At 69.0% G+C, this 109,637-nt stretch carries 108 protein-coding genes, 2 tRNA genes and 2 pseudogenes (2 of these 112 cut by a window edge); 50 read left to right on the top strand and 62 right to left on the bottom strand.

Annotated elements, in window-relative coordinates:
• Positions 1-302, top strand: a pseudogene (locus tag ACQ66R_RS02755) (IS5 family transposase) (it extends 411 nt beyond the left edge of the window).
• A gap of 13 nt (positions 303-315) precedes the next feature.
• Here ACQ66R_RS02755 and ACQ66R_RS02760 read toward each other — a convergent pair.
• Positions 316-684 (bottom strand): hypothetical protein, encoded by a 369-nt coding sequence (locus ACQ66R_RS02760; RefSeq protein WP_430419042.1) that lies wholly within the window; start codon positions 682-684, stop codon positions 316-318.
• Between the two features lie 173 nt (positions 685-857).
• On the bottom strand, positions 858-1,493 hold the full coding sequence (locus ACQ66R_RS02765) for a TetR/AcrR family transcriptional regulator (protein ID WP_430419044.1): 636 nt from the start codon (positions 1,491-1,493) through the stop codon (positions 858-860).
• A gap of 111 nt (positions 1,494-1,604) precedes the next feature.
• Here ACQ66R_RS02765 and ACQ66R_RS02770 point away from each other — a divergent pair, with 111 nt between their 5' ends.
• Genes ACQ66R_RS02770 through ACQ66R_RS02780 form a run of 3 tightly spaced genes read left to right on the top strand, consistent with a single transcriptional unit; the run spans position 1,605 to position 3,853 of the window.
• Positions 1,605-2,507, top strand: a complete 903-nt coding sequence (locus ACQ66R_RS02770) for a class I SAM-dependent methyltransferase (protein ID WP_430419045.1) — start codon at positions 1,605-1,607, stop codon at positions 2,505-2,507.
• Positions 2,504-3,295, top strand: coding sequence for a TrmH family RNA methyltransferase (locus ACQ66R_RS02775; RefSeq protein ID WP_430419047.1), 792 nt, complete (start codon positions 2,504-2,506; stop codon positions 3,293-3,295). Before ACQ66R_RS02770 ends, ACQ66R_RS02775 begins: the two co-directional genes overlap by 4 nt.
• A 3-nt stretch (positions 3,296-3,298) precedes the next feature.
• Positions 3,299-3,853: a chloramphenicol phosphotransferase CPT family protein gene (locus ACQ66R_RS02780; RefSeq protein ID WP_430419049.1), complete on the top strand. Its 555-nt coding sequence runs from the start codon at positions 3,299-3,301 to the stop codon at positions 3,851-3,853.
• Positions 3,854-3,924: 71 nt separating this feature from the next.
• Here the strand turns inward: ACQ66R_RS02780 and ACQ66R_RS02785 are convergent.
• Positions 3,925-4,539: pseudogene (locus ACQ66R_RS02785) on the bottom strand (PEPxxWA-CTERM sorting domain-containing protein); the annotation flags it as partial.
• A 117-nt stretch (positions 4,540-4,656) separates the two neighbouring features.
• Positions 4,657-7,089, bottom strand: a complete 2,433-nt coding sequence (hrpB, locus tag ACQ66R_RS02790; protein WP_430419051.1) for an ATP-dependent helicase HrpB — start codon at positions 7,087-7,089, stop codon at positions 4,657-4,659.
• Between the two features lie 140 nt (positions 7,090-7,229).
• Between hrpB and ACQ66R_RS02795 the strand changes: the two genes are divergently transcribed.
• The 8 genes from ACQ66R_RS02795 to ACQ66R_RS02830 all read left to right on the top strand — a co-directional run bounded on the left by ACQ66R_RS02795 (position 7,230) and on the right by ACQ66R_RS02830 (position 15,544).
• Positions 7,230-8,747 (top strand): amino acid permease, encoded by a 1,518-nt coding sequence (locus ACQ66R_RS02795; protein ID WP_430419052.1) that lies wholly within the window; start codon positions 7,230-7,232, stop codon positions 8,745-8,747.
• Between the two features lie 81 nt (positions 8,748-8,828).
• Entirely contained in the window at positions 8,829-9,512 is a 684-nt protein-coding gene (locus ACQ66R_RS02800; RefSeq protein WP_430419053.1) for an MBL fold metallo-hydrolase, read from the top strand.
• 66 nt (positions 9,513-9,578) lie between these two features.
• The gene (locus tag ACQ66R_RS02805; RefSeq protein WP_430419055.1) at positions 9,579-10,316 is read left to right on the top strand and encodes a response regulator; all 738 of its coding nucleotides are present in this window, start codon (positions 9,579-9,581) and stop codon (positions 10,314-10,316) included.
• Positions 10,316-11,653 carry an ATP-binding protein gene (locus tag ACQ66R_RS02810; protein WP_430419056.1) on the top strand — a complete coding sequence of 446 codons (1,338 nt, stop codon included), beginning with the start codon at positions 10,316-10,318 and terminating at the stop codon, positions 11,651-11,653. Before ACQ66R_RS02805 ends, ACQ66R_RS02810 begins: the two co-directional genes overlap by 1 nt.
• Positions 11,654-11,776: 123 nt before the next feature.
• Entirely contained in the window at positions 11,777-13,351 is a 1,575-nt protein-coding gene (locus ACQ66R_RS02815) for an efflux RND transporter periplasmic adaptor subunit (RefSeq protein ID WP_430419057.1), read from the top strand.
• The gene (locus tag ACQ66R_RS02820) at positions 13,348-14,034 is read left to right on the top strand and encodes an ABC transporter ATP-binding protein (RefSeq protein WP_430419059.1); all 687 of its coding nucleotides are present in this window, start codon (positions 13,348-13,350) and stop codon (positions 14,032-14,034) included. Before ACQ66R_RS02815 ends, ACQ66R_RS02820 begins: the two co-directional genes overlap by 4 nt.
• A complete protein-coding gene (locus ACQ66R_RS02825; RefSeq protein WP_430419061.1) occupies positions 14,031-15,257 on the top strand; it encodes an ABC transporter permease in 1,227 nt (408 codons plus the stop codon). The genes ACQ66R_RS02820 and ACQ66R_RS02825 overlap by 4 nt, the downstream gene beginning before the upstream one ends.
• A gap of 74 nt (positions 15,258-15,331) precedes the next feature.
• Positions 15,332-15,544: a general stress protein gene (locus ACQ66R_RS02830; RefSeq protein WP_293362754.1), complete on the top strand. Its 213-nt coding sequence runs from the start codon at positions 15,332-15,334 to the stop codon at positions 15,542-15,544.
• A 161-nt stretch (positions 15,545-15,705) separates the two neighbouring features.
• On the opposite strand, the gene egtB is transcribed toward ACQ66R_RS02830, so the two are convergent.
• On the bottom strand, positions 15,706-17,922 hold the full coding sequence (gene egtB, locus ACQ66R_RS02835) for an ergothioneine biosynthesis protein EgtB (protein ID WP_430419063.1): 2,217 nt from the start codon (positions 17,920-17,922) through the stop codon (positions 15,706-15,708).
• Between the two features lie 253 nt (positions 17,923-18,175).
• Between egtB and ACQ66R_RS02840 the strand changes: the two genes are divergently transcribed.
• Positions 18,176-18,715 (top strand): sigma-70 family RNA polymerase sigma factor, encoded by a 540-nt coding sequence (locus ACQ66R_RS02840; RefSeq protein ID WP_293476898.1) that lies wholly within the window; start codon positions 18,176-18,178, stop codon positions 18,713-18,715.
• Here ACQ66R_RS02840 and ACQ66R_RS02845 read toward each other — a convergent pair.
• Positions 18,675-18,878: a hypothetical protein gene (locus ACQ66R_RS02845; protein ID WP_430419065.1), complete on the bottom strand. Its 204-nt coding sequence runs from the start codon at positions 18,876-18,878 to the stop codon at positions 18,675-18,677. The genes ACQ66R_RS02840 and ACQ66R_RS02845 overlap by 41 nt on opposite strands.
• A 224-nt stretch (positions 18,879-19,102) precedes the next feature.
• Between ACQ66R_RS02845 and ACQ66R_RS02850 the strand changes: the two genes are divergently transcribed.
• Positions 19,103-20,662 (top strand): long-chain-fatty-acid--CoA ligase, encoded by a 1,560-nt coding sequence (locus ACQ66R_RS02850; RefSeq protein WP_430419067.1) that lies wholly within the window; start codon positions 19,103-19,105, stop codon positions 20,660-20,662.
• Positions 20,663-20,695: 33 nt separating this feature from the next.
• On the opposite strand, the gene ACQ66R_RS02855 is transcribed toward ACQ66R_RS02850, so the two are convergent.
• Positions 20,696-21,310, bottom strand: a complete 615-nt coding sequence (locus ACQ66R_RS02855; RefSeq protein WP_430419069.1) for a glutathione S-transferase family protein — start codon at positions 21,308-21,310, stop codon at positions 20,696-20,698.
• A gap of 112 nt (positions 21,311-21,422) precedes the next feature.
• Between ACQ66R_RS02855 and ACQ66R_RS02860 the strand changes: the two genes are divergently transcribed.
• On the top strand, positions 21,423-21,653 hold the full coding sequence (locus tag ACQ66R_RS02860) for a hypothetical protein (RefSeq protein WP_430419071.1): 231 nt from the start codon (positions 21,423-21,425) through the stop codon (positions 21,651-21,653).
• A 7-nt stretch (positions 21,654-21,660) separates the two neighbouring features.
• Here ACQ66R_RS02860 and ACQ66R_RS02865 read toward each other — a convergent pair whose 3' ends face one another.
• From ACQ66R_RS02865 to ACQ66R_RS02905, 9 genes are all read right to left on the bottom strand, one after another.
• A complete protein-coding gene (locus ACQ66R_RS02865) occupies positions 21,661-22,128 on the bottom strand; it encodes a hypothetical protein (protein ID WP_430419073.1) in 468 nt (155 codons plus the stop codon).
• Between the two features lie 38 nt (positions 22,129-22,166).
• The gene (locus tag ACQ66R_RS02870; RefSeq protein WP_430419074.1) at positions 22,167-23,660 is read right to left on the bottom strand and encodes a flavin-containing monooxygenase; all 1,494 of its coding nucleotides are present in this window, start codon (positions 23,658-23,660) and stop codon (positions 22,167-22,169) included.
• A 78-nt stretch (positions 23,661-23,738) separates the two neighbouring features.
• Positions 23,739-24,323: a histidine phosphatase family protein gene (locus ACQ66R_RS02875; protein ID WP_430419075.1), complete on the bottom strand. Its 585-nt coding sequence runs from the start codon at positions 24,321-24,323 to the stop codon at positions 23,739-23,741.
• Positions 24,324-24,334: 11 nt separating this feature from the next.
• Complete coding sequence (locus ACQ66R_RS02880) at positions 24,335-25,414, bottom strand: phosphotransferase (RefSeq protein WP_430419077.1); 1,080 nt, start codon at positions 25,412-25,414, stop codon at positions 24,335-24,337.
• Positions 25,411-25,764, bottom strand: a complete 354-nt coding sequence (locus ACQ66R_RS02885) for a nuclear transport factor 2 family protein (protein ID WP_430419079.1) — start codon at positions 25,762-25,764, stop codon at positions 25,411-25,413. The genes ACQ66R_RS02880 and ACQ66R_RS02885 overlap by 4 nt, the downstream gene beginning before the upstream one ends.
• Entirely contained in the window at positions 25,764-26,999 is a 1,236-nt protein-coding gene (locus ACQ66R_RS02890) for an FAD-dependent oxidoreductase (protein WP_430419081.1), read from the bottom strand. The genes ACQ66R_RS02885 and ACQ66R_RS02890 overlap by 1 nt, the downstream gene beginning before the upstream one ends.
• A 63-nt stretch (positions 27,000-27,062) precedes the next feature.
• Positions 27,063-27,305: a GIY-YIG nuclease family protein gene (locus ACQ66R_RS02895; RefSeq protein ID WP_430426192.1), complete on the bottom strand. Its 243-nt coding sequence runs from the start codon at positions 27,303-27,305 to the stop codon at positions 27,063-27,065.
• Between the two features lie 83 nt (positions 27,306-27,388).
• Positions 27,389-27,478, bottom strand: a tRNA-Ser gene (locus ACQ66R_RS02900).
• A 272-nt stretch (positions 27,479-27,750) separates the two neighbouring features.
• Positions 27,751-28,023, bottom strand: coding sequence for a sel1 repeat family protein (locus ACQ66R_RS02905; RefSeq protein WP_293362739.1), 273 nt, complete (start codon positions 28,021-28,023; stop codon positions 27,751-27,753).
• A 285-nt stretch (positions 28,024-28,308) separates the two neighbouring features.
• On the opposite strand from ACQ66R_RS02905, the gene ACQ66R_RS02910 reads away from it, so the two are divergent.
• A complete protein-coding gene (locus ACQ66R_RS02910) occupies positions 28,309-28,803 on the top strand; it encodes an RcnB family protein (RefSeq protein WP_430419083.1) in 495 nt (164 codons plus the stop codon).
• Between the two features lie 112 nt (positions 28,804-28,915).
• On the opposite strand, the gene gatB is transcribed toward ACQ66R_RS02910, so the two are convergent.
• Positions 28,916-30,427 carry an Asp-tRNA(Asn)/Glu-tRNA(Gln) amidotransferase subunit GatB gene (gene gatB / locus ACQ66R_RS02915; RefSeq protein ID WP_430419085.1) on the bottom strand — a complete coding sequence of 504 codons (1,512 nt, stop codon included), beginning with the start codon at positions 30,425-30,427 and terminating at the stop codon, positions 28,916-28,918.
• A gap of 129 nt (positions 30,428-30,556) precedes the next feature.
• Here gatB and ACQ66R_RS02920 point away from each other — a divergent pair, with 129 nt between their 5' ends.
• Positions 30,557-30,868 (top strand): hypothetical protein, encoded by a 312-nt coding sequence (locus ACQ66R_RS02920; protein WP_430419087.1) that lies wholly within the window; start codon positions 30,557-30,559, stop codon positions 30,866-30,868.
• Positions 30,869-30,934: 66 nt separating this feature from the next.
• Here ACQ66R_RS02920 and gatA read toward each other — a convergent pair whose 3' ends face one another.
• The 3 genes from gatA to ACQ66R_RS02935 all read right to left on the bottom strand — a co-directional run bounded on the left by gatA (position 30,935) and on the right by ACQ66R_RS02935 (position 33,740).
• Positions 30,935-32,407 (bottom strand): Asp-tRNA(Asn)/Glu-tRNA(Gln) amidotransferase subunit GatA, encoded by a 1,473-nt coding sequence (gatA, locus tag ACQ66R_RS02925; RefSeq protein ID WP_430419089.1) that lies wholly within the window; start codon positions 32,405-32,407, stop codon positions 30,935-30,937.
• Positions 32,408-32,409: 2 nt separating this feature from the next.
• The gene (gene gatC / locus ACQ66R_RS02930; protein ID WP_430419091.1) at positions 32,410-32,697 is read right to left on the bottom strand and encodes an Asp-tRNA(Asn)/Glu-tRNA(Gln) amidotransferase subunit GatC; all 288 of its coding nucleotides are present in this window, start codon (positions 32,695-32,697) and stop codon (positions 32,410-32,412) included.
• Positions 32,698-32,837: 140 nt separating this feature from the next.
• Entirely contained in the window at positions 32,838-33,740 is a 903-nt protein-coding gene (locus ACQ66R_RS02935; protein ID WP_430419092.1) for a sulfotransferase domain-containing protein, read from the bottom strand.
• Between the two features lie 109 nt (positions 33,741-33,849).
• Here ACQ66R_RS02935 and ruvX point away from each other — a divergent pair, with 109 nt between their 5' ends.
• On the top strand, positions 33,850-34,317 hold the full coding sequence (gene ruvX / locus ACQ66R_RS02940) for a Holliday junction resolvase RuvX (RefSeq protein ID WP_430419094.1): 468 nt from the start codon (positions 33,850-33,852) through the stop codon (positions 34,315-34,317).
• A gap of 24 nt (positions 34,318-34,341) precedes the next feature.
• Here ruvX and ACQ66R_RS02945 read toward each other — a convergent pair whose 3' ends face one another.
• Complete coding sequence (locus ACQ66R_RS02945) at positions 34,342-34,848, bottom strand: DUF1993 domain-containing protein (RefSeq protein WP_430419095.1); 507 nt, start codon at positions 34,846-34,848, stop codon at positions 34,342-34,344.
• 138 nt (positions 34,849-34,986) lie between these two features.
• On the opposite strand from ACQ66R_RS02945, the gene ACQ66R_RS02950 reads away from it, so the two are divergent.
• Both ACQ66R_RS02950 and pyrC read left to right on the top strand, forming a co-directional pair.
• Positions 34,987-35,967, top strand: coding sequence for an aspartate carbamoyltransferase catalytic subunit (locus tag ACQ66R_RS02950; RefSeq protein WP_293362731.1), 981 nt, complete (start codon positions 34,987-34,989; stop codon positions 35,965-35,967).
• Positions 35,964-37,253, top strand: coding sequence for a dihydroorotase (gene pyrC / locus ACQ66R_RS02955; RefSeq protein ID WP_430419098.1), 1,290 nt, complete (start codon positions 35,964-35,966; stop codon positions 37,251-37,253). Before ACQ66R_RS02950 ends, pyrC begins: the two co-directional genes overlap by 4 nt.
• Here the strand turns inward: pyrC and ACQ66R_RS02960 are convergent.
• From ACQ66R_RS02960 to ACQ66R_RS02975, 4 genes are all read right to left on the bottom strand, one after another.
• Complete coding sequence (locus ACQ66R_RS02960) at positions 37,241-38,182, bottom strand: glycosyltransferase family 2 protein (protein WP_430419100.1); 942 nt, start codon at positions 38,180-38,182, stop codon at positions 37,241-37,243. The genes pyrC and ACQ66R_RS02960 overlap by 13 nt on opposite strands.
• Before the next feature lie 74 nt (positions 38,183-38,256).
• Positions 38,257-39,756: a methyl-accepting chemotaxis protein gene (locus ACQ66R_RS02965; protein ID WP_430419101.1), complete on the bottom strand. Its 1,500-nt coding sequence runs from the start codon at positions 39,754-39,756 to the stop codon at positions 38,257-38,259.
• A gap of 216 nt (positions 39,757-39,972) precedes the next feature.
• Complete coding sequence (locus tag ACQ66R_RS02970) at positions 39,973-40,929, bottom strand: glycosyltransferase family 2 protein (RefSeq protein ID WP_430419103.1); 957 nt, start codon at positions 40,927-40,929, stop codon at positions 39,973-39,975.
• Positions 40,926-41,834 (bottom strand): NAD-dependent epimerase/dehydratase family protein, encoded by a 909-nt coding sequence (locus tag ACQ66R_RS02975; RefSeq protein WP_430419105.1) that lies wholly within the window; start codon positions 41,832-41,834, stop codon positions 40,926-40,928. Before ACQ66R_RS02975 ends, ACQ66R_RS02970 begins: the two co-directional genes overlap by 4 nt.
• Before the next feature lie 138 nt (positions 41,835-41,972).
• On the opposite strand from ACQ66R_RS02975, the gene plsY reads away from it, so the two are divergent.
• The 5 genes from plsY (at position 41,973) to ACQ66R_RS03000 (ending at position 48,044) form a co-directional block, all read left to right on the top strand.
• On the top strand, positions 41,973-42,665 hold the full coding sequence (gene plsY, locus ACQ66R_RS02980) for a glycerol-3-phosphate 1-O-acyltransferase PlsY (protein ID WP_430419107.1): 693 nt from the start codon (positions 41,973-41,975) through the stop codon (positions 42,663-42,665).
• Positions 42,662-43,753, top strand: a complete 1,092-nt coding sequence (gene dprA / locus ACQ66R_RS02985) for a DNA-processing protein DprA (RefSeq protein ID WP_430419109.1) — start codon at positions 42,662-42,664, stop codon at positions 43,751-43,753. Before plsY ends, dprA begins: the two co-directional genes overlap by 4 nt.
• 103 nt (positions 43,754-43,856) lie before the next feature.
• A complete protein-coding gene (gene topA / locus ACQ66R_RS02990) occupies positions 43,857-46,514 on the top strand; it encodes a type I DNA topoisomerase (protein ID WP_430419111.1) in 2,658 nt (885 codons plus the stop codon).
• Between the two features lie 69 nt (positions 46,515-46,583).
• Entirely contained in the window at positions 46,584-47,240 is a 657-nt protein-coding gene (locus tag ACQ66R_RS02995; protein WP_430419113.1) for a hypothetical protein, read from the top strand.
• A 6-nt stretch (positions 47,241-47,246) separates the two neighbouring features.
• Positions 47,247-48,044: an alpha/beta fold hydrolase gene (locus tag ACQ66R_RS03000; RefSeq protein WP_430419115.1), complete on the top strand. Its 798-nt coding sequence runs from the start codon at positions 47,247-47,249 to the stop codon at positions 48,042-48,044.
• 2 nt (positions 48,045-48,046) lie between these two features.
• Here ACQ66R_RS03000 and ACQ66R_RS03005 read toward each other — a convergent pair whose 3' ends face one another.
• Positions 48,047-49,201: an iron-containing alcohol dehydrogenase gene (locus ACQ66R_RS03005; protein WP_430419117.1), complete on the bottom strand. Its 1,155-nt coding sequence runs from the start codon at positions 49,199-49,201 to the stop codon at positions 48,047-48,049.
• A gap of 35 nt (positions 49,202-49,236) precedes the next feature.
• Between ACQ66R_RS03005 and rnr the strand changes: the two genes are divergently transcribed.
• The 3 genes from rnr to rpmG all read left to right on the top strand — a co-directional run bounded on the left by rnr (position 49,237) and on the right by rpmG (position 52,658).
• Positions 49,237-51,546, top strand: a complete 2,310-nt coding sequence (gene rnr / locus ACQ66R_RS03010) for a ribonuclease R (protein WP_430419119.1) — start codon at positions 49,237-49,239, stop codon at positions 51,544-51,546.
• Positions 51,547-51,735: 189 nt separating this feature from the next.
• Positions 51,736-52,377: an NUDIX hydrolase gene (locus ACQ66R_RS03015; RefSeq protein WP_430419121.1), complete on the top strand. Its 642-nt coding sequence runs from the start codon at positions 51,736-51,738 to the stop codon at positions 52,375-52,377.
• A 113-nt stretch (positions 52,378-52,490) separates the two neighbouring features.
• Positions 52,491-52,658 carry a 50S ribosomal protein L33 gene (rpmG, locus tag ACQ66R_RS03020; RefSeq protein WP_293364344.1) on the top strand — a complete coding sequence of 56 codons (168 nt, stop codon included), beginning with the start codon at positions 52,491-52,493 and terminating at the stop codon, positions 52,656-52,658.
• Positions 52,659-52,721: 63 nt separating this feature from the next.
• On the opposite strand, the gene ACQ66R_RS03025 is transcribed toward rpmG, so the two are convergent.
• Entirely contained in the window at positions 52,722-53,093 is a 372-nt protein-coding gene (locus tag ACQ66R_RS03025) for a hypothetical protein (RefSeq protein ID WP_430419124.1), read from the bottom strand.
• 95 nt (positions 53,094-53,188) lie between these two features.
• Here ACQ66R_RS03025 and ACQ66R_RS03030 point away from each other — a divergent pair, with 95 nt between their 5' ends.
• Positions 53,189-53,986: a hypothetical protein gene (locus ACQ66R_RS03030; protein WP_430419126.1), complete on the top strand. Its 798-nt coding sequence runs from the start codon at positions 53,189-53,191 to the stop codon at positions 53,984-53,986.
• A gap of 6 nt (positions 53,987-53,992) precedes the next feature.
• Here the strand turns inward: ACQ66R_RS03030 and ACQ66R_RS03035 are convergent, their stop codons facing one another.
• Positions 53,993-55,357, bottom strand: a complete 1,365-nt coding sequence (locus ACQ66R_RS03035; RefSeq protein ID WP_293364347.1) for a PleD family two-component system response regulator — start codon at positions 55,355-55,357, stop codon at positions 53,993-53,995.
• Between the two features lies 1 nt (position 55,358).
• A complete protein-coding gene (locus tag ACQ66R_RS03040; RefSeq protein WP_293364348.1) occupies positions 55,359-55,724 on the bottom strand; it encodes a response regulator in 366 nt (121 codons plus the stop codon).
• A gap of 107 nt (positions 55,725-55,831) precedes the next feature.
• Here ACQ66R_RS03040 and ACQ66R_RS03045 point away from each other — a divergent pair, with 107 nt between their 5' ends.
• Complete coding sequence (locus tag ACQ66R_RS03045) at positions 55,832-56,488, top strand: hypothetical protein (RefSeq protein WP_430419128.1); 657 nt, start codon at positions 55,832-55,834, stop codon at positions 56,486-56,488.
• 7 nt (positions 56,489-56,495) lie between these two features.
• Here ACQ66R_RS03045 and ACQ66R_RS03050 read toward each other — a convergent pair whose 3' ends face one another.
• A complete protein-coding gene (locus ACQ66R_RS03050; protein WP_430419130.1) occupies positions 56,496-56,915 on the bottom strand; it encodes an SWIM zinc finger family protein in 420 nt (139 codons plus the stop codon).
• Between the two features lie 68 nt (positions 56,916-56,983).
• Between ACQ66R_RS03050 and ACQ66R_RS03055 the strand changes: the two genes are divergently transcribed.
• The 5 genes from ACQ66R_RS03055 (at position 56,984) to clpA (ending at position 63,064) form a co-directional block, all read left to right on the top strand.
• Positions 56,984-57,880, top strand: a complete 897-nt coding sequence (locus ACQ66R_RS03055) for an ROK family protein (protein WP_430419132.1) — start codon at positions 56,984-56,986, stop codon at positions 57,878-57,880.
• Positions 57,877-59,148 (top strand): DNA polymerase IV, encoded by a 1,272-nt coding sequence (locus ACQ66R_RS03060; RefSeq protein WP_430419134.1) that lies wholly within the window; start codon positions 57,877-57,879, stop codon positions 59,146-59,148. Before ACQ66R_RS03055 ends, ACQ66R_RS03060 begins: the two co-directional genes overlap by 4 nt.
• Positions 59,149-59,421: 273 nt before the next feature.
• On the top strand, positions 59,422-59,925 hold the full coding sequence (locus tag ACQ66R_RS03065; RefSeq protein WP_430419136.1) for a hypothetical protein: 504 nt from the start codon (positions 59,422-59,424) through the stop codon (positions 59,923-59,925).
• A gap of 487 nt (positions 59,926-60,412) precedes the next feature.
• Positions 60,413-60,742, top strand: coding sequence for an ATP-dependent Clp protease adapter ClpS (clpS, locus tag ACQ66R_RS03070; protein WP_293364353.1), 330 nt, complete (start codon positions 60,413-60,415; stop codon positions 60,740-60,742).
• A gap of 6 nt (positions 60,743-60,748) precedes the next feature.
• Positions 60,749-63,064 carry an ATP-dependent Clp protease ATP-binding subunit ClpA gene (gene clpA, locus ACQ66R_RS03075; RefSeq protein WP_430419138.1) on the top strand — a complete coding sequence of 772 codons (2,316 nt, stop codon included), beginning with the start codon at positions 60,749-60,751 and terminating at the stop codon, positions 63,062-63,064.
• Positions 63,065-63,122: 58 nt separating this feature from the next.
• On the opposite strand, the gene ACQ66R_RS03080 is transcribed toward clpA, so the two are convergent.
• Both ACQ66R_RS03080 and ACQ66R_RS03085 read right to left on the bottom strand, forming a co-directional pair.
• Positions 63,123-63,728, bottom strand: a complete 606-nt coding sequence (locus ACQ66R_RS03080; protein ID WP_430419140.1) for a LysE family translocator — start codon at positions 63,726-63,728, stop codon at positions 63,123-63,125.
• 19 nt (positions 63,729-63,747) lie between these two features.
• Positions 63,748-64,182, bottom strand: coding sequence for an HIT family protein (locus ACQ66R_RS03085; protein WP_430419142.1), 435 nt, complete (start codon positions 64,180-64,182; stop codon positions 63,748-63,750).
• A gap of 235 nt (positions 64,183-64,417) precedes the next feature.
• Between ACQ66R_RS03085 and ACQ66R_RS03090 the strand changes: the two genes are divergently transcribed.
• Both ACQ66R_RS03090 and ACQ66R_RS03095 read left to right on the top strand, forming a co-directional pair.
• Positions 64,418-66,736 carry a TonB-dependent receptor gene (locus ACQ66R_RS03090; protein WP_430419144.1) on the top strand — a complete coding sequence of 773 codons (2,319 nt, stop codon included), beginning with the start codon at positions 64,418-64,420 and terminating at the stop codon, positions 66,734-66,736.
• 66 nt (positions 66,737-66,802) lie between these two features.
• Positions 66,803-67,396 carry a DUF4287 domain-containing protein gene (locus tag ACQ66R_RS03095; protein WP_430419146.1) on the top strand — a complete coding sequence of 198 codons (594 nt, stop codon included), beginning with the start codon at positions 66,803-66,805 and terminating at the stop codon, positions 67,394-67,396.
• A gap of 3 nt (positions 67,397-67,399) precedes the next feature.
• On the opposite strand, the gene ACQ66R_RS03100 is transcribed toward ACQ66R_RS03095, so the two are convergent.
• From ACQ66R_RS03100 to ACQ66R_RS03115, 4 genes are all read right to left on the bottom strand, one after another.
• Entirely contained in the window at positions 67,400-68,563 is a 1,164-nt protein-coding gene (locus ACQ66R_RS03100) for a GNAT family N-acetyltransferase (RefSeq protein ID WP_430419148.1), read from the bottom strand.
• Positions 68,560-69,339, bottom strand: a complete 780-nt coding sequence (locus ACQ66R_RS03105) for a glycerophosphodiester phosphodiesterase (RefSeq protein WP_430419150.1) — start codon at positions 69,337-69,339, stop codon at positions 68,560-68,562. The genes ACQ66R_RS03100 and ACQ66R_RS03105 overlap by 4 nt, the downstream gene beginning before the upstream one ends.
• Complete coding sequence (locus tag ACQ66R_RS03110; protein ID WP_430419152.1) at positions 69,336-69,797, bottom strand: RidA family protein; 462 nt, start codon at positions 69,795-69,797, stop codon at positions 69,336-69,338. The genes ACQ66R_RS03105 and ACQ66R_RS03110 overlap by 4 nt, the downstream gene beginning before the upstream one ends.
• A 211-nt stretch (positions 69,798-70,008) precedes the next feature.
• Positions 70,009-70,443 carry a phasin family protein gene (locus tag ACQ66R_RS03115; RefSeq protein ID WP_430419154.1) on the bottom strand — a complete coding sequence of 145 codons (435 nt, stop codon included), beginning with the start codon at positions 70,441-70,443 and terminating at the stop codon, positions 70,009-70,011.
• Between the two features lie 289 nt (positions 70,444-70,732).
• Here ACQ66R_RS03115 and ACQ66R_RS03120 point away from each other — a divergent pair, with 289 nt between their 5' ends.
• Positions 70,733-72,040, top strand: a complete 1,308-nt coding sequence (locus ACQ66R_RS03120; RefSeq protein ID WP_430419156.1) for a D-alanyl-D-alanine carboxypeptidase — start codon at positions 70,733-70,735, stop codon at positions 72,038-72,040.
• Positions 72,041-72,088: 48 nt separating this feature from the next.
• Here the strand turns inward: ACQ66R_RS03120 and ACQ66R_RS03125 are convergent, their stop codons facing one another.
• Together ACQ66R_RS03125 and ACQ66R_RS03130 are read right to left on the bottom strand one after the other, a co-directional pair.
• On the bottom strand, positions 72,089-72,514 hold the full coding sequence (locus ACQ66R_RS03125; RefSeq protein WP_430419158.1) for a DnaJ domain-containing protein: 426 nt from the start codon (positions 72,512-72,514) through the stop codon (positions 72,089-72,091).
• A gap of 4 nt (positions 72,515-72,518) precedes the next feature.
• Entirely contained in the window at positions 72,519-73,352 is an 834-nt protein-coding gene (locus ACQ66R_RS03130) for a division plane positioning ATPase MipZ (protein WP_430419160.1), read from the bottom strand.
• Between the two features lie 141 nt (positions 73,353-73,493).
• Between ACQ66R_RS03130 and panC the strand changes: the two genes are divergently transcribed.
• Positions 73,494-74,348 carry a pantoate--beta-alanine ligase gene (panC, locus tag ACQ66R_RS03135; protein ID WP_430419162.1) on the top strand — a complete coding sequence of 285 codons (855 nt, stop codon included), beginning with the start codon at positions 73,494-73,496 and terminating at the stop codon, positions 74,346-74,348.
• A 10-nt stretch (positions 74,349-74,358) separates the two neighbouring features.
• Here panC and ACQ66R_RS03140 read toward each other — a convergent pair whose 3' ends face one another.
• Positions 74,359-74,769, bottom strand: coding sequence for a DUF1489 family protein (locus ACQ66R_RS03140; RefSeq protein WP_430419164.1), 411 nt, complete (start codon positions 74,767-74,769; stop codon positions 74,359-74,361).
• Positions 74,770-74,807: 38 nt separating this feature from the next.
• Complete coding sequence (locus ACQ66R_RS03145; RefSeq protein WP_430419166.1) at positions 74,808-75,647, bottom strand: enoyl-CoA hydratase-related protein; 840 nt, start codon at positions 75,645-75,647, stop codon at positions 74,808-74,810.
• Between the two features lie 71 nt (positions 75,648-75,718).
• Between ACQ66R_RS03145 and ACQ66R_RS03150 the strand changes: the two genes are divergently transcribed.
• Positions 75,719-77,527, top strand: coding sequence for a patatin-like phospholipase family protein (locus tag ACQ66R_RS03150; protein ID WP_430419168.1), 1,809 nt, complete (start codon positions 75,719-75,721; stop codon positions 77,525-77,527).
• Between the two features lie 234 nt (positions 77,528-77,761).
• On the opposite strand, the gene ACQ66R_RS03155 is transcribed toward ACQ66R_RS03150, so the two are convergent.
• Positions 77,762-79,645: an ATP-binding protein gene (locus tag ACQ66R_RS03155; protein WP_430419170.1), complete on the bottom strand. Its 1,884-nt coding sequence runs from the start codon at positions 79,643-79,645 to the stop codon at positions 77,762-77,764.
• Positions 79,646-79,797: 152 nt separating this feature from the next.
• Here ACQ66R_RS03155 and ACQ66R_RS03160 point away from each other — a divergent pair, with 152 nt between their 5' ends.
• A complete protein-coding gene (locus ACQ66R_RS03160) occupies positions 79,798-80,610 on the top strand; it encodes a helix-turn-helix domain-containing protein (RefSeq protein ID WP_430419172.1) in 813 nt (270 codons plus the stop codon).
• On the opposite strand, the gene ACQ66R_RS03165 is transcribed toward ACQ66R_RS03160, so the two are convergent.
• The 5 genes from ACQ66R_RS03165 to ACQ66R_RS03185 all read right to left on the bottom strand — a co-directional run bounded on the left by ACQ66R_RS03165 (position 80,607) and on the right by ACQ66R_RS03185 (position 84,527).
• On the bottom strand, positions 80,607-81,041 hold the full coding sequence (locus ACQ66R_RS03165) for a DUF3574 domain-containing protein (protein WP_430419174.1): 435 nt from the start codon (positions 81,039-81,041) through the stop codon (positions 80,607-80,609). The genes ACQ66R_RS03160 and ACQ66R_RS03165 overlap by 4 nt on opposite strands.
• A gap of 49 nt (positions 81,042-81,090) precedes the next feature.
• Complete coding sequence (locus ACQ66R_RS03170) at positions 81,091-82,422, bottom strand: glycoside hydrolase family protein (protein ID WP_430419176.1); 1,332 nt, start codon at positions 82,420-82,422, stop codon at positions 81,091-81,093.
• 70 nt (positions 82,423-82,492) lie between these two features.
• Positions 82,493-83,908 (bottom strand): magnesium transporter, encoded by a 1,416-nt coding sequence (gene mgtE, locus ACQ66R_RS03175; protein ID WP_430419178.1) that lies wholly within the window; start codon positions 83,906-83,908, stop codon positions 82,493-82,495.
• Between the two features lie 163 nt (positions 83,909-84,071).
• Positions 84,072-84,156: transfer RNA gene (locus ACQ66R_RS03180), tRNA-Leu, on the bottom strand.
• Between the two features lie 65 nt (positions 84,157-84,221).
• Positions 84,222-84,527 (bottom strand): FliM/FliN family flagellar motor switch protein, encoded by a 306-nt coding sequence (locus ACQ66R_RS03185; RefSeq protein ID WP_430426194.1) that lies wholly within the window; start codon positions 84,525-84,527, stop codon positions 84,222-84,224.
• A gap of 10 nt (positions 84,528-84,537) precedes the next feature.
• Between ACQ66R_RS03185 and lipB the strand changes: the two genes are divergently transcribed.
• Both lipB and ACQ66R_RS03195 read left to right on the top strand, forming a co-directional pair.
• The gene (lipB, locus tag ACQ66R_RS03190; RefSeq protein WP_430419180.1) at positions 84,538-85,263 is read left to right on the top strand and encodes a lipoyl(octanoyl) transferase LipB; all 726 of its coding nucleotides are present in this window, start codon (positions 84,538-84,540) and stop codon (positions 85,261-85,263) included.
• Between the two features lie 82 nt (positions 85,264-85,345).
• On the top strand, positions 85,346-86,263 hold the full coding sequence (locus ACQ66R_RS03195; protein ID WP_430419182.1) for a hypothetical protein: 918 nt from the start codon (positions 85,346-85,348) through the stop codon (positions 86,261-86,263).
• Here the strand turns inward: ACQ66R_RS03195 and ACQ66R_RS03200 are convergent.
• Together ACQ66R_RS03200 and ACQ66R_RS03205 are read right to left on the bottom strand one after the other, a co-directional pair.
• Entirely contained in the window at positions 86,260-86,853 is a 594-nt protein-coding gene (locus ACQ66R_RS03200; protein WP_430419184.1) for a CAP domain-containing protein, read from the bottom strand. The two genes, ACQ66R_RS03195 and ACQ66R_RS03200, sit on opposite strands and share 4 nt — an antisense overlap.
• Before the next feature lie 102 nt (positions 86,854-86,955).
• Positions 86,956-88,932 carry an acetyl-CoA carboxylase biotin carboxylase subunit gene (locus ACQ66R_RS03205; protein WP_430419186.1) on the bottom strand — a complete coding sequence of 659 codons (1,977 nt, stop codon included), beginning with the start codon at positions 88,930-88,932 and terminating at the stop codon, positions 86,956-86,958.
• 112 nt (positions 88,933-89,044) lie between these two features.
• Between ACQ66R_RS03205 and msrB the strand changes: the two genes are divergently transcribed.
• Positions 89,045-89,539: a peptide-methionine (R)-S-oxide reductase MsrB gene (gene msrB, locus ACQ66R_RS03210; protein WP_430419188.1), complete on the top strand. Its 495-nt coding sequence runs from the start codon at positions 89,045-89,047 to the stop codon at positions 89,537-89,539.
• Positions 89,539-90,363, top strand: coding sequence for a hypothetical protein (locus ACQ66R_RS03215; protein ID WP_430419190.1), 825 nt, complete (start codon positions 89,539-89,541; stop codon positions 90,361-90,363). The genes msrB and ACQ66R_RS03215 overlap by 1 nt, the downstream gene beginning before the upstream one ends.
• On the opposite strand, the gene ACQ66R_RS03220 is transcribed toward ACQ66R_RS03215, so the two are convergent.
• The 3 genes from ACQ66R_RS03220 to ACQ66R_RS03230 all read right to left on the bottom strand — a co-directional run bounded on the left by ACQ66R_RS03220 (position 90,360) and on the right by ACQ66R_RS03230 (position 93,858).
• The gene (locus ACQ66R_RS03220; protein ID WP_430419191.1) at positions 90,360-91,139 is read right to left on the bottom strand and encodes an aminoglycoside phosphotransferase family protein; all 780 of its coding nucleotides are present in this window, start codon (positions 91,137-91,139) and stop codon (positions 90,360-90,362) included. The genes ACQ66R_RS03215 and ACQ66R_RS03220 overlap by 4 nt on opposite strands.
• A gap of 67 nt (positions 91,140-91,206) precedes the next feature.
• Entirely contained in the window at positions 91,207-92,238 is a 1,032-nt protein-coding gene (locus tag ACQ66R_RS03225) for a BON domain-containing protein (RefSeq protein WP_430419193.1), read from the bottom strand.
• An 87-nt stretch (positions 92,239-92,325) separates the two neighbouring features.
• Positions 92,326-93,858 (bottom strand): acyl-CoA carboxylase subunit beta, encoded by a 1,533-nt coding sequence (locus tag ACQ66R_RS03230; protein ID WP_430419195.1) that lies wholly within the window; start codon positions 93,856-93,858, stop codon positions 92,326-92,328.
• 188 nt (positions 93,859-94,046) lie between these two features.
• Here ACQ66R_RS03230 and ACQ66R_RS03235 point away from each other — a divergent pair, with 188 nt between their 5' ends.
• Together ACQ66R_RS03235 and ACQ66R_RS03240 are read left to right on the top strand one after the other, a co-directional pair.
• Positions 94,047-94,739 carry a PEPxxWA-CTERM sorting domain-containing protein gene (locus tag ACQ66R_RS03235; RefSeq protein WP_430419197.1) on the top strand — a complete coding sequence of 231 codons (693 nt, stop codon included), beginning with the start codon at positions 94,047-94,049 and terminating at the stop codon, positions 94,737-94,739.
• A gap of 119 nt (positions 94,740-94,858) precedes the next feature.
• Positions 94,859-95,152 (top strand): putative quinol monooxygenase, encoded by a 294-nt coding sequence (locus ACQ66R_RS03240; RefSeq protein ID WP_430419199.1) that lies wholly within the window; start codon positions 94,859-94,861, stop codon positions 95,150-95,152.
• On the opposite strand, the gene ACQ66R_RS03245 is transcribed toward ACQ66R_RS03240, so the two are convergent.
• Complete coding sequence (locus ACQ66R_RS03245; RefSeq protein WP_430419201.1) at positions 95,149-95,883, bottom strand: ATP12 family chaperone protein; 735 nt, start codon at positions 95,881-95,883, stop codon at positions 95,149-95,151. The genes ACQ66R_RS03240 and ACQ66R_RS03245 overlap by 4 nt on opposite strands.
• An 83-nt stretch (positions 95,884-95,966) precedes the next feature.
• Here ACQ66R_RS03245 and ACQ66R_RS03250 point away from each other — a divergent pair, with 83 nt between their 5' ends.
• The gene (locus ACQ66R_RS03250) at positions 95,967-97,385 is read left to right on the top strand and encodes a DUF1800 domain-containing protein (RefSeq protein ID WP_430419203.1); all 1,419 of its coding nucleotides are present in this window, start codon (positions 95,967-95,969) and stop codon (positions 97,383-97,385) included.
• Positions 97,382-98,557, top strand: coding sequence for a DUF1501 domain-containing protein (locus ACQ66R_RS03255; RefSeq protein WP_430419205.1), 1,176 nt, complete (start codon positions 97,382-97,384; stop codon positions 98,555-98,557). Before ACQ66R_RS03250 ends, ACQ66R_RS03255 begins: the two co-directional genes overlap by 4 nt.
• On the opposite strand, the gene ACQ66R_RS03260 is transcribed toward ACQ66R_RS03255, so the two are convergent.
• From ACQ66R_RS03260 to crcB, 3 genes are read right to left on the bottom strand one after another with little or no spacing between them, the layout of a single operon-like run.
• A complete protein-coding gene (locus tag ACQ66R_RS03260) occupies positions 98,554-100,050 on the bottom strand; it encodes a putative 2OG-Fe(II) oxygenase (protein WP_430419207.1) in 1,497 nt (498 codons plus the stop codon). The genes ACQ66R_RS03255 and ACQ66R_RS03260 overlap by 4 nt on opposite strands.
• Positions 100,047-101,024, bottom strand: a complete 978-nt coding sequence (locus ACQ66R_RS03265; protein ID WP_430419209.1) for an RluA family pseudouridine synthase — start codon at positions 101,022-101,024, stop codon at positions 100,047-100,049. The genes ACQ66R_RS03260 and ACQ66R_RS03265 overlap by 4 nt, the downstream gene beginning before the upstream one ends.
• A complete protein-coding gene (gene crcB, locus ACQ66R_RS03270; protein ID WP_430419211.1) occupies positions 101,021-101,404 on the bottom strand; it encodes a fluoride efflux transporter CrcB in 384 nt (127 codons plus the stop codon). The genes ACQ66R_RS03265 and crcB overlap by 4 nt, the downstream gene beginning before the upstream one ends.
• Positions 101,405-101,460: 56 nt before the next feature.
• Between crcB and ACQ66R_RS03275 the strand changes: the two genes are divergently transcribed.
• Positions 101,461-102,708 carry a hypothetical protein gene (locus ACQ66R_RS03275; protein WP_430419213.1) on the top strand — a complete coding sequence of 416 codons (1,248 nt, stop codon included), beginning with the start codon at positions 101,461-101,463 and terminating at the stop codon, positions 102,706-102,708.
• Here the strand turns inward: ACQ66R_RS03275 and ACQ66R_RS03280 are convergent, their stop codons facing one another.
• The 7 genes from ACQ66R_RS03280 to ACQ66R_RS03310 form a co-directional block, all read right to left on the bottom strand.
• The gene (locus tag ACQ66R_RS03280) at positions 102,709-103,197 is read right to left on the bottom strand and encodes a CC0125/CC1285 family lipoprotein (RefSeq protein ID WP_430419215.1); all 489 of its coding nucleotides are present in this window, start codon (positions 103,195-103,197) and stop codon (positions 102,709-102,711) included.
• A gap of 80 nt (positions 103,198-103,277) precedes the next feature.
• Complete coding sequence (locus ACQ66R_RS03285; protein WP_430419217.1) at positions 103,278-104,009, bottom strand: RluA family pseudouridine synthase; 732 nt, start codon at positions 104,007-104,009, stop codon at positions 103,278-103,280.
• Between the two features lie 10 nt (positions 104,010-104,019).
• Positions 104,020-104,466: a hypothetical protein gene (locus ACQ66R_RS03290; protein ID WP_430419219.1), complete on the bottom strand. Its 447-nt coding sequence runs from the start codon at positions 104,464-104,466 to the stop codon at positions 104,020-104,022.
• Between the two features lie 75 nt (positions 104,467-104,541).
• Positions 104,542-105,837: a replication-associated recombination protein A gene (locus ACQ66R_RS03295; RefSeq protein ID WP_430419221.1), complete on the bottom strand. Its 1,296-nt coding sequence runs from the start codon at positions 105,835-105,837 to the stop codon at positions 104,542-104,544.
• Between the two features lie 4 nt (positions 105,838-105,841).
• Positions 105,842-107,458 carry an AbgT family transporter gene (locus tag ACQ66R_RS03300; RefSeq protein ID WP_430419223.1) on the bottom strand — a complete coding sequence of 539 codons (1,617 nt, stop codon included), beginning with the start codon at positions 107,456-107,458 and terminating at the stop codon, positions 105,842-105,844.
• Between the two features lie 104 nt (positions 107,459-107,562).
• The gene (locus ACQ66R_RS03305) at positions 107,563-108,960 is read right to left on the bottom strand and encodes a Do family serine endopeptidase (protein ID WP_430419225.1); all 1,398 of its coding nucleotides are present in this window, start codon (positions 108,958-108,960) and stop codon (positions 107,563-107,565) included.
• 77 nt (positions 108,961-109,037) lie between these two features.
• A protein-coding gene (locus tag ACQ66R_RS03310) for an MFS transporter (protein WP_430419227.1) crosses the window boundary here: on the bottom strand, positions 109,038-109,637 show its 3' end. Its footprint extends 645 nt past the window's final position; the window shows 600 of its 1,245 coding nt (coding positions 646-1,245); its start codon lies off the right edge, out of view — the gene reads right to left on this strand; it ends in the stop codon at positions 109,038-109,040.

The following is a 109,637-nucleotide window of genomic DNA, read 5'->3' on the forward strand; positions in this document are numbered from 1 at the left end:
TGGGCGTCGCGCCGTTGATCCAGGGCCTCGAGTTCGACGCTTTGCTCGGCGACAAGGCATTCGACAGCAACGCCATCATCGCCGAGTTGGATGAGCGCGGCGCCAAGGCCGTGATCTCTCAGCATCCTCGCCGCGCCATCCCCCTCGACATCGACACCGAGGTCTACAAATGGCGTCACCTGATCGAAAACTTCTTCTGCAAGCTCAAGGAGTTCAAACGCATCGCCATGCGCAGCGACAAGACCGACCGCAGCTTCTCAGCCATGATCCACCTCACCGCCGCCGTCATTCACTCGCGCTGAATCTCAACAGGCCCTAGGCGGGCCTCGTCCGCAGCCACGCCGTGAAGAACAGCGCGCAGAGCGCCAGGTCGATCGTGGCGAACACCGTCACGACACCGGGCGTACGACCCATCAGGTAGAGGGGCCAGACGGCGGCGGCGAAGGCCAGCTTCTCGAGGCAGCACAGGGGCATCAGCGGCCGATAGCGCGCGGGATCACGGCTGATCGCCAGGAAGATCAGCTGGAAGACCAGCGTCACGCCCACGAAGCCGTAGTGGCTCTCGGGATGGGTGAGCGCCGCCTGCCCGGCCTGGGCGTAGGCGAATTCCGCCAGATACATCGGCGGCATGACGATCAGCCCGTAGACCCCCGCCAGCAGAAACACCCACTTCGCGAACCGCAACGCGCCCTCCCCCCGCTGGCGGCGGTTACTCTGGCCTCCGACCTGCCCGTCCGGCCACCGCGAAATTCGGCGAACGGTCATGCGTCGCCGTATGGCCGAGGCGCGGGACCTGGCGGGCCTGACCCCAGCACCAGGACGGCGAAGGGTTGAGCCGCGGAGCCTGATCCGGGCGATCAGTCGATGACGAGACCGTTCAGGAGACCATCCAGCGTCACCTGCAGGAGTTCCTCCCGATCGGCCCACTCGAAGTTCGGCCGGTTGATCAGCAGGGCCACGACGCCGTGGCACGACATCCAGAGCGCCTGGGCGGCGCTGTCGCCCGTGCCGGTCCGCAGGCGGCCGCTGGCGGCGATCTCGCGGACCACGCCCGAGAACGCCTCGTAGCACTGCTTGCTGAGGTCGGTGGTGCGCTCGGGCGACGGATCGGCCGGCTCCTGGGCCTGGGCGCAATAGACCAGCTGATAGGCGTTGGGATGCTCGAGACCCCAGTGCATGTAGGCGTCCAGCATCATGCGGGTACGGACGACAGGATCGAGCGGCCGGGCCGCGATCTCGGTGTTGCGGTCGAGCAGCTGGCTCAGCACGCCCTCGACGATCTCGTGCAGGATGCAGGCCTTGTCGGCGAAGTGCATGTAGAGCGCCGTCGACGACACCCCGACCTCATCCGCGATCTTGCGGATCGTCGCGCCCTCATAGCCCTCGGCCACGAAGATGCGCTCGGCAGCCTCGAGGATCTCCGCGCGGCGAAGATGCCCGTCTCCCTTGGCCTTGCGCGCGGTTTTCCGCGTCGCACCGGCGACTGCAACCACTGGATTCTCCCCGCATCCTATAGTGGCCCTACCCGACCCCAATTCCGTAACTGTGACAAGTCCTTGTCAGCGGGCTGGACGCTGCCGCGCCTCACCGCGTATGGGGCGGCCATGAGCCCGCCCACGATCGCCCCGGAATCCGCAGTGATGCGCACCGTGGGCTGGCGCGACTATGCGCTGCTGGACTCCGGCAACGGCCGGAAACTGGAGCGCTACGGCCCCTACACCGTCGTGCGGCCCGAGCCGCAGTGCCTCTGGACGCCGCGCCTGCCCGCATCGGCCTGGGATGGCGCGGACGCGGTCTTCGATCCCACCGATGAGGAAGACGCCGGCCGCTGGCGCTTCAAGGGCCAGCACAAGGAGACCTGGCCGCTGGGCTGGGGCGATGTGCGGTTCCACGGGCGGTTCACGGCGTTCCGGCACCTGGCCTTCTTTCCGGAGCAGGCGGCGAATTGGGCGTTCCTCGATGAGGCCGTGCGCGCCGCCGGCGGGGCCGAGCCGCCCCGCGTCCTGAACCTGTTCGGCTACACCGGCGTCGCCAGCCTGGTGATGGCGGCCGCGGGGGCGGCGGTAACCCACGTCGACGCCTCGAAGAAGGCGGTGGCCTGGGCCCGTGAGAACGCTGAGCTGTCGGGCCTGGCCGACCGGCCGATCCGCTGGATCGTCGAGGACGCCAAGAAGTATGTGGCCCGCGAGGTGCGCCGGGGCTCGAAGTACGACGGCATTATCCTGGACCCCCCGAAGTACGGCCGCGGCCCGGACGGCCAAGTCTGGCGGCTGTTCGAGGATCTGCCTGAGCTTGCCGGGCTATGCTGCGAACTTCTCTCGGAAAACGCGAGATTCCTGGTGCTGAACGCCTACGCCGAGCGCATCTCCGGCGCGGCGCTGGCGGGCCTGCTGGCCGAGAAGCTGAGCGACCGCGGCGGCCAGATCGGCTGGGGCGAACTGGCGCTGATGGAAGACCGCGGCGACCGGGCCATCGGCATGAGCTTCTACGCGCGGTGGACGCCGTGACGAGCCGCGTCATCACCTCCCTGAGCAACGACACCGTGAAGCGCGTGCGCGCCCTGCACATGCGCAAGGAACGCGACGAGACCGGGCTGTTCGTGGCCGAGGGGCTGAAGAACGTCATCGAGGGGATCGACACCGGCCATGCGCCGAAGATCCTGATGCACGGGCCGGACGCGGTCAGCCACCCCATGATGCAGAAGGCCGTGCAGGCCACGCTGACGGCGCGGGGCGAGGTGATCGAAGTCACCCACGACATCCTCGCGAAGGTCTCGCGTCGGGAGAACCCGCAGGCGGTGGTGGGCGTGTTCCCGCAGGCGTTCGTGGGCCTGGACGAGGTCCAGCCGGGGCCGGCCCGGTGCGTGGTGGCGCTGTATCGGGTGCGCGACCCTGGGAACCTGGGAACGATCGTGCGCACCGCCGACAGCGCCGGCTGCGGCGCGGTGATCCTGGTGGGCGAGTGCTGCGATCCCTACTCGGTGGAAGCTGTGCGGGCGACCATGGGCTCGATCTTCGCCGTGCCGCTGGCGCGGGCGACCGAGGACGAATTCGCCGCGTGGCGGGCCGGCTGGACCGGCTCGGTCGTGGGCACTCTGCTCTCCGCCACGGTCACCCACAGCGACGCGACCTACGCGAAGCCCGCGATCGTGCTGATGGGCAACGAACAACAGGGCCTGACGCCCGACATGGCGGCCCTGTGCGACGTCAACGTGAAGATCCCCATGCGCGGCCGCGCCGACAGCCTGAACCTGTCGGTGGCCACCGGGATCATGATCTACGCGGCGACGGCGTAGCGCATGCTGGGCCGGGTCGTGGTGCTGAATGGCGTCAGCAGCGTCGGCAAGAGCTCGACGGCCCGGGAAATCCAGCGGCTCGCGAGCGCCCCGTTCCTGCACATGGCCATGGACACGTTCCTCGACATGTTGCCGCCGCGCGTCCTGAACCATCCGGACGGGTGGTCCTTCGAGACGTGGATCGAGGACGGCCATCCGGCGGTCGCCATCCACTCCGGCATCCTCGTCACGCGCATGCTGGCGGGCATGCGGCGCGCGGTGGCGGCCATGGCGTCACAGGGCAACAACGTGGTCGTCGACGACGTGATGTTCGAGCCGGGCGAGGACGAGGACTACCGCACGGTGCTGCAGGACTATGACCTGCGCATCGTCGGCCTGCGGGCGCCGCTGGAGACTATCGAGGCCCGGGAGCGGGCGCGCGGCGACCGCGAGATCGGCCTCGCGCGCTGGCAGTTCGAGCGGGTGCACCGGGCTCGACGGTACGACCTGGAGCTCGACACCTCGCTCGAGTCCCCCGAGGCCTCCGCGGCGCGCATCGTGCGGGCGTTCGACCTGTAGGCGCAGGCGCGAGCGGAGGCATCGGGCGCGCAGGCTAGGCGATGGCGACCTTCCGCGCCCGGCGCATGGCCGCCCCCGGCGAGGCCGAAGCCGGCGATCAGCAACGACCAGGTGGCGGGTTCGGGCACCGCAGCCAGTTCGACGCCGCCGCGGGACAGGGCGTCGATCCCGACCTGGCCGGCCTGGCCCTGGAACCGGGCGATGACCTTCAGGTCGGCCGTCGAGGAGCTGAGGTCGGTGGAATAGACCAGCCGGGTCAGGTTCAGGCCGGTGTTGAAGTACATGAAGAACCCCGCCCCAGCGGTGGAGAGGCGCGCGGCGATGAGATTGGCGGCCAGGCCGGCGTTCATCAGGTTGCCGTTCCCCGCGTTGTCGTCGGCGTCCAGATTGCGAAGCACGACAAAATTGAACGGCGCGTCGGGGAGGTCGGCGGCGAAGCCCGCGAACTTCGAGATGACGGGCTCGATATCGAAGGCGTCGGTCGTCACTTCGATGCGGTCATTGTCGAGATCGAAGGTCGGAATGAAGCGTTCGCCGCCGACGATCTGGCGTCCCGGCGTCGAGAGCGCCGTGGATCCGGCGAACGGGTCGGTGTCGAAGCGGAAGGTGGCGGCCTGGGCGCCGGTGGCCAGCGCGCCGACGGCGACGGCGAGAGCCAGGGCGCGGGGCGCCGAACGATAGGTCATGTGGAGCTCCGGATCGGTTCTGGTTGTGCGTCCCGGCGCAAGCCGCCACGCCCTCCTGAATGCCGGCCCGGCGGCAAACGGTTTTCAGGAGCGTGAAATAAGTTCCACGGCCCGGTCTCACGTCCCCCGCGGCTTCGCCCTTGCCGTCGGTGCGGCGCTCGCCGGATCCTCGGGCCACAGGTGCCTGGGATAGCGGCCCCGCATGTCGGCGCGGACGTCCTTCCACGACCCGTTCCAGAAGCCGGGCAGGTCCTTGGTGGTCTGGATCGGGCGGTGGGCGGGCGACAGCAGAGAGAGTGTAAGCGGGACGCCCGCGACGGTCGGATGAACGGCCAGACCATAGACCTCCTGGACGCGGACCTCGACGCGGGGACCGCCCTCGGCGGCGTAGTCGATGGTGAAGCTGTTTCCGGTGGGCGCGGTCCAGCGGGCGGGAGTCTCGGCGTCCAGGCGGCGCTGCTGGTCCCAGGGGATCAGGGTGCGGAGCGCGCCGTCTACGACGTCGGGTTTCAGAGCGTTCAGGCCCGGCAGGCCGTGGAGGACCGGCAGCAGCCAGCCGTCGAGACCGGCCAGAAGGGCCTCGTCCGACAGGTCTGGCCAGGACGGGTCACGGGCGTGGAGGAAGCGGGCCCGCTCGCGCAGGCTCCGGGCGGAGTCGCCCCAGGGCAGGACCTTCAGGCCGTCGCGGCGGACGCGGTCGGCCAGGGCGCGGGCGATCAGATCCGGATCGGGGTTCTCGTCGATCTCTTCTCGGATGGTGAGCCGGCCCAGGCGGGTGATGCGCTTGGCGCGCAGTCGGCCGCCGCCGGTCTCCGCCAGGCGTTCCTCGACCGCGTACTGATCGGCGAAGGCGGCAAGTTCGGCGGGCTCCAGCGGCGCGGCCAGCAGCACGCGGTCGCGGCGGTCACCGCCACCAAGTTCGGCGACGGCCAGCCAGGGCTCGCGGGCCAGGGCGTCGGTCGGATCGAGGAAGGCGCCGCGGCCGGTGACCAGCTGGAACTCCCCCTGCCCGCCGCGCGCCTTGGCGACGCGCTCGGGGTAGGCGTAGGCCAGCAACAGGCCGTCCGAGATCGCCTCGCCCCTTCCCGGCTTTCCGGTCATCCCGGCCCAGCGATCGGCCAGCGCCCTGGCGTCGCGGGCGCGAGGACTGCGGTCGCGCTCGAGACCCTCCAGGCGATGGCGCAGATCGGCGTCACGACCGCCGAGCGTGCGCTCGGTGATGAGCGCGGCGATGCGCGCGGCGCGGGGCGCCTGACCGGTCTCGGCGGCCTTCAGAATCATGTGGGCCAGGCGTGGCGCCAGCGGCATGTCGGCGAGCGCGCGGCCATGGGCGGTGAGGACGCCGTCGTGGTCGAGGGCCTCCAGGCGTTCCAGCAGGGCGCGCGCCTCGTTGAACGCCGCAGCGGGCGGGGGGTCCAGGAAGTCGAGGTCGGCGGCGTCCTTGGCGCCCCAGCGGGCGAGGTCGAGGGCCAGGCCCGACAGGTCGGCGTCGAGGATCTCCGGATCGGCGTAGGCCGGCAGCGCGCGGGTTTCGGCTTCGTCCCATAGGCGGTAGCAGGCGCCGGGCTCGGTGCGGCCGGCGCGGCCGCGACGCTGGTCGGCGGCGGCGCGGGAGACGCGGATGGTGGCGAGCCGCGTGAGGCCGCTGGCGGGGTCGTAGCGGGGCACACGGGCGACACCCGAATCGATCACCACGCGGACGCCCTGGATGGTCAGGCTGGTCTCGGCGATCGAGGTGGCCAACACCACCTTTCGCTTGCCCTCGGGCGCGGGCTGGATCGCCTGGTCCTGCGCCCGGGGGTCGAGCGCGCCATAGAGCGGGGCGATCTCGACGTCTGGGCGGCGGACGCGCTCGGCCAACCGCTCGGCGACCCGCAGGATCTCACCCTGCCCCGGCAGGAAGACCAGCAGGCTGCCCGGCTGTTCGGCCAGCCCGCGCTCGACGGCGCGAACCACCTGATCCTCCAGGCGGGCGGCGGGGTCGCGGCCCAGGTAGTGGGTCTCGACCGGGAACATCCGGCCCAGGCTCTCGACCACCGGGGCGTCGTCCAGCAGGCGGGCGACCGCGGCGCCGTCCAGGGTGGCCGACATGACCAGGATCCGCAGGTCCTCACGCAGCAGCCGTTGGGCGTCGCGGGCCAGCGCCAGGCCCAGATCGGCGTCCAGGCTGCGCTCGTGGAACTCATCGAAGATCACGCAGGCGACCCCGGGCAACTCGGGGTCGGCCAGCAGCATGCGGGTGAAGACGCCTTCGGTGACCACCTCGATGCGGGTGCGGGCCGAGACCTTGGACTGCATCCGCACGCGGAAGCCCACGGTATCCCCGACGCGCTCTCCGAGCGTCGCCGCCATGCGTTCGGCGGCCGCCCTGGCGGCGAGCCGGCGAGGCTCCAGCACCACCACCTTGCCCCCCGCCGTCCAGGGCTCGGCCAGCAGTTCGAGGGGAACCACGGTGGTCTTGCCGGCGCCCGGCGGCGCAACCAGCACAGCGGCGTTGCGCGCGGACAGCGTCGCCTTCAGTTCGGGCAGGGCCTCTTGCACGGGAAGCATTGACCCGGCCTTATCCTGCACCAGGGGCATATGGGAACAGGTTCGGGCCTTGTCGCTTGACCACAGGGCCACACGCAGGCCACGGTCGCGCCAAATTTTACCTGGCGGCCGGGGGGCCGCCGTTCGGAGGACCTCCATAAATGTGGCGCGTTAAGCCGCTCGACGCGATCCTGGCGACCGCGGAGAAGAAATCCCTGCACCGCTCGCTGGGCCCCTTCCAACTCACCATGCTGGGGATCGGCGCCATCATCGGCACCGGCATCTTCGTTCTGACCGCCGAGGCGGCGCAGAAGGCGGGCCCGGGCATGATCCTGGCGTTCGTCATCGCGGGCTTCGTCTGCGCAGTGGCCGCGCTCTGCTACGCCGAGATGGCGGCCATGGTCCCGGTCTCGGGGTCGGCCTACACCTACAGCTACGCCGTGATGGGCGAACTGCTCGCCTGGATGGTGGGCTGGGCGCTGATCCTCGAATACGCCGTCGCCGCCGGCGCAGTGTCGGTCGGCTGGTCCGGATACGTAGTGGGGCTGCTCGAGAACGCCCTGCACATGGACATTCCGAATACCTTCGTCCGAGGACCGATGGACGGCGGACTGGTCAACCTGCCGGCCATGGCGATCGCGCTGGTCGTCACCGCTCTCCTCGTCGTTGGCACGAGTGAGAGCGCGACGGTCAACACCTTCCTTGTAATCGTGAAGGTGAGTGCGCTGACCGCGTTCATCGTGCTGGCGGTGCCGGTCATGAACATGGAAAAATTCACACCGTTCATGCCGCTGGGCGTGACGGGCGTGATCGCCGCCGCCGCATCCATCTTCTTCGCCTACGTCGGCTTCGACGCCGTCTCGACGGCGGCCGAGGAGACGAAGAACCCGCAGCGGAACATGCCCATCGGCTTGATCGGCTCCTTGGGCGTCTGCACGATCTTCTACATCCTCGTGGCCTCAGGCGTGATCGGCACGGTCGGCGCTCAGCCTGTGCTCGGCCCTGACGGCGCTGGTCTCCGTCCCGGTAGCCCCGAACTGAGCGCCGCGTGCGCGGCCCTCGGCGACGCCCAGGTGGTCTGCTCGAAGGAGGCCCTGGCCTGGACCCTGCGCGAAATCGGCTGGCCCCAGATCGGCAACCTGATCGGCCTCGCGGCCGGCCTGGCCCTGCCTTCGGTCATCCTGATGATGATGTTCGGCCAGACCCGCATCTTCTTCGTGATGAGCCGTGACGGCCTGCTGCCATCGGTGCTGTCCAAGGTTCACCCGAAGTTCCACACGCCTCACGTGATCACCATCATCACAGGCGTGTTCGTGGCGCTGTTCGCTGCGTTCTTCCCGGTGGGCATCCTCGCGGACATCTCGAACTCGGGGACGCTGTTCGCCTTCGCCATGGTCGCGATCGCGGTGATGGTGCTGCGCAAGACGGATCCGGATCGCAAGCGCCCCTTCCGGACGCCAGCGATATATCTGGTCGCCCCGCTGGCGCTGCTCGGCTGCGTCGTCCTGTTCATCTTCCTGCCCAACGACACGAAACTCATGTTCTTCGGCTGGGCGATCATCGGCCTGATCGTCTACTTCTCGTACGGCTACCGGAAGAGCCACGTGGCGCATGGATCGCCCGAGACTCACGAGCTGGATGCGGACGTACCGCCGCCCCCGGTTCCGCCTGTCGTCTAGAAGCCGCTCGTGACAAGGAAGGGCCCGGGATCACTCCCGGGCCTTTTCTTATGCCCCGTGACCCCCGATCATAGGGACGTCATGAACGCGCCCACGCCTCCGCCCGCCCTTCCGATCCGCGCCCTGATCGCGCCGGTCACGCCGCTCCAGCAGAACTGCACCATCGTGTGGTGCGTGAAGACGATGAAGGCGGCGATCATCGATCCCGGCGGCGAGGTCCCGCGGCTGATGGCGACCCTCAGGGAGCATGGGCTGACCCTCGAGAAGATCTGGATCACCCACGGCCACCTGGACCACGCGGGCGGAACCGCGGCGATCAAGGAGCTGACCGGCTGCCTGATCGAGGGCCCGCACCCGGACGACCAGTTCTGGATCGACGACATCGGAACCTCTGGCGACAAGTGGGGGATGCCCGAGGCCAAGGCTTTCGTGCCCGACCGCTGGCTGCACGACGGCGATGTGGTCACGCTGGGCGAGACCCAGTTCGAGGTGATCCACTGCCCCGGCCACACGCCCGGCCACGTGATCTTCTTCCACCGCGAGGCCCGCTTCGCCCAGGTGGGCGATGTGCTGTTCCAGGGCTCGATCGGGCGCACCGACTTCCCGCGCGGAAACTACAAGGACCTGATCGACGCCATCACCGGCAAGCTGTGGCCGCTGGGCGAGGACGTGCAGTTCGTGCCGGGCCACGGGCCGATGTCGACGTTCGGCCAGGAGCGCAAGACGAACCCCTTCGTGGCCGACGACGTGCTGTCGGACGAATGACCGCAGTCTCCCCGGCGTTTCAGGTGAGACATTCGTACGTTACGGCCGGCGACCAAGCTGGCGTCCATGGAGACAGCGACTGACATGGCCGGCGCCGGCGCCCGAATCCTGATGGTCGACGACGACCCGGGCATCCGCGATGTGGTGTCCGACTTCCTGGGCCGTCACGGCTACAAGGTTGAGACCGCCGGCGACGCGACCGAGATGGACCGTGTGCTGGAGCGGGGTCCCGTCGATCTGATCGTGCTGGACATCATGATGCCGGGCGAGGACGGACTGGCCGTGTGCCGCCGACTGACCACCAGCGAGAGCGCGCCGCCGATCATCATGCTGTCGGCGATGGGCGAGGACACCGATCGCATCGTGGGGCTCGAACTGGGCGCCGACGACTACCTGGCCAAGCCCTGCAATCCGCGCGAGCTGCTGGCCCGGGTGCGCGCCGTGCTGCGGCGTTCGGAGCAGCGGACCACCACCGGCGCGCTGGGCGCGGGCTGCGAGTTCGCCGGCTGGCGCCTGGACCTGGTTCGGCGCGAGCTGCGTTCGCCGGCCGGCGTGGTGGTGAACCTCAGCTCGGGCGAGTTCTCGCTGCTGCGGGCCTTCGTCGAGCGGCCGCAGCGGGTGCTGACCCGCGACCAGCTGCTGGAGTTCGCACGGGGCCCCGACAGCGACGCCTTCGACCGCGCGATCGACGTGCAGATCAGCCGTCTGCGCCGCAAGCTGGACGACGGCGGCGGCGGCCACGACCTGATCCGCACCATCCGCAACGAGGGCTATATGTTCACCGCCAAGGTGAAGCGGACGTGATGACGCCGCTGCGGCCGACCGCGTCCCTCCTCGTCCAGCTGCTGACGCTGACGAGCCTGACGCTGGTGACCGCCTGGGCGATGAGCACGGCGCTGCTCTTCCTGCTGCCCCCGCCTGCCCCGGACTTCTACCGGACCAGCGAGATCGAGCGGACGTACCGCGGCTCGCCCCCCACCTTCACCGAGCGGCAGCCGCTGATGCGGATCGTTCAGGACAAGCCGCCCGCCCCCCTGCTGGAGGGCCCGACGATTCCGAGCATCCGGGCCAAGATCGCCGAGGATCTGGGCGTGCCGATCACCGACATCGTGCTGGCCGGCGAACGCGGCCCCCTCTCGGACCGACGGGTGGGCCGGATCATCCGCGACCGTGCGGCCCGCGCGGGGATGAGCAGTGAGGAACACTTCCTGATCAATCCCTTCCAGGTGGGCGTTCGACAGCCTGACGGGCGGTGGGCGGTGGTGCGCACCGAGCCCAAGTTCGGGCTCAACGACTGGCAGCAGCGGGTCGCCCTGTGGTTCGCACTGTCGGCCCTTCTGATGACGCCCGTGGCGTGGATGTTCGCGCGACGCCTGTCGAAGCCCATCCAGGTGTTCGCCCAGGCCGCAGAGCGGCTGGGCCGAGACCCCAAGGCGCCCCCGCTGGAGCTGCGCGGTCCGGCCGAGATCAGCATGGCGGCCCGAGCCTTCAACGAAATGCAGCAGCGCCTGCAACGCTATGTCGAGGACCGCACCGCCATGGTGGGCGCGATCGCCCACGACCTGCGCACGCCGCTGACCCGCCTGCGCTTCCGCATCGAGAGCCTGCCGGAAGAACAGCGCGCCAAGTATGCCTCCGACCTCGACCAGATGGAGGAGATGATCGCCGCCACCCTGGCCTTCGTCCGCGACGCCACCAAGACCGGCGAGCGTACGCCGTTGGAGCTGTCGTCTCTGGTCGAGAGCCTGTGCGACGAGATGGCCGAGACCGGCGCGAAGACCGAGGTGGAACAGGGCGAGAAGGTGGTGCTGGAGGGCGATCCCATGGCGCTCCGCCGGCTGGTGGCCAACCTGCTGGAAAACGCCGTGAAGTTCGGCGGACAGGCCCGGGCCCGCGTATTCCAGGACGCCGGCCATGCCGTGGTCGAGATCGACGACGACGGCCCGGGCATTCCGCCGGCCGACTCGGAGCGGGTCTTCGAGCCGTTCTACCGCCGTGAGCCTTCGCGCAATCGTCAGACCGGCGGCATCGGACTGGGCCTGGCGGTGGTGCGCACCATCGCCCGCGGCCACGGCGGCGACGTCCATCTGACGAACCGGAGCGGCGGCGGCCTGCGGGCGCGCGTGGAGCTTCCCCTGTAGTCGCCGACGGTTGGCGGATGACATCGGTTCGGAAAACGCCGTAACGAAAATGAAATCGGGCGGCAAAGCCCGTCAGGCGTAGTCAAGGCGGGTTCATCGCGGCCCGACGATCCCTGGGGACACATGAGCGCAAATCCCACTGCCCGCCGTCGCAGGTTCCACATCCCCAAGGCGGCCTGGATCACCCTGGCCATCGTCGTCCTCGGCATCGCCGCGGTCGCAGCCTGCCAGATGCGGCCGAAGCCCGAGAAGGACCCGTACCGGCTGGCCGCGGTCGAGCGCGGCGACGTCACCCGCGCGGTCTCGGCGTCGGGGACGCTCCAGGCGCTGATCACGGTGGACGTGGGCTCCCAGATCTCAGGCCAGGTGACCAAGGTGCTGGTCGACTTCAACGATCAGGTGCGCGCCGGCCAGACGCTGGCGATCCTCGACCCCTCCACGTTCCAGTCGCGCGTCGCGCAGAGCCAGGCGGACATCGCCGCCGGCGAGGCCGCCGTGCGGCAGGCCCAGGCCACGCTGGCCAACGCGCAGGCCGACTACAATCGCAAGAAGACGCTGGTCGACGGCGGCTGGACCTCACCGGCCGCCCTCGACGTGGCCACCGCCGCCATGCGCACCGCCCAGGCCAATGTGGCGGCGGCGCGAGCCCGCGTGAACCAGAGCCAGGCGGCGCTGCGCATCCAGCGCACCGACCTCGGCCGCACCACAATCTCGGCCCCCATCGACGGCATCGTGGTGGATCGCAAGGTGGAGCCGGGCCAGACCGTGGCCGCCAGCCTGCAGGCGCCGGTGCTGTTCACGATCGCGCAGGACCTTTCGAAGGTGGAAGTGAAGATCAGCGTCGACGAGGCCGACGTCGGCCAGGTGCTGGAAGGCCAGATGGTCCGCTTCACCGTCGATGCGTTCCCGGACGACACCTTCGAAGGGATCGTCACCCAGGTGCGCAAGCAGCCGACCACCGAGCAGAACGTGGTCGCCTACACCGTGATCGCCGAGGCCGATAACCCCCAGCGCAAGCTGCTGCCCGGCATGACCGCCAACGCCGACATCGTCATCGAGACCAAGCGCAACGTCATGAAGGTTCCGGCGGCGGCCCTGCGCTGGACCCCGCCCTCGGCGAATGCCGGCTCGGGCGGCGGCAGCGCGATGATGGGTCCGCCCGGCATGGGCGGCCCGCCGGGCGGCGGCGCCCGCCAGGCCGGAGGTCCGCCCGGGCAGCGCGGCGGCATGGGCGCGCGGATCGTCGAGCAGCTGGACCTGGACGCCAGGCAGAAGAAGGCGTGGGAAGCCATCCAGGCCGAGATGGCGCCCAAGCGCCAGGCGGCCTTCGCCTCGGCCGGCGGCGACCGGCGGGCGGCCATGGAGGCGATGCGCAAGGTTTCGGAAGAGAGCTTCGCCAAGCTGGGCCCCCTGCTCCGTCCGGACCAGAAGACCAAGTTGGCGGCGCTGCGCGAGACGATGGCCCAGGGCCGCGGCCGGTTGGCCGGGATGCGTGGCGGGACGGTGTACATCCTGGACAAGGACGGCAAGCCCCAGCCGGTCGCCGTGCGGGTAGGCGCCTCGGACGGCTCCAACACCGAGATCGTCAGTCGCGACCTCAAGGCCGGCGCTCAGGTCATCATCGGCGGCGGGCCCAAGCCCAAGCCCCGGCCCGGCGGCCCGCCCGGCAGCGGCGGCGGCGTCCGGGTGAAGATGTGATCGAGTTCCGCGATCTCACCAAGGTCTACGTGATGGGCGACGAGCAGGTGCCGGCCCTGGCCGGCGTGTCGCTCACCATCGAACGGGGGGAGTACGTGGCCGTCATCGGTCCCTCGGGGTCGGGCAAGTCGACGCTGATGAACATCCTGGGCGGCCTGGATCGGCCCACCTCGGGCAGCTACCGCTTCGAGGGCGAAGAGGTGGGCGAGTTCGGCGACGACGCCCTGGCCGACTTCCGCCGCCGCCGCATCGGCTTCGTCTTCCAGTCCTTCCAGCTGCTGCCGCGCCTGACCGCGCTGCAGAACGTCGAACTGCCGATGATCTATGCGGGGATGGCGCCCGCGGAGCGCAAGGCGCGGGCCCGGGAGCTGCTGGACCGCGTGGGGCTGGGCTCGCGCATGGGCCACAGGCCAACCCAGCTGTCGGGCGGCCAGCAGCAGCGGGTGGCGATCGCCCGCTCGCTGGCGAACCGCCCGGACCTGCTGCTTGCTGACGAGCCGACGGGCGCGCTGGACACCCACACCGGCGAAGAGGTCCTGAAGCTGTTCCACGAGTTGAACCGCGACGGCCTGACCCTGGCCATCGTCACGCACGACCCGGACGTCGCCAATGAGGCGCACCGGCGCGTGGCGTTCCGCGACGGCCTGATCGTCTCGGACGAGCGCTCGGGGGTCGCCGCATGAGGTTCTACGAGCTGATCCGCTTCGCGCTCGGGGCCATCGTCGCGCACCCGATGCGCAGCGCGCTGACCTCGCTGGGCGTGGTGATCGGCGTCGCCGCCGTGGTGATGATGACCGCCATCGGCCTGGGCGCGCAGCAGCGGATCACGGGCGCCATCTCGGGCCTGGGCTCGAACCTGATCATCGTGATGCCGAATTTCCAGCGCGGCCCGGTCAGCCAGGGCGCCGGCGCGGGCCAGTCGCTGCGCGACGCTGACGCCGAGGCGATCGCCCGCCAGGTCGAGGACGTGGCCGCCGTGGCCCCCAGCGTCACAAGCCGCGCCCAGCTGGCCGCCGACGGCGCCAACTGGAACACCCGCATCGAAGGCGTCACCCCCGAGTACCTGATCGCCCGCGACCTCGTGATCTCCAGCGGCCGGATGTTCGACGAGCGCGAGGCTCGCCAGGGCCGCAAGGTGCTGGTGCTGGGCGCCACCGTGGCGCGCGAGTTGTGGGGAGACGCCGATCCGGTCGGCCGCCGCGTGCGGGTGCGCACCGTGCCGTTCGAGGTGATCGGGGTGCTGGAGAGCAAGGGCCAGGCGGGCCTGGGCCAGGACCAGGACGACGTGGTGCTGGCGCCGCTGCAGGCGGTGCGGTCGCGCCTGGTGGGCCGGCGGTTCCGCGGCGACGCGATCCAGACCATCTATGTGAAGTCGAGCGAGGCCGACACGCTGGATCGCGTTCAGGAGGACGTGATCAACCTACTTCGCGACCAGCACAAGATCCGCCAGGGCGAGGAGGACGACTTCCAGACCCAGAACATGGCCTCGATCCTGGCGACGATGCAGGCGGCGGTGGCCACCTTCACGATCTTCCTCGCGGCGGTGGCGGCCGTGTCGCTGGTGGTGGGCGGCGTCGGCATCATGAACATCATGCTGGTGTCGGTGACCGAGCGGACACGCGAGATCGGCCTGCGGATGGCGCTGGGGGCCAAGCGCTCGCATGTGCTGATCCAGTTCGCCCTGGAGTCCATCGCGCTCTCGATGGCGGGCGGTCTGCTGGGCCTCCTGATCGGCATCGGCGGGGCGCTGACGGTGGCGAAGCTCGCAGGCTGGCCGGCGGCCATTCCGCCCTGGGCCGCGCCCCTGGCGCTGGGCTTCTCGATGGCCGTGGGGCTGGTCTTCGGGGCCTACCCGTCGTGGCGCGCGGCCCGGCTGGACCCCATCGAGGCGCTTCGCCGCGAATAAGCCTCATCCGTTAACGCAACCTAGGCTGGACCTTGGGGGTTAGCCCTTCGCAAGCCCCAGAGGAGAGCCCCTCGATGCCCACTGCCGATACCGGCAAGCCCCGCGCCCGTCGCGGATTCGCCGCCATGAACCCCGAACGTCGCCGTGAGATCGCTCGCAAAGGGGGCGCGAGCGTGCCCGGAGAGAAGCGTTCATTCGCCAAGGACCGCGATCTGGCCGCCTCGGCCGGACGCAAAGGCGGCGAAGCCTCACGCGGCGGTGGCCGCACGCGCGGCCGCGAAAGCTAGAACCCCGACCGATGTCTTCCCTTCGCGGGGCAGACATCGGTGCGGGACCCGCGAACGACCCGCCCCGTCCCCGGGGCGGCTTTTCGCGTGTCTGCTGCGCGTCAAACAGTCGAAGCGCGGCCGAAATCAAACCTTCCGAACCGGGCAGGCGCCGGGCCGCCTCAGTTGCGCAGCAGGACGACGCCGAATGCGGGGTCTTCGCTGATCCACTGGGCTTCCACCCGCCATCCCGCCGAACCAGCCAGGTCTGAGAACCGCGCCAGGGTGAACTTGTAGGAGTTCTCGGTGTGGATCGTCTCGCCCGCGGCGAACCGGTACGCGTGGCCGGCCACATGCACCACCTGGTCCTTGCGGCTCACCAGATGCATCTCCATCCGGCTTTCCGCGGCGTTCCAGATCGCCTGGTGCTCGAACGTCGACAGGTCGAAGTCGCCGCCGAGTTCGCGGTTGATGCGGGTCAGCAGGTTCTTGTTGAAGGCCGCCGTGACCCCGCGGGCGTCGTCATAGGCCGCCACCAGGGTCGCCGGATCCTTGGCGATGTCGATGCCGACGATGAACGACGCGCCCTGCCCCAGCAGCCTCCGGGCCGCGCCCAGGAAGGCGCGCGCCTGGTCCGGGGTGAAGTTGCCGATAGTCGAGCCGGGGAAAAAGCCCACGATCGGGCGGCCCTCGGCCTCCCGCGGCAGCCGCAGCGCATTGGTGAAGTCGTCGCGAAGCGGGGCCACGGTGAGGTTCGGATAGTCGGCGCGGATCGCCCGGGCGGCGCCCTCCAGCGCCGAGGCGCTGATATCGATCGGGGCGTAGACCCCCACCTGCGGCGCCGCGTCCAGGACAATGCGGGTCTTGGTGCTGGCGCCCGAACCGAACTCGACAAGTGCGGCGCCGTCCGGGATCGCCGCGGCGATCTCGGGTGCGATCTGGCCCAGGAGCGCGACCTCGGTGCGGGTGGGATAGTACTCGGGGAGTTCGGTGATCTCCTCGAAGAGTTCCGAGCCGCGCGTATCGTAGAAGTGCTTTGGCGGGATCGTCTTTTCGGTCCGCGAGAGGCCGGCGACCACGTCGGTCTCGAAGTCTGACGGCTGCACGCCCTCGCCCGCGCCGTCCTTGGCCAGGCGGAGGCCCGAGAACATCCAGCGCTGATGCGGATAGAAGAAGTTGCGATAGCTGGCCCGGGTGTGCCCCGGCGGGGTCACGCAGGCGCCGCCACGCAGCACGAACTGGCCCGACATGAACTTGCCGTTGTATTCGCCGACCGCGCCGCCGGCCGGCTTGAAGCCCGGGTAAGGCAGGTAGGCGCTGCGGGTCCATTCCCACAGGTCGCCGAACATCTGCTGCAGGCCCTCGCCCTCAGGCGACGGCTGGGCGGCCAGGCGGCCGGAGTCACGGAAATTGCCCGTGGGCGCCACCGATCCGGCGGCGTGCTCCCACTCGGCCTCGGTGGGTAGGCGCGCGCCGGCCCACGCCGCATAGGCGTCGGCCTCGTAGTAGCTGATGTGGCTGACCGGCTGGGCCGGATCCAGCGGACGCAGGCCGTGCAGGCCCATGGCGCGCCAGCCGTCCGCGGTCTCGCGCCAGTAGATCGGGGCCTGCCAGTCCTCGGCCCGGGCCAAAGCCCAGCCCTCGGACAGCCAGTACTCGGGCTTGGCGTAGCCCCCGGCCGCCATGAAGGCCAGCCACTCGGCGTTGGTCACTAGGCGGTTCGCCAGGCGAAACGGCTCCAGCCAGACCCGGTGCCGCGGACCCTCGTTGTCGAAGGCGAACCCGCGCCCGTCGTGCCCGATCTCGACCAGGCCGCCCGCGAACCCCGTCCATGTGAGCCGCGAAGGCTGGTCGGACACCGGCGCGCGCGGCGGCGCGAAGGCCGGGGCCAGCGGCGACTGCGCGAAGAGGTGCAGGATATCCATCAGCACCAGCTCCTGGTGCTGTTCCTCATGCGCCAGGCCGAGGTCGATCAGGTCGGCGTGCGCCTGCGCCCCGTCCGCCAGCAGCGTCTCCATGCCGGCGTCGACATGGGCGCGATAGGCCAGAATGTCGGCGACCGACGGGCGCGTGATCAGGCCGCGGGCCGGCCGCGGCTGCCGCGGGCCGACCGCCTCATAGTAGGAATTGAACAGATATCCGAACCGCGGATCGAAGACCCGATAGCCCGGAAGGTGCGGCGCCAGAAGGAAGGTTTCGAAGAACCAGGTCGTGTGCGCCAGGTGCCATTTGGTGGGGCTGGCGTCCGGCATCGACTGGGCGCCCATGTCCTCCGGCGTCAGCGAGCGGATCAGGGCCTCGGTGGCCCGGCGCAACGCACGGTAGCGAGGCAGCGCGGTCGTACCGGCGGCTGCGGAAGCGACCCGGGACGGGGCCTCGGGTCGATCGGTACTGCGCATGGAAGCTCCCCTGGAACCAGGGCGTGTCAAGTTGACGCACCCTGCCCTCGGTAATGTGGGCACGAAACCGGAACAAACAACCGGTTCCCCTATGCAAACGCGCGATAGGGGAGATAGCGAACGCCGATTGGACAGATCAGTTCCGAATTTCGGGCACAAGGCCACGGAACGCTCCAACGACGCCGACGTTCAACCGCAACTGGTAGCGACAAAACCCCCCGTTGGGGTCATGATGTTGTGCGAGGGGGCCCCGATGAGTTCCACGACGAGTTGGCGCGATGAAGTCGTGGGCCTGATCCCCGCCCTCCGGGCGTTCGCCTGGTCGCTCAGCCACAACGGCTCCGACGCCGACGACCTGGTGCAGGACACCCTGATCAAGGCCTGGTCCAACCGGGACAAGTTCGAGCCGGGTACGAACCTGCGGGCCTGGCTCTTCACGATCCTGCGGAACACCTACTACACCAGCATGCTGCGCCGCCGCCGAGAGGTGCGCGACGAAGAAGGCGAGTACGCCAGCATGCTGACGACCCCGCCGACCCAGGACTGGAGCGTGGCGATGCGGGCGCTGCAGACGGCGCTGGGCCAGCTTCCGGCGGAACATAGGGAAGCCCTGATCCTGGTGGGCGCCGCCGGCCTCTCCTACGAAGAGGCGGCCGAGATCTGCGGCTGCGCCCTGGGCACCATCAAGAGCCGTGTGAACCGCGCCCGCGCCCGTCTGCTGAAGATCATGGACGCCGAGGACGCGACCGACGTCATGGCTCTGGAAACGATGTCGGCGATGGGGACGGCCTGACCTCGTCCTCCGTCGCCGCGAGACGCGCGGCGATCCGCGCGTCCTCGGCCAGGGCCGCCGCGTCCAGTTGATCCACGACGTTCTGCAGATGCTCGGGGATCCCGCGCGCCTGCAACTTGTCGAACATCCCCGTCAGCGCCGCATCAAGTGCGTCGCGCTTCATTCCATTGCCCGTCAACGGTCCGTCCCCCGTTGGAGACACCTTACGCCCAAGCCGCGTCGGGCGACAGTCTCTCACCCGACGTAGCGTCAGCACCCTGTCGGGTCGGCGGCGGATAGACGACCGGCCACGCTGACCAAACGTCATGTTTGGCATACGCGTACGGTTCGGCTAGCTAGGTCGCCGATACAGGTCATCAGAGCCTGTCCTGGGAGCGAAGCCTGCGAATGTCCGCCGATCCGATCAAGCTGCTGACCGATATCGCCACCGTCCACGGCCGCGAGCGCGGCGACCGGGTGGCCGTCCACTTCGAGGGCCGCGACCTCACCTACGCCGAACTCGACCGCCGCTCGGACCGCGTGGCGGGCCTGCTGCAGCAGGCGGGCGTGAAGCCGGGCGACCGGGTGGCCTGGCTGGGGCGACCTTCAGAGGCCTGGTTCGAGATCTTCTTCGGCGTCGCCAAGGCGCGGGCCTGTTTCGCGCCGATCAACTCGCGCCTGGCCGTGCCCGAGATCGCCTTCATCCTCAAGGACTCGGCGGCCAACGTCTTCTTCGTGACGCCCGAGTTCTTCGACGCCGCGGTGACGGTGGCCGAGGGCGCCGGTCGGCCGATCCAGGTCATCGCCGTGGGCGGCGACCACCCCACGTTCGCGAGCTATGCGGCCCTGCGCAACGCCGCGCCGGCCCCCAGTCTGTCGACGCCCCAGGCCGAGGATGACGTCCTTCAGCTCTACACCTCGGGCACCACCGGCCTGCCCAAGGGCGTGCGGCTCTCCAACGCCAACTACTCGGCCTTCCTGGCGCTGCGGCATCAGATCGAAGGGTTCAGCTACGACGCCGACGACACCGTCCTGATCCTGATGCCGATGTTCCACGTCGCCGGGACGAACATCAGCTTCTCGGGCATGGCCGCGGGCGGGCGCATCGTGCTGCAGGCCGAGTTCTCGCCCCCGGCGGTCCTGAAGGCGTTCGGCGACGAGCGGGTGAACCACGTGTTCCTGGCGCCCGTGATGATCAACGCGCTGCTGCAGACGCCCGGCGTCGAGCAGGCCGACTTCTCCAGCCTGAAGACCGTCTCATACGGGGCCTCGCCGATTTCGGAGGCCGTCCTGGCCAAGGCGACCGAGGTGTTCGGCTGCGGCTTCATCCAGTTCTACGGCATGACCGAGACCACCGGCGCGGGTACGACCCTGGCGCCCGGCGAGCACCGGGGCGAACTGCTGCGTTCATGCGGGCGGCCCTGGACCACGCTCGAGACCCGGATCGCCGACGAGGACGGAAACACCCTGGGCGCCGGCGAGATCGGCGAGATCGAGATCCGCGGGCCGATCGTCATGGCCGGCTACTGGAACCGCCCCGAGGCGACCGCCGAGACCATCCGGCCCGACGGCTGGCTACGCACGGGCGACGCCGGCTTCATGGACGAGAACGGCTTCTTCTTCGTCCACGACCGGGTGAAGGACATGATCGTGTCGGGGGGCGAGAACGTCTATCCGGCCGAGGTGGAGAACGCGATCCTGGGCTGTCCGGGCGTGGCCGACGCCGCGGTCATCGGGGTGCCCGACGACAAGTGGGGCGAGGCGGTGAAGGCCATCGTCGTGAAGGCGGCGGGCCAGGACCCCGACCCGGCCGCCATCATCGCCTGGGCCCGCGGACGCATCGCCGGCTACAAGGCCCCCAAGAGCGTCGACTTCATCGACGCCCTGCCGAGGAACCCGTCCGGGAAGGTGCTGCGACGGGAGCTGCGCAAGCCCTACTGGGAAGGGCGCGACCGCAAGGTCGGGTAGCCTTCCCTCCCCGGAGGGAAAGTCCAGGTCTGGCTAGGCGCTCGCCGCCGCGCTCGGACGCGCCTTCACGCGCTCGAACCAGTCGCCGATCTTCTTGTTCTTCGGGTCCAGGGGCTGGCCGACCACGGCCCCGAAGTCGAGGAAGGCGAACAGCAGGATGTCGGCCAGGGTGAAGCGGGCGCCGGCGATCCAGGGGCCTTCCATGTGTTCGTCGATCCAGGCGACGCCGTCCTGGGCGATGGCCTTCAGGCCGGGCGACGCCTCGGGCAGGCAGCGCAGGCGGCTTTCGAACATCGCCAGGCCCTCGCCGAAGCGGAAGCCGTTGGCCAGGGGTTCGCAGACCTTCAGGTCGACGCGGCGGGTCCACATGCGCGTGTGCGCCCGCTCCTCGGACGTCGTGCCGATCAGCGGCGGGTTCGGCGTGTGCTCCTCGAGGTACTCGCAGATGGCGGTGATCTCGGTGATGTGGCTGCCGTCATCCAGCTCCAGCGCGGGAGTCTGGCCCGCCGGGTTGACGGTCAGATAGGGCGCCTTGCGGTTCTCGCCCGAGCGCAGATCGACTTCGATGCGATCCAGCTCGACGCCCTTCTCGGCCATGAACATTTTGACGACCCGCGGGTTGGGTCCGATCGACGTATAGAGCTTCACCTTGGTTCCTCCGGCGTTCTCGAATTTGTGAGCCTTTGCCTTCCCGCCTAGCACACCTCGGCGGTTCCGCGGGGGTAGAATCACTCGCCTGACAGGCGTATAAGAGCGCGCCATGGAAGAGCGCAGTTTCCGTCAGGATCTGACCGGCTCGGACGAGAGCCTCGACGATCTCCTGTCGCGCCTGAAGGCTCAGCTTTCGCGGCCCAAGGCGCGCCCCGGCCGGTATCCCCGGCCTGATTCCGGACATTTCGTGACCTCCCGCCGGCCCCCGGGCGGCGCAGGCGGCGCCGAGGCGCCCTTGCCCATCGAGCGCAGCGTTCCGGACTGCTGCGCGCCGAACTGAGCACGCCCTATCCGGGCAGCGTGAAGTTCGAATCCATGACGCAGCGCGCCTCGCCGCGGGGAACCGCGACGGTCGCAGGCTTGCCCGGTCCCGGCGCGAAGAACCAACGACCCTTGTCGGTGGTGACGGTCAGCGCGCTGGGGCTCGTGAACTGGCAGACCGGATAGGTCTCGGCCCCCCACCCTGCCCCGTAGCGCAGGGCGCGGCAGTCCATGTGGCCGAACTGGCGGCCGAACACGACGTCCTCGTAGCCGGTGGTCTTGGGCGCCTTCAGCTTGCGGGCGATGAACTCGGCCTCGCTCAGTTGCGGGCACGGTGGTCCCTCGACCTTGGCCTCGGCCGCGCGACCGAAGGCCAGGTCGCGCTGGCGCAGGTAATCGCCGCCGTACAGCCAGCCCGCGAAGGCTAGGAAGATCAGGGCCCCGCCCGCGATGGCGAGCTTCTGCCCGCTGGTCAGCTTTCGTCGACGTTGCACGCGCCTCACGGAGCAAAATTACGTGCGTAAGTCAACTTTCAGGCGGCGAGCTTCTCCGGCGAAGCCGCGGCTTGACCGGCGCGGTTGCTGAAGCGCAGCACGCCGTCCTCGAGCTTGGCGTAGCGCAGGCTCATCAGGTCCATCGCGTAGTTCTGGTTCAGCTTCCACGGCACCTTGTTGCCCTGCTTGGGGAACCTGGCCATGGCGCGCTGGACGTAGCCCGACGAGAAGTCGAGCCAGGGCTCGAAGGTCACCGAGGGGTCGGTGTTCACCGGCGTCGCCTGGCGCTGCCCAGTGGCCTTGAGGTGATTCAGCACACGACAGACGTACTCGCACGTCAGGTCGCACTTCAGCGTCCAGGAGGCGTTGGTGTAGCCGAAGGCCGAGGCCAGGTTCGGCACGCCCTCGTACATCATGCCCTTGTAGGCGAGCGTCTTGGAGGCATCGACGCGGGCGCCGTCGACGCTGACCTCGATGCCGTTCCAGACCTCCAGCACCAGTCCGGTCGCCGAGACCACGACGTCGGCCTCGAGCTCCTGGCCCGACTTCAGGCGGATGCCGGTGGGCGTGAAGCTCTCGATGTGGTCCGTGACCACCGAGGCCCTGCCGCTCTTGATCTCGTTGAACATGTCGGCGTCGGGCACCAGGCACAGCCGCTGGTCCCAGGGATTGTAGGTGGGCGTGAAGTGGCGATCGACGTCGTAGTCGGGGCCAAGCTGGTCGCGCACCATCTTGATGATGTTCGCTTTTACGGCCTCGGGCTTCTTTCGCGCCAGGTTGAAGAAATACATGCCGAACAGCACGTTGCGCCAACGGACGATGTCATAGGCCAGCTTGCCCGGCAGCTTGGTGCGCAGCCAGTTGGCCATCTTGTCCTCGGCCGGGCGGCTGACGACGTAGGTGGGCGAGCGCTGCAGCATGGTCACGTGGCCGGCGGTCTTGGCCATCTCGGGCACGAGGGTCACGGCGGTGGCGCCCGACCCGATCACCACGACCTTCTTGCCGGAATAGTCGAGGTCCTTGGGCCACTTCTGCGGGTGAACCAATGCGCCGCTGAAGCTCTCGACGCCCGGGTAATCCGGCGTGTAGCCGCCCTCGTACGAATAGTAGCCGCCGCAGAGGAACACGAAGTTGGCGGTGAACTTCTGGACCTTGCCGGCGACCTCGGCCTCGACGGTCCACTGCGCGTCCGCGGTGGACCACGACGCGCGCTTGACCATGTGATTGTAGCGGATGTGTCGGTCGATGCCGTTCTCGGCCGCGGTGTCGCGCACGTACTTCAGGATAGACGGCCCGTCGGCGATCGCCTTGGCCTCGGTCCACGGCTTGAAGGCGTAGCCCAGGGTGTACATGTCGCTGTCCGACCGGATGCCAGGATAGCGGAACAGGTCCCAGGTGCCGCCGATGGCGTCGCGGCCCTCGAGGATGACGTAGCTGCGGTCCGGGCACGCGGTCTTGAGATGATACCCCGCGCCGACGCCCGACAGGCCCGCGCCCACGATCAAGACGTCGAAGTGCTCGACAGCAGCCATGCCAGATCCCATCCCCTGAGGTGTTGACCCCAGGATATCTGATCAGCGTTCACATACCAGATGCAAAAATGTCGGGACTCATCCCGCGGGGATCGGTTCCCTCAGGTGTCCCCGGTCGTTCAGGCACACCACATTCCGCTGGCCGGTCCGGGCGCACATGTAGCGATGGACCGAAGTGTAGTCGGGCTCGAAGAACAGGCGCGGCGCCATCCCCAGGACATGGGCGGTCCAGACGTTGATCACGCCCCCGTGGCAGAACACGACCACGCGACGGCCTGAGTTGGCCTCGACGATCCCCTCCAGCGTCTCGACGACCGTCGTGTGGAACGTGCCGATGTCATGGCCGTGGTCGCCCGTCGCCATGGCCAGCCAGGCCTCGTAGTTGTCGCGCTTGAGCTCCTCCATCGGGACGTAGCTGCCGGAGGCGCGGTCGAACTCGCAGATGCCGTCGTGACAATCGATGTCGTGGCCGCGCAGCGCCGCGAACGGCTCGGCCGTCTGGCGGGCCCGCAGCATGGTCGAGGAGAAGACCGCATCGATCTTCTCGTGCGCCAGCCAGGCGGCGACCCGCCTCGCCTGCTCATGGCCCACGGCCGACAGAGGCGGGTCGGACGTGTCGTGGCGGCGTTCGGGAAGGCCGTGGCGGACCAGGATCAGTTCCAAGGGGCAGTCCTCTAAGCCAGCGCCGACAGCGCGTCGTGGTCCTGGATGTGGTCGGCGGCGCTGCCCAGCATCTGCATGAACATGTCGTCCCCGCGCGGCGTCTGGATCACCACCATCGAGGCGAAGAAGGCCGTCAGGAAGAGCTGGAAGGCGCCCACGCCATAGTCGCGCTTGAGGTCGGACATGGAATAGCCGGTGACGCCCAGGCGGGTCAGTTCGGCGTGGTAGAGCGCCAGCAGCTCCGCCTCATGCGCCCGCCGGACATCGCGCGGGAGGGCGCCGGCCAGGAAGTAGGCCACGTCGGTCGCGCCGACCGCATAGGTGAACGACTGCCAGTCCAGCACGGTGACCGGATGGCCGCCCGCCGCCGTGCCGAACATCATGTTGTCCGGGCGGAAGTCGTGGTGGGCCAGGGTCTTCGGACCGGTCTCGCGCTCGCCGAACTGGCTCCAGCGGCTGGTGAGCGCCTCGCCGACTTCGATCCAGTGTGGCTGCAGGCGCTCGGCATACCGGGCGCGGAAGCCCTGCCACAGGTTGCCCACCAGGTCGGGCGTGACCGCGCTGGCCGGCGCGGCCTTCGAGCCCTGGACCCACGGCAGATCGTCCAGGCTCTCGTCGGCCCAGAACGAGCCGTGCAGGCGGGCCGCCTGCTCCACCACCAGCTTCGCCTGATCCAGCGTCACGCCTTTGAGCTGGTCGCCCTGCTCGGCCGGCGCCAAATCCTCCATCATCAGCACGAACTCGCCGCCGGTGGCGTCGGTGTCGGTGAACCAGCAGCGTGGGGTCTGCACCTGGGCCCTGGGCGCCAGCTGCTGGTAGAAGCGCACCTCGCGCAGATAGTTGCCCAGCATGATCCCGGTGCCGCGGCTGGTCTCGTCGGGCGACGGGAACTTGCCCACCAGCGACCGCGGGGCGTCCGCCGCATCGCGTTCGTAGGCCAGCTTGAAGCGCACGCTCTCGCCGATCTGGCCGGTGCCGACGTTCTTCGCCTCGAACGACTTCACGACCGCGTCGACGCCGGCCTGCTGGAGCACGGCGGTGAGCCAGGCCGCGTCTATGTCGGCCGGCCGGCGGATGTCCGGGATCGTCATGCGGGCAGCTGGTGGACGTAGACTTCGTTCAGCGCGATCCGCTCCCCTTGGAGGATGACGAGGTCGAACCCGCGCATCCGGCCCTTCACGCCCTCATGCTCAAACTCGGCGTACCAACGGCCGCAGAACCCGCCGGGGATCGGCCAGGTCTCGTCGGGCGTGTAGGTGATGGCGGGCGTCGCGGCGAAAAGGCCGGTCAGGTACGCGCGCAGGGCCTCCTGGCCCTTGAGGCCGCCCGGCGTCTGGGGATCCTTGTAGTCGCAGTCCTCGGCGTAGAAGCCGCAAAGGCCATCCACGTCCTTGTTGGTCCAGGCCTGCAGCCAGCGGGCGTTGTAGTCGGCGATATCCATTACGCGGTTCCCAGCACGCGGGCACGGTGCTCTTCGGTGAAGGCCTCGGGCGGCAGGGTCTCGGGCCCCGCCATCACGGCGAACGAGTGCATCTTGAGCGACGGGTCGGCGGCCCCCAACTCGTGATACCGCTGGCGGCGCGCCCTGGCCGCCTCGCCGAATTCCATGTCGAGCGCCGACTGGATCTGGCCGGCGAAGCGCAGTCGCCGCATCCGCTCGGCGCGCTCCTCGGCATATGGCGCGAAGGCGCCCACCGACCAATCGTCTGACGCCTTGAGGATGTCGCCGACGATCCGAACGTCGCGGTAGGTGATCGAGAGGCCCAGGCCGATGATCGGATCGTTCCAGCCGGCCGCATCGCCCACCAGGACCACGCCCGGCGCGAAGGGCTGGTCGGTCCAGGCGTCGGCGTTGATGTAGCTGAACAGCGGACCGGCGGGCGTGCCTTCCACGATGTGGCGGTTCTCAGGGCTGCAGTTCACCTGGAAGGCGTCCAGGAAGCGGCGCGGGCCGTCCTCACCCTTGAAGCGCCGGGCCTCGTCCAGGGCATAACCGCCGTAGAGGCGAATCTTGCCGCCCCCTTGCGGGAACGCGAGGAAGCCGAAGTCGCCCTCGGTGCCGATGGCCTGGAGATCGTCGCGCCAGCCCGGGACGCCCTCCACCAGGAGGCCCGCGAACCAGTGGTGCGGCTTGTCCTGGTGCAACGTGATGGCGGCCGTCTCGCGCACCTGCGACGTGCGGCCGTCCGCGCCAACGACCAGGCGGGCCGAGGCCTCCCGGGTCTCGCCCCCGACCTCAAAGGTCACGCGCGGCGACGCGCCCACCTCGACGGCCGCGACGCGCACGCCCCGGTGGGCTTCTGCGCCGGCCGCCTTCGCCGCGTCGAACAGGGTCTGGCAGTGCCTGGGATGGCCCAGGCACAGCGGGCCCGGCACGCCTTCGCGGAAGAAGCTGAGCGGGAGGGCCTCGGCCTGAGCGGCGGCCGGATCCTTGTCCTCGTCAAAGGTGACGTGATGGGTGATGTGGTGGCCGCCGGCGCTCTTGAGCAGGTCGTAGAGCCCCAGCCGCTTCACCTCGTCGACGCCCCAGGGCGCGATCCACTCGCCCCGGACCCGGTCCTCGTAGACCTCGGACTGTTCCAGCAGCAGGACCGACTTGCCCGCCTGCGCCATCACCTGCGCCAGGGCCGAGCCCCCGATGCCGCCGCCCACGATGATCAGGTCGTATCGCTGCACGTCCGCTTCCCTCGCCGGCTGACTCACGCAGCCATGCGGACATCCCGCCATGGCGCCGTGGGGTCATTCAAGGGGGTCGCGGGCTGACAGGCTGCCGGCGGGCGACGATCTCCAGAGCCTCTTATTGGCAAACGCCTTCCCAGAACCAGATTTGAAGTCGCGCTCAAGCGATCGGGCCTGATGTTCGTTCTCAACGGCCACGTACGACTTCAATGCGACAGGGCGAACGCCGCGAGTCGAGGTGACCCGGCGGGCCTCATGCGACCCGACGCGACGGCGCAGATCGTTGGTCGAGCCGACGTAGATGTCGCCATTGCTGAGCTTCGGGAGGCACCCTTCGCCAAGCTAGCGCAGGTGGCCTGCCACCCGAAGCCCGTCAGGGCGAAGGGTGGCGGTGACGGAGGGATTCGAACCCTCGATACGCTTTCACGTATGACGATTTAGCAAACCGTTGCCTTCAGCCACTCGGCCACGTCACCAGCGCGCGGGCGACATGCGCCCGCGGGAGGGCGGTTCTTAGCGGACCAAAAGCGATCTGCCTAGCCGCCCGGGCGCGTCGAATTCGCGCTCCGTGGAAAGGCTCGAAGGCCGTACGGTCCAAGGTGGAAAGCGCGCGAGCTCGGCAGCAGAGGCCGAACGCGCCCGTCGAGCGCGAGCAGCACCGGTCGCGACGCGCCGCCGGCGCAGCCTCCAGGCGCGTGGAAGACCCCGAACAGGTCCCGGACCCAACGCCGGGACCCAGGCCGTCAGATCAGCCCCGGGCCAGCCACTGGCGAGCCTGGCGCTGGGCCTCGGCCACCTCGTCGGTCGCCATCTCGTCGGCGATTTCCTTGCGGTAGACCTTGGCCTCGACCGAGCCGCGCATGGCCGCCAGGTTGAACAGCATGTGGGCCGAAACATAGTCGAGCGGCGCGCCGCCCTGACCCGTGGAATAGAGCAGCCCCAGTCGGAACAGCTCGTCGCCCGTCGCCTCCGGAGTCGGCAGCGGCAGGCCATCAGACTTCGTGTCGATGCTCGCCAGCATGGTCGTTATCCCTAACTGGCCGGCAAGCTCGATTCTTCGAGCCCTTCACCGGCCTACGAGTGCAGAAAACCAACCTCGCGCTGAACACATGGTTAAGAGCGCCGTTGTCGAATCGACAGGAATGACCGCTGAGACACCCTGCCGCACTGGCGTAGCGCGTTATCCGTCGCGGTGGAGACGGACGATGACCGGCCAACTGAAGCTTGAAAGCCACACTTTTGGGGGAATGTCGGCGCCGCCGCGTTCAGGGAGAGTTCAGCCTCGCCGCGCCATGATCGCGCCAAGATGAAGCGTCTGCTCCTCTTGATGGCCGCCGTGGCCAGCGTCACCGCCGCGACCCCGCCGGCGGCGCTCGCCTCCGCGAGGAACGATCAGGACCGCGACCGAGGGCGCGAGTCCGCGGATCGTGGACGCGGTGAGCGCCGCGACGACGACCGTGGCCGGGGGCGCGACGAAGACGCTGCCCGCAGCCGGGCGCCTGTGCTGGGCTACGGCGACGATCGCTCGCGCTATGCGCCCCGCCCCCGCTACGAACCGCGCCCGCGCGACGACGATCGCCCGCGCTATGGCGACGGCCCGCGACCCCGGGGCTTTGCATCCCCGCCGCCGGCGGCCCGGCGCGGTGGCTACCTGCCGCGCAACTTCGGCGGCGAGATCGTCGACGACTACCGCCGCTACCGCCTGCGCACCCCGCCCGCGGGCTTCGCCTGGGTGCGGGTCGGCAACGGCTTTGCCCTGGTGTCGATGGCCGACGGCCAGATCTTCGACATGGTGCAGTAGGGCGAGCGCGTTGGGCGAAAGTGGGAGCCGATTTCGCCCCGAAACGCGCTCTAAATCAAAGAGATCGAGCCTGTTCATCCGGTTCAGATGAGTCATCCGAACCGGACAGGCTCTAGAGCCCCAGCTTGCTCTTCAGCAGCTGGTTGATGACGCCCGGGTTCGCCTTGCCGCCGGTTTGCTTCATCACCTGACCCACGAACCAGCCGATGGCCTGGGGCTTCTCCTTCACCGCGGCCGCCTGGCCGGGGTTGGCGACGATCAGGGCGTCGATGATGCCTTCCAGAGCGCCGGTGTCGGACACCTGCTTCAGCCCCTGCTTCTCGACGATTTCGGACGCGGCGCCCTCGCCGTTCCACATCCGCTCGAAGACGTCCTTGGCTATCTTGGAGGAGATGACGCCCTCCTCGATCAGCTGCACGAGCTCGGCGATCGCCGCCGGCTTGATCGGGCTGTCCTGGATATCGATACCGCCCGCGGTGAGGCGCGCGGCGAGGTCGTTGGTCACCCAGTTGGCGACCAGCTTGGCGTCGCGGCCCCCCTCTTTCCCAGAAGCCACGGCGGCCTCGTAGAAGTCGGCGCGGGCCTGCTCGATGATGAGCACCCCGGCGTCGTAGGCCGTGAGTCCGTACTGCGACTGCAGGCGGGCCTTCTTGGCGTCGGGCAGTTCGGGCAGCTCGGCCTCGATCCGCTTGATCCAGGCCGGATCCAGCGTCAGGGGCAGTAGGTCGGGCTCGGGGAAGTAGCGATAGTCCATCGCGTCCTCCTTGGAGCGCATGGACCGCGTCTCACCCTTGTTGGGATCGAACAGGCGGGTCTCCTGGTCGATCTTGCCGCCGTCCTCCAGGATCTCGATCTGCCGGCGCGCCTCGAACTCGATGGCCTGCTGGATGAAGCGGAACGAGTTGACGTTCTTGATCTCGCAGCGCGTGCCCAGGTGGCTGAAGTCGCCCGTGGCGCGGAACTTCTCGTAGTCGCCGGGACGGCAGACCGAGACGTTCACGTCGGCGCGCAGGTTGCCCTTCTCCATGTCGCCGTCGCAGGTGCCCAGGTAGATCAGGATGGTGCGGAGCTTCTTGACGTAGGCGGCCGCCTCTTCCGGCGAGCGCATGTCGGGCCGCGACACGATCTCCATCAGGGCCGTGCCCGAGCGGTTCAGGTCGACGAAGGTGGCGTTCGGGTCCTGGTCGTGCAGCAGCTTGCCGGCGTCCTGCTCGAGGTGCAGCCGCTCGACGCGCACGGTGAAGGTGGAGCCGTCGTCGCGTTCGACGATGACCTCGCCCTCGCCCACGATCGGGTCCTTGAACTGGCTGATCTGATAGCCCTGAGGCAGATCCGGATAGAAGTAGTTCTTCCGGTCGAAGCGCGACCATTCGTTGATCTGCGCCTTCAGGCCCAGGCCGGTCTTGATCGCCTGTTCGACGCAGTGGCGATTGATGACGGGCAGCATGCCGGGCATGGCCGCGTCCACCAGGCTGACCTGCGCGTTCGGCGCGGCCCCGGCGCCGACCGCGGCCCCAGAGAACAGCTTGGCGTTCGAGGCGACCTGGGCATGCACTTCCAGGCCCAGGACCATCTCCCACGGGCCGGTCCGGCCCTGGATCACTTTGGTTTGCGTCTCACTCATGGCCGCCTGTTACCGAACCGACGCGGAATCTGCCAGCGCGCGCAGATGCCCTCTTGCACTTTTGCCTCGAATTGGACTCAACCTTCTGCGCGTCTAAACGACGCTTAGACCGGGGAAAAGGAACACCCAATGAAGACTCTCGCCCTCGCCGCCGCGCTCGCCGTGGCCGCGATTTCCGCGCCCGCCGTGGCGCAGGAACACAAGGATCACGCCCCGGCCGCTGCGCCTGCCTCGGGCAAGCTGTCGGTGGAAACCACGCCCATCGGCGACATCATCAAGAACGAAAAGGCCAAGGCGATCCTCGAAACCGCCCTGCCGCCGATCACCCAGTTCTACGACCAGATCGCGACGATGACGCTCAGCCAGGTCGCCCCGATGAGCCAAGGCGCTCTCGACGACGCCAAGCTGAAGGAAATCCAGGCCGAGTTCGACAAGCTCTAAGAGCCGCCGACAGGTCAGAAACGGGAGCGCCCGCCGGTCATTCCGGCGGGCGCTTTCGCCTTCAGGCTACCACCACTTTTCGGGCTTGGCCCGGAAGTCGGCCGCCTTCTCGATGGCCGAGCCCAGCGAGAACAGCGTGCCCTCGTCGAGGTTGCGGCCGATCAGCTGCAGGCCCAGCGGCAGGCCGCCCGCGTCGACGCCGGCCGGCACGCTCATGCCCGGCAGACCGGCCAGGTTCACCGTCACCGTGAAGATGTCGTTCAGGTACATCGCCACCGGGTCATCCGACTTCTGGCCCAGCGCGAACGCCGCCGAGGGGGCCGTCGGCGTCAGCAGCGCGTCGCAGGTCTGCCAGGCCTGATCGAAGTCGTCGGCGATGCGCTTCCGGACCTTCAGCGCCTTCAGGTAGTAGGCGTCATAGTAGCCGGCCGAGAGCACGTAGGTGCCGATCAGGATCCGGCGCTTCACCTCGGCGCCGAAGCCCTGGGCGCGGGTCTGCTCGTAGGTCTCGGTCAGGTTCGCGCCATCGACGCGCAGGCCGTAGCGCATGCCGTCATAGCGGGCCAGGTTCGACGAGGCCTCGGCGGGGGCGATGATGTAGTAGGCGGGCAGCGCGTACTTGGTGTGCGGCAGGCTCACCTCGACGATCTCGCAGCCGGCCTCCTTCAGCCAGGCGATCCCCTGCTCCCAAAGCTTTTCGATCTCGGGGGGCATGCCGTCGACGCGGTACTCCTTCGGAATGCCGATGCGCAGGCCCTTCACCGATTTGCCGCAGAAGCTCGCGAAATCCGGCACGTCGATCGGCAGGCTCGTCGAGTCCTTCGGATCGTGACCCGACATCGACGTGAGCAGGATCGCCGTGTCCTCGACGGTCCGCGCCATCGGCCCGGCCTGGTCCAGCGACGAGGCGAAGGCCACGATGCCCCAGCGCGAGCAGCGGCCGTAGGTGGGCTTGATCCCGACCGTGCCGGTGAAGGCCGCGGGCTGGCGGATCGAGCCGCCGGTGTCGGTGGCCGTGGCGCCCAGGCAGAGGTCGGCGGCGACTGCCGCGGCCGAGCCGCCCGACGAGCCGCCGGGCGTCAGGTTGGCGTTGGAGCCCCTCGCCCGCCAGGGATTGGCCACCGGCCCCCAGGCCGAGGTCTCGTTGGACGAGCCCATGGCGAACTCGTCCATGTTGAGCTTGCCCAGCATGACGCCGCCGTCGCGCCACAGCTGCGAGGTGACGGTCGACTCATAGGCGGGCTCGAAGCCACGAAGGATCATCGACCCGGCGGTCGACTGGACGCCCTCGGTGCAGAACAGGTCCTTGATGCCCAGCGGCGCGCCTTCCAGCGGGCCGGCCTCGCCCTTGGCGCGACGCGCATCCGAGGCCTGGGCCATCGCGATGGCCTTTTCAGGGGTCTCGACAACGTAGGCGTTCAGGGGCCGCGAGGCCTCGATGGCCGTCAGGTGCGCCCTGGTGATCTCTTCCGACGAGAAGTCGCCCTTGGCCATGCCGTCGAGGGCGGCCTTCAGGGTGAGCCCGGTGAGTTCGGACATGGCTATTCCACCACCTTGGGCACGACGAAGAAGTTGCTGGCCGCCTTGGGCGCGTTGCCCAGGACGCGGGCCGGGTCGCCGCCGTCGGTGACGACGTCGTCGCGCATCGGCAGCGTGGTGTGAACGGCCGTGGTCATCGGTTCGACGCCGTCGGTGTCGACCTCGTTCAGCTGCTCGATCCAGTCGAGGATGCCGTTCAGCTCCTTGGCGAGCTGGTCCAGCTTCTCTTCGGGCTCGGCGATCCGCGCCAGCCTCGCGACCTTGCGTACGGTCGCGGCGTCGATGGCCATGACCATCCCTCCCAAAGCCCTTCCGTCGGAAAGGCGCATTTCAAGCAAGTGTCGGGCGCGCCGACCGCACGCCCGGTTCCGAGGGCGTGGGTTAGCCGCGGGAGGCCCTCAATTGCAAGTCGCGTGACGGGGCGACGACCTTACGACCCGCCGTGGGCCAGCCACCGGGCGCAATCGGGTCCCAGTTCGGCCAGCGCGCGCGCCTCGTAGGCGGTGATATCGTCGGGCGACAGCACGTCGCGCCAGCGGCCGTTCACGCCCCTATTGATGAAGGACTTCGCCCCGCCGTCGAAGATCGCCCCGCCCAACGGCGCGACGTTCTCGGCATGGGCCTTCATGTATTCGAACGAGCAGTGCTCGAGGATCGTGGGCCACTGATCCTCGGCGATATCGCAGCCCAGGAAGTCGGCGATCGCCCGCATCTGGCCTTCCAGGTCGGCCTTCAGGTCGGCGAAGTGGACCAGCTTCACGTTGGGCAGGCGCCGGGCGTCCCACCACGTCCTGATATTGTCCCAGTAGCCCCAGAACGGCCAGCCGTCCTCCGCCAGCCAGGTCCGGAAGTAGCTGCGGATGTCGGGGTCGGGCTCCGGCATAGGCGGGCCCACGAGCCCGGGCGTCTCGTTCAGCAGCTGGTACCAGAACGCGTTGCCGTTGCAGTGGTGGTTGTAGAGGCTCCAGACCACGTCGCGGCCGTCGCGGGCGACGTAGAGGTATTTGGCTTTCGGCGAGAAGGTCAGGGCGTCCAGCGGCAGGTGGGTCTTGACGATCCGTCGATGCGTCTGGGCCTCCAGGCGCTCCAGGGTGTCCGGCGGCATCACCCGCAGATCCAGCCACGGCGAAATGTCGTGGATCGGCACATCGGGTTGCGCGGCGAACAGCAGCTGGCCGACGATCTGCTGCGTCCAGGTCGTGCCCGACTTGGCGTAGGTCGCCACGATCACGTCGTCATCGCGAAACGCGAAGCGGTCCCAGATCGTGGAGTCCATGTGGTGGTTGAGCAGCTCGCGGGTCTTGACGGGCCAGGCGACGGTCTTGTCGGTCATTCGAAGTCCAGATCGATTGTACGGTCCGGCAGATACGGCGCATCGGCGCGACAGGACTAGGCGCAAGATCGCCGAACACCTCTGCGGAAACCGGTGCTAAGACGCGACGATGGCCGTCGTCGATCTCCTGGAATTGCCCGCACTCCTGCCCCGCCACGCCGCCGTGGTGGGCCTGGACCTGGGCGAGAAGACCATCGGCGTGGCGGTTTCGGACGCCGGCCGCTCGATCGCCAGCCCGCTGGGCCTGATCCGCAAGACCAAGTTCACCGACGACCTCGCCACACTCACGAAGATGATGGAAAGCCGCGAGGCCCAGGCCATCGTGATCGGCCTGCCGGTCAATATGGACGGCACCGAGGGCGCCCGCGCCCAGTCCTGCCGCGCCTTCGCCCGCAACGTCCTGCGCATCCGCGACCTGCCGATCGCCTTCTGGGACGAGCGGATGAGCTCGATGGCCGTCAACCGCATGCTGATCGACGAGGCCGACACCTCACGCGCCCGCCGCGCCGAGGTGGTCGACAAGGCGGCGGCCGCCTGGATCCTTCAGGGCGCCCTGGACCGGCTGCGTAACGCCTAGAGGCGCTCCGCCCGCCCGTCCCGGCTACAGCCCGCCGGCGAACATGTCGGGCTTGCCCAACGGGACGCCGCGGGCGCGCAGGATCGCGTAGGCCATCGACAGGTGGAAATAGACGTTCGTGGTCGAGAACCCCGTCAGCCAGGTCTGCCCCGGCAGCGTCGGCTCCATCATGCCCAGGTTGAAGGTCACCGAGACGTCCTCGCGGCCCGCCAGCTTGTCGGCCGTGAGGCCCGCGAGCCAGTCCTTCGCCTTGGCGATCTCGGCCTTGAAGCCGGCCAGGTCGAGGGTCTCGTCGATGCTCTCGGGAACCTCCACGCCCGCCACGCGCGCCGGCCACTGCTTGGAGAAGTTGATCACGACCATGGCCTGGAAGCTCAGGGGGTTCATGTCGTCGACCAGCCGCCAGTTCAGCATGTCGGCCTCGGAGACCCCCTTGGACGCCGCGAACGCCGCGCCCTTGGTCAGTATGTTGTCGAGGGTGACGAGGGCCTTGGAGTAGAGGTCGACGAAGGTGTGCAGGCTGACGGTCACGGAATCCCCCGGGCGTTTGTGGTTCCCGCCGATGTAGACCTCCGGGCCCGCCGTACAATGCCGCCCGCGAAGGAAACTGGGGATCATCCGTTGCGTCGGCTTCCCTTGCCGGTCGGGCCCCACTAAGACGGCGCTTTAATGAGCGGCGCCCCTCCTGGTCTGAACGAGGTCCTTCAGCGGACCTTCTCCTTCCCCAAGCGCCATTTCCTGTCTGCGACCGATCTGAACGAGGTGGAGGTGGCCAACCTCCTCGATCTCGCCGACGGATTCGTCAGCCTCAACCGCCAGACCTCGAAGAAGCTCGACCTGCTGAAGGGTCGCACGCTGATGAACCTGTTCTTCGAGAACTCCACCCGCACGCAGGCCAGCTTCGAGCTGGCCGGCAAGCGCCTGGGGGCCGACGTGGTCAACATGAGCCCCCGGTCGTCGTCGATCTCGAAGGGCGAGACGCTGATCGACACGGCCGTCACCTTGAACGCCATGCAGCCCGACCTGCTGGTGGTGCGGCACGCCTCGTCCGGCGCGGCCAGCCTGCTGTCGCAGAAGGTGGGCTGTTCGGTGATCAACGCCGGCGACGGGCAGCACGAGCATCCGACCCAGGCGCTGCTGGACGCGCTGTCGATCCGGCGCGCGTTCGGTGAGATCGCCGGGCTGAAGGTGGCGATCTGCGGCGACGTCATGCACAGCCGCGTGGCGCGCTCGAACATCGCCATGCTGCAGATGCTGGGTGCCAACGTACGGCTGGTGGGGCCGCCCACGCTGATCCCGTCGGCCGCCGACCGCTGGAACGTCGAGGTCTTCCACGACCTGCGCAAGGGCATCGCCGGCTGTGACGTGGTGATGATGCTGCGCCTGCAGCTCGAGCGGATGGATGGCGTGATGGCGCCGTCGCAGCGCGAGTACTTCCGCTTCTTCGGCCTGGACCGCGAAAAGCTGGCCCTGGCCGCGCCGCATGTGCGCGTCATGCACCCGGGCCCGATGAACCGCGGCGTCGAGATCGACTCGGATGTCGCCGACGACCTGTCGGTGAGCCTGATCCAGGACCAGGTCGAGATGGGCGTGGCCGCCCGAATGGCCGTGCTGACCTCGCTGGCGGCCCGGCTGGAGAACGAGCGTTGAGCCGGCCTGTCGCGATCACCAACGCCCGCATCGTCGATCCGGCGTCCGACTATGACGGCCGGGGCGGCGTCATTGTCACCGAGGGCGTCATCGCCGACGTCGCGAAGGGAAACGGCCTGGGCGCCCTGTCCAGCGACGTCGAGGTCATCGACGCCGGCGGCGCGCTGCTGATCCCCGGCCTGGTCGACATCCGGGTGAAGACCGGCGAGCCGGGCTTCGAGCCCAAGGAAACGCTGAAGTCCGCCGCCCAGGCGGCCGCGGCCGGCGGCGTCACCACCATGGTGCTGCAGCCCGACACCCACCCGGCCATGGACGAGCCGGCGGTCGTCGATTTCGTCCTGCGCCGGGCCCGCGACATCGAGCTGGTGAACGTCTATCCCGCCGGAGCCGCGACCAAGGGCTGCCTGGGCGAGCGGATGGCCGAGATCGGCCTGATGCACGAGGCGGGCTGCCTCTACATCACCGACGCGGACCGCCCGATCGTGGACTCGAAGGTCCTGCGCCGGGTGATGAGCTACGCCAAGGCGTTCGGCGTGGCCGTGGCGCACCGTCCGGCCGACCCCTGGCTGTCCGCCGGCGCGGCGGCCAGCGAGGGCGAGTTCGCGGCGCGCATGGGCCTCCCGTCGGCGCCCGCGGTGGCCGAGCGGATCATGCTGGAGCGCGACCTGGCGCTGGTGGAGCTGACCGGGGCGCCGTTCATCGTCGACCAGGTCACCACCGCCGGCGCTCTGGAGAGCCTGCGGCGCGGGCTGGATCGTGGCCTGCCGGTGACGGCGACCACCTCGATCAACCACCTGTCGTTCAACGAGATCGACATCGGAGACTACCGCACCTTCTGCAAGCTGGACCCGCCGCTGCGCAGCGAGGACGATCGCCAGGCGGTGATCGAGGCTGTGGCCTCGGGCCTGATCCAGGTGATCGTCTCGGCCCATGCGCCTGCGCCGGCCGAGGACAAACGCCTACCCTACGACGAGGCCGCCCCGGGCGCCGTGGGCCTGCAGACCCTGCTGCCCGCCCTGCTCGCCTTCCACCACGAAGGCCGCATCCCGCTGATCGACCTGATCCGCGCGGTGACCGTGGCCCCCGCCACGCTGCTGGGCGTGCCCTCGGGACGGATCGCCAAGGGCGCGCCCGCCGACCTCGTGCTGTGCGACCTCAACGCCCCCGTGGTGATCAACGCCGACAAGCTGCTCTCGAAGTCCAAGAACTCGCCGTTCGACGGCCGGCGTCTTCAGGGCAAGGTGTTGCGCACCATGGTGGATGGCCGGACGGTCTACTCGGCCTGACGGGACGCCAGGAAGTCGAGGTAGGCGTCGCTCGCCTGCATGAGTTCGTGCGCTTCCAGCTGGTGCAGCCCCTCATATCGGAGCGAGCGCTCGTCCCGCACAACCAAGGCCCCACCGGCGTCCAGACCATTGCGATACGCGACGTACTCCTGGGCCCCGCCATAGTGCTGGGCCTCGGCGACCGCGACATCGACCCGTTCGGGGAAGTCGCTCAGGAACTTGAAGTGAAGCAAGGCCGCCAGCATGGGCGGCAGCGCGAGCGGCGTGATCCCGTGCGTGGACAGAAGATAGCGCCGACCGCGGCGCCACTTCACCAGCGGCACCTTGCTGAGCACGGGTGGCCGCGGTTGCATCGGGGCAAAATCGAAGAGCCGCGCGCGAGGGCCTCCGTGGAACTGCAAGTGCGGGAACGGCCCCGCCCGAACGGCGCGATAAGGGCCGGGATCGAACCAGGGGCACGTCTCGATCAGCGAGCCGCCCGGCTGGTGGATAGCGTCGCTGAGGCGCCCCGGCCCGAACATGTCCAGAAGCAGAGCCAGGACGCCCTCGGCGCCCTGCCCGTCCAGGAAATCGCAGAAGCCCGCCAGATCCACCCGGTCGCACCCCGGAAAGACGAAGAGTTCATCGGCGTCGATCGTCAGGACCCAGTGGCCGTCCCCGTGCTGGTCGAGCAGCGCGTTGGTCCAGTCCAGGCCGGATCGCGACGCGCCGTAGCCACCCTCTCCAGGGAAGAGGTGTGCGTCGGGCTGGTCGGCCACGAACTCGCGGGTGCCGTCTGTCGAGTCGTCGTCGATGACCAGGAACCTGTCCACCCCGAGTTCGCGGTGGTGCTGGAAGACCGACTCCAGCCGAAGCATCTCGTTGCGCACCACCAGACAGGCCCGAATCTCTCCGGGCCGATCCGGTACGGGCCGTCCTTCCCGCCGCATTCCGCCCCTCACCGCCGCGTTTCGACGTTCGCCCACCGGCGCTCAGCGTGCAACCCGAGCGGGACAGCCTCTGGCTAGAACTCGGCCCAGTCCTCGCCCACGGCGGCCTTGAGCTGCTGCTGCATCGCCCGGGCGCCCGGTGCGGGCCGGATCGGTGCGGGCCGGGCCGGAGCGCGGGTCACGGGCGTCGTGGCGGCGGGTGATCCGTCGTCGATCTGGAAGCGGCTGACCAGTCGCGACAGGTTGCCGGCCTCGCCCTTCAGTTGGCTGGCGGCGGCGGTCGTTTCCTCGACCATGGCGGCGTTCTGCTGGGTCACCTGGTCCATCTGGTTGACGGCGCTGTTGACCTGACTGAGGCCGGTGGATTGTTCCTGGGCCGAACTGGCGATCTCGGAGACCAGCCCGTCGATCTCGGCCACGCGCTCGACGATGGCGGTCAGGGTCTTGCCGGTCTCTCCGACCAGACCGACGCCGCGATTCACCTGTTCGGTCGACGCCGAGATCAGGGCCTTGATCTCCTTGGCGGCCTGGGCCGAACGCTGCGCCAGCGCACGAACCTCGGCGGCGACAACCGCGAAGCCCCGGCCCGCTTCGCCGGCCCGAGCGGCCTCGACGCCGGCATTCAGGGCCAGCAGGTTGGTCTGGAAGGCGATCTCGTCGATGACGCCGATGATCGACGAGATCTTCCCGGCGCTCTCCTGGATGTCGTGCATGGCGGCGACCGCCTCCTGCACCACAATGCCCGAGCGCTGGGCCTCGGAACGTGCGCCGGACGCGACCTCGAACGCCTGCTTGGCGCCCGCGGCGCTGCGCTTCACGGTGGCGGTGATCTGGTCCAGCGCCGCGGCGGTCTCTTCCAGGCTGGCGGCCTGCTGTTCGGTGCGGCGCGACAGGTCGTCGGACGCCGCGGCGATCTCGTCCGAACCGCTGCCCAGCGCCTTCGTGGCCTGCAGCACCGAACCCATGACGCCACGCAGGTTCTCGAGGGCGCGGTTGAAGTCGTCCCGGACCGGCGAGTAGGCGCCATCGAGGTCGTTGCTGATGTTGGCCGTAAGGTCACCCTCCGAAAGCCGCTTCAGGGCGGCGCCGACGTGGCCGACGATCTTTTGCTGCTCGCGGGCGATTGCGGCCGCGCGCTCGCTCTCGGCGCGGGCGCGTTCGGTTTCGACCGCCGTGATGTCGGTGGCGAATTTGACCACGCGCACGGCCTTGCCCGCCGCGTCGAGGATGGGGTTGTAGGACGCCTGGATCCAGACTTCCCGGCCGCCCTTGCCAAGTCGGCGAAACTTGGCAGCGACGAACTCGCCGCGGTTCAGGGTGCGCCAGAAGTCACGATACGCATCGCTCTCGACCTCCAGCGGATCGACGAAGATGGCGTGTTTGCGTCCGACGATCTCGGAGGCCGTGTAGCCGAGGGTCGACAGGAAGTTCTGGTTGGCTCGGACGATGGTCCCGTCGAGTTCGAACTCGATGATGGCCTGGGATCGCTCGATGGCCGCCACCATGCCTTCGAGCCGTCGCAGATGCTCTCCGCCACGCTCACCGTCGCGCCCAGATCTGCCGAACAGTCCCATTTGCGTCTCCGCCCGGCTCTGCGGCAGCAACCCCATGTCGCGGTCGGCAGGCCTGGCGAGAGAATCATCGACTCAAACGGTTAACACTCAGCAACAACCGCACAGGTTGCATCCCGCCTGGCGCGCCGGAGGCTCGCCATCCGGGCCTCCAATTCGACATCGAAGCTCATCTCGAGGACGGAGAGGAACTCGTCCTCCCATGATGGATCGGCTGGTCTACGGCGTCTCGTTTCCGCCGTCCTGAGCTGACTGGATGGCGGCGTCCAGTGCGGGATTCGAGTACATCACCCCCAAACGCACAAGCTGGCCGCTGTCCTCGTATTTCACCGATCCCGTGTGGTGGAACCGCATGCGCGGGTTCGCATGCGCATGCGCCCGATAGGCCAGGAACTCCCGCTCGGCGCCCGCGTGCCAGCCACCCGCAACGGCCGTCTCAACACGATCGCTGAAATCGCTCAGGAACTTGAAGTGCAGCAGCGCGCCGATCGCCGGAAAGAGCCGCGCCGGCGACATCCGGTGGGTGGACAGCAGATACCGCATGCCGCGCCGCCAACGCACCAGCGGCACCTTTGTCAGGAGCGGCGGCCCCTCCTGGTAGGGCTTGAAGGCGATCATCCGATCCCGCGGGCCGCCGTAGATCGAGATCGAAGGAAACGGCCCTCCCCGGCGCACGCGATACGGACCAGGATCAAACCAGCCGCAGGTCTCCAGCAGCGGTCGCGCCGGATCATGTACGGCCTCCGCCACATCACCCTCGTTGTACATGTCGAGCAGGAACGCCAGCAGGCAATCTGCGCCCTGGGCCTCCAGCAGTTCACACAATGCTCTCAGATCCAAGTGCTCGACGCCGGGGTATATGAGCTGCTCATCGGCATCGACGCTCAGCGTCCAGTGCCCGTCGCAGAACGCGTCACGAACCGCATTGCTCCAGCTCAACCCGTCGCGGCTGGCGGCGAAGGTTTCTGTCGTGTGGAACGTGTGGACGTCAGGTTGGGCGCTGAGCAGATCCTGTGTTCCATCCACCGAGCCGTTGTCGATCACCAGGAAGCGCTCGACCCCGAGGCGACGATGGTGGTCGAGCGTCGATGGCAACCGCAGCGCCTCATCGCGCACCACAAGGCAGGCGCGAATCTCCCCGGGGCGCTCCGGTACGATCACGCCGTCGAGCGTCATGCGCCCTGTACCGCCCGTGCACTCGGCCCGACAGCCATCGACAGATCGGCGACAAGTCTCGCCATCCCCTGCTCGATCGAGGTGTCGGCCTGCCATCCCAACAGGGCGCGTGCGCGGGTCGGATCTCCGATGAACCGGGAGACATCGTAGGTCCGCGCGGGCGCCTCGATGATTTCGAACGGGGCTCGGGCCAGGCGCCCCGCCAGCGTGGCCAGCGTCCCGAGCCGCACGCCACGCCCACTGACAAAATGGATCGGGGGCAGTTGCTCTCCAGACTCCATGGCGTCGATTAGGCGGCAAAGTCCGATTGCGACGTCGCGCACCGCCGTGAAATCAAACTCACAGTCGGAGCCGTCCACCCGCATGGCGCCGCCCCTGGCCGCCACGCCTGCGAACGCCATCGCCACCCGATCCGGATGATCCGCCACGCACCCGTAGACGCTGGACAGGCGGCATATGCCGGCGCGCAAGCCGGCCTCGCGAGCCGCCTGGACCATCGCTTCGCCCCGCACCTTGCTCCGGGCGTAGACATTCATCGGCTTCAGGTCCGCGTCCTCGGACGCCGGAAAGGTTGTCGGGGTTCCGTAGACCTCCCGGCTGCTCGCGAAGACGACCCAGGGACGGTGCGGCCGCTCAAGGCACAGTTTGAGCAACTGGTGGAGCGCATCGACGTTCGTAGCTTCACAGTTGGCGGGGTCCGCCTCGCCGGCGTCAACCCTGGTCACGGCGGCGAGATGGAGGACGCCTGTGACATCGCGCAGCGAGGCTTCCAGGGCTTCGGCCCGACGCACATCCTCGCGCGGGTTCCGGCGGAGGTCGAACCGACGGACGGCGCGGCCCATGGCTTCAAGCCTTGCGCAGACATGCCGGCCGACGAGGCCTTCGGAACCGGTCACCAGGATCATGTGTCCAGGTTAGTCCCTTCACCCGCCATTCCAAGCCAGTCGCCCTGACGCCGCTTGAAGTTCTCTATATGTTCTTTACTGTTGGGGCATGGACCGCCGTCGCGCTAGCATCCCCACAAACCGGGGGAACCGATCTGCATGACCAGCGCCATGCTCTTCACCATCGCGATTGTCGGCGGCTATCTGCTGGGATCGATTCCGTTTGGCGTGATCGCCACGCGACTTGGCGGCGCGGGCGATGTGCGCAGCATCGGGTCCGGAAACATCGGGGCAACGAACGTCCTGCGCACAGGGCGGCGCGACCTGGCGCTGATCACCCTGCTGGGCGACGGCGGCAAGGGTGCGGTGGCGGTCCTGCTGGCCTGGTTGGCCACCCGACACGGCACGGTCGAGCAGCAGGCCGTGCTCACGGCGCTGGCGGGCGGCGCGGCGTTCCTGGGCCACCTGTTTCCCGTCTGGCTGGGTTTCAAGGGCGGCAAGGGGGTGGCCACGTTCTTCGGCACCCTGCTGGCCGCGGCCTGGCCCGTCGGCGTGCTGGCCGGGGCGACTTGGCTTATCGTGGCCTTCCTGTTCCGGATGTCGTCCCTGGCCGCCCTGGTGGCCGTGGCGCTGGCGCCGGCCATCACGCTGCTGATCGGCCGACCGCCCGCCATCGCCCTGCTGGCCCTGTTCATGGCGCTGCTGATCTACGTGCGACACAGCGACAACATCCGCCGCATCCTGAAAGGCGAGGAGCCGCGGATCGGCGCCAAGAAGCCGATGGAGGGCCACAACGGCGGGCCGCCGATGCCGCCGGAGCTCTACACCGACAAACGGCCCCCTGACGCGTGATCCGCAAGCTGTCCCATGCCGAGCGGCGTGACTGGCTGCGGCTGAGCCGCACCGACAACGTCGGCGCCGTCACCTTCAACGAGCTGATCGTGCGGTTCGGCGAGGCGTCTCTGGCGCTGGCCGCCCTGCCCGACCTGGCCCGCCGCGGCGGCCGCCCAGGACTGCGCGTGGCCTCCGAAGCCGAGGCCGAGCACGAGCTGGCCGACGGCGCGGCCCTGGGCGCCCGCCTGATCGCGTCGTGCGAAGCCGACTTCCCCCAGGCGCTGGCCGCCCTGGATCCGCCGCCGCCGGTGATCTGGGCCCGGGGCGATACCAAACTGCTCGACCGCCGAAACGTCGCCATCGTGGGCGCCCGCGTCGCCTCGGCCGCGGGCCAGCGGTTCGCCCGCGGCCTCGCCGCCGAGTTGGGCGCGAGCGGGCATGTCATCGTCTCGGGCATGGCGCGCGGCATCGATGCGGCCGCCCATGAGGGCGCGCTGCCCACCGGCACGGTGGCGGTGCTGGCGGGCGGCGTCGACGACATCTATCCGCCCGAGCATCGTGGCCTCTACGAGCGGATCGTGGAGACGGGCTGCGTGGTCTGTGAGAACGAACCCGGCCGGACGGCGGTCGCCCGCGACTTCCCCCGCCGCAACCGGATCATCGCCGGTCTGTCCCGCGCCGTCGTCGTGGTCGAGGCCGAGTTCCGCTCGGGGTCGCTGATCACCGCCCGCCTGGCCAACGAACAGGGCCGCGAGGTGCTGGCCGTCCCTGGCTCGCCCCTGGACCCCCGCGCCAAGGGAACCAACGACCTGATCCGCCAGGGCGCGGCCATCTGCGAAGGCGCCGACGACGTGCTGCGCGCGCTGGAGGGCCTGGACGGCTTCCGCGAACCCGAGCGCTCGCGTTTCGGCCCGGCCCCCTGCGTCGAACCCGACGACGGCCTGCGCGACCGGGTGGCCGACCTCTTGTCCCCGACGCCGGTCTCGCGGGACGAACTGGTGCGGGCGGCGGGCGCTCCGGCGCCCCTCGTTTTCGCCGCCCTGACCGAGCTGGCGCTGGCTGGACGGGCAGAACTGCTGCCGGGCGGAATGGTCGCGACCTCGTGAGCCCCCCTTAGGGGGCTCGCCGGAACAGGGCGAATCCGCCCGTTGACACGCCCCGCTGACCACCCCCACCTTCCGCGCTCTTTTGGGACAAGCACACCTTATAATGAACGTCGTCATCGTCGAGAGCCCGGCCAAGGCCAAGACCATCAACAAGTACCTTGGCTCGAACTACACCGTGCTCGCCTCCTACGGCCACGTCCGCGACCTCCCCGCGAAGGACGGTTCGGTGCGCCCGGACGAGGACTTCGACATGTCGTGGGAAGTCGACGCGAAGGCCGCCAAGCGGCTGAACGAGATCGCCGACGCGGCCAAGGGCGCCGACACCCTGATCCTCGCCACCGACCCCGACCGCGAAGGCGAAGCCATCAGCTGGCACGTCCTGGAGGTGCTGCAGAAGAAGCGCGCCCTGAAGGACATGGCCGTGCAGCGGGTGGTGTTCAACGCCATCACCAAGGCCGCCGTCACCGAGGCGATGGCCAACCCGCGCGACCTGGACATGGAGCTGGTGCGCGCCTACCTGGCCCGCCGCGCCCTCGACTACCTGGTGGGCTTCACGCTCTCGCCGATCCTGTGGCGCAAGCTGCCGGGCTCGCGCTCGGCCGGGCGTGTGCAGTCCGTCGCGCTGCGGATCATCGTCGACCGCGAACTCGAGATCGAGCGGTTCCGGACCCAGGAGTACTGGACCGTCGAAGCCGAGGTGTCGGCCGGCGGCGATCCCTTCACCGCCCGTCTGGTGAAACACGAGGGCAAGCGCCTCACGAAGTTCGACCTGGCCAACGAGGCCAGCGCCTTCGCCGCCCGCGACGCGGTCAAGGCCGGGTCGTTCAAGGTCACCTCGGTCGAGCGCAAGCCCGGCCGCCGCTCGCCCCCGCCGCCATTCACCACTTCGACGCTTCAACAGGAGGCCTCGCGCAAGCTGGGCTTCAACGCGCAACGCACCATGCAGGCCGCCCAGAAGCTCTACGAGGGCATCGACATCGGCGGCGAGACGGTCGGTCTCATCACCTACATGCGGACCGACGGCGTGCAGACCGCGCCCGAGGCGCTGGACGAAGCCCGCGCGGTGATCAACGGGCTCTACGGCAAGGAATACGTGCCCGAGAAGGCGCGGATGTATTCCACCAAGGCCAAGAACGCCCAGGAGGCCCACGAGGCCATCCGCCCCACCAGCCTGGGCCGCAACCCCGGCAAGCTGCGCCTCGAGGGCGATCTGGGCCGGCTGTACGAGCTGATCTGGAAGCGGATGATCGCCTCGCAGATGGAAGCGGCCCGGATCGAGGACACCAACATCAACCTCGACAGCGCCGACGGCCAGACAGGCCTGCGAGCCTCGGGCCGTGTGGTCACCTTCCCGGGCTACCTGGCGGTCTACGAAGAGGGCAAGGACGACCCCGAGGACGAAGAGTCGGGCCGCCTGCCGCAGGTGGCCGACGGCGCCGCGGCCAATGTCCGCTCAGCCAAGGCCGACCAGCACTTCACCGAACCGCCCCCGCGCTACTCCGAAGCCAGCCTGGTGAAGAAGATGGAGGAGCTCGGCATCGGCCGGCCCTCGACCTACGCCTCGATCCTCACCGTGCTGCGCGACCGCGCCTACGTCCGGATGGAGAAGCAGCGCTTCGTCCCCGAGGACAAAGGCCGCCTGCTGAGCGCCTTCCTGGAGGAGTTCTTCGGCCGCTACGTCGAGTACGACTTCACCGCCGGGCTGGAGGAGCGCCTCGACCTGGTGTCGGCGGGCGACCTGGACTGGAAGGTCCTGCTCCGCGAGTTCTGGGCCGACTTCAACGCCAAGATCGGCGAGATGGGCGAGCTGCGGATGAGCGACGTGCTCACCGCGCTGGACGCCAGCCTGGGCCCGCACCTGTTCCCGGCGAAGGCCGATGGCTCGGACCCCCGCGCCTGCCCGGTCTGCAACTCCGGCCGCATGGGGCTGAAGTCCAGCCGCTTCGGGCCGTTCCTGGGCTGCTCGAACTATCCCGAGTGCCGCCACACCCGGCCGCTGACCGTGGCCGAAGAGGGCGAGGACGGCCCGACCGGCGACCGTGAACTGGGGGTCGATCCGGTGACCGGCGAGACCGTGTTCCTCAAGACCGGCCGCTTCGGCGTCTACGTCCAACTGGGCGAAGGCGAGAAGCCCAAGCGCTCCAGCCTGCCCAAGGGCTGGTCGGCGCCCGACATGGACCTGGAGAAGGGCCTGCGCCTGCTGCGCCTGCCCCGCGAGGTGGGCCTGCACCCCGAGGACGGCAAGCCCATCCTGGCCGGCCTCGGCCGCTTCGGACCCTTCGTCCTGCACGAGGGCACCTACGCCAACCTGCCGACCGCCGACGAGGTGTTCGAGGTGGGCGTCAACCGCGCCGTCGACCTGATCGCCACGAAGCGGGCCGGGCGCCGTGGCGGGGCCGAGGCCGCGGCGCTCAAAGAGCTGGGCGCCCACCCGGTCGACGGCCAGCCGATCCGCGTGCTGTCGGGCCGCTACGGCCCCTACATCAAGCACGGGTCGACCAACGCCAACGTGCCCCGCGGCGCCGACCCGCTCGAGGTCACCCTGGAGCAGGCCGTAGCCCTGATCGCCGAGCGCGAAGCCAAGGGCGGCGGCAAGAAGGCCAAGAAGCCGGCCCGCGCGGCCAAGGCCAAGGCCGAGGGCGCCGAGGCCAAGACGACGGCCAAGAAGAAGCCCGCGAAGAAGGGCGCCGCCAAGAAGAAGGCTCCGGCCAAGGCCAAGGCCGCCGCAGCCCCGATCGAGGACGACGAAACGCCGTTCTAGAGTCGCGAAAGCCCTCGACAAGCTGCGCCATGCGCGACTTGCTTCCGCACGGTTTGGCGGAGGTACGTCGTGGACGGTGAGTTCTGGGCCGCGGTAGCAGGTGCGGTACTCGGTGGTGGCATCGCTGCCGTTGTTCAGCTGATGTCCGTCCGTCATACGAGGCGGGAGCGAAACCGAAGCAACGCGTACGCGCTACTAATCAAAGTGGGTCAAATCTACTCCCACCTAAGAGGCGTTCACGGGATCATTGATAGCGCCTTGAAGGACGCGACGGACAATGAACGCGCCGATCCATGGCGCGTCATCGACGGACTCGTAAACGCACCAAGCCACGTAACCTTCTCGCACGAGGAAGTAGCGCTCGTCGTCGAACTGCAGGCGATGAAGCTCTTCAACGACCTCATCATGTTGGACGAGAAGCACAACGCGACCATCGACGTGATGAGGTTCTATACCCAGAAGCGCACAGAGCTGGTTGATGCGCTGACGCCAGAGGGAATCGACGGACACATGGCCACAGCAGAGTTGTCGCCCTCGCTCCGCATGAGGGCCATCGCGCTCAATCGGCTAGTCGACGGAATGCGGGAGTATCTCGGTGCAGACGTCGGCCATGCGCTCAACGTCCTGCAGCAGCTCGGCAGCGTGTTCCAGGACAAGCTGGGCGTGGTGTACACAGCCCTTCCAAGCCGACCTAACCTCAACTCGCCAATATCAGGGTCAAGCTAACGCACCATGCCCAACGCGACCCTCAACGGCCTGAACTTTCACTTCGAGCGCGCCGGCGACGGCCCGCCGCTGCTGTTCATCTCTGGGACCGGCGGCGACCTCCGGGTGCAGCCGAACGTGTTCGCCTCGCCGCTGGCCAAGGCGTTCGACCTGGTGGCCTACGACCAGCGCGGGCTGGGACGGACCGACAAGCCGGACGTCCCCTATTCCATGGCGCAATACGCGGACGACGCGGCGGCGCTGCTGGACCACGTAGGGTGGGACAACGTCGCGGTGATCGGGGTCTCGTTCGGCGGTATGGTGGCACAGGAGCTGGTGCTGCGGCATCCGCGACGCGTGAAGCGGCTGGTGCTGGCCTGTACGTCGCCGGGCGGCGAAGGCGGGGCGTCGTATCCCTTCCACGAGATCGAGCATCTCACGGGAACGGACCGCGCCCGCTTCCTGATGCCGATCAGCGACACGCGGCGCGACGCGGCCTGGGCGGCGGCCAATCCCGAAGACTACGAACGCTTCGTCGAACTGGCGGCCGCCGACCCGTTCGCGGGCGAGCCGGGCCGGGCCGAGGGCGCGCATCGCCAGCTGGAGGCGCGGGCGAAGCACGACACCTGGGATCGCCTGGACCAGATCGCCTGCCCGGTGCTGATCGCCGCCGGTCGCTACGACGGCATCGCCCTGCCCGCGACCCAGGAGAAGATGGCGGCCCGCATCCCCGGCGCCGAGCTGCGCTGGTACGAGGGCGGCCACCTGTTCATGCTGCAGGACCGCGCCGCCTACCGGGAGATCGGGGCGTTCCTGGCGGGCTGAGCTCAGCCGGCCGCGATCTGCAGAATCTCGACGATATCGGCCGGCCCCGAGATCGGCCGGGCGCTGTTGCGGACGCCGCCATCGTGGATCGTGTGCTCGGCGATGGCCTGGAAGGCCTGGGGCAGCACGCCGACGGCCTTCAGCGTCGTCGGCAGGCCCAGGCCGCTCACCAGCCCGCGAACGCCGTCCGCGGCCGTCGGCGCGCCCAGGGCGTCGGCGATCAGGTCCTGCTGAGCGCCGGCGGCGGCGCCGGTCCATTCCAGCACCGCCGGCAGGATGACGCACGAGGTGACCCCGTGCGGGACGCCATAGCTGCCCCCCAGGGTGTGGCCGATGGCGTGGCTGGGGCCCATGCCGCGGCCGGAGCCGACGCCGCTGATCGCCAGCCACATGCCGAACTGGCACTGCAGCCGAGCGTCCAGGTCCTCGGGATCCGCCTGGTTGGCGGCCAGGCCCGCCGCCAGCCGCTTCAGCCCGTCGAGGGCCAGCGCGTCCGCATAGGGCGCGCGCACCGGGTGGCACAGCTGCTCCACGGCGTGATCCACCGCCTTCATGCCGGTGGAGCCCCACAGCTGCGCCGGCGTCGACAGCGTCATCGCCGGATCGAGCACCACGGCCCGCGACGCGAGCAGCGGGTGGGTGTAGCCCTCCTTCACGCGGCGAGCGGCGTCGCTGACGCCGGCGAAAGGCGTGAATTCGGCGGCCGACAGCGTCGTCGGCACGGCGATCATCCGGACGCCCGCGGCGACCTTGGCGACGTCCACCCGGTCCGGGCCGCGACCGGCGCGATAGGCGTCGAGCTCGTCGACGCGCTTCAGGCTGGCCCACAGCGCCAGTTGCATCACCTTGGTCGCGTCGATCACCGACCCGCCTCCCAGGGCCACGAGCAGGTCCGCGCCGGCCGCCCGCGCGGCCGCTGCGCCGCCGATCACCCCTTCCCGCGGCGAGTGCGCGCCGATGTCGGAGAAGACGCCGACGCACAGGTCGCCCAGCGATCCGGCGAATTCCGCCGCCAGGCCGTCGGCCAGCGACCGGGTCGTGGTCACCAGCAGGCGCGAACAGCCCCAGGCCTTCGCCAGTTCGGCGACCACCTCGGCGGCCGGGCGCCCGTAGACGATCTGGTCCTGCTTCGGGAAGCGGTGCGTTCCGGTGAGCATCTGCGTTCCTCTTCAAACGGTGCTAAGCACGCCCGATGGCCCGATCCAAGATGCCCAAGTCGACGCGCTTCGCCAAAGGCGTGCCCGACCGCGAGACCCTCCTGAAGTTCATCCGCGAGAGCGGCGAGACCGACAAGGGGGCGATCGCGCGCGCCTTCGGGCTGAAAGGCGAGGATCGCCGCGCCCTGCGCGCCACGCTCCAGGCGCTGGAGGCCGAGGGCGCGCTGGGCAGGCGCGGCCGCAAGGGCTTCGCCGAGGCCGGCGCCCTGCCCGAGGTGGGCGTGGCCGACGTGGTCGAGCGCACGACCGACGGCGACCTCATGGTGCGCCTCACCCGCGGCGAGGACGCGCCCCTGGTTCCGCTGGCCCCCGGCGGCGACGTCAAGGCCGGCGCGCCGGGCCTGGGCGACCGGCTGCTGGTGCGGTTCGTCAAGCTGGAGAGCGGCGAGACCGAGGCCAGGCTGATCAAGCGCCTGGGCCAGAGCGCGCACCGCATCCTGGGCGTGGTGCGCAAGGCGCGGCGGGAGGTGCGCGTCGAGCCCGTCGATCGCCGCTCGAAGGACACGCTGCTGCTGCCCCAGGGCGAGGACGTCCGCGACGGCGACCTGGTGATCGCCCAGGTGGAGCCGCACGGCCCGCGCTATGGCCCCAAGCACGGCAAGCTGCTGGAGGTGGTCGGCCGCGAGGACGAGCCCCGCGCCTTCTCGATCATCGCCATCCACGCCCACGGCATCCCCACGGGCTTCTCCGAGGCCGCCGAAGCCGAGGCCGAGGCCGCTCAGGCCCCGACCCTGGCCGGGCGAGAGGACCTGCGCGACATCCCGCTCATCACCATCGACCCGGTGGACGCCCGCGACCACGACGACGCCGTCTACGCCCACCCCGACGACGACCCGAAGAACCCCGGCGGCTGGGTCTGCTGGGTCGCGATCGCCGACGTGGCCGCCTACGTCCGCCCGGGCAGCGAACTGGACCGCATCGCCCGTGAAAAGGGCAACAGCGTCTACTTCCCCGACCGCGTCGAGCCGATGCTGCCCGAGCGGCTGTCCAACGGCCTGTGCTCGCTGCGCGAGGGCGAGAACCGCGCCACGCTCGCCGTGCGGATGGTGTTCGGCGCCGACGGCCGCAAGCGCAGCCACCGGTTCGTCCGCGGCCTGATGCGCTCGGCCGCCAAGCTCAGCTACGAACAGGCCCAGGCCGCCATCGACGGCGAGCCCGACGACAAGACCGGCCCGCTCATGGACACCGTCCTGAAGCCGCTGTGGGCCGCGTATGGCTGCCTCAAGAAGGGCCGCGACGCCCGCTCGCCCCTCGCCATCGAGAGCGCCGAGCGGAAGATCGCCATCAACCGCGAGGGCGAAATCGCCGCGATCACCCCGCGCGCCAGCCTGGACGCCATGAAGCTCATCGAGGAGTTCATGATCCAGGCCAACGTCTGCGCCGCCGAGGCGCTGGAGGCCAAGAAGACGCCGCTGATCTACCGGATCCACGACGAGCCCAGCCCCGAGAAGATCCAGAACCTGGCGGACTTCCTGGCCACGCTGGAGCTGCCCTGGACCAAGGGCGAGACGACGCGCACCGAGCGCTTCAACCGGCTGCTGGACGAGACGCGCGACGGCCCGCACGCCGACATCGTCAACGAGGTGGTGCTGCGCACCCAGATGCAGGCGGTCTACTCCACCGAGAACATCGGCCACTTCGGCCTGAACCTCGGCAAGTACGCGCACTTCACCTCGCCGATCCGGCGCTACGCCGACCTGATCGTCCATCGGGCGCTGGTCACGACGCTGGGGCTGGGCGGCGACGGGCTGTCGGACTTCGACATCCGCGAGATGAAGAACACCGCCGAGATCATCACCTTCGCCGAGCGCCGGGCGATGGCCGCCGAACGCGACGCGATGGATCGCTATGTCGCCGCCTTCCTGTCGGATCGGGTGGGGGCCGAGTTCACGGGCAAGATCACCGGCGTCACGCGCTTCGGCCTCTTCGTGCGCCTGTCCGAGACCGGCGCCGACGGCCTGGTGCCGGTGTCGCGGCTGGGCGGTGAGTTCTTCGTCCACGACGACCGCAGCCACGCCCTGGTGGGCGAGCGGACCGGCGCGCGCTGGCCGCTGGGGATGATGGTGGACGTGCGCCTCGTGGAGGCCACGCCGCTCACGGGCGGGCTGCTGTTCGACATGCTGAGCGACCCGGCGCCGGCCGACGCCTCGATGCCGCGGCCCCGGCTGGGCGTACGGGGACGGGGCGATCGGGGACCCAAGCGCGGCCCCCCGAAGCCCGTCAGCGGCCGCCCGCCCGGTATTCGCACCGGCCGCAAGAAGAAGATGGGCGGCAAGCGGCGCTAGAGCCTGGCCGCGCACACTTGGACGGGATGCGTGCAGCGGCCTTCCGCCACGGCGCCCTTTCCAGCCCCGCTCGGGCGGTCATACACTTGTTTCATGGCCAGCGAAGAAGCCCCCCAGGGAAGCAAACCGGGACCCGCAAGCGTCCCTCATAAGCCGGAAGGCCCGCCGCGCATCCCCGGACAGCGGGCCGTGCGACCCAAGAACGCCGCGACCGTGATGATCATCCGCCGCGATGCGAAGAAGCCGCGCGTGCTGATGGGCAAGCGCCATGGCGGCCACAGCTTCATGCCCGACCGCTGGGTGTTCCCCGGCGGGCGAATCGACCGGGCCGACTACCGCGCCCCCTTCGCCACCGATCTGCGCGCCGACGTGGGCGGCCTGTTCGACCGCTACCTGCCCGCCGGCCGTGGCCGGGCGCTGGCGCTGGCCGCCGTTCGCGAGACCTGGGAGGAAGCGGGCCTGCTGCTCGCCCAGCCGGGCCAGGCGAAGGCCAGTGGTCCCTGGAAGGACTTCGTGGGCCAGGGCTTCCTGGCCGACCTCGACGCCATGGACGTCATCGCCCGGGCCATCACGCCGCCCGCCGTCGGCAAGCGCTTCGACACCTGGTTCCTGACCGCCGACGCCGAGCGGCTGACCAGCCTGGAGCGCCAGCCCGACTGCGGCGAACTTGAAGAGATCGACTGGGTCGACTTCGACGACGCCATGAGCCTGCCCCTGCCCGCCGTCACGCGGATGATGATCAAGGAGGCCGTCGAGCGCGTGAAGGACCCCAGTCGCCCGAAGCTGTTCCTACGCTACAAGGACAAGGGCATGCGGCCCGTCAGCCTCTAAATTCGCGGCGCCATTGACTTCGCGCTGCGGATTCGTATTTTCCGCGCCTCCTAACACCCGCCGGCGGTGCGTTTCCGTTTGGCCCCGCCCATTTTGTTTCTAGGATTCGAGCCATGGCGAAGCCCGCCTCCATCAAGATCCGCCTGAACTCGACGGCCGACACCGGCTTCTTCTACGTGGCCAAGAAGAACGCCCGTACGAAGACCGACAAGATGGTGCTGAAGAAGTACGATCCCGTCGTGCGCAAGCACGTCGAATTCAAGGAAGGCAAGATCAAGTAGATCTGCCAACCCACGGAATTCATGGAAAACGCCCGGCCTCACCGCCGGGCGTTTTTCGTTGGGTCAGGACGCCTTCTTCCGATCGAAGAGCACCAGGCCCAGGCCGGCGAACAGCAGGACCAGCAGGACGCTGATGATCATCACCAGGGTCTGCTTGGCGTCGTAGAGCGGGCCCGGACCCACGTCGAACATCACGGTCAGGTGGTTGAGCAGGGCCGACACGTACAGCCCGATGCCAAAGGCCCAGCCTACCGGCAGCAGCCGCGTCGTGCGCTTGCGCAGCGCCAGCAGGCCCGCGACGATCATCACCCCGGCGGCGAAGACGTCGACGCCCCAGGTCAGCCAGCGGTCTAAGTTGTCGAAGTTGCGATACAGCTGGCCGGCGCCCAGCAAGAGCCCGACCCCGATCGAAAGCCACGCGGAAAGCTTGGTCATGCGCACGTCCCCCTACCCCAGGCCCCCAGCATAAGCCTGTCGGCCGCTTGACGTCACGGGGGCCACGCGCCGACGCTGGGCGGGGAGCCGCCCGCTTGACCCTCACGTTCTCCGGCCTGACGGCCCAGCAAAGAGAGACGCTCGACGACCGGGGCCTGCTGCGCATCCCGGGCTTCCTGGCGCGCACGGCGGCCGACGCCATGGCCGACACCGTGTGGCGCGATCTGGAGCGGCGCTTCGGCGTGCAGCGGCGCGACCGGTCGACCTGGACGCACGAGCGGCCGTCGGACTTCAAGGCGCTGTCTCGCTCGGGGGCGTTCCAGGCCATGGACACCCCCGAACTCCGGGCGTTGCTGGACGACCTGCTGGGTCGCGACGCCTGGACTCCGCCGCCCTACTGGGGCCAGCCGCTGGTCTGCTTCCCGACCGATCACGGCCGCTGGGACGTGCCGGCCAAGAACTGGCATCTGGACCTGCCCGCCGACCCGAAGCGCTTCGCGGCGATGACGGGACGCCTGTTCCTGGTGCTGGCCCCGCTCGCCGCGCGCGGCGGCGGCACGCTGGTGGTCGAGGGCTCGCACCGGCTGGTCCTCGACATCGCCCGGCGCAGCGGCGACCAGCTGACCTCGTCGGCGATCCGCAAACGCCTCCAGTCCGACCATCGCTGGTTCGGGGACTTGTTGGCGCCCACCCCCGACCTGAACCGCATCGCCCGCTTCATGGCCGCGCCGACGGTGGTGAACGGCGTGTCCGTGCAGGTGACCGAAATCACCGGCGACCCGGGCGATCTGTGGCTCATGCACCCGGCGGCGCTGCACACGCTGGCGCCCAACGTTCTGGACACGCCGCGGCTGGTCCTGGCGGAGTTCGTCTATCCGAAGGACGAGGTTTGACGGGCCTCAAGCCGCCCGGGCGATGACCCGGTTGCGGCCGCGGGACTTGGCCTCATAGACCGCCTCGTCGGCGCGCTTGACGATGGCCTGGGGCGTGTCGCCTTCGCCGCAGCTGGAGGCGACCCCGATGGAGATGGTGACCGACAGCAGCTCCTCGCCGCCCATGACGCGGAACGGGGCGCCGGCCACGTGCAGGCGGATGCGCTCGGCGATGCGGCGGGCGTCTTCCAGGTCGGTGTCGGGCATCACCACCACGAACTCCTCGCCGCCGTGGCGGACGGGCAGATCGATGGCGCGCACGTTGGAGGCCAGGCGCACGGCGAACTCGGACAGCACCTCGTCGCCCACGTCGTGGCCGAAGCTGTCGTTGACCTTCTTGAAGTGGTCGATGTCGATCACCAGCACCGAGACCGGCTCGCCGCCCTGGGCCGCGCGGCGCATCAGGGCCTCCAGCTGGCCGGCCATGTAGCGGCGGTTGTGCAGGCCCGTGAGCTGGTCGGTGACCGCCAGTTCCAGCGAGTGGTCGAGGTTGGAGCGCAGGTAGTCGGTATAGCGCTTGCGCCGGATCTGGGTGCGCACGCGCGCCGCCAGCTCGCCCGGGTCGATCGGACGGGCCAGGATGTCGTTGATGCCGATCTCGAGGGCCTTCACGGCCTTCTGGCGCTCGTCCAGGTCGGCGACGCCCAGGATCGGCAGGCTGCGGGTCGCCTCGTCCGAGCGCAGCTGGGCGGCGAAGCGCAGGCCGTCGAACGACTTGGCGTTCAGGTTGCAGATCACCAGGTCGACGGGGCCGCGCGCGGTCAGCACGGCCTTGTAGGCTTCGCTCTCGACCACCGGGCGATGCTCGATGGAGAGCTCGGCCGCCACGCGCTCGGCCTGGCGCAGATTGTCGTCGACGATGAGGATGCGGCCGCCCGAGCCGCCCAGGCGAGAGGCCGCGCCGGCGATCACGCCCATGCGGCGGCCCGAGGCCTCGCGGTCGCGCAGTTCGTCGATCACCGCCTTCAGGCGCGTGAGGCTGCGCACCCGGGCGAACAGCATCACGTCGTCGATGGGCTTGGTCAGGAAGTCGTCGGCGCCCGCTTCCAGGCCGGCGACCCGGTCGGCGCGGCCGTCCAGCGCGGTCACCAGCACCACGGGCACGTGGCGGGTCAGCGGGTCGTCCTTCAGCCGGCGGCAGACGTCGAAGCCGTCCATGCCGGGCATCATCACGTCGAGCAGCACGATGTCGGGCAGTTCGGAGGCCGCGACCGCCAGCGCCGTCGGGCCGTCGTTGGCCGTCAGCACCTCATAGTACTCGGCTGTCAGCTTGGCCTCGAGCAGGCGCACGTTCGATTCGATGTCATCGACGACGAGGATGCGCGCGGACATGCTAGTTCAGCAGCCGGCGGATGGTTTCGAGAAAGTGGGTCACCGAGATGGGCTTGGAGATGTAGGCCTCGCAGCCGCCCTCACGGATCCGCTCCTCATCCCCCTTCATGGCGAAGGCGGTCACGGCGACGACCGGGATGTGGGCCAGATCGTCGTCTTCCTTCAGCCACTTGGTGACCTCGAGGCCCGAGATTTCCGGCAGCTGGATGTCCATGAGGATCAGGTCGGGCCTGTGCTCGCGCGCAAGCGACAGCGCCGCAAGACCCTCACGGGTCTCGAGGGTCTCGTACCCCTGGGCTTCGAGCAGATCATGAAACAGCTTCATGTTCAGCTCGTTATCCTCGACGATGAGGACTTTCTTGGCCATTCAGGACCTGACGCTGCTTGGAACGCGGCCGAAATAGGCCCGCCCCACCCGGGCGTGCTTATCGGCCCCAACATCCTTAAACTTCGTTATCCCGACCTGGATCACCCGTGACCGATCGTCCTGACATCGCCGCTCCCCGCCTCGAGACCCTGGGTCTGTCGACAGCGCGGCCCCTTGTGCTGATCGATGTGGACGAGGTCCTGGGCCTGTTCATGCAGGGGTTCGGCGACTACCTGGCCGAGCACGGGCTCGAGATGCGGATCGAGCGGTTTGCGCTGTTCCAGAACATCTACCGCCCCGGCGAGTCCCAGCATCTCGATATCGCCGAGGGCAAACGGCACTTCGACGCCTTCTTCAGCGGCCACTGCCACCTGATGGAGCCCGCGCCCGGCGCGATCGACGCTCTGAACCGGCTGGGCAGGTCGGCCGAGATCCTGATCCTGTCCAATGCGCCCGCCGACGCCGAGCGGCTGCGCGCCGAGTGGCTGCGCAAGCACGGGATGCGCCATCCGCTGATCCTGAACTCTGGCCCGAAAGGTCCGATCGCCTCGACCCTGATCGGCCAGACGCCGCACAGGACCGCCTTCGTCGACGACCTGCTGTCCAACCTGGACTCCGTGGCCGACCACTCCCCGCCGACCGCTACCTTCCAGCACGTCGCCGACCTGCGCCTGCGCCCGTATGCGCCGGCGTCAGACCGCCATCCGCGCATCGACGATTGGGCGGAGCTGGGCGAGGCGATCGAGGCGGCGGTCCGGGTCTGACGCCGCCTCACGCGTCGGGCGGATCCTCGCCATCGAGATCGTCGAACAAGCCGTCGTTCGTGAGCGCCAGCCGCAGGACCAGATCGATCAGAGCCGATTGCGGCATGCGCTCCAGCCGCCCTCGAAGCCTCGCCAACTGCCCGCGGCCCGCCGCCAAGTCGGCGGCGCTGCACTGGCTCACGGTCAAGGCTACTGCGACGATGTGCTTGCAAATCGCCCAATCTTCATAGGCCGGGCAAGTGCACGTCGCGTGGAGGCCCTCCGCACCGAACGTGGCGTCGACGGCGTAGGTTTCGGAGCCGAATACGCGCGCCAGTACGCGGTGGCCATCGGCGCCGACCAGATCGACATGGCCATTCCGATGGTAGCTCTCACCTCTGGCATAGACTTTGTCGCCGGCCGCCTTCCGCAAGGCATCGAGATCCACGGCGAGTCGCTTCGGTTCCACGCTCCAAGTTAGCAGCAGCACAGGAACAAATCAGGTATCAAGGCCGCATGATCCGGATCGGCGTGGACTTCGGCGGCACCAAGATCGAGGCGGCGGCTCTGGACGCCCAGGGCCTGATACGCGCCCGCCTCCGCCGCCCCACGCCGCCGACCTACGACGACCGGCTGGAGGCCGTCCGCGAGATCGTGGCCGAGGTCGAGCGCCAGGCCGGCGTGACGGTCGACCGGGTCGGCGTCGGCGGGCCTGGGTCGCCCTCCCGGGTGGCCGGGCCCATGCGCAACTCCAACTCGACGATCCTGAATGGCCGCCCCTTCCCCGCCGATCTGGCCCGCGTCCTGGGCCGACAGGTGCGCTACGCCAACGACGCCAACTGCCTGGCGCTGTCCGAGGCGGTTGACGGCGCCGGCGCCGGCCACGGCGTCGTGTTCGCCGTCATCCTGGGCACCGGCTGCGGCGCGGGCTTCACGGTTGACCGCCGGCTGGTCGAGGGCCGCAACGGCGTCGCCGGCGAGTGGGGTCACATGCCGCTGCCCAGCTGGCGGCCCGGCGAGCCTCTCCTCACCTGCTGGTGCGGCCGCGAGAACTGCATGGAGCTGTTCGTCAGCGGCACCGGTTTCGCCCGCGACTCCGGCCGCTCCGGCGAGGACACCATCGCCGCCGCCCGCGCCGGCGAGGCCTGGGGCCGCGAAGCGCTGGACCGCTACATCGATCGGCTGGCGCGCGGCCTGGGCGTCGTCGTCAACCTCATCGATCCCGACATCATCGTCCTGGGCGGCGGCATGTCGAACGTGGACGAGCTGTACGGCGCCCTGCCCGCGGCGCTGGAGCCGCACGTCTTCTCGGACGTCTTCTCCACGCCGATCGTCAAGGCGGCGCACGGCGACAGTTCGGGCGTGCGCGGCGCGGCCTGGCTCTGGCCGACCCCGGGGTCCGAGGGCGCATGAAGGCGCTCTGCCGAGACTGCTTCTGGCAGGGCGACGAGCCCGCGCGGCGCTGCCCGACCTGCGCCTCGCCTCGCGTCGTGGCGCACGAGGAACTGGGCGCGCTCTCGATCGCCCACATGGACTGCGACGCCTTCTACGCCAGCGTCGAGAAGCGCGACCGGCCTGAGTTGCGCGACGTCCCGGTGATCGTCGGCGGCGGCAAGCGCGGCGTCGTCACCACCTGCTGCTACATCGCCCGCATCTCGGGCGTGCGCTCGGCCATGCCGATGTTCAAGGCGCTGAAGGCCTGCCCCGAGGCGGTGGTCATCAAGCCCGACTTCACCAAGTACCGCGCCGAGTCCAAGCGCATTCTGGGCATGGTCGCCGACCTGACGCCGCTGGTGCAGAACCTCAGCCTGGATGAGGCCTGGATGGACCTCTCGGGCACCGAGCGTCTGCACGGCGCGCCGCCCGCCGTCACGCTCGCCAGGCTGCAGGCCAGCATCGAGGCCGAGACGGGGCTGACGGTCTCCATCGGTCTGGCGGTGAACAAGTTCCTGGCCAAGGTCGCCTCCGACCTGGACAAGCCGCGCGGCTTCTCGGTCATCGGCCACGAGGCCCAGGCGTTCCTGGCGCCCAGGCCTGTGCGCATCCTGCCCGGCGTGGGGCCCGCCATGGTCACCTCGCTGGAGAAGGCGGGCTTCCGCACCGTCGGCGACCTGGCCCGGGCCGATGTGAGGCTGCTGGCCGACAAATGGGGCGCCTATGGCCTGCGCCTGCACGATCTCGCCCATGGCCGCGACGCCCGCGCCGTGAATCCCAACGAGGCGCGCAAGGGCATCAGCTGCGAGACCACGTTCAACGACGACCTGACCTCGATCGACGCCCTGGAGGACAAGTTGGCCCCGCTGTGCGAGCGGGTGGCGCGCCAGGCGCGCAGCGGCGAGGTGGCCGGCCGGGTGGTCACGCTGAAGCTGCGGACCACCGACTTCAGGATCGTCACGCGCCGACGCACCCTGCCCGTCGCCACGCAGACGGCGCACACGCTGTTCAAGGTGGGCCGCGAGCTGCTGGCCAAGGAAGCCACCGGCAAGCCCTGGCGGCTGATCGGCATCGGCATCGCCGACCTCGTGGACGCCGAACTCGCCGGCGCCGACTTCTTCGCGGCCGAGGAACGCAAGGCCCTGGCCAGCGAGCGCTCGCTGGACGTGATCCGGGCGAAATTCGGCGCCGACGCCGTCACCTCGGGCCGGATCCTGCGGGCCCGAACGGCCCGGGACGACGACTGAGCTCTCCCTCCCTTGATGGAGAGGGACAGGCCGCGCCAGCGGCCAGGGTGAGGCGGTGAAGGCCAGAGTTCCCACACGCCCGCAATTCAGCCCTCCTCACCCGTAGGGGGAGGGGTACCATGCGCAGCATGGTGGAGGGGGAACGCCTCAAGCTCGGCGCTCCGGCCCTGATCCCCCTCCACCACCCTTCGGGTGGTCCCCCTCCCCCTGCGGATGAGGAGGATTCGCGCTCAAAGCTTGACACCTCGCGAGACTCATGTTCCCTTTTTGTTCATGTCCAGCGCCGCTGACACCTCCGCCGAACAGGCTCTCCTGATGGAGCTCGCCCAGCTCGGCCTGGGCATGGCCCGTCAGGTGCACGCCGCGACGCTCGCCACCACCGACACCGAACCCCTCGTCGCCCTGGCGGGCGCCTACGCCCGGATCGGCCGGGGCATCCGTCAGTCCCTGGCGCTGCGCGCCCGCTTCGCCGCCGGAACCGTCGCCCAGGCGCGCCCGGCGCGAGCGTCGTCCACCGACGCCCCGGCGCCCCGTCGCGAAGACGAGCGCGCCGACTGGACCGAACGACCCGACTGGAACGAACGCTTCGCCACCGGCGTCGAGCGCCTCCACGACGACCCCCAGGTCTGCAAGGCCCGTATCGCCCGCGACCTCACCGTCGTCTCCCGGACGCCGGTCCTCGCCGCCATCCCGGCCCTTCAGGCCTCCGCCGCGCACCTCGCCGGCCGCGCCGCCCTCCTCACCGGCGCCACGCTCCGCGTCGTCAACACGTCCTGAGACCCCGTCATCCCGGGCGCGAAGCGCGCAGACCCGGGACCCAGCCACGCCCGACTCAGGGCTCCCATCCAAGACAGATGACCGCTCGCGCCCCCGCGCCTGCGGCCGCAACCCGTTGGGCCGGGGGCCCCTGGGCCCCAACGACGTCGCCATCGCGACCGCCGAACCGCCCTCGCCTACCCGCGTCCACGCCACCGCCGCGGCCGGAAGAGGATCCGTCCTGCGCCCCCAAGCTGCGCCCTATCGCCGCGACTCAGGGCCATCCGAAGCCGTCTGGAGCGCATCCCCCGCGCCTAAGCTGCGTACACTCTGAGAGGGCGGCCGCCTTACGATTGGGCACCTCGCAAATAGTCGGATCTGGGCCGACGGTAGGCGCAGGTGAGTAGCGTACAGGCGGGCCTTTGTGATTCATCCCTTCCAAAAGGCGCGACATTCCATATCTAATCCCCAGGACGAACGATCACGGCGACGGCAGGAGACGACCCACATGAGCGAACGAAAGGAAGGTGGCGCTGACACCGGCGTTCGTTCGACGGTGATCACTCAGACCAAGCCGAAGACGCAGAAGCCGTCGATGTATCGGGTGCTGATCCTGAACGACGACTACACGCCTATGGAATTCGTCGTCTACGTACTCGAGCAGTTCTTCAATAAATCGCGCGAAGACGCGACTCGCATAATGCTCCACGTTCATCAACACGGCGTGGGCGTCTGCGGAATCTACACATACGAAGTGGCGGAAACAAAAGTAGCCCAGGTCGTTGATACGGCGCGGCGGCACCAGCACCCGCTGCAGTGCACCATGGAGAAGGACTAGAGGCGCTTGCCTTCATTTTCTCGCCAACTCGAAGAATCCCTGCATCGCGCCGTCGCCTACGCGAACCAGCGCAAACATGAGTACGCGACGCTGGAGCATCTGCTCCTCAGTCTGATCGATGACGAAGAAGCCGCCGGCGTGATGCGGGCGTGCGATGTCGAACTCGGGGCGCTGCGCACCACCCTCACGAACTACGTGGACAACGAACTGCGGTCCCTCGTCGTCGATGACGGCGAAGACGCGAAGCCGACCGCCGGCTTCCAGCGTGTGATCCAGCGCGCGGTCATCCACGTGCAGTCGTCCGGCCGCGAGGAGGTCACCGGCGCGAATGTGCTGGTCGCCATCTTCAGCGAGCGCGAGAGCCATGCCGCCTACTTCCTGCAGGAGCAGGACATGACGCGGTACGACGCGGTGAACTACATCGCCCACGGCATCGCCAAGAAGGCCGGCGCCTCGGAGCAGAAGCCCGTCAAGGGCGCCGAGGACGAGGACAAGCCCCAGGTGAAGACCGGCGGCGAGGCGCTGGAGGCCTATTGCGTCAACCTCAACGAGAAGGCCAAGCAGGGTAAGGTCGACCCGCTCATCGGACGGATGTCCGAGGTGGAGCGCTGCATCCAGATCCTGTGCCGCCGGACCAAGAACAACCCGCTGCTCGTGGGCGACCCCGGCGTCGGCAAGACCGCCATCGCCGAGGGCCTGGCCCGCAAGATCATCAACAAGCAGGTCCCCGAGGTCCTGGCCGGCGCCACCATCTTCTCGCTCGACATGGGCGCGCTGCTGGCCGGCACCCGTTACCGCGGCGACTTCGAGGAGCGGATCAAGCAGGTCGTCAAGGAGCTCGAGAACCACCCGGACGCGGTGCTGTTCATCGACGAGATCCACACGGTGATCGGCGCCGGCGCGACCAGCGGCGGGGCGATGGACGCCTCCAACCTGCTGAAGCCGGCCCTGGCCTCAGGCACCCTGCGGTGCATGGGCTCGACCACCTACAAGGAGTTCCGTCAGCACTTCGAGAAGGATCGGGCCCTCGTCCGTCGCTTCCAGAAGATCGACGTGAACGAGCCCACGATCGACGACACGATCAAGATCCTGAAGGGCCTGAAGGTCTACTACGAGGAGTTCCACAAGCTCCGCTACACCAACGACGCCATCAAGGCGGCGGTGGAGCTGTCGGCCAAGTACATCAACGACCGCAAGCTGCCCGACAAGGCGATCGACATCATCGACGAGGCGGGCGCCTCGCAGATGCTGCTGCCCGAAGGCAAGCGGAAGAAGGTGATCGGCCTGAAGGAAGTGGAAGCGGTGGTCGCCAAGATCGCCCGTATCCCGCCGAAGTCGGTCTCAAAGTCCGACACCGAGGCGCTGAAGCAGCTGGAAAGCGACCTGAAGCGCGCGGTCTACGGCCAGGACGAGGCGATCGACAGCCTGTCGGCGGCCATGAAGATGGCCCGGGCCGGCCTGCGCGACGCCAACAAGCCGATCGGCTGCTATCTGTTCTCGGGGCCCACCGGCACCGGCAAGACCGAAACGGCGCGCCAGCTGGCCTCCACCCTCGGCATCGAGCTCCTGCGGTTCGACATGTCCGAGTACATGGAGCGCCACACGGTCAGCCGCCTGATCGGCGCGCCTCCCGGCTACGTGGGCTTCGACCAGGGCGGCCTCCTGACCGACGCGGTCGATCAGCATCCCCACTCGGTGGTGCTGCTGGACGAGATCGAGAAGGCGCACCCCGACGTCTTCAACATCCTGCTCCAGGTCATGGATCACGGACAGCTGACCGACTCGAACGGCAAGAAGATCGATTTCCGCAACGTGGTCCTGATCATGACCACCAACGCGGGCGCGTCCGACGCGCAGAAGAACTCGATCGGCTTCGGCCGCGGCAAGGCGGAGGACGAGGTGGACGAAGCGCTCAAGCGCCTGTTCACCCCGGAATTCCGCAACCGCCTGGACGCCATCGTCCAGTTCAAGCCGCTGACGCCCGAGATCATCCGTCAGGTGGTGCAGAAGTTCGTCATGCAGCTGGAAGCCCAGCTGGCGGACCGTCACGTCACCATCGAGACCTCGGACGAGGCGGCCGACTGGCTGGCCAAGAACGGCTTCGACGAACTCTACGGCGCCCGGCCTCTGGCCCGGGTCATCCAGGAGAACATCAAGAAGCCGCTCGCCGACGAGATCCTGTTCGGCAAGCTCACCAAGGGCGGCCACGTCAAGGTGGTGCTCAAGGACTCCAAGCTGTCGTTCGAGATCGAGGGCGACGAGCGCGAACGCGGCGCCCCGGTGGTCGAGAGCCCTGCCGACGAGCCCGAGGCGGTGGACTAGTCCCCGCCCCGACCGCTGGAATTGCGAAGGCCCGGGAGCGATCCCGGGCCTTTTCGTATCAGGCCGTCGCGAACACCAGCCAGACGGCCACCGCCGCCAGCGCCAGCGCCATGATCCGACCGGTCCAGGCGCCCTGCCGCACCATCAACGCCCGCGCCGAACCGGCGAACACGACGATCGACCCGTGGATCACGACGCTAACGCCGATATGGATCGCCCCCAGGATCAGCGATTGGGTCACCGGATCGCCGTCCGGCGCGATGAAGGCCGGCAACAACGCGACGTACAGCAGCGCCGCCTTCGGGTTCAGCAGGTTGGCCACCAGGCCGCGCACGAAGATGCGGCCCATAGGCTGTGCGTCGTCGGATAGCGCCGTCGGACGCGCTTCGCGCCACGCGTCGAACGCCAGCCAGAACAGGTAGGCCACGCCGGCCCACCGGAGCGCCTGATACGCCCACGGCCAACGCTGGGCCGCTTCCGCCAGGCCCGCGACGGACGCCAGCAGATAGGCCCCGAGGCCGAGGGTCACGCCCGCCACGGCCACCGCGCCGGCCCGGCGGCCCGACCGCGCCGCCACCAGCGCCAGGTAGGCCATGTTGGGCCCCGGCGTCAGCTCCATGGCCAGCACGGCCAGCAGGAACGGGATCAGGGTGTTCAGGGTCATCCGATCCCGGCCCGAGGTCCTAGGAGATCATCGCCGAGATCTGCTCGGCCAGGCCCTTCAGCTCCTGCATGTCGGCCATGCCCTCGGCATGGCGGCCCAGCGGAACGCCCTCCCAGCGCGGGATGATGTGGAAGTGCAAATGGTAGACGGTCTGGCCGGAGACGGCGCCGTTGAACTGGCTGATCATGATGCCGTCGGGGTTCAGGGCCGCCCGCACCGCCTTCGCCACCCGCTGCACGCCCAGCAACAGCGGTCCCACGACCTCGGGCGCCTCCTCCAGGAAGTTGCGCGCCGTCGAGTGCTTGGGGATCACCAGGGTGTGGCCCTTGGCCTGCGGGAAGACGTCCATGAACGCCAGGACGTGCTCGTCCTCGTACACCCGCACGGCCGGCATCTCGCCCCGCAGGATCTTGGCGAAGATGTTGCCCGCGTCGTAGGTCCCGTCCAAGCTCATGTCGCACTCCCTGGGCCGCGGCGGCGCGGCCGTGACTCTCAGGGCATCGTAGCATCCCCCTCCCCTTTGCCGAGCGCCCAGGCTGCTGCTTTTGGGACACGGCGTGACGGCGAATTGGGCTCCGTCCGCCCCGCCCTGCGCTTATCGCCAAGCTTCGCCGGACCGTCTTCGGATCATCGCCGATCTGCAACATGCCCGCCCTAGGGAGCGGCCTCTGTTCAAGGAGTCCTCCCCCATGTCGCACCGCCGCCTGCTTCTGCTCACCACCTGCGCCGCCCTGGCCATCGCCGCCGGCGCCCACGCCGACGAGGCGGCCGACACCCAGCTGGAGGAGCTGATCGTCACGGCTCAGAAGCGCGAGCAGAAGCTGATCGACGTGCCGATCGCGGTGACCGCCTACGGCGGCGGCTTCCTCGACGACATCGGGATCCAGGAGTTCGAGGAGCTGTCGCTCTACGTTCCGGGCTTCGAGGTGCAGAACCAGTCGCCGAACAACCCGGGCTTCGTCATGCGCGGCATCACCTCCGACTCGGGCGAGGCCACGAACGAGCCGCGGGTCTCGGTCTTCCAGGACGGCGTCTCCATCTCCAAGTCGCGCGGCTCGTACATCGAACTGTTCGACCTGCAGCGGGTCGAGGTGGCCAAGGGGCCGCAGTCGACGCTCTACGGCCGCGGCGCGCTCATCGGCGCGGTCAACATCGTGCAGAACAAGGCCGACGTCTCGGCCCGCTCGGCGAACGTCAAGGTCGAGGGCGGCAACGACAGCTACCTGATGGCCGAAGGCGCCGTGAACCTGCCGGTCAGCGACACCTTCGCCATCCGTTTCGCGGGCCGGATCAAGTCGCGCGACGGCTACGTGAAGAACCTGCTGGGCGGCGAGGACTTCAACTCCACCGACACCGCCGCCGGCCGGGTGGCCCTGCGCTGGAAGCCCAGCGACCGCCTGACCGCCGACCTGATCCTCAACTACCAGGAGGACGATCCCAGCGGCACGTCCTTCAAGTCGCTGACCTTCGCGCCCACCGACCCGACCACCGGCGCCGTCATCGGCGACTTGGGCCGCAACTCGGGCGCCGCCCTCACCACCGCCCCCGGCTTCGAGGGCGACCAGCCCCTGGGCCTCGAGCGCAAGGTCTGGGGCGCCACCGCGCTGGTGGACTACAAGCTCAACGAGAGCTTCAGCCTGTCGTCGATCTCGGCCTATCGCGAGTTCGACGGGACCGAGGTCTTCGACCCTGACGGCTTCGGGCTGCCGATGCTGGTGTTCGCCGAGGACGCCCAGGGCGAGCAGCTCAGCCAGGAGCTGCGGCTGAACTACACGTCGGGCGAGCGCCTCACCGGCTTCGTCGGCGTCAGCTACTTCCACGAGGAAGGCAGCCAGCGGGTGCCGCTGCAGATCAACGAGAAGATCTTCGCCCTGGTGTCGGGCCGCGTGCTGCCCCGGCCCAACGGCCTGCCGCTGGCGACGATCAACGCCCTGGCGCCCGCGGCGCTGAAGTCGGTGCACAAGGAGACCTTCACCAACTTCGGCGAGACCGACTCGTACGACGTCTACGGCGATGTCAGCTTCAAGCTGCTGGACAACGTCGAGCTCGCCGCAGGCGTCCGCTACACGTATGACGACAAGCGCAGCGGCTACAGCGCCACCCTCGACAATGGCGGATCGGTGCTGGGCGGCAGCACCGCTGCGCTCGCCCGTGGCCTGATCGTCCAGCCTACTGTCGGCGGGCGGCCCCAGTATCAGGCCCTCGACGACTCCGGCGTCACCTATCGCCTCGTCGCCCGCTGGGCGGTCACGGATGGGCTCAGCCTGTACGCCTCGCACGCCCGCGGCCGCCGGCCCAAGGTGCTGGCCACCGCCTCCCCCACCGCACCCAACGGCCCGGTTCGCTTCACCGAACTGCCGGCCGAGGTGGTCGATTCCTACGAGGCCGGCGCCAAGGCCGCCCTCCTCGACAACACCCTGTCGCTGGAAGGCGCCGTCTACGCCTACGACTACCAGAACTTCCAGACTTCGATCCGCAACGACGCGGGACAGATCGTTCCCATCAACGCGGGCGAGGCCAGCGCCAAGGGTTTCGAGGCCCAGCTCAACTACCGGCCGACGGCCCAGGCCTCGGTCTTCGCCACCTACGCCTACAACCACGCCCGGTTCGGCAACGGCCTCTTCAAGGACAACCGCTTCCGTCTTTCGCCCGACCACTCGTTCTCGGTCGGCGCCAAGCTCTCGGCCGAGGTTCTGCAGGGCACGCTGACCTTCACGCCCACTTACACCTGGCAGTCGCGCGTGTTCTTCGACTCCAACAACGACCAGCCGCGCTTCCAGGCTCAGGACGCCATCGTCGACGAGACCCAGGGCGCCTACGGCCTAATGAATCTGCGCTTGGCCTATGCGCCGACCGAAGGGCCTTGGAAGGTCGAGGCCTTCGTCATCAACGCCCTCGACAAGAAGTACATCAAGGACGCGGGCAACACCGGCGACGCCTTCGGGATCGCCACCTTCATCGCCGGCGAGCCGCGATACTACGGCCTTGGGGTGTCGTACCGCTTCTGATCGTCAGAGCGCGGGCTTGCCGCAGCGCCGGCCCGCGTTCACCCTCGTCTGACAATCGGGGGACCCATGGAATCCGGCAGCGACACGACCAAGCCGTCCAGCATGACGGCCCGCCAGGAGAAGTGGTTCGCCTCGATCCTGGAGAGCCTGGAGCGCGAGACCGGCAAGACCCTGGACCAGTGGGTCGCGATCGCGAAGACCTGCCCCGAGACCAAGCCGGCCAAGCGTAAGGCCTGGTTCAAGGAGGTCCACGGTATCGGCACGAACCGCGCCAGCGTGATCCTGGGCAAGGCCTTCCCCGAGACCGCCCACTGGGCCGAACCTGACAACCTGCGCGACACGCTCTGGGCTGACGCCGGCGCCCGAGCCGTGCTGGAGGCGGTCGAGGCGGCCGTGGCCGAGCTGCCGGGCCTGGTGTCAGCCCAGCGCAAGGGCTTCACCGCGTTCTCCCGCGAGTTCCAGTTCGCCTCGGCCCGGCCCGTGAAGGGCGGGACTGTGCGCCTGGGCCTGGCTGTCGAGCCCACAGCCGATCCGCGCCTGCAGCCGCCGAAGAACGAGGGATGGAGCGAGCGACTGAAGGCCGTGCTCGCGCTGGCCGCCGCCGCCGAGGTCGACGCGAGCGTAGGGGCGCTTCTCCGACAGGCCTGGGAGCGCAGCTGAGCGCTACTCGCCCTCCCTGAACGGCGAGAAGCCCTCCTCCAGCCACTCCATCTCCTGCTCCACGGCCGCGCGTTCCTGATCCAGGAAGCGCATGACGGCCGCACGAAGCGCGGGGTCGGCGATGTAATGGGCGGAGTAGACCGGCCTGGGCAGGTAGCCGCGGGCGATCTTGTGCTGGCCCTGGGCGCCCGCCTCGACGCGCGGCAGGCCGCGTTCGATGGCCCACTCGATGGCCTGATAGTAGCAGAGTTCGAAGTGGAGGAACGGCACGTCCTCGGTGCAGCCCCAGTGGCGGCCGTAGAGACAGTCGCCGCCGATCAGGTTCAGGGCGCCCGCGATCCAGCGCCCGTTCCTGCGCGCCATCACCAGCAGCACGCGGTCGGCCATCCGCTCGCCCAGCATCGAGAAGAACGCCCGGGTCAGGTACGGCCGCCCCCACTTGCGCGAGCCGGTGTCCATGTAGAACCGGAAGAAGGCGTCCCAGTGATCCTCGGTGAGGTCGGCGCCGGTCAGGCAGACGATCTCGGCGGCGGCCTGGGCCTCGCGGCGCTCGCGCCGGATGGTCTTGCGGCGGCCCGACGAGAGCGCGCCCAGGAACGCCTCGAAGTCGGCGTAGCCACGGTTCTCCCAGTGGTACTGCTGCCCCTCACGGCGTCCCAGTCCCTGCCCGCCTGTCCAGGCCCACTCGGCCTGCGTCAGGAAGTTCAGGTTGAGGCCCGAGGCGCCGTAGCGCTCGCACAACGACAGCCCGCCGCCCAGCAGGTAGCCCCACGCCTCCTCCTGATCGACGTCGGGGCGACACAGCAGCCGCGCGCCCGTGGCCGGGGTGAACGGCGCCGCCGACAGCAGCTTCGGATAGTACTGCCCCCCGGCCCGCTCATAGGCGTCGGCCCAGGCGTGGTCGAAGATGTATTCGCCCTGGCTATGGCTCTTCAGATAGAGCGGCATCACTGCCGCCACTTGGCCCTCATCGTCCTCGACCGACAGGTGCTGGGGGCCCCATCCGGTGCGCTCGACGGCGCAGTTGGCCTCTTCCAGGGCGTTCAGGAAGTCGAAGCGGATGAAGGGATTGCCGTCGTAGGCGGAGTTGTCGGCACAGGCGTCCCACGCGTCGCGGCCGATCTCGGCGATACGGCGGGACACCTTCACCGCCGGCGTCAGCTTCATGTCCGCGGGCCCGCGTCCGGGACGAAGCCTTCGAAGATCAGGTTGTCGCAGCCGTCCTTGATCGCGTCCCACTGCGCAGGATCGCGCACGGTCCAGGCCACCACCGGCATCCCCTGCGCCCGGTACTTCGCGGCCCGCGCGCTCGGCAGCATGTCGAGGCCCAGCGCCAGGAAGTGCGGCCGCGCCACCGCCACATGCTCCAGCTGGGCAAAGCTGCGCCGCTGGTCTTCCGCCATGTGCGGGGCCTTGTCGTACGAATAGCTGTCCAGGCCGCGCAGCACGCCGGGATAGCGATCGGCGAACCAGGCATGGCTGTAGGGATTGAAGCCGATGACGCAGAGCGGGCCGTTGTGATCGGCGATCACCTCATGCGTCCGCTGCTCCAGGGGCCCCACCTCGCCGTAGAGCGTCTTCAGCTCGACATGCACCATGGCCCGATGGCCGATCAGCGCCAGGGTCTCGAGCAGGGTCGGGATCTTCTCGTCGCTGCCGGCCAGCCGCAGGTCGGCCAGATCGGCGGCGCTGTAGTCGCGGACCCGGCCGTCGACCCCGGTCATTCGCTTCAGATTGTCGTCGTGGAAGACCACGGCCTCGCCGTCGGCCGACAGCTGAACGTCGAGCTCGATGCCATAGCCGGCGGCGCAGGCGGCCTGGAAGGCGCCCAGAGAGTTCTCGGGCGGGCCGTCAGGGCTCCAGAGCCCCCGATGCGCGATCGGCGGGTGGAAGAGGAGGTCCCAGGACTCGCCGAAGCCCCCCTTCTCCACGGCGGCCTTCACCGGACCTGCACCACGGCGTCGACCTCGACCGCAAAGTTCATCGGCAGCCGATAGACCCCTACGGCGGACCGGGCGTGGCGGCCGGCGTCGCCGAGGACCTCGACCATCAGGTCGGAGCAGCCGTTGACCACCTTGGGAATGTCGAAGAAGGCCGGGCCGGCCTGGACGAAGCCGCCCAGCTTGACCACCCGCACCACCCGCTCGAGGTCGCCCTCGCAGGCTGCCTTCATCTGGGCCAGCAGGTTGATCGCGCAGATGCGGGCGGCCTTCACCGCGGTGTCGAAGTCGACGTCCTCGCCGACGACGCCGCGGATCCCGCCCGAGGCGTCGACCGACACCTGGCCCGAGATGTGGACGATCTCGCCCGCCCGAACGAAGGGCACGTAGTTGGCGACAGGAGCATTGGGCTTGGGCAGCTCGATACCGAGCGCGGCCAGACGGGCTTCGACTTGGGACATGCCCGAACCTCTAGCGCCCGGCGTCTCGCAGGAAAAGGGGCCGCTCCCCGCGGATCGGCCCCAAACACGAAGGGCCGGCTCTCGGAAGAGCCGGCCCGACATGTCTACTCATGAAAAGGCCCGCCGGACGGGGGAGACCGCAGGGCCTGATCGGGTACTCAACTGTGAGCCCGGCGCGGCCGGGCTCGAACCTTCAGATACGCAGAAGGGTTTAGCGGACGGCCTGGAACTTCTCGACGGTCGCGGTGACGCGCTCGTTGATCGGCTTCATCGATTCCTTCACCGAGGCGGACACCGTGTCCGACATCTTGGCGAATTCGGCCATGTAGGTTTCCAGAGCCGACTTGGCGAAGCTGGTTTGCAGCTCGACCACTTCCTGGACGCTCTTGGCGCCGGCCAGCGACTTGGCGGCGGTCACCTGGGTGTCGAACACGGCCTTCGAGAAGGCCATCGCCTGGGCGCCCAGGGCTTCAGCGCCCTTGGCCGAGGCGGTCGCCGAGGCGACGATCGCTTCCAGGTTCTTCTTGGAGTGGGTGTTCATCTCGTTCATCGCGGCCAGCGACTTCTCGACGCCTTCCTTAAAGGCGACGTTGGAGGCGGCGGTGAATTGCTCGACGGTGTTCTTCGCGGCTTCGGCGGCGGCCATGGGCGGCTCCTGTTCGGACGGGCGGAAAGGCGTGTTGGGGCGACATGCCCCGGATGACAGACGCCTTCTCACATGTTGCACTGCAACAGTCAAACGCTTTTTGTGCACTGCACAATGCCATTTCGCGCAAGCTTTGCCTTGGCGAGGCGGTCAGCGCCCGCTCATGCGGCGCCGCGACAATTGCGCCCGTTCAAACCTTGTTTACTCTCCTGCAAGGGTAACGAGGGCATGGTACCGACTCTCGGGCGGCGCAGTGGCCGTCTCAACGCGTTGATTCGACGGACGAAGCATGATCCAGCACGCCCGCCGCCTGTTCCTTTCGCTCGGTCTGGCCACGGCCATGGCCCTGGGTTCGGCGTCCGCGCCGGCGATGGCGCAGGTTCCGTACCTCTCCCTCATCCCGCAGAACTCTTCGAAGTACGCGGCGATCGTCGTCGACGCGAAGACGGGCGAGGTCCTCTACGGCAAGCGCGCCGATGCGCCCCGGTATCCCGCGTCGATCACCAAGGTGATGACGCTCTATCTGGCGTTCGAGGCGCTGGCCGCCGGCAAGATCGAGCTGGACGATCCGGTGGTCTTCTCGCCCCGCGCCGCGGCCCAGTCTCCGACCAAGCTTGGCGTCCGCGCCGGTGATTCGATCACCGTGATGCAGGCGATGCAGGGCATGGTGACCCGTTCGGCCAACGACGCCTCGGTCGCGATGGCCGAGAAGCTGGGCGGCACCGAGCAGCGGTTCGCGACGCTGATGACGCTGCGGGCCCACGAGCTGGGCATGACCAACACCAACTTCACGAACGCCAACGGCCTGCCCGACAGCCGCAACATCTCGTCGGCCCGCGACCTGGCGATCCTTTCGCGCGCCGTGATGCGCGACTATCCGCAGTACTATCGCCTGTTCTCGACCAAGAGCTTCAACTTCCGCGGTCAGACCATCGGCAACCACAACCACATGCTCTCGGAAGTGTCGGGCGTCGATGGTCTGAAGACCGGCTTCACCAACGCCTCGGGCTTCAACATCGCCATCTCGGGCGTGCGCGACAATCGCCGCCTGATCGTGGTGGTGCTGGGCGGCCCCAACCGCATCACCCGTGACCGCGTGGCCGAAAGCCTGCTCAACACCGGCTTCGAAGTTCTGGATCGCCGCGCCCGCGGCGAGCAGATCACGGTCGCTCAGAACTTCTTCGAACCGCCGCAGCTGGCCCAGGCGACCCAGCCGTCGCTGCAGCAGGGCGACACCAACACGGGCCTGTCGATCCAGCTGGCGTCATCGCCGCCTCCGAGCCGCGCGTCGAAGATCCAGATCGTCGAGCCCAGCACGGTTCCGAAGCTGAACGGCAAGGCCAAGGCGACGGCCGGCGGCCGCTGGACCATCCAGGTCGGCGCCTTCAAGAATCGCTCGGATGCGCGCGAGCAACTGTCGCTGGTCGAGAAGAAGTTCGGCAAGCACGTGGATGACGCCAAGGCCGTCGCTGAGAAGGACAACGGCCGCTACACGGCTCGCTTCTCCGGCATGAACGAGGCCGATGCCAAGAACGCCTGCAAGGCCATCAAGGCGAAGAAGCAGCCCTGCGTGGTGATGTCGCCCGGTCGAGGCTGAACCGCTCGCACATCGATTTCGAAGGCCCCGGCTCATCCCGGGGCCTTTTCATTTCAGCAGCCGGTCGCGGGCCGCGTTGAGCTGCGCGGCGAGACCGGCTGTGCCGCCCTTGTCCGGATGCACCGCGCGCATCAGGCGCGTGTAGGCGGCCTGGATGTCTTCGCGGGTGGCGTCGGCGTCGACGCCCAGGATGCGGCGAGCCTCGTCGGCGCTCATCTTCCCGGTCGGCGTCGGCGGTCGGCCGACCGCGGCGGTCTTGCGGGTGGAGGCGGCCAGCCACAGGCCGACGACGCTGAGGACGATCATGATCCCCCAGCTGCTACGCACGCCGGCGTAGGCGGCGGCCGTGAAAGCGACAAGGGCCATCGCGCCCGTCAACACCCGCCACTCGCGGAGCTTCAGCAGGGGCGTCTTGCCGCCGGTCGCCCACATATAGAGCGCCAACAGGGCGCCGCCGACCAGCAAATAGACCATGCGGCTATTCCGCCGCGATCCGCTCCTGGTCGTCCAGCCCGTTGAAGCCCAGTGCCACCATCAGCGCCCGCAGTTCCTGCCGCGCGGCCACGTGCTGCAGGCCCATGGCCACCGGCCGGATGGTCGTCGACAGGTCGGCCACCGTCAGGCCGAACGGAAACAGCTCGCGGTAGATGACCCGGTCGCGCAGGCCGGGACCGACGCGGAACCCCACCTTCTTCGACAGCGCCTCGACGCGTTCGTCCAGGCGGCGGCGGTTGCGGGCCTCGGTAGGGGCCAGGCGGTTGCGCAGCACCACCCAGTCGATCTGCTTGCGCTCGCGCGTCGCGCGCTCCTTGCGGCAACCCCAGACCGTCTCGGCGTAGAGGCTGTGTCGCTTCAGATCCAGGGTCACGGGATCGACGACACCCAGCATGTCGAAGTCGACGAAGCTGTCGTTCATCGGGGTGACGATCAGGTCGGCTTTCACATGGGCGGCCCGGCTGATCGCCGTGTCGGCGCCAGGGGTGTCGATCAGCACGAAGTCGGCGCTCTCCGACACTTCGGCGAAGGCCTCCTCGAACCGCGCCAGCTGCTCGGCGTCGGACGACTTGGCCAGGGCGTCCCCGGCGCTGCTGACCGCGTGCTGGATCGGCATCGGCGCGTCGGCCCCGTTCGCGGCCAGCCAGGCGGCGCGGTTTGCGAAAAAGTGACCCAGGGTCTGCTGGCGCAGGTCGAGGTCCAGGACGGCGACTTTGGCGCCGCCGTGCAGAAGAGCGGTGGCGATGTGAATGGCCAGGGTGGACTTGCCTGCCCCGCCCTTTTCGTTGCCGACCACGATGACACTGGCCTGGCCCATGACTTCAGCTCCCCGTCGGCCGCAGATCGGCGCCGACTCATATCGGACCTAGCTGACCTCGGGTGATAGTCTCGCGTCAACGCGACCTTCTGCGCGCCCTGTGGATGGACTTGCTCGCTGCGCCGCAGCATAAGCCGCCCGATGACCACCCCCCTGCCCGTCGTCCGCACCGTCGCCAACCTCCGCGCCCAGGTCAGGACGTGGCGCCAGGCCGGCCTCAGAGTGGGCTTCGTCCCCACCATGGGCGCCCTGCACGAGGGCCACCTGTCGCTGGTGCGGCTCGCGCGCACGAAGGCCGACCGCGTGGTGGCCAGCATCTTCGTCAATCCGACCCAGTTCGCCCCACACGAGGATTTCGAGGCCTATCCCCGCGACGAGGCCGGCGACATGACGCAGCTGGCTTCGGCGGGTTGCGACCTGCTGTTTTCCCCCACCGTTGACGAGATGTACCCTGCGGGCGCCGCGACCACCGTCACCGTCGAGGGCGTCACCGCCTCGATGGACGGGATAGCCCGGCCGACGCATTTCGCCGGCGTGGCCACCGTGGTGACCAAGCTGCTCAACCAGTGCGCCCCCGACGTGGCGGTGTTCGGCCAGAAGGATTTCCAGCAGCTGCAGGTGATCCGCCGGCTGGTGAAGGACCTGGATATTCCGGTGGAGGTCGTCGGCGCGCCCACGGCCCGCGCCGAGGACGGACTGGCCCTCTCCTCGCGCAACGCCTACCTGAGCGTCGACGAGCGCAAAGTGGCTGTTCGCCTGAACGAGATCCTCCGCGACGCCGTGGACCGCGTCCGCCGGGGCGAACCCGTCGAGGCCACCGAGGCCCACGCCGTCGCAGATCTTCAGGCCGCCGGCTTCGCAAAGGTGGACTACGTGGAGACGCGCACCCCCGACGATCTCTCCCGCCTGGGCCCCGGACCGACCGCCGGCCCCTTCCGCATCCTGGCCGCGGCCCACATCGGCCGCACGCGCCTCATCGACAACATGGGCGACTAGGGCGGCGGCGCTACCAGGCTCCAACTTCGCGCAGCTGGCGGGCCAGATCTTCCGGGATCTCCCCGAAGGCCGTCTCGTCCAGGTCGGCGGGAGCGTCCTTGGGCTCGAGGTATCGCCAGCCTTGGAAGGCGCGGCGCGGAGTCGGCGCTACGCGTACGATGGTGTCGTCCAGGGTGATCTCGCAGCGGGCGGCGGCGCCCTCCGCCACGGTGGTCACCGCCAGGATGCGCTGGCGGCACAGGATCACGCCTTTGAAAACGCGATAGATCGAACCCCCGTCCACCATCTCAGGCCCCCGCTTGGGCGTCATGCGGGTGCGCAGGATCCAGGGCTCGCCGGGCCGCGCGTGCGCCGATCGCCAGGCCAACAGGTCGTCGATGGTGTCCGCGCCGACGACGAGCTTGATCATGTGCAGGGCCATGGCCCCGGATTAGGACGCGGCGGCGACCTTGGAAAGGCTCACTCGGCCCACGCGGCCTTGCGCCGCTCCAGGAAGGCGCGGACGCCCTCCTGGCCTTCGTCGCCAACCCGCGCAGCGGCGATGCGGTGGGCGGTGAGTTCCATGAGGTCGCGGTCGATCACCCGGCCGGCGACTTCGGCCACCAGCTTCTTGGACGCCTCCACGGCGCCAGGCGCAGCGGCGATCATCTCGTGAGCGATCCTGCGGGCCGCAGCGTGAAGCGCCGCGGCGTCGGCCACCACTTCCGAGATCAGGCCGCACCGCTCGGCGAAGTGGGCGTCGAAGATTCGGGCGGTGGCGAACAGGGCGCGTGCTTGCCGGGGCCCGAGCGCCTCGATGACATAGGGGCTTATGGTGGCCGCGACCAGGCCCAGCTTGACCTCGGAGAAGCTGAACTTGGCGTCGGCGGTGGCGACCGCGAGATCGCAGGCCGCCGCCAGCCCGCCGCCGCCGCCGTAGGCCCCGCCCTCGACTAGCGCCACCGTGAGCGCTGGCAGGTCGTGCAGCGCCTTCAGCATCTTGGCCAGTTCCATGGCGTCGGCCCGGTTCTCAGACTCGGTGCGGTCGATGGCGGCGCGCATCCAGTCCAGGTCGGCGCCGGCCGAGAACGTTCCGCCCGCGCCACGGATGAAGATGACCCGGACGCCCTCCGCGCCGGCCAGGGTGTCGAACGCCTCCCGCAGGGCCGAGATTAGGTCGTCGTTGAACGCGTTCCTCCGCTGCGGCCGATTCATCGTGACGGTGACCGCGCCCGCCTGGGTCGCGCTGATGTGGACCAGTTCGGTCGTGGCGCTCACGTCCGGGAATTCCACCATCGGATGGGCGATCTCGTTGGTCATGAAGTCTCCTCGTCGCGAGCTACAGGAGCGCAGCCATAGCCCTCGCAGTTCCGGGGCGCTACCTTGGGTCCGTGGCGAGCTTGCCGGACATCGCGGTCGATTCGGCCCTCGCGCGGCTGTTCCATCAGCCGCGTGCGCGGGATGCGACCGTGTGGTTCTCGCTGCCGGGCGGCTCGAAGCTGTTCGGCCAGGGCGACGCCTCGGACATGCTCTATGTCGTGCGCACCGGTCGCCTGGGCGCGTTCCGCCGCGACGACGGACAGGAAACGCATTTCCTGGGCATCATCCGCCCCGGAGAGCCGGCCGGCGAGATGGCGCTGATCGCGGGCATCCCTCACTCGGCCGACGTGTACGCGCTGCGAGATTCCGAGATTTTCGCGGTCCCCAAGAACGCCTTCTTCGAAGCCTGCGACGAGGACGCCTCGGTGATGACCGAGCTGGCGCGTCTGATGATCCTGCGCAGCCGCCAGACCGCGCGCCGGGGCCCGGTGGGCGAACCCTCGGTGTTCGGGTTCATCCCTGTGGGCCGTCCCGGTCCTGTTCGGCCCCTGGTCGAACGGCTGGAGCGCGAGATCGCCGCCCTGGGCTATCAGGTGACCACCGTCGGCGCCGAGGCCGACTCCGCGCCCACCGAATGGTTCTCCGAGGTCGAGCGGGTGCACGACTTCGTCCTCTACGTGGCCGAGCGCGACGAGCCTGACTGGGCCGCCTTCGTCCCCCGCCAGGTGGATCGGCTGTTCCGGGTGGGCCGCGGCGACCGCTCGGCCGAGAGCGACGGCTGTCCGCCCGGCGCCGCCACGCTGCAGGAACAGGGTCTCGTCGATCTGGTCCTCCTTCAATCGCCCGAGGCCGTCCGGCCCGTCGGCACTGAAGCCTGGCTCGACGCCACCCACGCTGCGCGGGTCTTCCACGTCCGCCGGGGACACACGCCGGACCACCAGCGGCTGGCGCGGGTGCTGACCGGACAATCGGTCGGGCTGGTCCTGTCGGGCGGCGGCGCGCGCGCCTATGCCCACGTCGGCGCAATCAATGCGCTACGCGAACGGTGCGTCCCGATCGACTTCGTCGGCGGCTCGTCCATGGGGGCCATCGTCGGCGCGGGCCTGGCCATGGGCTGGGGTCAGGATGAGATGGACCGCCGCCTGCACGAGGCCTTTGTCGACTCCAGCCCGCTCGACGACATGGCGCTGCCCCTGTTGGCCATGACGCATGGCGTGAAGGTGACCGAGCGCCTGAACGCCCATTTCGGCGACACCCAGATCGCCGACCTGTGGCTGCCCTTCTTCTGCCTGTCGTCCAATCTGACCACCGGCGCGTACCAGCTGCATCGCCGCGGCTCGCTGACCCATTCGCTGCGGGCCTCGATCGCCCTCCCCGGCGTGATGCCGCCCGCAACCGACGGCCAGAATGTGCTGGTGGACGGCGCGGTGATGAAGAACTTCCCCGCCGACATCATGCGCGCCGGGCAACTGGGGCCCATCGTCGGCGTCGACGTCACCACCGCTCGCAGCATCACCGCCAAGGACGTGGCGCGGCCATCCTCGGTGTGGCGCTGGATCCGATCCGGCCAATGGCGGATGGGCCCGCCGATCGTCTCGCTGCTGATGCGCACGGCCACGGTTTCGACGGGCCGCGACCTCGCCGCAGCCCGCGAGGCCACCGACGTCCTGATCCAGCCCGACGTGTCCGGCATCGAAATCCGCAACTGGGAGGCCTATGACGCCGCCGTCGAGGCTGGCTACAGGGCCACGATCGCCGTGCTCGACAAGCTGCAGAGGCCGGTGACCGAGGTGCGCCGGCGCCCCAGTCTGCGCGAACAGGCAGCGGCTGGCGCCGTGATGTCGCCCTTCATGGCATCGACCCACGCTGCGGCGGAATGAGGCCCTTTGCGCCGGCCGAAACGCACGCCATATTTCTCGGCGTGTACTCAACCATTGAAAGGAGGTGATCCAGTGTCTCATAGCTCTAACCGCCAAGCGGTGACCGTGACCTGGACCTCCGTGAACGGGGTCTGCGCCTAGCCAAGGCTGGCAAGGTCGCGAACCGCTGAAGCGGTCCGACTATGGAAGGGCCGTCCCAGCAATGGGGCGGCCCTTTGCTATCCGGCAAGGGCCTCAGGCCGCGTCGAAGGCCTCGAGCGGGGTCGAGTCGGCCGCCTGGAGCAGCACCTTCAGCAGCGCCGTGACAAACTGGTCGGCCTTGAAGGGCTTGGAGATGAAGTCGTCCATGCCGGCGGCCCGACATTCCTCTTCGTCGCTCTTCATGGCGTTGGCGGTCATGGCGACGATCGGGATGCGCGAGACCGGCCCCGACAGCGCGCGGATACGCCGCGTGGCCTCCAGCCCGTCCATCAACGGCATCTGAACGTCCATCAGCACCAGGTCGTAGCCGCCGCGCAGGACGGCCTCGACGGCCTCCTCGCCGTTCCGCACGCGTTCGACGTCCAGGCCCACCTGGCGGACGATCTCGGCGGCCAGCATGGCGTTGACGTCGTTGTCCTCGGCCAGCAGCACGCGCGCATGCGGCGACGGTTCGCCGGGCTGTTGGGCGGCCGCGCTCTCGATCTCGGGCGCCACGCCAGGCTCCAGCTCGACCTCGAACCAGAACACCGCGCCCCCGCCCCGTCTGTCGGAGACGCCGATGCGCCCCCCCATCAGTTCGATCAGCTGGCGCGAGATCGAAAGGCCCAGGCCCGTGCCGCCGAAGCGGCGCGTGGTCGAGCTGTCAGCCTGTTGGAAGTTGCGGAACAGCTTGGTCTTCTGGGCGTCGTCGACCCCGATGCCGGTGTCTCGCACCTCGGCCCGCACCCGGGTGCGGCCCATGGCGCCGCGCAGTGTGCTGACGTCCAGGGACACGTGGCCCTTCTCGGTGAACTTGAGCCCGTTCGAGAGCAGGTTCAGCAGCACCTGGCGCAAGCGCTGCGGGTCGCCCTTGAACGGCTTGCGCGCGCCCGGTGCGATGTTGCACGTCATCTCCAGGCCCTTCTCGGTCGCCAGAGGCGACAGCAGCAGGACCGCTTCCTCGGCCAGGGCCTGGAAGCTGAAGTCGATGGCCTCGATCTCGACCTTCCCGGCCTCCAGCTTCGAGATATCCAGGATGTCGTTGATGATCGCCAGCAGCGCGTCGGCCGAGCTGCGGACCGTGTCGGCATAGCGGCGCTGCTGGGGCGTGAGCTCGGTGCGCAGAAGCAGCTCGTTCATGCCCATGATGCCGTTCATGGGGGTGCGGATCTCATGGCTCATATTGGCCAGGAACTGGCTCTTCGCCCGGTTGGCGGCCTCGGCCTCGTCGCGGGCGCGGAACAGTTGCTGTTCAGCGGCCTCCGAGGCGGCCAGAGCCTGGCGCAGCTCGCGCATCACCTTGTTGGCCTGGAGCCTGTCGTTCACCGCCCCGCCGATCAGACGTTGCGTGGCGAAGATGATCAGGAGGCAGGCGAAGGCGTAGAACAGCAGGGTCAGAACGACGCCCAGCGCCGACAGGCCCAGGAGGGACGGTGCGTAGGCGATCACCACGCCGGCCGGCGCCGGCAACGCCGTGGCGATCCACACGCGCTTGGACATCCACCCCACGGCGCCGGCGGTGACGGCCAGCGTCGCAGCCGTCATCGCCATGAAGGCGTGCGCGCCAGGAGTGTCGAGCACCGCCACCGCGTAGATCGGCCCGATCATCCAGGCGGCCGAACGCACCACGGACAGCACCGCAAGCGAATTCAGGCCGCGGCCCTCGGGCGTCGTTTCGGCCTTGGGCAGCCACGCCATGAGGAGCGACTGTTGAACCAATTGCACGGCGAACGAGCCGACGCCCCAGACCACCGCAAACAGGGGCAGGCCCAGGGCCGCGACGGCGCCGCAGGCCAACAGGTGGAAAACTGCCGAGATGGGCCAGGGCTGCAGAAGGCCGACGAGCGTCGTCCGGAACGCCGTGGGATCCTCCCCCTCGGCGCCGGGCAACTTGATGTCGTCGGCCCGCGGGGCCATGGCGTCCTGTAGAGGTCGCATTCCACCAGCCATGCCACGAAAGCCGTAAAGGAATGGCGAGAGGGGGCCGCTTCCGCTGGGGCTGAATGTCGCATACCCGGCACAGCGGCCGGACGCTCATCCATTACCTCCGAGGTCATGGACGCGCGGCGGGCGGTGGCTAGGATTGTCCCATGAACGCCCCCCAGAGACACGTCGGCGAGCACATTCGCGACTGGCGCACCCGCCGACGCATGAGCCAGATGGATCTGGCCTTGGAGGCCGAGATCTCGACGCGGCACCTGTCGTTTCTTGAGACCGGCCGCGCGCAGCCCAGCCGCGAGATGGTGCTGCTCCTGTCGGACCAGCTGGAGATTCCCTTGCGCGAGCGCAACGTGATCCTCGTGGCCGCCGGCTATGCGCCCGTCTTTCCCGAGCGCAACCTGGACGCCCCCGAGCTTGCCTCGGCGCGCCGGGCCGTCGATCTGATCCTGAAGGCTCACGAGCCCTACCCGGCCCTCGTGGTCGACCTGCGCTGGAACCTCGTGGCGGCGAACGCGGCCGCCCTACCCCTGCTGGACGGCGTGGCCCCTGAACTTCTGACACCACCGCTGAACGTGATCCGCGCGTCACTGCATCCCCGTGGCCTGGCGCCCCGGATCGCCAACCTGGGCGAATGGCACTCCCACATCCTGGAGCGGCTGCGCCGACAGGCCGACCTCACGGCCGATCCCGGCCTGCTGTCGCTGGTCGACGAGATCAAGACCTATCCCAAGCCTCCCGCGCCCGACCGGCGGCCCGAGGATCTGGGGAACGTGGCGATCCCGTTCCAGCTGATGATGGGGGACACGTTGCTGTCGATGATCGGCACGACGACGGTGTTCGGCACCCCCGTCGACATCACGCTGTCGGAACTGACCCTGGAGACGTTCTTCCCGGCCGACACCCAGACCGCCGACATCCTGCGAGCAGCGCACGAGGCGCGGCAGGCGGCTGCGGCGGCCTAGAGGGCGACGCAGGCCGGCGGCGGCAGCAGGACCACGGAGTCCTGCTTGAACCTGGCCCGATAGGCGGTTCGGACCTGCTCGACCTTTGCCACCGGATCACCCTTTTCCGGCAGCACGATCATCACCACCTTGGCGGCCTCCCGGATCATCCGGTTCTCGTCGCCGCGCCACTGGCCGCCGCCGTCCACCACGGTCACACCATCGGGGAATCGCGGGGTGACCTCGGCGTCGACGAACTTGCGGATATCGTTGTCGGAGACTTTGGCCGGCGGCTTGGCGCCCAGGAACAGCTGCGCGGTCCGGAGCTCGGATTGGCCGACCGGACACGCAGGCTTGGGCTGCGTCGCACAGCCCGCAAGGGCCAGCGTCAGGATCGCGGCGGCCAGCACCTTCATCTGAGCATGCGTCGACATCACGACGCGGAGTACCATGCGTCGCCCTGCCGAGCGAGGAGACGCGCGATTGGCCGCAGGCGCCCGATCAGTCCCGCTCGGCCTCGCGGCCGAGACGCTGGAGCAGGCGGAAGACCGCCACAACCACGAAACCCACGCCCGCCAGACCCGCGGGCCAGGCCACCATGATCGGCGTCACGAACCCGCCGGTCGGCGCCGCGCGCGCATTCAGGCCCCAAAAGATTCCGAAGCCGAAGAAGGCGAGACCCAGCAGCGCCAGCAACAGGTCCCAGACGACCGAGATCTCCTTCGGCTGCGGCGCCGGACGCCGGCGGGCCGGGATGAACTCGTAGGGGGCGACCTCGACGTTGACCTGCGGCGCGTCTCGGTCTGCCGCCCGGAAGACCGAGCCGCGGGGCGCCACCGGGATGTCGAGCTCGGAATCGGCGGGCGCGAACCCAGCCGCGGGCTCGGATGTCGCCTCCGGCTCGACCTCTGGCTCGGCGACGTCGGCCTGTGGAGCAACGTCGGCCAGCGGGTCGCCGAGGTACGGTAGGTCGGCGGACGTCTCGTCGCCGGCGGCCCCCTCGAAGGCCGCGGTCTCGGCGACCAACGCCTCCTCCTCGATCACAGGCCCCTCCAACGGCCCGGCCAGGACGTCGGCAGGCGGCTCAGCCTCCGGTTCAGGCTCGACGCCCGGGTCGGCGAAGATGGTCTCCAGGCGAGCACTGATGGCCTCGGCGGCGGCGGTGACCGCCGGCAGCGGGTCTTCGTGCGCAGGCTCGAGAGCCGGCTCGGCGACAAGCGGCGCCTCGTCCTCGACGATGTCCTCTCGGCGCGCGGTGACCCGGTCACCCTCCAGCGAGGTTTCCACCTCTACGGGGCGGCGAAGCGGCACGAGATCCAGGGCGTCCAGATCGATAACCGGCCGCAACAGCGGCGACGGCGCCGGCGTCCAGTTGCCGTCGTCCGGCGACAGGAACATCGCTTTTTCCGACGCGCGTCGGCGGACCAGCGCGTCCAGCACGATCCGCTCGCCCTCGAAGTCGGTCTTGCGCCACAGCTCCATGGCGCAAGCGGCCTGCACGTGCGCGCCCGCGTTCAGACGCTTCAGCACCTGGCTGCGGCGGAAGTTGTCGAGGCCCACGTTGAACGCGAAGCTGCACAGGGCGTCGAACTGGTTCTGGCTGAGCGGCGCGTACACGCTCTCGTTGACCGCGTGCTGGACGGCGATCAGGTCATAGACGAGCAGCGCCTCGGCGTCGGGCTCGGAGACTTCGGCGCCTTCGCGGGCGGTCAGCGTATGCCCATAGCCGATCGTCCAGCGGCCATCGGGCAGCTGGGCGGCGTTTCGGCGGTAGCCCTCGAACCGTTTGATCAGTTCGATGGCCGCCCGGGAGACGCGATGACGCGAGAGCATGGCTCCCAATTGTCCCAATTCGGCACAGGCGGCGAGCGCCCGGGGACGTCCAGCGCAAGCCCGACGCCATTTACAACAGGATTAGCGCGGCAAGCCCCAGGAAGGCGAAGAAACCTGTGAAGTCCGTCACGAAAGTCACGAATACGGATGAAGAAACCGCCGGATCGCGCCCCATGCGCTCCAGCGCCAGAGGGATCACGGCTCCGGCCAGCGCGGCCATGAAGAAGTTGATGATCATCGCCGCCCCGAACGCGAGCGACAGCCGCGCATCGTGGAAGACGCCGAAGATCACGCCGCCGGTGATGATGGCCAGAACCACCCCATTGATCAGGCCGACCGCCATCTCGCGGGTCACCGTCCGCACGGCGTTGAACGCCGACAGCTCACGGCTGGCCAGGGCGCGCACGGCGACGGTCAGCGTCTGAGTTCCCGCATTGCCGCCCAGCGACGCAACCACCGGCATCAGGGCGGCCAGGATCGCCAGCTTGGCGATCTGGCCTTCGAAGGCCCCGATCACGCTGGCCGAAAGCGCGGCGGTCAGCGTGTTGACCAGAAGCCAAGGGAGGCGCGAACGGACGATGCCGATGACGCCCGCGTCACGGCCGGCGTCCGACACACCGGCCAGGGCCAGGATGTCCTCTTCGCTCTCTTCCTGAACGACGCCCACGATGTCATCGACGGTGATTTGGCCCACCAGGCGGCCGGCCACGTCTACGACGGGCGCCGAGATCAGGTGGTACTTGTCGAAGATGTAGGCGACCTCTTCCTGGTCGAGGTCGACGGTGATCTCGGTCACCGGCTCCATGATCTGGGCCAGCGGCGTCTGGCGCCCAACCCGCAACAGGCCGCTGACCGGCACGGCGCCCACCGGCTTGAACGTCGGATCGACCACATAGATGTCGAAGAACAGCTCGGGCAGCTCGTCCGGATCCTTGCGGAAGTGGTCGATGGCCTGCCCGACGGTCCAGAACTGCGGCGCGGCCACCACCTCGCGCTGCATCAGGCGGCCGGCGGTCTCCTCGCCATAGCTCAGGGTGGTCTCGATGGCCGCCCGTTCCAGCTCGGGCATGGCGGCCATGACTTCGGCGCGCTTGTCGTCCTCCAGGTCGTCCACGACGTCGGCGGCGTCGTCCGACTCCATCTCGCCGATGGCCTTGGCCAGCGTGGCGGACGGGACGTGCTCCAGAACGTCCTCGCGGATCTCCGTGTCCAGCTCCGAAAGGATCTCGGCGAGAGTCTCCGGATCGAGGTGCGGGATCAGCTCTTCGCGGTCGTCCGCCGATAGGAAGCCCATCAGATCGGCGATGTCGGCAGGATGCAGCGCGGCCAGCAGCTCGCGCAGCCGCTCGGCGTCGCCGCGATCCAGCGCGTCGGCGACGTCGGAGACGAACTCGGGGTTCAGCGCGTAATCGTCGTCGAGGGCGAGGTCTTCCAGGTCTTCTTCAGCGTCCACGACGTCAGTGAGGTCGTCCGTTTCGCGACTCATGCGGACCTCCCTGAAGCTTATGTGTGGACGGCTTTGCTGGTTTCCCGGGCGATCAGCGAGCACCGATCGCCGACGACCTTCACTTGAGTCTAGACCCTTCGTCGCGCTGAGAGTGGCCCGATCCTGGACGACAAGGCGTCTAGGATCGCAGGCCCGTTTTCACTGGTGCGGTCGAGAAGACTCGAACTTCCACGGGTTGCCCCACAGCGACCTCAACGCTGCGCGTCTACCAATTCCGCCACGACCGCTCGTGGTGAGGCGCGGCAGGTAGCAAACACCGGCCGCATACTCAAGTGCGCGTTCAGCGCCGTCGTCAGACGCTGCCGGCCATGTAGTCGTAGACGTTGGCCTCGCGGGTCACCTGAATGGCGATCCGCTCGTCATTGATCTGGATTTCGCCGCGGGCCACGGGATGGTTGTTGGCCAGGATCCAGACTTCTTCGTTCACGGTCGTGTCCAGCGGGATGACGGCGCCGCGGCCCATCCGCAGCAGTTGCGCCATGGGCAGCGTGGCGCGACCGAGCACCACCTGGATTTCAACATTGACCGCCTTGACCTGGCTCACGAAGAAAACCTCGAACGCTCTGGGCTTTGCGTGACGCAGGCCCGAGCCCCACATTGGTCGCAACATGCTTGATCGGTCGTTAAGTTCCGCGCCCGCCGCGCCATTCGGCCGAAGTGACGCAGCCCCGGCCGGATGGGCTGTGTCGCAGGCCCCCGTGGCCTATCCCGAGGCGGTCGCCGCCATGGAGGCCCGCGCTGCGGCCATCGCCGACGGGACGGCCGGCGAGCTGGTCTGGCTGCTGGAGCATCCGCCGCTCTACACCGCCGGCGTCTCGGCCAAGGTCGCGGACCTTATCGAACCCGACCGCTTCCCGGTCTTCGCCAGCGGCCGCGGCGGCCAGTACACCTATCACGGCCCCGGCCAGCGGGTGGCGTACGTCATGCTCGACCTCACGAAGCGTAGCCGCGACGTGCGCGCGTTCGTGGCGGCCCTGGAGGCCTGGGTGATCGGCGCGCTGGATGTGTTCAACGTCACCGGCGAGATCCGCGATGGCCGGGTGGGCGTCTGGGTCGAGCGCCGCAGTCCCGGCGTCGCGCCACGTGAAGACAAGATCGCCGCCATCGGGGTGAAGCTGCGCCGCTGGGTGTCGTTCCACGGCGTCTCGCTGAACATCGAGCCCGATCTCTCGCATTTCGGCGGCATCGTGCCCTGCGGCGTCACCCAGCATGGCGTCACCAGCCTTGTCGACCTGGGTCTGCCGGTGACGATGGACGAGGCCGACGCGGCCTTGAAGTCGAGCTTTCAAGGCGTTTTCGGGCCAGTGACGGACGTCGCGGCCCCGGTCGGCTAGGTCGCCCGAAGCCGAAACTGCAACCCCCGCGTTCTGGAGAACACCGGATTCGCGGTGCTACCCATGAGTCATGGACGCGGACGTGCCGGACGATGCCGACGTCGCCACGGTGCTCGCGGCGATCGATCTCCTGTTCGATATGGCGTTGATGGCCCGGCGCGACCTCGACGCCATCGACAACCTGATCCGCCTGGGGGTCTCGCAGGCGAACGTTCGCCAGATCGTGGCGCACCCGGAACGACAGCTGCGCTACGCCTTTGCGGAGACGAACCCGCCCGACGGCGCCCGCCTCCCCATCAGCATCGCCGCCCTGAGCCGGGTCCTGAACCTGCCGTTTGAGACGGTCAGGCGTCGCACGGTCCGCCTCTGCGAACTGGGACTTCTGACGGCGACCTCCGACGGATTGGTCGTGCCGGGGACCATGCTGGACACGCCAGGACACTTCGAGGCGTTGAAGAGCGTGCATCGCGCGATGACGCGCACGTTCGAGCGCCTGGAGCAGGCCGGGTTCTTCATGCCTGGCGATCTGTCGGCGCCCGCCGAGACTCCGGCTGAACCGCCGCTGCGAGCGATCGGCCGCCTGGCGGGCGAATTCTATCTGCGGATGCTCGCGCCGCTGCATGCCTGGACGGGAGACCCGATCGACGCCGTGCTGCTGCTTTGCCTGCTGCGGCGTCGCCAGGGTGAGGCGGAGATGGTCGAGGCCGAGGCGAGCATTCGCCTGGGCAGTCCGGCGCAGATCGCGCGAGAGCTGGGCTACTCATCCGAAACAGTCCGCCGACGCCTCCAGCGTATGGCCGACACAGGCCTATGTCGGAGGGACGCCGAGGGCTTTGTCGCGCCGCTGGACACCATACGCGTCCACCTGCAACGGCGGCTGGCCGAGCCCAGCGAGCTGAACCTGCGACGGCTCTATCGACGGCTCTCCGAACTGGGGGTGGTCAAGCCAGGGGCCGGGTTCAGCCTGCCCTCCCCCGCCGGTCGGCCTCTCGCGAGTTAACGCACGACGATCGCGCCGGCGTACTGGATCACGCACATCGCGCCGTAGCGGGCGTGCCCGCCGCATCCGACGCCGGCGACCGAATAGTTGCTCCCGAAGATGTCGCGCCGGTGGCCCCGGTTGGCCACGCCGGCGTCCACGATCAGCTGGCGCGCCACATCCTCGGCCGACATCTGGCCGTACGAGATGCCCTCGGCTGACAGTCCGGCATGGAAGCCCACCCGTTGCAGGCGCTGAGGAAAGGTGTCGCCGGCCGGGCCGCGATGGCCAACCTCCCCCGTTGCGCCCTGAGCATCGGCGAGGCCGCGGGCGGAGGTTCCGAGCCGATCATCCCAGCGCAGCGACGGCAGGGACGGCTGCTGCATCAGGAAGTCCACGGCCTCGGCCACGGCGCCCGGCTCCGCGCCAGCCCAGGTGGCGTACTCGGTGTCGGCCTGGCGCAGGATCTGGGCGAAGGCCTGGGGCTTGGTGCGGGCGTAGTTGATGACCGCCAGGACCTCTTCCTCGAAGCTCTCGGCGGCCTGGGCCGGCGGCGACGCCAGGACAAACCCAAGCGCGGCAGCCGCGATGGCCAACTGACGGAAATGCATATCGACCACCCTGACGCCCTCGCGTCAAAGGTTCGCCGCGAAGCGCCACGAGGGCGTTAAGCGGAATGGATAATTGCGCTGTGCCGTGGGCCGGCCCGCGGCTCAGGCGAACTCGACCAGAACCTCGTCGGCCGCGACGCTGTCGCCCGCCTTGACGCTGACGGCCTTCACCGTGCCGTCGCGCTCGGCCCGCAGGATGTTCTGCATCTTCATGGCCTCGAGCACCGCCACGACCTCGCCGGTGCGAACGGCCTGCCCGGCGGCCACGTCGATGGAGACCACCAGGCCCGGCATCGGCGACAACACCATCTTGGACGTGTCGGCGGCCTTCTTGGGCGGCAGTTTCTGATGCAACTCGGCCGAGCGGGGCGTCAGCACCAGTACGTGTAGCGTCGTGGCGCGGTGGCGGATGATGAAGCCTTCGGCCGCCGGCTTCACCACGCAGGTAAAGTCCTGGCCGTTGAGGGCGCCGCGGAACTGTGCCTGACCCGGGCGCCAGCCGACGCGCGTCAGCTTGACGTCAGGCCCCCCGTTCTGGACCAGCAGGCCGTCGGGGGTCAGCATCGCCTTCACGTGCCGCTTGTGCACGCCGGCCACCACTGTCCAGTCCTCCCGCGGCTGCTCGCCGGGCCGCAGGCGCAGAGCCAGCAGCGACTGCATGTAGATGGCCACGGCCTCCATCAGGTCGCGCTGCCCGTCCGTTGGCGGCAGGCCCTGGAAGCCGTCAGGGAACTCATCCTTGATGTAGTTGGTCGAGAGCTTGCCCGACCGGAACCGCTTCTGGTCCATCACCGCGGCGAGGAACGGGATGTTCTGGCCCAGGCCCTCGATGTGGAAGTCTTCCAGCGCGCGGCCCATGGCGTCGATCGCGGCGTCGCGCGTCTTTCCCCAGGTCGACAGCTTCGAGATCATCGGATCGTAGAACATCGAGATCTCGTCGCCCTCCCGCACGCCCGCGTCGTTGCGGACGAAGCCGTAGGGCGTGTCGCCTTCCGGCGGCGGCGAGTAGCGCACCAGCCGGCCGATCGAGGGCAGAAAGCCGCGGTACGGATCCTCGGCGTAGATCCGGCTCTCCATGGCCCAGCCGTTGATCTTCAGGTCTTTCTGGGCGAACGGAAGCTTCTCGCCATAGGCCGAGCGGATCATCTGCTCGACCAGGTCGACGCCGGTGATCATCTCGGTGACCGGATGCTCCACCTGCAGACGGGTGTTCATTTCCAGGAAGAAGAAGCTCTTGTCCTGGCCGGCCACGAATTCGACGGTGCCGGCGCTGTCGTACTGGACCGCCTTGGCTAGCGCGACCGCCTGGTCGCCCATGGCCTTGCGGGTCTTCTCGTCGAGAAGCGGGCTGGGCGCCTCTTCGATGACCTTCTGGTTCCGACGCTGGATCGAGCACTCGCGCTCGAACAGGTGGACCACGTTGCCGTGCTTGTCGCCCAGCACCTGGATTTCGATGTGCCGCGGACTTTCGATGAACTTCTCGATGAAGATGCGGTCGTCGCCGAAGCTGGCCTTGGCCTCGGCGCGGACGGCGGGGAAGCCCTCCTCCACGTCCTTGCGGTTCCAGGCCACGCGGATGCCTTTGCCGCCGCCGCCGGCTGAAGCCTTGATCATCACCGGATAGCCGATCTCTTCCGAGATCTTCACGGCATGCGCGGTGTCGTCGATCTCGCCGACGTGACCGGGCACCACCGAGACGTTGGCCTTGGCGGCGAACTTCTTGGACTCGATCTTGTCGCCCATCGCCTCGATGGCGTGGGGATTGGGGCCGATGAAGACGATGCCTTCGGCGGCCAGGCGCCGCGCGAAACTGGCGTTCTCACTCAGGAAGCCGAAGCCCGGATGCACCGCCTCGGCTCGGGTCTGCCGCACGGCGTCCACGATCTTGTCCTGAACGAGATAGCTCTCGGACGCCGGCGCGCCACCGATGAACACGGCCTCGTCGGCCATCTCCACGGCCATCGAGTCGGCGTCGGCCTCGGAGTAGACCACCACCGTCTTGATGCCCATGCGGCGGCAGGTCTTGATGATCCGGACGGCGATTTCGCCCCGGTTGGCGATCAGGATCTTCGAGAACATTCCAGCCCTTAAGCGACAGTCCCAACAGGCGGCCCGGTGCGAGCCCGACGATGCGCGCCCTGCATGGCGCTACACCTTCCGTAGTGGAGGGCGAGACCTTAGATTGGCGTCCATGAGCACGCCAGCAGTCTCCCCGTCCGGATTCTCTCTCTCGCCGCCTACCGCAGAGGAACGCAAGCAACTGGAAGCCGGACTTTCCCCGGCGGAAGCCGACGTCCTGCTGCACCACGGCACCGAGGCGCCGTTCTGTGGCGGCCTTCTCGATCAGAAGGACGACGGCGTGTATTGCTGCCGCCTCTGCGCCCTGCCCCTCTTCCAGCACAAGACCAAGTTCGAGAGCGGCACCGGCTGGCCGTCCTTCTGGGCGCCGTTCGACGAGGCGCATGTGGTCGGCGTTCGTGACGTGTCGTGGGGCATGGTCCGGATCGAAACCCGCTGCGCCCGCTGCGACAGCCACCAGGGCCACGTCTTCCCTGATGGGCCGCCGCCCACGCGCCTGCGCTACTGCATCAACTCGGTGAGCCTGGAGTTCGTCCCCGGCGGGGGCCATCTGCGCGATCCTCTGGCGCGCGGCGACGACGAGGCGCTCCGGGCCGCCGCCGGCTGATGTCGGAAGCGCCGGAGCGGCGCGGTTTCGGATCGTCCGGCCTATGGGCCGTCGCCGCGGCCGTCGCCATGCTGGGCTGGACCGCCTGGGAGAACCGGGCCGAAGACACTGCGCCCGGCCGCGCGCCTTATGACCGCATCCTCGGCGCCCGGGACGACGTCGAAAGCCAAGCCCTGTCGAGGCTCATGACGGAGGCCTTCGCCGTCCTGCATTCGCCGGAGTTCCGCACGAACCTCCTGGCGCTCGAAGAGCGCTACCCGGGCGTCTACGCCCGCAACGCCGAGCAGGCGGCCACGGTCTCTCGAATCGCCAGCATCGTGGCCCTGGAGCCTATGGGGTCGCGTTTCGCACCGGCCGACGTGGCGCTGGTGGATGGCGACTCCGGCGGTCTCGGCGCAGCCGGCGAAGGGGTCGCCTCAGGACGGTACTCCAACATCCTCATCGAGCGGGTCGTGCTGGCCGCGTGGCGACGCCCGGACGCCGTCGCCCGCTCTTGCGCCATCAATGTCGCCGCGCACGAGTACGCCCACACAATCGTGCTCACCCCGATGGGCTATGGAAACGCGTTCACCGACACCCAGTCGGACGAGGTCGCAATCCCCAACCGCCAAGTCCAGGGCTCGCCGGTGGCCAGCTACCTGATCGGCTCGGTCGCCCAATGCACCTGGCTCGCGCAACAGGGCCGCATCGAGCGCTCCGACGTCGGCGCCTGTGTCCAGGTCTTCGGAACCGCCGCCTTCAACTGGGACCGCTGCCGGCAGTTCGCGGGCGGGGAGCCGGTGGCCTCGCGGCCCGGCTTGGCCCCGCCCGCGCCGCCGCTCTAGAGGCGCGCCTCCGCCAGTGCCAGCACGGCAAACGACCGGTCGGGTTCCTGGCCATCCATCAAGTCCCACGAAGCAGCGAGGCCAGCGTGCGCATAGGTCCAGCGCAGCAGGCGCGCCGGATCCAGTCCCGCAGCCTCGGCGATAAGGGCGCGTCCAGAATCGAAGCGCCCTGGCTCTGTGACGCGGACGAGGTTGGGGTTCCGCAGGACGTTGGCGTAGTCGTAGGCGCGCTCCCCTCGGTAGCCCCAAGGATCGATGGCGAGCCAGCCTTCGTCGCCAAAGTCCAGGACGTTGGAGTGGTGGATGTCGGCATGCAGGAGAACTCCCTCGCATGAGGTCGCCAGCAGTTCGCGAGCGATGCGGCGAGCGCCTTCCAGCCGCGGTTCACCGCCGTCGAGGAGCGCTCGGAACAACTGCGCCAGCGGTGGGACCGAGGGTGGATCGGGCCGCGGAGCATGCAACGCAGCGACAACCCCGCACAGGATAGGCAGCGCAACCTCGTCCGGCGCCTCGGCCAGCGATCGCACCCCCTCGCCGCGCGCCATCAACAGTGCGTTGTCGTCATGGCGGAGAACAGGCGCGGCGCCTCGCCCGTCCCACCAGGCCATGATGGTTGATCCGCGGCGCTCGTCGTCGGACGCGGCCAGCTTCAGCATCGCGGCTCGGCCGCAACGGCGTACGGGCAAGAGCCGGCTCTGCGAATAGGTCGTCACGAAGGGCTCGCCGTCCGGCGTTAGCGCCCATCGTTCGATCCAAGGCTGAAAGTCGGACAGCATGACGCCGCCCAGCGTAGCCAAGCGGCGTCTGCGTCCATAGCCCTCATTGGACTAAGGTATGCGGCTGTTAGTTCCGCTTCTGTGCCGGCGGCGTCGCGGCGCCGTCGGTCACGTCCTTCACGGGCTGGCTTGAAGCCATTCCTACGTCGCTGGCGCTCTCACCATAGCTGCGACCGGAACTCGTCGCGTAGCCCGTCGACTGGACACGCAGGTTGTTCTGGACGTGGTTGACGCCCGTCAGGTCCTCGACGATCCGCTCCGCCCGGTGCTTGGCTTCCCGGCTCACCACCGTGCCGGACAAGGTCACCTCGCCTTGCGACACCGCGACGTCGATATGCGTTGCGTCCAACCAGGCATCGTCTGCCAGCCGCTGATGAACGTCGTCGTTGATCCGCTCGTCGGAGCGCTTGTAGCCCTTCGGACCCAGGCCGCGGGCGCCGCGGTAGTCCTCATAGGCGCCCCGGTGGTCCTGGCCACCCTCGCCCGCCACGTCGGAGAACCAGTTCGAGATCCGCCGGCCGGTCCGCCGGAAGAAATCGCCGGCCTCTCGGGCGCGATCCTCGAAGCCACGGTCGTCGGGACGGCCGCCGTCGCCGTAGCCCCGCTCATAGTCGTAGCCGCCGGCGCCGCCGGAATACGTCGCCCCGGGGCGACGCATCTCGCGCTGATAGCGCTGGTCGGCGTCATAGCTGCCGAACCGGCGGCCCTCGCCATCAAAGCGTCGCGAGCCGTCGTCGCCATAGTAGCGGCCGCCGCGATCGGTCGGGTTTGCGCGATAGCCGGTTTCATAGTCGCCGCGGCGCATCGCCGGCGAGACGCCCTCGTAGTCGGGGTCCTGCCAGCCGCCACGGCCGTAACGGTCTTCATCGGGCCGCTGCGTATAGCGGGCGTCTTCGCGGCTCTGGTTGTAGCCGGCGCCGCTGTCACGCTCGCCGAACACCCGGCCGCGCTCGCCGCCACGATCGAAGGTCCGGCCCTCGCCGCGCGACGCGCGCTCGCGCGGCTCATTCATCCCGTACACGTCGTACCGGTCATCGGATCGCTGCCGATCGCGCTCCTGCCAGTACCGCTCCAGATCGTCGCTCCAACGACCAGCCATGGCTGTTCTCCTTCGTTCTTCCTGGCGGGGCGAGCCCGCCGTGGGGTGAGAACAAAGGGCCGAGGGGGTGGTTCCGCTGGAACGGCGTCATAGCGGAATGTTGTCGTGCTTCTTCCAGGGGTTCGTGAGCGTCTTGCCCTTGAGGTTCTTCAGCGCGTTGATGAGCCGCTTGCGGGTCGAGTGCGGCATGATCACGTCGTCGATGTAGCCGCGTGAGGCGGCGACGAACGGGTTCGCGAAGCGGGCCTGATACTCGGCGGTGCGGGCCGCGATGGCCTCAGGATCGCCGATCTCGGAGCGGAAGATGATCTCCACCGCCCCCTTCGCCCCCATCACCGCGATCTCGGCCGACGGCCAGGCGTAGTTGATATCGCCGCGGATGTGCTTGGAGCTCATCACGTCGTAGGCGCCGCCATAGGCCTTGCGGGTGATCACCGTGATCTTCGGCACCGTGGCCTCGGCGAAGGCGAACAGCAGCTTGGCGCCGTGGCGGATCAGGCCGCCCTGCTCCTGCTTGGTGCCCGGCATGAAGCCCGGCACGTCGACGAAGGTGATGATCGGGATCTCGAAGCAGTCGCAGAAGCGCACGAAGCGGGCGCCCTTCCGCGAGCTGTCGATGTCGAGCACGCCGGCCAGGGTCTGCGGCTGGTTGGCCACGATGCCTACCGGCTGGCCGTCCAGACGGCCGAAGCCCACGACGATGTTCTTGGCGAAGTCCGGGCTGATCTCGAAGAAGTCGCCCTCGTCGACGACCTTCTGGATCAGCTCCTTCATGTCGTAGGGCTTGTTCGGATTGGCCGGGACCAGGGTGTCCAGGCTCATCTCCATCCGCTTGCCGTCGTCGTAGCTCTCGCGGACGGGCGGCTTCTCGCGGTTGTTGAGCGGCAGGAAGTCGACCAGGCGGCGCACCTGCGTCAGCGCCTCGAGGTCGTTCTCGAACGCCCCGTCGGCGACGCCGGACTTCATGGCGTGGACCCGGTAGCCGCCCAGATCCTCGTGGCTGACGTCCTCGTGGGTGACGGTCTTCACCACGTCGGGTCCGGTCACGTACATGTAGGACGTGTCCTTCACCATGAAGATGAAGTCGGTGATGGCGGGCGAATAGACGTCGCCCCCCGCGCAGGGGCCCATGATCACGCTGATCTGGGGGATGACGCCCGAGGCCAGGGTGTTCTCGAGGAAGATGTCGGCATAGCCGCCCAGGGCCGCGACGCCCTCCTGGATGCGCGCGCCGCCGGCGTCGAACAGCCCGATGATCGGGGCGCCCACCTTCATGGCCTGGCGCTGGACCTTCAGGATCTTCTCGGCGTGGGCCGACGACAGCGAGCCGCCGAACACGGTGAAGTCCTTCGAGAAGACGAACACCACCCGCCCGTTGATACGGCCCCAGCCGGTCACGACGCCGTCGCCGGGGATCCGGTTCTTCTCCATGCCGAACTCGCTGACGCGATGCTCGACGAACATGTCGAACTCCTCGAACGAGCCCTCGTCGAGCAGCAGGTCGATCCGTTCGCGGGCGGTGAGCTTGCCCTTGGCGTGCTGGCTCGCGATCCGCTTCTCGCCGCCGCCCATGCGGGCGTCCTCGCGGCGCTTCTCGAGTTCTTCCAGGATATGCTTCACGTCCGGCCTTCCTTGACGAAGGCGCAGGGGTAGAGCCGCCGGAACGGTGAAGCAAGTTCACGCCAGGGTAGTCGCCAGGGGTATGACCCCAAGATGACCAGAAACTCCCCCATCAGGAGAACGTCGTTGTTCGGACCCGCGCCGCAGGGGAAATCGGGATCGATTGGATGAATCTGGGGGTTCCACATATGCTTCGTTCAGCACTTCTGGCGGCCGTGGCCGCCCTGTCGATCGCCGGCGCCGCGCAAGCTGCGCCGACGCTGTTGACGTCCGACGCCGGCTACGCTGGTCCTGAACTGGACCTGACCGGCTACGACACCGGCAACTACAACTTCACCTTCGGTCCGGTGACCGTCGGCGAGTTCACGTTCACGGCCGATATCCCGAACAGCAACTCGGGCAACGGCGCCGTGGTGGGCCAAGGCGGTTACGGCCTGGGCGACAACGGCTCGTTCGGCGATGACGCGGTCTACATCGGCATCGATGGACCGAGCGGCTACGGCCAGCTGCTGGGCACGACGGCCTACAGCGCGATCGGCTTCTACTTCAACTATTGCCCCGGGTGCGGCGACTCGCCGTTCATCTCGACCCTCGACATCAACGGCAACGTCACGAGCACGTTCTTCCTGGATGTCGACGCGCCCATCTCGACCCCGGGCGGCTTCAACCAGTTCCAGTTCCGCGGCATTCAGAATGATACCGCCGACATCTATGGCCTTCGGTTCGGCGGCGCCTACATCCTGGCGGCGGGTTCGTCGTCCGGCCAAGTGGTCGGCGGCGTGCCCGAACCGGCGACCTGGGCGATGATGCTGATCGGCTTCGGCAGCCTGGGCGCCGTCCTGCGCCGTCGCCGCCAAGGCCTCGCGCTGGCCGGCTTCTGAACCGACGATCCCGCAAACCCGCGGACTGCGGACCCGGCGCCCCATGGCGCCGGGTCTTTGCGTGAGGGGGCGCGAAATTGTACGCAGGCCGATCCCCCAAGACGGGTCGGAGGTCTCGCATGCTCGTCGTCACCGGCACGGTCACCGCTAGGCCCGACACGTTCGACGCCCTGCGCGAGGCGGCCCTCGCCCACGTGACACGTTCGCGCACTGAGCCCGGGTGCCTGCGGCACAGCGTGCACGTCGATTGCGAGGACCCGCTGACCCTGTTTTTCTATGAGGAGTGGGCCGACCGCGCCGCGCTGGACGACCACTTCGCCCAGCCGGGCTCGCAGGCGTTCATGGCCAGCGTCCGCGAGCTCGCGGCGCGCAGCACGCGGATGAAGATCCTGCCGATCGTGGAGCGGAGTTAGGCCGCCAGCGCCTTCAGCCAGCGCTCCAGCACCTGGGCCTCGACGCGCAGCCGGGCCGTCCGCTCGGCGGCCTCCTCGTCGATGCCCCACTTCTCCTCCTGGTAGGCCTCGTCCACGCGAGACAGATCGAACGCCTCGTCGGCGGTGAGCCAGCCGCGCAACAGCGCGATCGCCAGAACCGCCGAGCCGAACAGCGCCACCCCGAACGCCAGGCCGGCGAGCTGGAAGTCGCTCAAGGACAGGGCGATCTCACGCACCCGGGTCAGCGACGTGGGCGGCTGGTCGCGGTGGACGATCCCCTGGCTGAGCTCGAGGCGAACGCCCTCCTCTTCAGCGACGCGGGCCAGGACAGGCAGCCACGCCGCTTCCTGCCGCGCCACCAGGGCGGAGGGGTCGGTGGCGAAGTAGCAGACCAGGTCCGAGCCCGCGTACTGCGCCACCTGATCGGCCACGCCCTCGCGGCTGTCGCCGATGGTCTCGATGGCGGTGTTGGCGAGGCGGGTGGCGTGCATGGTCGCCATCTCGATCACGTCGGTCTGAGCGGCCCACTCCTCGGCCACCTGTTCGGCCGCCGCACGCGTCGGGAGCCGCATCAGCTGAGCCTTCGGCGTGCGCAGGTTGCGGCCGTCCAGCAGCACGCCGAACCCGCCGTCCGCCTCGGTGACGGTGACGGTCTTGTAGAAGCGCCTGGGTTTCTCGGCCGGCTCGTGGAAGCCTTTGCGCAGGTCCAACTCATATCTCCCGACGGAACGCCTTTCGGCGGCCGTGCAATGGGCACAAAACGAGACGACCGCAAGGGAGGATGCCTGTGGCGATGGGCCAACGGGATCTGGAAGGCGCTATCGCCGTCACCCGCTTCGGCGTAGGCGCCCGGGCCGGCGAGATCGGCGAGGCGGCACGCGATCCGCGCGGCTGGCTGAAGGCCCAGGTCCGACGCGAGGGCGCAGAAACCTTCTCGCCAGACGCCGAGTCCTCGGCCCAACGGCTGGCCGAGTTCCGCGACTATCGCCGCCAGCGGGTCATGGCCGAGCAGGCCGGCGCGCCCCCTGGAAACAGGTCGGCGGGCGATGATGATCCGGTGATGAAGGCCCGCCGCTTCGTTCGCGACAACACCGTCGGCGATACCCTGGCGCGCGTCCGCCTGGCGACGCAGACGCAGGCCGGCTTCCGGGAGCGCTGGGCGCTGTTCTGGGCCAACCATTTCACCGTCTCGGCGGTGAAGCTGCAGGTCGCCGGACTGGTCGGCCCGTTCGAGAACGAGGCGATCCGCCCGCACGTCTTCGGCCGCTTCGCCGACCTGCTGGGCGCCGCCGAGACCCATCCGGCGATGCTGCTCTACCTGGATCAGGCGCAGTCGGTCGGGCCCAACAGCCGCGCCGCCCAGGTCCAGCGCCGCCGCGGCGTGGGCCCGGATGGCAGCCCGCAACGCGGCCTCAACGAAAACCTGGCCCGCGAGATCCTGGAGCTGCACACGGTGGGCGTCGACGGCGGCTATGCTCAGGCCGACGTCACCGAGTTCGCCCGCGCGCTGACCGGCCTGTCCATCGCAGGCCCCAGAGACGCCGGGGTCCAAGGCGTCGTCTTCAGGCCCCAGACCCACGAGCCCGGCGCCCGAACCGTCATGGGCGTCCGCTATGCCGAAGGCGGCAAGGCGCAGGCGGGCGCGATCCTCGCCGATCTCGCGGCTCGACCGCAGACCGCCCGCTTCATCTGCACGAAGATCGCCCGACACTTCGTGGCCGACGATCCGCCCCCGGCGCTCGTCGCGCGCCTGGAGCGGGCCTGGCTCTCCACCGACGGCGATCTCGCCCGCGTCGCCGAGACGCTGATCGACGCGCCCGAGGCCTGGGGGCCTCGCCCCGCCAAGCTGAAGACGCCCTATGAGTTCGTGGTCTCCAGTTATCGCGCCCTCGGCGGCGAGCCGCGGGGGATCGGTCAGGTGGGCGGCGTCCTGGGCGGACTGGGGCAGCGCCCGTTCGGCGCGCCCTCGCCCAAGGGCTGGCCCGACGAAGCCGCGCCCTGGGCCGCCTCGGACGCCTTGGTGAAGCGGATGCAGTTCGCCCAGCAGTTCGCCGCCGTGGCCGGATCACGCGTGCAGGACCCCTCCGCGCTCGCCGGCCTCACCCTGGGCGCGCGCCTGGGCTCGACCTCGGCGACGGCCATCGCCCGGGCCGAGTCCCGCGCCGAAGCCGTCGCCCTTCTCCTCATGTCGCCGGAGTTCCAGCGCCGATGACCGGACCTCGCCTCCATCGCCGCGCGTTCGCCGCCGGCCTGTCGCTGCCGTTCCTGGCGCGTGTCGCCGACGCCGCGGTCCCGGCCACTCGCAAGTTCGTGGTGATCGTCTGCCGCGGCGGCATGGACGGCCTTTCAGTGGCGCCGCCCATTGGCGACCCGGACTACGAAGGGCTGCGCGGGGCGCTCGCCCTGGGCGACGCGGCGCTGAGGCTGGACTCGACCTTCGCCCTGCATCCCTCGCTGCCCACCATCCACAAGCTGGCGCAGGCCGGGCAGGCCCGCATCGCCCCGGCCGTCGCGACCCCCGACCGCGCCCGCTCGCACTTCGAGGCCCAGGATGTGCTCGAGACCGGCGCCCCAGGCGTCTACGCCACCACCTCGGGCTGGTTGAACCGCGCCGTATCGGCGATGGGCAAGGTCGAGGCGATCTCGGTGGGCCCGACGGCGCCGCTGATCCTGCGGGGTCCCGCTTCCACCGGTTCGTGGTCGCCCGGCCGCGCCGTCGACGCCGAGGCCCGTCTGCCCGGCCTGCTGCAGGACCTCTACAAGGACGACCCGCTGCTGGGCCCTGCGCTCGCACGGGGACTACAGACCGAGACCCTGGCCCGGGACACCGGCGCTGCGATGTCCGGCGCAGGGGGCATGCGCGGCCAGACCGTGCCGGGCCGTGAGGCCGCGCGGGCCATGGGTGAGGCCCTGGCAGGCTTCCTGAAGGCGCCGAACGGTCCCCAACTGGCCGCCGTGTCGCTGGACGGGTTCGACACCCACGCGAACCAGGCCACGCTGCTGGGCGTCCGCCTCGCCAGCCTCGACGCCCTGGTGGATGGTCTGCATGCGGGGCTGGGGGCCGTCTGGCGCGACACCGTCGTCCTGGCCATCACCGAATTCGGCCGGACCGCCCGGGTGAACGGCACAGGCGGCACCGATCACGGCACCGGCTCGGCAGCGCTCATCATGGGCGGCGCCCTGAAGGCCGGCGGCATCGTCGGCGACTGGCCGACGCTGAAGCGGCAGGCCTTGTTCGAGGACCGCGATCTCTATCCCGCGCTCGACCTGCGGGCGCTGGAGAAGGGGCTGCTGGCCGAGCACCTCGGCCTCGACCGCCGCGCCCTGGACACCCTGGTGTTCCCGGAGAGCGCCAGCGTCAGGCCGCTGGCGGGGCTGGTCTAAGCGGGCACAGCGTCGAAGGCGATCGTCATACGGCGCTCGTCGGTCGCGAAGGGCACGGTGCCGTGCCACATGTACGACGGGAACAGCACCAGCCGGCCGGGCTTCGGCCGCACGACGTGGTCCGCGGGCTGCGGCGGATCGGTGACGAAGGGCGGTTGGCCGAACCGGATCCACCCTTGTTTCTCGACGCTGTCCAGCGCGCTGTCCGGCGTCTCCACGTAGAACGCCGACGATAGCCACCCCTCGGGGTGGAAGTGATCCTTGTGGAAGCCGCCCGGCTTCAGTCGCACCGACCAGGCTCCCTCGATGCGGTAGTTCCCGGTCGAGCGCGACCGCAGAGGGTCGGTCCCCTTGCCCAGCCGGGCGATGTGCTGGCGGATCGGCGCGTCGATGGCCTTGAAGAACGCCTTGATCGCCCGGTCGTCCGAGCCCGTCAGCCGGTAGGTCGTCTGACTGCCGTGGCGCAGCGACTGCGACGACGGGTGGGTGTCGTAGAGGTGGATGCGGTTGAGGGCTGCGGCGAGGTCGGCGAGATAGCTGGTCAGATCGGCCCATCCCGACGGCGCGGCGATCTCGTAGACGCCGACCATGGCGTCGTAGTCGTACAGCTCGTGATAGAGCGGGTCACCCAAGGCGCGCGCGGCCGACGCCGCCCAGCCCCACAGCGACTGGTTGCCAGGATCCAGCTCCAGCCCGCGCCGCGCCTTCGCCAGCGCCAGGTCGGCGCGGCCGCGAGCCAGATGCACGATCACCGCCTGGTTCAGAACGCCGGGCTGGTCGGGCAGTCGCGCCTCGGCGCGCGCCGCGAACCGCTCGGCGTCGTCCAGCCGGCCCAGCTCCAGCGCCGCCTGCCCCGCCGCCATCAGCAGCGCCACCTCGTCGGGCATGCGATCGGCGGCCATGGCCAGCAGGACGGCGCCCTTCTCGGCCTGGCCGGCGGCGTCCAGGAACCTGGCCTTGGTCAGCAGGAGCGGCGCGGGCAGCCCGCCGGCGTGGGCGCAGCGGTCCAGGATCATCTCGGCCTCGGCCAGGTCGCCCCGCCGCATCCACGCGAGGTTGGCGTACTCGGCGGCCGTCTCGACCCGGTTCGGCGCCCGGCGCAGCGCCTCGCGATAGGCGTTCTCGGCGCCGTCCAGGTCGCCGATGGCCGACTTGGCGCGCGCCATCACGCCCCAGCTCAGGGCGCCGTCCAACCCGAGGCGGAAGGCATGCTCCATGGCCGCGACGGCCTTGGCCCCTTGGCCGAGATCGCCCAGCGTGGCGGCCAGATTGTGCCAGGCCGCGCCGCTCGAGGGGTAGCGGCTGGTGGCTCGAGTATCGAAGACCAACGCCTCTTCGCGGCGGCCCAGCGCCTTCAGCGCCGTGGAATGCATGGCGAGCGCCCGGTGGCTGGGCTCGGGATGCTCAGCCAGGGGCGTCGTGACCGCCAGCGCCTCTTCGATACGGCCCTCGTCCAGCAGGGCCTTGGCGCGATCGACAGGGTCTTGGCTCAACGTCGCCTCTTGAAAGGTTCAGGATCGGCCTCGTGCTCATCGAAGCCGAAGTGTTCGAAGCCGGCCTTCAACTCGCGGCTGATCGGCGCTTCCAGCAGCAGGGTCCCACGCGAGGGATGCGGCAGGATCAGGCGGCGCGCGTGCAGCTGCATCTTGAGCGCGCCGGACAGCTCGACCGAGGTCTCGGTGTTGTACTTCAGGTCGCCCAGGATTGGGTGGCCCATGGCCAGCATGTGCGCGCGCAGTTGGTGTGTGCGTCCGGTATGCGGCCACAGCGCCATCCAGGCGGCGCGCGGGCCGGCGCGGGCGATAGTCACGAACTCGGTCTCGGCCTGTTCGGCGCGGTCGTCCTTGGGGTCGACCGGGACCATCATCTCGCGGTCGCCGACCCCCTTCTTGGCCAGCGGCAGGTTCAGTACGCCGTCGCCCGGCTTCGGAAAGCCCGCCACGATGGCCCAGTAGACCTTCTGCGCCCGCCGTTTCGCGAAGGCGCCCGCCAGCTTGGCGGTCGCGCCCGGCGTCTTGCCCAGCACCAGGACGCCGGACGTATCGCGGTCCAGCCGGTGGACCAGGCGGGGCCGCTCCAGCCCCTCCCCCCAGGCCGAGAGCAGCCGGTCAATGTGCTTGGAGGTCTTTGTCCCGCCCTGCACCGCCAGGCCCGAGGGCTTGTTCAGCGCCAGGACCTCCTCGTCCTCATAGATCACCAGGCTCTTGGCGTAGGCGATGTCGCGCGCGGGCAATTGCCCCTTCTCTTCGGGATCCGGCGCGTCGGGCAGCGGCGGCACACGCACCTGGCTGCCCGCCGACAGGCGCGTGTCGGGCTTCGCGCGCGCGCCGTCCACCCGGATCTGACCCGAGCGGGTCAGCTTCTGAATCTGGATGTGGTTGAGGTGCGGCCAGCGGCGCTTGAACCAGCGGTCCAGGCGCACGCCCTCCTCGCCCTTGTCCACGTAGAGGGTCTTGACCTCTCTCATGCGAGCAACCGCCGCACCAGCAGCAGGCCCGCGAACAGCGCCGCCACCGACAACACCACCGAGCCCAGGCTGTAGGCGAAGGCCTGGCCCCAGTCGCGGCGTTCGATCATCAGCGCCACCTCCAGCGAATAGGCCGAGAAGGTTGTGAAGCCGCCCAGAACGCCCACGCCCAGCAGAAGCCGCCACTTCTCGCCGTCGGGACCGCCCCTCAGCGCCAGCCAGCCGGCCAGGACGCCCATCAGGAGGCCGCCCAGCGCATTGGCCGCGAAGGTGCCATAGGGCCAGCCCGGGCCCAGCGCGCGCGCCGCCTGGACGCCCAGGAGGTAGCGCAGGACCGCGCCCGACCCGCCACCAACGGCCACAAGGAGAAGTGTCTGCATTCGAAGGCCTTATGCGCGGCAAGACTTCGTTTGCCAACGTCGGCCAAGGTGGCGCCATGTCGAACCCCCTCGACGAACACGAGATCACGCGCATCAGCGCCGCGGACGCGTCCGCCGTGCTGGAACGGCTTGCGGGGTCCGACCGCCTGGAACGGGGCGCGGTCTTCCTGATCAGTGTCGAGGCCATCAAGGAGCGCTCGGGCGATCGCTGGGACCGGAAGCGCGACGACGTCTGGGGCTATCTCGGCCGCAAGCTCAACGAATACCTCTCATACCAGGACATCCACCAGCGGGTCAGCGACACCGAGGTGCTGGTGGCCATGACCACCGAAGAGGGCGTGGCCGCCCAGGCGGTGGGCATGAAGGTGCTAGAGGAGGTGTTGGAGTTCTTCCTGGGCGCCGCCAACCGCCGCGACATCCGCGTCAAGGCCGTGACCAAGATCGACGGCCATGTGCTCAGCTGCACCGGGATCGATCCCGAGGCCATCGCCACCGCACGGGCCACCGCCAGACCCGAGGCCGAGCGCGAACCTGTCATCTCTCCCTATCAGACGAAGGTCAGCGCCCAGGCCGAGCGCGAGCGCAATCCGGTGTCGTTTGTCGCCGCCAGCGGCCACAAGGTGCAGATCGAGTTCGCCCTGGAGCATGTGGTCAGCCTGCGCCACGGCGTGACGGCGGTGCTGCGCGTGGAGCCGACGGTGCGCTACTACGCGACCGGCGAGATCATCCCGACGCGGAAGTACGGCAAGCTGGCCGATGTGGATCTGATGGCGCTGGACAACGCCACGCTGGCGTTCGGCGGCCTCTTCCTGCCACAGGACGCGCGCACCCAGCCGCCGGTCATCCTGCCGGTCTCGTTCCGCACCATGGGCGGTCGTAAAGGCCGCCAGCTGCTGATCGGCATGCCCTGCGCCTCGCCGGAACAGGTGCGCCAGGGCGCGATGATCGAGTTCATCGACATCGACCAGGGCACGCCGCCCGGCCGCCTGGTCGAGGTGGTCAGCTTGGTGAGCGGCGTCGCCCGCGGCGTGCTGGCGCGGTTGCAACCGACCTCCGAAGCTCTCAGGCCCGTCAGCGGCGCGCGCTTCAACGGCCTGTCGGTCGATGTCGCCGAGCTGGGGCTGCCCGAGGCCAAGCTGGGGTCGTTCCTGCGTCAGATGGCGCACCAGATGCGCGGCAAGGCGCCGGCTCTCATCGCCCAGGGGCTGGGCGAGCGCCTGCACCTCGAGATGGCCGAAGAGGCCGGGTTCACCCACGCCGGAATCCGCGCCGCGCCCAAGACGGTGACGCGTCAGGTCGCCTGACTAGATCCGGTCGCCCAGCGTCTTACGCAGGGCCCGCGCGTCATAGGTATCGGCCCCCCGCGGGCGCTCGCCACGGCCCATGACGACCTCGATACTCGAGATCACCGACGGTCCCGGCCCCAGGCTCATGCTGCCCAGGCCGACCCCCACGCCCACGCCGGAACGTCGCCCGTAGCTGCCGCCGCCGACGCCCAGGCTGACCTGCGGCCCGCGGTCGGGGCGGCCCTCGATGTAGCGGTCGGCGACCCGGAACCAGTCGTAGCCTTCGGCGATGGCGAGGTCGGCGGCGCGGACCAGGGCATAGTCCTGCACCTGCTGCGGCGGCGCGCCGGGGCCGCCCTGGAAGGTCACGCGGTAGCGGCCCGGCTCGATGCGATACTCGCGGTAGCCGACGGCGCTGGCCGAGCCGGCAGGCTGGTACAGGGTGGGCGTCGCGGCGCAGGCGGTGACCGAAAGGGCGGCGGCGGCGATCAGGATCAGGCGGGTCATGGACAGCGGTCCGAGCGAAAAGTGACGTCCCTTCCGGGGCTTGTAGCCCGAAACGGTTAAGTCCGCGCGCCCGTTCCTGGTTACCGTAGCCCCAGCGTGTCGATCAGCTCGGCCATGTCGGCCGGCGGCGGCGCTTCCAGCCGCTTGGTCCCGCCACCCGGGTGCGGAAATCCCAGCGCCGTCGCATGCAGCATCAACCGCGGGATCGGCTGGCCGTTGACCATGAGCGCGCCGCCGTAGCGGGCGTCTCCTGCGATCGGCCGCCCTATCGACGCCAGATGCACGCGCAACTGATGCATGCGACCCGTCTCGGGATCGAGCTGCAGCAGCGCACAACCCTCGCCCGCCTTCAGCGTCTTGTAGCGCGAACGGGCTGTCTCGGCGTCGGGATGGTCGGGGCTGCACACCTGCATGTAGGCCTCGCGGCCCTGCTCCACGCGGCGCAGCGGCGCATCGATCGCACCGCCCTTCGGCTCGGGCGCGCCGGGCGTGACGATGGCCAGATACGTCTTGGAAAACGCCCGCCGCATCATGGCCTTGCCTAGGAAACTTGCGGCCGGCTGGGTCTTGGAGGTCAGGATCACGCCCGACGTATCGCGGTCCAGACGATGGATCAGCCGCGGCCTCGCCTTACCGGGCTTGGCGAACGCCCACAGCAGTTCGTCCAGGGTGTTCACCTGCCCTCGTCCACCCTGGCTCGACAGGCCCGCCGGCTTGTTCAGCGCCAGGATGTCGGCGTCCTCGTACATCACCAGGCCGCGCACGAACGCGACCTCGTCGGACGTCAGCTGAACAGGCTTCTGGGTCTTCACCCGCGCCCTTCTAGCGGAGCACGCCCCGCTTCGTCATCGCCCAAGCGAACCCGGCCAGCGCGATGCAAATGACGACGATGACGATCGGAAAAGCGAGTCCGCCCATGACCTCTCCGCCGGGCGCGGTCGCGGTGTGGATCAACGACCCCGCGGCCCCCAGCGTCGAAAGCGCAAACGCGTGCATCGCCCACCGCGATCGCGCGAGCAGGAGCAGCGACCCCGCCACCGAGCCCCAGACTCCCACGGCCCACACCGCATGCATCCAGGTCGGATAGGCCACCATGAAGGCGAGCTGCGGCTCCGTCATGCCGGCCGAACGCATGTAGGCTTCGCCCTGGACGTGGCTCATCGTGTAGTCGAACCCGCCAAACGCGTTCCACAGCAGGCTCACGCCCGCCACGACCCAGAACCACCAGGGGGTCGCCCGCGGCGTCGTTTCCGTCGTTGTCGTGGTCATCATGCCCTCCCCAAAGACGTTGTTGGGAGAGCGTAGGCTGCGGGATACCAGCGAACAACGGTCTCCCGATGCCGTTCAGCCCTTGCGCAGCGCCGCCCATCGCTCAAGGCGATCCTTGATGCGCGCTTCGTTCCCCTCGCCGCGCGGCTGGTAGAACTGGCGGCGTTCCATCCCGTCCGGGAAGTAGTTCTGGCCCGAGAAGCCTTCGGCGGCGTCGTGGTCGTACTGATAGCCCTTGCCGTAGCCCAGGTCCTTCATCAGCCGGGTCGGCGCGTTCAGGATGTGCGACGGCGGCATCAGCGAGCCGGTCTCCTTGGCCGCCTTCATCGCCGCGCCGAAGGCCTTGTAGACGGCGTTCGACTTGGGCGCGCACGCCAGGTGCACCACCAGTTGCGCCAGCGCGATCTCACCCTCCGGCGAGCCCAGGAAGTCGTAGGTGTCCTTGGCCGCGTTCGCGAGCACGAGGCTCATCGGATCGGCCTCGCCGATGTCCTCGGCCGCCGCGCGGATCAGGCGGCGGGCCACGAACAGCGGGTCTTCGCCGCCCGTCAGCATGCGCGCCAGCCAGTAGAGCGCCGCGTCCGGGTCCGAGCCGCGGATCGACTTATGCAGCGCCGAGATGAGGTTGTAGTGCTCCTCGCGATCCTTGTCGTAGGCGGGACTCCGCTTCTGCAGGATCTGCCCCAGCTCCTTGGTCGTCAGCGGTTTGGCCGAGGCGATGTTGAACAGGGTCTCGGAGAGCGTCAGCAGGTAGCGCCCATCCCCGTCCGCCAGGGCGGTCAGGGCGGCGCGCGCCTCGGGCTCCAGCGGCAGCTTGCGCCCCTCATGCGCCTCGGCCTTGGCGAGCAGCTGCTCCAGCGCCTCGTCGTCCAGGCGCTTCAGCACGAACACCTGGCTGCGCGACAGCAAGGCTCCGTTCAGTTCGAACGAGGGGTTCTCGGTGGTCGCGCCGACCAGGGTGACGATCCCCTCCTCCACGAACGGCAGGAAGCCGTCCTGCTGGGCGCGGTTGAAGCGGTGGATCTCGTCGACGAACAGCAGGGTGGCCTGGCCGGCGAGGCGCCGCGCGCGCGCCTGCTCGAAGGCCTTCTTCAGGTCGGCCACGCCCGAGAACACCGCCGACAGCTGCTGGAACTCATACCCCGCCGCCTTCGCCAGCAGGCGCGCGATGGTGGTCTTCCCCGTTCCCGGCGGACCCCAGAGGATCATCGAGCTGAGTCGCTTCGCCTCGGCCATCCGCCCGATGGGGCCTTCGGGCCCCAACAGGTGGTCCTGGCCCACCACCTCGGCAAGCGTCTGCGGACGCAGGCGATCGGCCAGCGGCGACGGCTGCTGCGGCGTCAGCCCCGCGGCTTCGAAGAGGTCGGCCATCGGCTTAGGGCCCCGTCAGGGCGCCGGGGCCGACGTAGTGCACCCCCGCGTGCGGCCCCAGAGGCAAGTCGAGCGCAGCCCAGACCAGGGTCATACTGATCCCCGCGGCCATGAAGCAGAGCGCATAGGGCAGCATCAGCGCCAGCAGGGATCCCACGCCCACGCTCTTGTCCCACCGGCGACAGAAAGCCAGCACCAGCGGGAAGTACGACATCAGGGGCGTCATGATGTTGGTATAGCTGTCGCCCATACGGTAGGCCGCCGTCGTCATCTCGGGCGAGATGCCCAGCAGCATGAACATCGGCACCACCACTGGCGCCATCGCGCTCCACTTGGCGGACGCCGAGCCGATGAACAGGTCCAGCACCGACGAGAAGGCCTGCACGCTCACCAGCAACAGCGGTGCGGGCAGCGCCAAGGCCTTCAAGGCCTCGGCGCCGTTGATCGCCGCGATGGGCCCCAGCCGCGACCAGTTGAACATCGCCACGAAGTGCGCCGCGAAGAACACGAACACCACGTAGGGCGCGATCGCGCGCACGCCCCCGACCATCTGCTCAACGACGTCCGACGCCGTCCTGATCACGCCGGCGCCGCGCCCGAACGCGATCCCGCTCGCCATGAACAACAGCATGAAGCCCGCGATCAGCGCGCTGTAGAAGGGCTGGAGTTGGGCCGGACCGGTCTTCGACTCGTCGATCAGCGGCGTGTATCCGGGCCAAAGGGCCAGCGCCGCGAAAGCGGCCACCACCGCAAGCGCAGCAAAGCCGGCCCAGCGCAGCCCTCGCCGCTCTGCATCGGTGACAGCCGCGCGGGCCAGCTCCGCCTTCAGGTCTTCATCCGCATCCCCGCCCCAGGCGGCCATGCGCGGCTCGACGATGCGGTCGGTCACAAACCAGATGATCGGCGTGAACACGAACACCGCCGCCAGGATGAACCACCAGTTGCCGAGCGGGTTCATCACCCAGGCCGGGTCGATGATCCTGGCCGCCTCCTGGGTGAAGCCGAAGAGCAGAATATCGGTCTGCCCGGGTGTGATGTTACCGACGAAGCCGCCCGAGACCGCCGCGAAGGCCGCGGCGATGCCCACCATGGGGTGGCGCCCAACCGCCGCGTAGAGCAGCCCGGCCAGCGGGATGAACACCACGTAGGCCGCGTCCGACGCATGGTGGGACACCATGCCGATCAGCGCCACCGTGGGCGTAAGCAGCGCACGGGGCGCGTTGCGCAGGCTGCTGCGGATCAACGCGCTCAGCAGGCCGGTTCGCTCGGCGATCGCGGCGCCCAGCATGATGACCAGCACCTGCCCCAGCGGTGCGAAGCTCGACAGGGTCCGCGGCATCTCGGTGAGCAGCCTCGCCATGTTCTCCTCCGAGAACAGGGAATGGGCATGGAAGCTCAGGCGCCCATCCACGAGCACGCCGAACTGCGGCGCCTCGTCCCCGGGATAGGCCAAAGACGCCTGCCATCCCGCCGCTGCGCCCACCGCGGACAACACCATCAACGCCGCAATCAGCCAGACGAAGATGATCACCGGGTCGGGCAGCATGTTCCCGAGGCGCTCGACGGCGCCGAGAAACCCCTTCGCCGGGGCGGGCGCTGACTTTGGGTCGGCATTGTCCATGTCGTCCACCTAGCACGACCGCGCGCGATTGCCCCACCGCAGTGGCGACGGCCAGACCAGTTCCACTGACCCTGGCCGTCGTTTGCGCAGGCTTGAGGCGCAGCCTATCCGCGGAAGGTCGCCGTCACCTCGCGGCCATTGCGCAGGATCGTCACCTGCCAGGCGCGCTGGGGGGCCTGGACGGCGGCGGCGAGATCCCGGACGGCTTCGATCCTCTGGCCGTTCACCGCGCGGATGATGTCGCCGCGTTGCAGGCCGATGTTGCGCGCCAGGCCCGCGCCGTCGATCTGGGTCACCAGCACGCCCGGGCCGGCAAAGATATCCAGGCCCAGCTCGTCGGCCACCGCCGGCGAGAGATTGACCACGGTCGCGCCGTCGAACGGATGCCGGCCGGCCAGCTTGCGCTCGTCGCGGGCGGGCGTCGCGGGCGGCGGCTCGGCGCGGAGGGTCAGCGCCAAGTCGCGGTCTCCCCGGCGCACCGTCAGCGGGATGGTCTCGCCCGGCCGGCGGGTCTGGATCAGGTAGTTCAGCGCGGCGGCGTCCACCACCGGCCGTCCATCAGCCTGCAGCACCACGTCGCCCTGACGCAGGCCCGCCCGCGCGGCGGGACCGCCGGGGAAGAGGTCGGCGATCAGCGCGCCCTGCGGCCGGTCCAGGCCCAGGCTGCGGGCCGCCTCGGAATCGACGCTCTGGGTGCGGGCGCCCAGCCAGGGCCGCACGACCGCACGGCCGCCGCCCACGGCGGTTTCGACCGCGCGGCGCACGACGGGCGCCGGAATCGCAAAGCCGATCCCAGACGACGAGCCCGAGCGCGAGAGGATGAAGCTGTTCACGCCGATCAGCTCGCCGTCCATGTCGACCAGGGCGCCGCCCGAGTTGCCGGGATTGATGGCCGCGTCGGTCTGAATGTAGGCCAGCCCGCCCTCGCCGCCCGTGCGGTCCAGGGCCGAGATGATGCCGTTGGTCACCGTCTGGCCGACGTGGAAGGGATCGCCGATGGCCAGCACCAGGTCGCCCACCTGGGCGTCGCCGCTGTCGTCGATGGCCAGCATGGGCAGGCGCTCGCCGGCCGGCAGATCGATCTTCAGGATCGCCAGGTCCGTGCGCGCGTCGGCCAGAAGGATCCGGGCCGGAAACTCGCGGCGATCGGATAGGCCCACGATGATCTCCTGGCCACCCTCCACCACGTGGTTGTTGGTCACGATGACGCCGTCGGCGCGCACGATCACGCCCGAGCCGAGCGAGGCCGACACCCGCGCCTGCGGCACGCCCAGGCCGAAGAGCGACCAGAATGGGTCCACCTGCTGGCGCACCACACGCTTGGCCGAGATGTTGACGACGGCCGGGGCGGTCCGCTGCACGACCGGCGCGAACGACATCTTCATGGCCATGGCGCTGGACGGCGTCGCACGGCTGGTCTCGGCGAAGGTGGATTGCTGGGCCTGCGCGTGGCCGGCCACGGCGATGAGGCAAGCGATGGTGAGGACGCGGACGGCGCGCATGAATTCTCCGGTTCAGGACCGAGCGCACGCTACACCGGTTTCCGGCGCAATCATGGCGAAGGCGCCGGTCGGTGACGTTACTCCGCCGGCGCCGCGGCCGGCGTCGACTGGCGCGCGGCGGCGAACGCCAGCACGAAGGCTGCGAGCAGCAGGCTTCCCGCCAGCCAGATGGCCAGGCCTTCCGGGTGCTGGCCTCGCAGCGACCACGCGTAGACCAGTCCGAACAGCGCCGGGCCCATCATGGCGGCGATGCCGTTCAGGCTCTGCGTCGCGCCCTGCAGCTGACCCTGCTCGTGCGGCTCGACCTTGCGGGTCATCAGCCCTTGCAGGCCGGGCATGATGAAGCCCGACAGCGCGAACAGCGGCGTGCCCAGCAGATAGGCCCAGCCGACCGGAGCCCAACCGTACCAGAAGAAGCCCCCGGCCCCGGCCAGCAACCCGATCAGCAGCGTCCGGCGCTCGCCCAGCCGCTTCACGGTGGCGCCCACCAGCACCATCTGCACCACGATGCCCAGGGCGCCGGTCAGGAAGAACATCACGCCCTGGAACTGGATCGACCAGCCGTAGCGATGGGCGGTGTACAGGACGAAGATCGTCGGCAGCACGATGTGGGCGAACTGGAACAGGAAGCCCACGCCCGCCAGCGGCAGCAGGCCCAGGCGCGAGCGCAGCAGGCG

It is taken from the genome of Phenylobacterium sp. (assembly GCF_965284355.1).
Classification (GTDB): Bacteria; Pseudomonadota; Alphaproteobacteria; order Caulobacterales; family Caulobacteraceae; genus Phenylobacterium.

What these genes read in the sequence shown, in the direction of transcription:
- ACQ66R_RS02770 (WP_430419045.1), top strand. Translation starts at nt 1,605, where the DNA reads ATGAGCCCGCCCACGATCGCCCCGGAATCCGCAGTGATGCGCACCGTG.
- ACQ66R_RS02780 (WP_430419049.1), top strand. Translation starts at nt 3,299, where the DNA reads ATGCTGGGCCGGGTCGTGGTGCTGAATGGCGTCAGCAGCGTCGGCAAG.
- hrpB (WP_430419051.1), bottom strand. Translation starts at nt 7,089, where the DNA reads ATGCTTCCCGTGCAAGAGGCCCTGCCCGAACTGAAGGCGACGCTGTCC.
- ACQ66R_RS02795 (WP_430419052.1), top strand. Translation starts at nt 7,230, where the DNA reads ATGTGGCGCGTTAAGCCGCTCGACGCGATCCTGGCGACCGCGGAGAAG.
- ACQ66R_RS02800 (WP_430419053.1), top strand. Translation starts at nt 8,829, where the DNA reads ATGAACGCGCCCACGCCTCCGCCCGCCCTTCCGATCCGCGCCCTGATC.
- ACQ66R_RS02805 (WP_430419055.1), top strand. Translation starts at nt 9,579, where the DNA reads ATGGAGACAGCGACTGACATGGCCGGCGCCGGCGCCCGAATCCTGATG.
- ACQ66R_RS02810 (WP_430419056.1), top strand. Translation starts at nt 10,316, where the DNA reads ATGACGCCGCTGCGGCCGACCGCGTCCCTCCTCGTCCAGCTGCTGACG.
- ACQ66R_RS02815 (WP_430419057.1), top strand. Translation starts at nt 11,777, where the DNA reads ATGAGCGCAAATCCCACTGCCCGCCGTCGCAGGTTCCACATCCCCAAG.
- ACQ66R_RS02825 (WP_430419061.1), top strand. Translation starts at nt 14,031, where the DNA reads ATGAGGTTCTACGAGCTGATCCGCTTCGCGCTCGGGGCCATCGTCGCG.
- ACQ66R_RS02830 (WP_293362754.1), top strand. Translation starts at nt 15,332, where the DNA reads ATGCCCACTGCCGATACCGGCAAGCCCCGCGCCCGTCGCGGATTCGCC.
- egtB (WP_430419063.1), bottom strand. Translation starts at nt 17,922, where the DNA reads ATGCGCAGTACCGATCGACCCGAGGCCCCGTCCCGGGTCGCTTCCGCA.
- ACQ66R_RS02840 (WP_293476898.1), top strand. Translation starts at nt 18,176, where the DNA reads ATGAGTTCCACGACGAGTTGGCGCGATGAAGTCGTGGGCCTGATCCCC.
- ACQ66R_RS02845 (WP_430419065.1), bottom strand. Translation starts at nt 18,878, where the DNA reads ATGAAGCGCGACGCACTTGATGCGGCGCTGACGGGGATGTTCGACAAG.
- ACQ66R_RS02850 (WP_430419067.1), top strand. Translation starts at nt 19,103, where the DNA reads ATGTCCGCCGATCCGATCAAGCTGCTGACCGATATCGCCACCGTCCAC.
- ACQ66R_RS02860 (WP_430419071.1), top strand. Translation starts at nt 21,423, where the DNA reads ATGGAAGAGCGCAGTTTCCGTCAGGATCTGACCGGCTCGGACGAGAGC.
- ACQ66R_RS02870 (WP_430419074.1), bottom strand. Translation starts at nt 23,660, where the DNA reads ATGGCTGCTGTCGAGCACTTCGACGTCTTGATCGTGGGCGCGGGCCTG.
- ACQ66R_RS02880 (WP_430419077.1), bottom strand. Translation starts at nt 25,414, where the DNA reads ATGACGATCCCGGACATCCGCCGGCCGGCCGACATAGACGCGGCCTGG.
- ACQ66R_RS02885 (WP_430419079.1), bottom strand. Translation starts at nt 25,764, where the DNA reads ATGGATATCGCCGACTACAACGCCCGCTGGCTGCAGGCCTGGACCAAC.
- ACQ66R_RS02905 (WP_293362739.1), bottom strand. Translation starts at nt 28,023, where the DNA reads ATGCTGGCGAGCATCGACACGAAGTCTGATGGCCTGCCGCTGCCGACT.
- ACQ66R_RS02910 (WP_430419083.1), top strand. Translation starts at nt 28,309, where the DNA reads ATGAAGCGTCTGCTCCTCTTGATGGCCGCCGTGGCCAGCGTCACCGCC.
- gatB (WP_430419085.1), bottom strand. Translation starts at nt 30,427, where the DNA reads ATGAGTGAGACGCAAACCAAAGTGATCCAGGGCCGGACCGGCCCGTGG.
- ACQ66R_RS02920 (WP_430419087.1), top strand. Translation starts at nt 30,557, where the DNA reads ATGAAGACTCTCGCCCTCGCCGCCGCGCTCGCCGTGGCCGCGATTTCC.
- gatA (WP_430419089.1), bottom strand. Translation starts at nt 32,407, where the DNA reads ATGTCCGAACTCACCGGGCTCACCCTGAAGGCCGCCCTCGACGGCATG.
- gatC (WP_430419091.1), bottom strand. Translation starts at nt 32,697, where the DNA reads ATGGCCATCGACGCCGCGACCGTACGCAAGGTCGCGAGGCTGGCGCGG.
- ACQ66R_RS02935 (WP_430419092.1), bottom strand. Translation starts at nt 33,740, where the DNA reads ATGACCGACAAGACCGTCGCCTGGCCCGTCAAGACCCGCGAGCTGCTC.
- ruvX (WP_430419094.1), top strand. Translation starts at nt 33,850, where the DNA reads ATGGCCGTCGTCGATCTCCTGGAATTGCCCGCACTCCTGCCCCGCCAC.
- ACQ66R_RS02950 (WP_293362731.1), top strand. Translation starts at nt 34,987, where the DNA reads ATGAGCGGCGCCCCTCCTGGTCTGAACGAGGTCCTTCAGCGGACCTTC.
- ACQ66R_RS02960 (WP_430419100.1), bottom strand. Translation starts at nt 38,182, where the DNA reads ATGCGGCGGGAAGGACGGCCCGTACCGGATCGGCCCGGAGAGATTCGG.
- ACQ66R_RS02965 (WP_430419101.1), bottom strand. Translation starts at nt 39,756, where the DNA reads ATGGGACTGTTCGGCAGATCTGGGCGCGACGGTGAGCGTGGCGGAGAG.
- ACQ66R_RS02970 (WP_430419103.1), bottom strand. Translation starts at nt 40,929, where the DNA reads ATGACGCTCGACGGCGTGATCGTACCGGAGCGCCCCGGGGAGATTCGC.
- ACQ66R_RS02975 (WP_430419105.1), bottom strand. Translation starts at nt 41,834, where the DNA reads ATGATCCTGGTGACCGGTTCCGAAGGCCTCGTCGGCCGGCATGTCTGC.
- plsY (WP_430419107.1), top strand. Translation starts at nt 41,973, where the DNA reads ATGACCAGCGCCATGCTCTTCACCATCGCGATTGTCGGCGGCTATCTG.
- topA (WP_430419111.1), top strand. Translation starts at nt 43,857, where the DNA reads ATGAACGTCGTCATCGTCGAGAGCCCGGCCAAGGCCAAGACCATCAAC.
- ACQ66R_RS03000 (WP_430419115.1), top strand. Translation starts at nt 47,247, where the DNA reads ATGCCCAACGCGACCCTCAACGGCCTGAACTTTCACTTCGAGCGCGCC.
- ACQ66R_RS03005 (WP_430419117.1), bottom strand. Translation starts at nt 49,201, where the DNA reads ATGCTCACCGGAACGCACCGCTTCCCGAAGCAGGACCAGATCGTCTAC.
- rnr (WP_430419119.1), top strand. Translation starts at nt 49,237, where the DNA reads ATGGCCCGATCCAAGATGCCCAAGTCGACGCGCTTCGCCAAAGGCGTG.
- rpmG (WP_293364344.1), top strand. Translation starts at nt 52,491, where the DNA reads ATGGCGAAGCCCGCCTCCATCAAGATCCGCCTGAACTCGACGGCCGAC.
- ACQ66R_RS03025 (WP_430419124.1), bottom strand. Translation starts at nt 53,093, where the DNA reads ATGACCAAGCTTTCCGCGTGGCTTTCGATCGGGGTCGGGCTCTTGCTG.
- ACQ66R_RS03035 (WP_293364347.1), bottom strand. Translation starts at nt 55,357, where the DNA reads ATGTCCGCGCGCATCCTCGTCGTCGATGACATCGAATCGAACGTGCGC.
- ACQ66R_RS03040 (WP_293364348.1), bottom strand. Translation starts at nt 55,724, where the DNA reads ATGGCCAAGAAAGTCCTCATCGTCGAGGATAACGAGCTGAACATGAAG.
- ACQ66R_RS03055 (WP_430419132.1), top strand. Translation starts at nt 56,984, where the DNA reads ATGATCCGGATCGGCGTGGACTTCGGCGGCACCAAGATCGAGGCGGCG.
- ACQ66R_RS03060 (WP_430419134.1), top strand. Translation starts at nt 57,877, where the DNA reads ATGAAGGCGCTCTGCCGAGACTGCTTCTGGCAGGGCGACGAGCCCGCG.
- ACQ66R_RS03065 (WP_430419136.1), top strand. Translation starts at nt 59,422, where the DNA reads ATGTCCAGCGCCGCTGACACCTCCGCCGAACAGGCTCTCCTGATGGAG.
- clpS (WP_293364353.1), top strand. Translation starts at nt 60,413, where the DNA reads ATGAGCGAACGAAAGGAAGGTGGCGCTGACACCGGCGTTCGTTCGACG.
- ACQ66R_RS03080 (WP_430419140.1), bottom strand. Translation starts at nt 63,728, where the DNA reads ATGACCCTGAACACCCTGATCCCGTTCCTGCTGGCCGTGCTGGCCATG.
- ACQ66R_RS03085 (WP_430419142.1), bottom strand. Translation starts at nt 64,182, where the DNA reads ATGAGCTTGGACGGGACCTACGACGCGGGCAACATCTTCGCCAAGATC.
- ACQ66R_RS03090 (WP_430419144.1), top strand. Translation starts at nt 64,418, where the DNA reads ATGTCGCACCGCCGCCTGCTTCTGCTCACCACCTGCGCCGCCCTGGCC.
- ACQ66R_RS03095 (WP_430419146.1), top strand. Translation starts at nt 66,803, where the DNA reads ATGGAATCCGGCAGCGACACGACCAAGCCGTCCAGCATGACGGCCCGC.
- ACQ66R_RS03100 (WP_430419148.1), bottom strand. Translation starts at nt 68,563, where the DNA reads ATGAAGCTGACGCCGGCGGTGAAGGTGTCCCGCCGTATCGCCGAGATC.
- ACQ66R_RS03110 (WP_430419152.1), bottom strand. Translation starts at nt 69,797, where the DNA reads ATGTCCCAAGTCGAAGCCCGTCTGGCCGCGCTCGGTATCGAGCTGCCC.
- ACQ66R_RS03115 (WP_430419154.1), bottom strand. Translation starts at nt 70,443, where the DNA reads ATGGCCGCCGCCGAAGCCGCGAAGAACACCGTCGAGCAATTCACCGCC.
- ACQ66R_RS03120 (WP_430419156.1), top strand. Translation starts at nt 70,733, where the DNA reads ATGATCCAGCACGCCCGCCGCCTGTTCCTTTCGCTCGGTCTGGCCACG.
- ACQ66R_RS03125 (WP_430419158.1), bottom strand. Translation starts at nt 72,514, where the DNA reads ATGGTCTATTTGCTGGTCGGCGGCGCCCTGTTGGCGCTCTATATGTGG.
- ACQ66R_RS03130 (WP_430419160.1), bottom strand. Translation starts at nt 73,352, where the DNA reads ATGGGCCAGGCCAGTGTCATCGTGGTCGGCAACGAAAAGGGCGGGGCA.
- panC (WP_430419162.1), top strand. Translation starts at nt 73,494, where the DNA reads ATGACCACCCCCCTGCCCGTCGTCCGCACCGTCGCCAACCTCCGCGCC.
- ACQ66R_RS03140 (WP_430419164.1), bottom strand. Translation starts at nt 74,769, where the DNA reads ATGGCCCTGCACATGATCAAGCTCGTCGTCGGCGCGGACACCATCGAC.
- ACQ66R_RS03145 (WP_430419166.1), bottom strand. Translation starts at nt 75,647, where the DNA reads ATGACCAACGAGATCGCCCATCCGATGGTGGAATTCCCGGACGTGAGC.
- ACQ66R_RS03155 (WP_430419170.1), bottom strand. Translation starts at nt 79,645, where the DNA reads ATGCGACCTCTACAGGACGCCATGGCCCCGCGGGCCGACGACATCAAG.
- ACQ66R_RS03160 (WP_430419172.1), top strand. Translation starts at nt 79,798, where the DNA reads ATGAACGCCCCCCAGAGACACGTCGGCGAGCACATTCGCGACTGGCGC.
- ACQ66R_RS03165 (WP_430419174.1), bottom strand. Translation starts at nt 81,041, where the DNA reads ATGGTACTCCGCGTCGTGATGTCGACGCATGCTCAGATGAAGGTGCTG.
- ACQ66R_RS03170 (WP_430419176.1), bottom strand. Translation starts at nt 82,422, where the DNA reads ATGCTCTCGCGTCATCGCGTCTCCCGGGCGGCCATCGAACTGATCAAA.
- mgtE (WP_430419178.1), bottom strand. Translation starts at nt 83,908, where the DNA reads ATGAGTCGCGAAACGGACGACCTCACTGACGTCGTGGACGCTGAAGAA.
- ACQ66R_RS03185 (WP_430426194.1), bottom strand. Translation starts at nt 84,527, where the DNA reads ATGTGGGGCTCGGGCCTGCGTCACGCAAAGCCCAGAGCGTTCGAGGTT.
- lipB (WP_430419180.1), top strand. Translation starts at nt 84,538, where the DNA reads ATGCTTGATCGGTCGTTAAGTTCCGCGCCCGCCGCGCCATTCGGCCGA.
- ACQ66R_RS03200 (WP_430419184.1), bottom strand. Translation starts at nt 86,853, where the DNA reads ATGCATTTCCGTCAGTTGGCCATCGCGGCTGCCGCGCTTGGGTTTGTC.
- ACQ66R_RS03205 (WP_430419186.1), bottom strand. Translation starts at nt 88,932, where the DNA reads ATGTTCTCGAAGATCCTGATCGCCAACCGGGGCGAAATCGCCGTCCGG.
- msrB (WP_430419188.1), top strand. Translation starts at nt 89,045, where the DNA reads ATGAGCACGCCAGCAGTCTCCCCGTCCGGATTCTCTCTCTCGCCGCCT.
- ACQ66R_RS03215 (WP_430419190.1), top strand. Translation starts at nt 89,539, where the DNA reads ATGTCGGAAGCGCCGGAGCGGCGCGGTTTCGGATCGTCCGGCCTATGG.
- ACQ66R_RS03220 (WP_430419191.1), bottom strand. Translation starts at nt 91,139, where the DNA reads ATGCTGTCCGACTTTCAGCCTTGGATCGAACGATGGGCGCTAACGCCG.
- ACQ66R_RS03225 (WP_430419193.1), bottom strand. Translation starts at nt 92,238, where the DNA reads ATGGCTGGTCGTTGGAGCGACGATCTGGAGCGGTACTGGCAGGAGCGC.
- ACQ66R_RS03235 (WP_430419197.1), top strand. Translation starts at nt 94,047, where the DNA reads ATGCTTCGTTCAGCACTTCTGGCGGCCGTGGCCGCCCTGTCGATCGCC.
- ACQ66R_RS03240 (WP_430419199.1), top strand. Translation starts at nt 94,859, where the DNA reads ATGCTCGTCGTCACCGGCACGGTCACCGCTAGGCCCGACACGTTCGAC.
- ACQ66R_RS03250 (WP_430419203.1), top strand. Translation starts at nt 95,967, where the DNA reads ATGGGCCAACGGGATCTGGAAGGCGCTATCGCCGTCACCCGCTTCGGC.
- ACQ66R_RS03255 (WP_430419205.1), top strand. Translation starts at nt 97,382, where the DNA reads ATGACCGGACCTCGCCTCCATCGCCGCGCGTTCGCCGCCGGCCTGTCG.
- ACQ66R_RS03265 (WP_430419209.1), bottom strand. Translation starts at nt 101,024, where the DNA reads ATGAGAGAGGTCAAGACCCTCTACGTGGACAAGGGCGAGGAGGGCGTG.
- crcB (WP_430419211.1), bottom strand. Translation starts at nt 101,404, where the DNA reads ATGCAGACACTTCTCCTTGTGGCCGTTGGTGGCGGGTCGGGCGCGGTC.
- ACQ66R_RS03275 (WP_430419213.1), top strand. Translation starts at nt 101,461, where the DNA reads ATGTCGAACCCCCTCGACGAACACGAGATCACGCGCATCAGCGCCGCG.
- ACQ66R_RS03280 (WP_430419215.1), bottom strand. Translation starts at nt 103,197, where the DNA reads ATGACCCGCCTGATCCTGATCGCCGCCGCCGCCCTTTCGGTCACCGCC.
- ACQ66R_RS03290 (WP_430419219.1), bottom strand. Translation starts at nt 104,466, where the DNA reads ATGACCACGACAACGACGGAAACGACGCCGCGGGCGACCCCCTGGTGG.
- ACQ66R_RS03295 (WP_430419221.1), bottom strand. Translation starts at nt 105,837, where the DNA reads ATGGCCGACCTCTTCGAAGCCGCGGGGCTGACGCCGCAGCAGCCGTCG.
- ACQ66R_RS03300 (WP_430419223.1), bottom strand. Translation starts at nt 107,458, where the DNA reads ATGGACAATGCCGACCCAAAGTCAGCGCCCGCCCCGGCGAAGGGGTTT.
- ACQ66R_RS03305 (WP_430419225.1), bottom strand. Translation starts at nt 108,960, where the DNA reads ATGCGCGCCGTCCGCGTCCTCACCATCGCTTGCCTCATCGCCGTGGCC.